General features: G+C 70.8%; 101 protein-coding genes (2 of these 101 only partly in view). 52 read left to right on the top strand and 49 right to left on the bottom strand.

The features are described from left to right. The 4 genes in view from R9X44_RS13635 to R9X44_RS13620 are tightly spaced (at most 41 nt apart) and all read right to left on the bottom strand, a layout consistent with a single transcriptional unit that may run on beyond the window. Positions 1-263, bottom strand: partial view of an NAD(P)/FAD-dependent oxidoreductase gene (locus tag R9X44_RS13635; protein ID WP_319814480.1) — the 5' end (the start) only. The gene continues 1,576 nt to the left of window position 1, outside the view; the window shows 263 of its 1,839 coding nt (coding positions 1-263); it begins with the start codon at positions 261-263; its stop codon lies off the left edge, out of view. A 41-nt stretch (positions 264-304) separates the two neighbouring features. After that, positions 305-1,684, bottom strand: a complete 1,380-nt coding sequence (locus R9X44_RS13630; protein WP_319814479.1) for an aromatic ring-hydroxylating dioxygenase subunit alpha — start codon at positions 1,682-1,684, stop codon at positions 305-307. Between the two features lie 13 nt (positions 1,685-1,697). Further along, on the bottom strand, positions 1,698-2,546 hold the full coding sequence (locus R9X44_RS13625) for an SDR family NAD(P)-dependent oxidoreductase (protein WP_319814837.1): 849 nt from the start codon (positions 2,544-2,546) through the stop codon (positions 1,698-1,700). 5 nt (positions 2,547-2,551) lie between these two features. Beyond that, positions 2,552-4,156, bottom strand: coding sequence for an SMP-30/gluconolactonase/LRE family protein (locus R9X44_RS13620; protein WP_319814478.1), 1,605 nt, complete (start codon positions 4,154-4,156; stop codon positions 2,552-2,554). Between the two features lie 677 nt (positions 4,157-4,833). On the opposite strand from R9X44_RS13620, the gene R9X44_RS13615 reads away from it, so the two are divergent. Genes R9X44_RS13615 through R9X44_RS13600 form a run of 4 tightly spaced genes read left to right on the top strand, consistent with a single transcriptional unit; the run spans position 4,834 to position 9,306 of the window. Continuing rightward, positions 4,834-5,817, top strand: coding sequence for an MDR family oxidoreductase (locus R9X44_RS13615; RefSeq protein ID WP_319814477.1), 984 nt, complete (start codon positions 4,834-4,836; stop codon positions 5,815-5,817). A gap of 11 nt (positions 5,818-5,828) precedes the next feature. After that, complete coding sequence (locus tag R9X44_RS13610; protein WP_319814476.1) at positions 5,829-7,022, top strand: MaoC family dehydratase N-terminal domain-containing protein; 1,194 nt, start codon at positions 5,829-5,831, stop codon at positions 7,020-7,022. Between the two features lie 28 nt (positions 7,023-7,050). After that, on the top strand, positions 7,051-8,721 hold the full coding sequence (locus tag R9X44_RS13605) for a class I adenylate-forming enzyme family protein (RefSeq protein ID WP_319814475.1): 1,671 nt from the start codon (positions 7,051-7,053) through the stop codon (positions 8,719-8,721). A 45-nt stretch (positions 8,722-8,766) separates the two neighbouring features. Next, positions 8,767-9,306 carry an isochorismatase family cysteine hydrolase gene (locus R9X44_RS13600; RefSeq protein ID WP_319814474.1) on the top strand — a complete coding sequence of 180 codons (540 nt, stop codon included), beginning with the start codon at positions 8,767-8,769 and terminating at the stop codon, positions 9,304-9,306. On the opposite strand, the gene R9X44_RS13595 is transcribed toward R9X44_RS13600, so the two are convergent. Then, positions 9,281-10,579, bottom strand: a complete 1,299-nt coding sequence (locus tag R9X44_RS13595; protein ID WP_319814473.1) for an RNA polymerase sigma factor — start codon at positions 10,577-10,579, stop codon at positions 9,281-9,283. The genes R9X44_RS13600 and R9X44_RS13595 overlap by 26 nt on opposite strands. A 20-nt stretch (positions 10,580-10,599) precedes the next feature. Next, positions 10,600-11,019 (bottom strand): YciI family protein, encoded by a 420-nt coding sequence (locus R9X44_RS13590; protein WP_319814472.1) that lies wholly within the window; start codon positions 11,017-11,019, stop codon positions 10,600-10,602. A 159-nt stretch (positions 11,020-11,178) separates the two neighbouring features. Here R9X44_RS13590 and R9X44_RS13585 point away from each other — a divergent pair, with 159 nt between their 5' ends. Further along, on the top strand, positions 11,179-11,811 hold the full coding sequence (locus R9X44_RS13585) for a uridine kinase (protein WP_319814471.1): 633 nt from the start codon (positions 11,179-11,181) through the stop codon (positions 11,809-11,811). Positions 11,812-11,815: 4 nt separating this feature from the next. On the opposite strand, the gene R9X44_RS13580 is transcribed toward R9X44_RS13585, so the two are convergent. From R9X44_RS13580 to R9X44_RS13540, 9 genes are all read right to left on the bottom strand, one after another. Beyond that, positions 11,816-12,307 (bottom strand): hypothetical protein, encoded by a 492-nt coding sequence (locus tag R9X44_RS13580; RefSeq protein ID WP_319814470.1) that lies wholly within the window; start codon positions 12,305-12,307, stop codon positions 11,816-11,818. Positions 12,308-12,447: 140 nt separating this feature from the next. Continuing rightward, positions 12,448-13,503: a sugar phosphate isomerase/epimerase family protein gene (locus R9X44_RS13575; protein ID WP_319814469.1), complete on the bottom strand. Its 1,056-nt coding sequence runs from the start codon at positions 13,501-13,503 to the stop codon at positions 12,448-12,450. Beyond that, positions 13,496-14,929 carry an FAD-binding oxidoreductase gene (locus R9X44_RS13570; RefSeq protein ID WP_319814468.1) on the bottom strand — a complete coding sequence of 478 codons (1,434 nt, stop codon included), beginning with the start codon at positions 14,927-14,929 and terminating at the stop codon, positions 13,496-13,498. Before R9X44_RS13570 ends, R9X44_RS13575 begins: the two co-directional genes overlap by 8 nt. A gap of 11 nt (positions 14,930-14,940) precedes the next feature. Further along, positions 14,941-16,041, bottom strand: a complete 1,101-nt coding sequence (locus tag R9X44_RS13565; protein WP_319814467.1) for a sugar phosphate isomerase/epimerase family protein — start codon at positions 16,039-16,041, stop codon at positions 14,941-14,943. After that, positions 16,038-16,841: an ATP-binding cassette domain-containing protein gene (locus tag R9X44_RS13560; protein ID WP_319814466.1), complete on the bottom strand. Its 804-nt coding sequence runs from the start codon at positions 16,839-16,841 to the stop codon at positions 16,038-16,040. Before R9X44_RS13560 ends, R9X44_RS13565 begins: the two co-directional genes overlap by 4 nt. Continuing rightward, positions 16,838-17,860: an ABC transporter ATP-binding protein gene (locus tag R9X44_RS13555; RefSeq protein ID WP_319814465.1), complete on the bottom strand. Its 1,023-nt coding sequence runs from the start codon at positions 17,858-17,860 to the stop codon at positions 16,838-16,840. The genes R9X44_RS13560 and R9X44_RS13555 overlap by 4 nt, the downstream gene beginning before the upstream one ends. Beyond that, on the bottom strand, positions 17,857-18,717 hold the full coding sequence (locus tag R9X44_RS13550; protein ID WP_319814464.1) for an ABC transporter permease: 861 nt from the start codon (positions 18,715-18,717) through the stop codon (positions 17,857-17,859). The genes R9X44_RS13555 and R9X44_RS13550 overlap by 4 nt, the downstream gene beginning before the upstream one ends. Beyond that, on the bottom strand, positions 18,714-19,763 hold the full coding sequence (locus R9X44_RS13545; RefSeq protein ID WP_319814463.1) for an ABC transporter permease: 1,050 nt from the start codon (positions 19,761-19,763) through the stop codon (positions 18,714-18,716). Before R9X44_RS13545 ends, R9X44_RS13550 begins: the two co-directional genes overlap by 4 nt. A gap of 5 nt (positions 19,764-19,768) precedes the next feature. Next, positions 19,769-21,325 carry an ABC transporter substrate-binding protein gene (locus R9X44_RS13540; RefSeq protein WP_319814462.1) on the bottom strand — a complete coding sequence of 519 codons (1,557 nt, stop codon included), beginning with the start codon at positions 21,323-21,325 and terminating at the stop codon, positions 19,769-19,771. A 230-nt stretch (positions 21,326-21,555) separates the two neighbouring features. On the opposite strand from R9X44_RS13540, the gene R9X44_RS13535 reads away from it, so the two are divergent. After that, the gene (locus tag R9X44_RS13535) at positions 21,556-22,779 is read left to right on the top strand and encodes a M24 family metallopeptidase (protein WP_319814461.1); all 1,224 of its coding nucleotides are present in this window, start codon (positions 21,556-21,558) and stop codon (positions 22,777-22,779) included. A 5-nt stretch (positions 22,780-22,784) separates the two neighbouring features. Then, positions 22,785-23,468, top strand: a complete 684-nt coding sequence (locus R9X44_RS13530) for a GntR family transcriptional regulator (RefSeq protein WP_319814460.1) — start codon at positions 22,785-22,787, stop codon at positions 23,466-23,468. Between the two features lie 3 nt (positions 23,469-23,471). Here R9X44_RS13530 and R9X44_RS13525 read toward each other — a convergent pair whose 3' ends face one another. Next, on the bottom strand, positions 23,472-24,920 hold the full coding sequence (locus R9X44_RS13525) for a sulfatase-like hydrolase/transferase (protein WP_319814459.1): 1,449 nt from the start codon (positions 24,918-24,920) through the stop codon (positions 23,472-23,474). Positions 24,921-25,067: 147 nt separating this feature from the next. Here R9X44_RS13525 and R9X44_RS13520 point away from each other — a divergent pair, with 147 nt between their 5' ends. Beyond that, positions 25,068-25,985 (top strand): ROK family protein, encoded by a 918-nt coding sequence (locus tag R9X44_RS13520; protein WP_319814458.1) that lies wholly within the window; start codon positions 25,068-25,070, stop codon positions 25,983-25,985. A gap of 94 nt (positions 25,986-26,079) precedes the next feature. Next, positions 26,080-28,152: a hypothetical protein gene (locus R9X44_RS13515; protein WP_319814457.1), complete on the top strand. Its 2,073-nt coding sequence runs from the start codon at positions 26,080-26,082 to the stop codon at positions 28,150-28,152. 40 nt (positions 28,153-28,192) lie between these two features. On the opposite strand, the gene R9X44_RS13510 is transcribed toward R9X44_RS13515, so the two are convergent. Both R9X44_RS13510 and R9X44_RS13505 read right to left on the bottom strand, forming a co-directional pair. Further along, positions 28,193-29,812, bottom strand: a complete 1,620-nt coding sequence (locus R9X44_RS13510) for a hypothetical protein (RefSeq protein WP_319814456.1) — start codon at positions 29,810-29,812, stop codon at positions 28,193-28,195. Positions 29,813-29,953: 141 nt separating this feature from the next. Next, positions 29,954-30,562, bottom strand: a complete 609-nt coding sequence (locus R9X44_RS13505) for a GbsR/MarR family transcriptional regulator (protein ID WP_319814455.1) — start codon at positions 30,560-30,562, stop codon at positions 29,954-29,956. Positions 30,563-30,618: 56 nt separating this feature from the next. On the opposite strand from R9X44_RS13505, the gene R9X44_RS13500 reads away from it, so the two are divergent. The 3 genes from R9X44_RS13500 to R9X44_RS13490 all read left to right on the top strand — a co-directional run bounded on the left by R9X44_RS13500 (position 30,619) and on the right by R9X44_RS13490 (position 32,975). After that, the gene (locus R9X44_RS13500; RefSeq protein WP_319814836.1) at positions 30,619-31,251 is read left to right on the top strand and encodes a DUF4097 family beta strand repeat-containing protein; all 633 of its coding nucleotides are present in this window, start codon (positions 30,619-30,621) and stop codon (positions 31,249-31,251) included. Positions 31,252-31,268: 17 nt separating this feature from the next. Further along, positions 31,269-32,207, top strand: a complete 939-nt coding sequence (locus tag R9X44_RS13495) for an ATP-binding cassette domain-containing protein (RefSeq protein ID WP_319814454.1) — start codon at positions 31,269-31,271, stop codon at positions 32,205-32,207. Positions 32,208-32,387: 180 nt separating this feature from the next. Beyond that, a complete protein-coding gene (locus R9X44_RS13490) occupies positions 32,388-32,975 on the top strand; it encodes a Type 1 glutamine amidotransferase-like domain-containing protein (protein ID WP_319814453.1) in 588 nt (195 codons plus the stop codon). Positions 32,976-33,026: 51 nt separating this feature from the next. Here the strand turns inward: R9X44_RS13490 and R9X44_RS13485 are convergent, their stop codons facing one another. From R9X44_RS13485 to R9X44_RS13460, 6 genes are all read right to left on the bottom strand, one after another. Next, positions 33,027-33,701, bottom strand: coding sequence for a hypothetical protein (locus R9X44_RS13485; protein WP_319814452.1), 675 nt, complete (start codon positions 33,699-33,701; stop codon positions 33,027-33,029). A gap of 150 nt (positions 33,702-33,851) precedes the next feature. Further along, positions 33,852-34,613 carry an isochorismatase family protein gene (locus R9X44_RS13480; protein WP_319814451.1) on the bottom strand — a complete coding sequence of 254 codons (762 nt, stop codon included), beginning with the start codon at positions 34,611-34,613 and terminating at the stop codon, positions 33,852-33,854. Between the two features lie 144 nt (positions 34,614-34,757). After that, positions 34,758-36,506 (bottom strand): FAD-dependent monooxygenase, encoded by a 1,749-nt coding sequence (locus R9X44_RS13475; protein WP_319814450.1) that lies wholly within the window; start codon positions 36,504-36,506, stop codon positions 34,758-34,760. A 27-nt stretch (positions 36,507-36,533) separates the two neighbouring features. Beyond that, the gene (locus tag R9X44_RS13470) at positions 36,534-37,379 is read right to left on the bottom strand and encodes an alpha/beta hydrolase (protein ID WP_319814449.1); all 846 of its coding nucleotides are present in this window, start codon (positions 37,377-37,379) and stop codon (positions 36,534-36,536) included. 27 nt (positions 37,380-37,406) lie between these two features. Next, positions 37,407-38,315 (bottom strand): VOC family protein, encoded by a 909-nt coding sequence (locus R9X44_RS13465; protein ID WP_319814448.1) that lies wholly within the window; start codon positions 38,313-38,315, stop codon positions 37,407-37,409. A 29-nt stretch (positions 38,316-38,344) separates the two neighbouring features. After that, complete coding sequence (locus R9X44_RS13460) at positions 38,345-39,898, bottom strand: bifunctional 3-(3-hydroxy-phenyl)propionate/3-hydroxycinnamic acid hydroxylase (protein WP_319814447.1); 1,554 nt, start codon at positions 39,896-39,898, stop codon at positions 38,345-38,347. Between the two features lie 134 nt (positions 39,899-40,032). On the opposite strand from R9X44_RS13460, the gene R9X44_RS13455 reads away from it, so the two are divergent. The 4 genes from R9X44_RS13455 to R9X44_RS13440 all read left to right on the top strand — a co-directional run bounded on the left by R9X44_RS13455 (position 40,033) and on the right by R9X44_RS13440 (position 44,582). Further along, positions 40,033-40,689, top strand: coding sequence for a helix-turn-helix domain-containing protein (locus tag R9X44_RS13455; protein ID WP_319814446.1), 657 nt, complete (start codon positions 40,033-40,035; stop codon positions 40,687-40,689). 170 nt (positions 40,690-40,859) lie between these two features. Then, positions 40,860-42,278, top strand: a complete 1,419-nt coding sequence (locus R9X44_RS13450; RefSeq protein ID WP_319814445.1) for a cytochrome P450 — start codon at positions 40,860-40,862, stop codon at positions 42,276-42,278. Between the two features lie 124 nt (positions 42,279-42,402). Continuing rightward, complete coding sequence (locus R9X44_RS13445; protein ID WP_319814444.1) at positions 42,403-43,983, top strand: Na+/H+ antiporter; 1,581 nt, start codon at positions 42,403-42,405, stop codon at positions 43,981-43,983. 89 nt (positions 43,984-44,072) lie between these two features. Continuing rightward, complete coding sequence (locus tag R9X44_RS13440) at positions 44,073-44,582, top strand: DUF3592 domain-containing protein (protein ID WP_319814443.1); 510 nt, start codon at positions 44,073-44,075, stop codon at positions 44,580-44,582. On the opposite strand, the gene R9X44_RS13435 is transcribed toward R9X44_RS13440, so the two are convergent. Continuing rightward, positions 44,566-45,147: a TetR/AcrR family transcriptional regulator gene (locus tag R9X44_RS13435; protein WP_319814442.1), complete on the bottom strand. Its 582-nt coding sequence runs from the start codon at positions 45,145-45,147 to the stop codon at positions 44,566-44,568. The two genes, R9X44_RS13440 and R9X44_RS13435, sit on opposite strands and share 17 nt — an antisense overlap. Before the next feature lie 82 nt (positions 45,148-45,229). Here R9X44_RS13435 and R9X44_RS13430 point away from each other — a divergent pair, with 82 nt between their 5' ends. Beyond that, complete coding sequence (locus tag R9X44_RS13430; RefSeq protein WP_319814441.1) at positions 45,230-46,033, top strand: thioesterase family protein; 804 nt, start codon at positions 45,230-45,232, stop codon at positions 46,031-46,033. On the opposite strand, the gene R9X44_RS13425 is transcribed toward R9X44_RS13430, so the two are convergent. Together R9X44_RS13425 and R9X44_RS13420 are read right to left on the bottom strand one after the other, a co-directional pair. Continuing rightward, complete coding sequence (locus R9X44_RS13425; RefSeq protein WP_319814440.1) at positions 46,018-46,839, bottom strand: NAD(P)H-binding protein; 822 nt, start codon at positions 46,837-46,839, stop codon at positions 46,018-46,020. The two genes, R9X44_RS13430 and R9X44_RS13425, sit on opposite strands and share 16 nt — an antisense overlap. A gap of 114 nt (positions 46,840-46,953) precedes the next feature. Then, a complete protein-coding gene (locus R9X44_RS13420) occupies positions 46,954-47,361 on the bottom strand; it encodes an Lrp/AsnC family transcriptional regulator (RefSeq protein ID WP_319814439.1) in 408 nt (135 codons plus the stop codon). A 15-nt stretch (positions 47,362-47,376) separates the two neighbouring features. On the opposite strand from R9X44_RS13420, the gene R9X44_RS13415 reads away from it, so the two are divergent. Then, positions 47,377-47,742 (top strand): EamA family transporter, encoded by a 366-nt coding sequence (locus tag R9X44_RS13415; protein ID WP_319814438.1) that lies wholly within the window; start codon positions 47,377-47,379, stop codon positions 47,740-47,742. A 42-nt stretch (positions 47,743-47,784) separates the two neighbouring features. On the opposite strand, the gene R9X44_RS13410 is transcribed toward R9X44_RS13415, so the two are convergent. Next, the gene (locus R9X44_RS13410) at positions 47,785-48,261 is read right to left on the bottom strand and encodes a hypothetical protein (RefSeq protein WP_319814437.1); all 477 of its coding nucleotides are present in this window, start codon (positions 48,259-48,261) and stop codon (positions 47,785-47,787) included. A 118-nt stretch (positions 48,262-48,379) separates the two neighbouring features. Here R9X44_RS13410 and R9X44_RS13405 point away from each other — a divergent pair, with 118 nt between their 5' ends. From R9X44_RS13405 to chrA, 4 genes are all read left to right on the top strand, one after another. Beyond that, complete coding sequence (locus R9X44_RS13405) at positions 48,380-49,033, top strand: HAD family hydrolase (RefSeq protein ID WP_319814436.1); 654 nt, start codon at positions 48,380-48,382, stop codon at positions 49,031-49,033. Positions 49,034-49,125: 92 nt separating this feature from the next. Further along, positions 49,126-50,100 carry an LLM class flavin-dependent oxidoreductase gene (locus R9X44_RS13400; protein ID WP_319814435.1) on the top strand — a complete coding sequence of 325 codons (975 nt, stop codon included), beginning with the start codon at positions 49,126-49,128 and terminating at the stop codon, positions 50,098-50,100. Positions 50,101-50,181: 81 nt separating this feature from the next. After that, positions 50,182-51,069 (top strand): carbohydrate kinase, encoded by an 888-nt coding sequence (locus R9X44_RS13395; protein ID WP_319814434.1) that lies wholly within the window; start codon positions 50,182-50,184, stop codon positions 51,067-51,069. Positions 51,070-51,083: 14 nt separating this feature from the next. Beyond that, positions 51,084-52,436, top strand: a complete 1,353-nt coding sequence (gene chrA, locus R9X44_RS13390; RefSeq protein WP_319814433.1) for a chromate efflux transporter — start codon at positions 51,084-51,086, stop codon at positions 52,434-52,436. On the opposite strand, the gene R9X44_RS13385 is transcribed toward chrA, so the two are convergent. The 5 genes from R9X44_RS13385 to R9X44_RS13365 form a co-directional block, all read right to left on the bottom strand. After that, a complete protein-coding gene (locus tag R9X44_RS13385; RefSeq protein WP_319814432.1) occupies positions 52,437-53,318 on the bottom strand; it encodes an LLM class flavin-dependent oxidoreductase in 882 nt (293 codons plus the stop codon). Next, positions 53,269-54,951 (bottom strand): PH domain-containing protein, encoded by a 1,683-nt coding sequence (locus R9X44_RS13380; protein ID WP_319814431.1) that lies wholly within the window; start codon positions 54,949-54,951, stop codon positions 53,269-53,271. Before R9X44_RS13380 ends, R9X44_RS13385 begins: the two co-directional genes overlap by 50 nt. Next, positions 54,948-55,373: a PH domain-containing protein gene (locus R9X44_RS13375; protein WP_319814430.1), complete on the bottom strand. Its 426-nt coding sequence runs from the start codon at positions 55,371-55,373 to the stop codon at positions 54,948-54,950. Before R9X44_RS13375 ends, R9X44_RS13380 begins: the two co-directional genes overlap by 4 nt. Before the next feature lie 320 nt (positions 55,374-55,693). After that, positions 55,694-56,314 (bottom strand): TetR/AcrR family transcriptional regulator, encoded by a 621-nt coding sequence (locus R9X44_RS13370; RefSeq protein ID WP_319814429.1) that lies wholly within the window; start codon positions 56,312-56,314, stop codon positions 55,694-55,696. Positions 56,315-56,376: 62 nt separating this feature from the next. Continuing rightward, positions 56,377-57,081 (bottom strand): TetR family transcriptional regulator, encoded by a 705-nt coding sequence (locus tag R9X44_RS13365; RefSeq protein ID WP_319814428.1) that lies wholly within the window; start codon positions 57,079-57,081, stop codon positions 56,377-56,379. Between the two features lie 167 nt (positions 57,082-57,248). On the opposite strand from R9X44_RS13365, the gene R9X44_RS13360 reads away from it, so the two are divergent. Beyond that, the gene (locus tag R9X44_RS13360; protein ID WP_319814427.1) at positions 57,249-58,418 is read left to right on the top strand and encodes an acyl-CoA dehydrogenase family protein; all 1,170 of its coding nucleotides are present in this window, start codon (positions 57,249-57,251) and stop codon (positions 58,416-58,418) included. 93 nt (positions 58,419-58,511) lie between these two features. Further along, entirely contained in the window at positions 58,512-59,699 is a 1,188-nt protein-coding gene (locus R9X44_RS13355; RefSeq protein WP_319814426.1) for a thiolase family protein, read from the top strand. Positions 59,700-59,800: 101 nt separating this feature from the next. On the opposite strand, the gene R9X44_RS13350 is transcribed toward R9X44_RS13355, so the two are convergent. Next, the gene (locus tag R9X44_RS13350; RefSeq protein ID WP_319814425.1) at positions 59,801-60,379 is read right to left on the bottom strand and encodes a hypothetical protein; all 579 of its coding nucleotides are present in this window, start codon (positions 60,377-60,379) and stop codon (positions 59,801-59,803) included. 326 nt (positions 60,380-60,705) lie between these two features. On the opposite strand from R9X44_RS13350, the gene R9X44_RS13345 reads away from it, so the two are divergent. The 3 genes from R9X44_RS13345 to R9X44_RS13335 are packed head-to-tail and all read left to right on the top strand — an operon-like array spanning position 60,706 to position 62,488. Next, positions 60,706-62,004 carry a cytochrome P450 gene (locus R9X44_RS13345; protein ID WP_319814424.1) on the top strand — a complete coding sequence of 433 codons (1,299 nt, stop codon included), beginning with the start codon at positions 60,706-60,708 and terminating at the stop codon, positions 62,002-62,004. Continuing rightward, positions 62,001-62,189 carry a ferredoxin gene (locus R9X44_RS13340; RefSeq protein WP_319814423.1) on the top strand — a complete coding sequence of 63 codons (189 nt, stop codon included), beginning with the start codon at positions 62,001-62,003 and terminating at the stop codon, positions 62,187-62,189. The genes R9X44_RS13345 and R9X44_RS13340 overlap by 4 nt, the downstream gene beginning before the upstream one ends. Before the next feature lie 11 nt (positions 62,190-62,200). Further along, positions 62,201-62,488 (top strand): DUF1330 domain-containing protein, encoded by a 288-nt coding sequence (locus R9X44_RS13335; protein WP_319814422.1) that lies wholly within the window; start codon positions 62,201-62,203, stop codon positions 62,486-62,488. A gap of 69 nt (positions 62,489-62,557) precedes the next feature. Here the strand turns inward: R9X44_RS13335 and R9X44_RS13330 are convergent, their stop codons facing one another. Further along, positions 62,558-63,205: a helix-turn-helix domain-containing protein gene (locus R9X44_RS13330; protein WP_319814421.1), complete on the bottom strand. Its 648-nt coding sequence runs from the start codon at positions 63,203-63,205 to the stop codon at positions 62,558-62,560. Between the two features lie 184 nt (positions 63,206-63,389). Here R9X44_RS13330 and R9X44_RS13325 point away from each other — a divergent pair, with 184 nt between their 5' ends. After that, a complete protein-coding gene (locus R9X44_RS13325; protein WP_319814420.1) occupies positions 63,390-64,949 on the top strand; it encodes an MFS transporter in 1,560 nt (519 codons plus the stop codon). Positions 64,950-65,029: 80 nt separating this feature from the next. Next, on the top strand, positions 65,030-66,565 hold the full coding sequence (locus R9X44_RS13320; protein ID WP_319814419.1) for a 4-hydroxyphenylacetate 3-hydroxylase N-terminal domain-containing protein: 1,536 nt from the start codon (positions 65,030-65,032) through the stop codon (positions 66,563-66,565). Positions 66,566-66,605: 40 nt separating this feature from the next. On the opposite strand, the gene R9X44_RS13315 is transcribed toward R9X44_RS13320, so the two are convergent. Further along, a complete protein-coding gene (locus tag R9X44_RS13315) occupies positions 66,606-66,833 on the bottom strand; it encodes a hypothetical protein (RefSeq protein ID WP_319814418.1) in 228 nt (75 codons plus the stop codon). Positions 66,834-66,969: 136 nt separating this feature from the next. After that, positions 66,970-69,261 carry an MMPL family transporter gene (locus R9X44_RS13310; protein ID WP_319814417.1) on the bottom strand — a complete coding sequence of 764 codons (2,292 nt, stop codon included), beginning with the start codon at positions 69,259-69,261 and terminating at the stop codon, positions 66,970-66,972. Between the two features lie 169 nt (positions 69,262-69,430). Here R9X44_RS13310 and R9X44_RS13305 point away from each other — a divergent pair, with 169 nt between their 5' ends. Then, positions 69,431-70,087 (top strand): helix-turn-helix domain-containing protein, encoded by a 657-nt coding sequence (locus R9X44_RS13305; RefSeq protein WP_319814416.1) that lies wholly within the window; start codon positions 69,431-69,433, stop codon positions 70,085-70,087. A gap of 53 nt (positions 70,088-70,140) precedes the next feature. Here R9X44_RS13305 and R9X44_RS13300 read toward each other — a convergent pair whose 3' ends face one another. Further along, positions 70,141-71,649, bottom strand: coding sequence for an alkaline phosphatase D family protein (locus R9X44_RS13300; RefSeq protein ID WP_319814415.1), 1,509 nt, complete (start codon positions 71,647-71,649; stop codon positions 70,141-70,143). 184 nt (positions 71,650-71,833) lie between these two features. On the opposite strand from R9X44_RS13300, the gene R9X44_RS13295 reads away from it, so the two are divergent. After that, positions 71,834-72,082, top strand: coding sequence for a UBP-type zinc finger domain-containing protein (locus R9X44_RS13295; RefSeq protein WP_319814414.1), 249 nt, complete (start codon positions 71,834-71,836; stop codon positions 72,080-72,082). Positions 72,083-72,114: 32 nt separating this feature from the next. Continuing rightward, a complete protein-coding gene (locus tag R9X44_RS13290; protein WP_319814413.1) occupies positions 72,115-73,431 on the top strand; it encodes a serine hydrolase domain-containing protein in 1,317 nt (438 codons plus the stop codon). Positions 73,432-73,534: 103 nt separating this feature from the next. Here R9X44_RS13290 and R9X44_RS13285 read toward each other — a convergent pair whose 3' ends face one another. Both R9X44_RS13285 and R9X44_RS13280 read right to left on the bottom strand, forming a co-directional pair. Continuing rightward, positions 73,535-73,822, bottom strand: coding sequence for a hypothetical protein (locus R9X44_RS13285; RefSeq protein ID WP_319814412.1), 288 nt, complete (start codon positions 73,820-73,822; stop codon positions 73,535-73,537). A 94-nt stretch (positions 73,823-73,916) separates the two neighbouring features. Next, a complete protein-coding gene (locus tag R9X44_RS13280) occupies positions 73,917-75,107 on the bottom strand; it encodes an amidohydrolase family protein (protein ID WP_319814411.1) in 1,191 nt (396 codons plus the stop codon). A 403-nt stretch (positions 75,108-75,510) separates the two neighbouring features. Here R9X44_RS13280 and R9X44_RS13275 point away from each other — a divergent pair, with 403 nt between their 5' ends. The 10 genes from R9X44_RS13275 to R9X44_RS13230 all read left to right on the top strand — a co-directional run bounded on the left by R9X44_RS13275 (position 75,511) and on the right by R9X44_RS13230 (position 87,181). Further along, on the top strand, positions 75,511-76,275 hold the full coding sequence (locus R9X44_RS13275) for an ABC transporter ATP-binding protein (protein WP_319814410.1): 765 nt from the start codon (positions 75,511-75,513) through the stop codon (positions 76,273-76,275). Then, entirely contained in the window at positions 76,272-76,982 is a 711-nt protein-coding gene (locus tag R9X44_RS13270) for an ABC transporter ATP-binding protein (protein ID WP_319814409.1), read from the top strand. Before R9X44_RS13275 ends, R9X44_RS13270 begins: the two co-directional genes overlap by 4 nt. A gap of 2 nt (positions 76,983-76,984) precedes the next feature. Further along, on the top strand, positions 76,985-77,878 hold the full coding sequence (locus R9X44_RS13265; protein ID WP_319814408.1) for a branched-chain amino acid ABC transporter permease: 894 nt from the start codon (positions 76,985-76,987) through the stop codon (positions 77,876-77,878). After that, positions 77,875-78,882, top strand: a complete 1,008-nt coding sequence (locus tag R9X44_RS13260) for a branched-chain amino acid ABC transporter permease (RefSeq protein ID WP_319814407.1) — start codon at positions 77,875-77,877, stop codon at positions 78,880-78,882. Before R9X44_RS13265 ends, R9X44_RS13260 begins: the two co-directional genes overlap by 4 nt. A 38-nt stretch (positions 78,883-78,920) precedes the next feature. Then, on the top strand, positions 78,921-80,231 hold the full coding sequence (locus tag R9X44_RS13255; protein WP_319814406.1) for an ABC transporter substrate-binding protein: 1,311 nt from the start codon (positions 78,921-78,923) through the stop codon (positions 80,229-80,231). 483 nt (positions 80,232-80,714) lie between these two features. Further along, a complete protein-coding gene (locus R9X44_RS13250) occupies positions 80,715-81,578 on the top strand; it encodes an amidohydrolase family protein (protein ID WP_319814405.1) in 864 nt (287 codons plus the stop codon). Between the two features lie 9 nt (positions 81,579-81,587). Beyond that, on the top strand, positions 81,588-83,741 hold the full coding sequence (locus R9X44_RS13245; RefSeq protein ID WP_319814404.1) for an acyl-CoA dehydrogenase: 2,154 nt from the start codon (positions 81,588-81,590) through the stop codon (positions 83,739-83,741). Between the two features lie 60 nt (positions 83,742-83,801). After that, positions 83,802-85,550 (top strand): class I adenylate-forming enzyme family protein, encoded by a 1,749-nt coding sequence (locus tag R9X44_RS13240; RefSeq protein ID WP_319814403.1) that lies wholly within the window; start codon positions 83,802-83,804, stop codon positions 85,548-85,550. After that, positions 85,547-86,335, top strand: a complete 789-nt coding sequence (locus R9X44_RS13235) for a VOC family protein (RefSeq protein WP_319814402.1) — start codon at positions 85,547-85,549, stop codon at positions 86,333-86,335. The genes R9X44_RS13240 and R9X44_RS13235 overlap by 4 nt, the downstream gene beginning before the upstream one ends. 231 nt (positions 86,336-86,566) lie before the next feature. Further along, positions 86,567-87,181 carry a TetR family transcriptional regulator gene (locus R9X44_RS13230; protein ID WP_319814401.1) on the top strand — a complete coding sequence of 205 codons (615 nt, stop codon included), beginning with the start codon at positions 86,567-86,569 and terminating at the stop codon, positions 87,179-87,181. Positions 87,182-87,225: 44 nt separating this feature from the next. On the opposite strand, the gene R9X44_RS13225 is transcribed toward R9X44_RS13230, so the two are convergent. Then, positions 87,226-87,684 carry a hypothetical protein gene (locus R9X44_RS13225; protein ID WP_319814400.1) on the bottom strand — a complete coding sequence of 153 codons (459 nt, stop codon included), beginning with the start codon at positions 87,682-87,684 and terminating at the stop codon, positions 87,226-87,228. 344 nt (positions 87,685-88,028) lie between these two features. Here R9X44_RS13225 and R9X44_RS13220 point away from each other — a divergent pair, with 344 nt between their 5' ends. The 4 genes from R9X44_RS13220 to R9X44_RS13205 all read left to right on the top strand — a co-directional run bounded on the left by R9X44_RS13220 (position 88,029) and on the right by R9X44_RS13205 (position 102,288). Continuing rightward, a complete protein-coding gene (locus R9X44_RS13220; RefSeq protein ID WP_319814399.1) occupies positions 88,029-98,720 on the top strand; it encodes a LamG-like jellyroll fold domain-containing protein in 10,692 nt (3,563 codons plus the stop codon). Between the two features lie 11 nt (positions 98,721-98,731). Further along, on the top strand, positions 98,732-99,190 hold the full coding sequence (locus R9X44_RS13215) for an immunity 26/phosphotriesterase HocA family protein (RefSeq protein ID WP_319814398.1): 459 nt from the start codon (positions 98,732-98,734) through the stop codon (positions 99,188-99,190). A 1,795-nt stretch (positions 99,191-100,985) separates the two neighbouring features. Continuing rightward, on the top strand, positions 100,986-101,123 hold the full coding sequence (locus tag R9X44_RS13210; protein ID WP_319814397.1) for a hypothetical protein: 138 nt from the start codon (positions 100,986-100,988) through the stop codon (positions 101,121-101,123). 865 nt (positions 101,124-101,988) lie between these two features. After that, a complete protein-coding gene (locus R9X44_RS13205) occupies positions 101,989-102,288 on the top strand; it encodes a hypothetical protein (protein ID WP_319814396.1) in 300 nt (99 codons plus the stop codon). Positions 102,289-102,366: 78 nt separating this feature from the next. Here the strand turns inward: R9X44_RS13205 and R9X44_RS13200 are convergent, their stop codons facing one another. Together R9X44_RS13200 and R9X44_RS13195 are read right to left on the bottom strand one after the other, a co-directional pair. Continuing rightward, complete coding sequence (locus R9X44_RS13200) at positions 102,367-103,002, bottom strand: DJ-1/PfpI family protein (protein ID WP_319814395.1); 636 nt, start codon at positions 103,000-103,002, stop codon at positions 102,367-102,369. Further along, positions 103,002-103,952, bottom strand: coding sequence for a GlxA family transcriptional regulator (locus R9X44_RS13195; protein ID WP_319814394.1), 951 nt, complete (start codon positions 103,950-103,952; stop codon positions 103,002-103,004). The genes R9X44_RS13200 and R9X44_RS13195 overlap by 1 nt, the downstream gene beginning before the upstream one ends. Positions 103,953-104,081: 129 nt before the next feature. On the opposite strand from R9X44_RS13195, the gene R9X44_RS13190 reads away from it, so the two are divergent. Both R9X44_RS13190 and R9X44_RS13185 read left to right on the top strand, forming a co-directional pair. Further along, the gene (locus tag R9X44_RS13190) at positions 104,082-104,654 is read left to right on the top strand and encodes a DUF1877 family protein (RefSeq protein ID WP_319814835.1); all 573 of its coding nucleotides are present in this window, start codon (positions 104,082-104,084) and stop codon (positions 104,652-104,654) included. A 72-nt stretch (positions 104,655-104,726) separates the two neighbouring features. Next, positions 104,727-105,935 (top strand): cytochrome P450, encoded by a 1,209-nt coding sequence (locus tag R9X44_RS13185; protein ID WP_319814393.1) that lies wholly within the window; start codon positions 104,727-104,729, stop codon positions 105,933-105,935. 258 nt (positions 105,936-106,193) lie between these two features. Here R9X44_RS13185 and R9X44_RS13180 read toward each other — a convergent pair whose 3' ends face one another. Continuing rightward, positions 106,194-106,712: a hypothetical protein gene (locus R9X44_RS13180; RefSeq protein ID WP_319814392.1), complete on the bottom strand. Its 519-nt coding sequence runs from the start codon at positions 106,710-106,712 to the stop codon at positions 106,194-106,196. A gap of 136 nt (positions 106,713-106,848) precedes the next feature. On the opposite strand from R9X44_RS13180, the gene R9X44_RS13175 reads away from it, so the two are divergent. Beyond that, a complete protein-coding gene (locus tag R9X44_RS13175) occupies positions 106,849-107,781 on the top strand; it encodes an NADP-dependent oxidoreductase (protein ID WP_319814391.1) in 933 nt (310 codons plus the stop codon). 50 nt (positions 107,782-107,831) lie between these two features. On the opposite strand, the gene R9X44_RS13170 is transcribed toward R9X44_RS13175, so the two are convergent. Next, positions 107,832-108,287 (bottom strand): MarR family winged helix-turn-helix transcriptional regulator, encoded by a 456-nt coding sequence (locus R9X44_RS13170; protein ID WP_319814390.1) that lies wholly within the window; start codon positions 108,285-108,287, stop codon positions 107,832-107,834. A gap of 61 nt (positions 108,288-108,348) precedes the next feature. On the opposite strand from R9X44_RS13170, the gene R9X44_RS13165 reads away from it, so the two are divergent. After that, positions 108,349-108,762, top strand: a complete 414-nt coding sequence (locus tag R9X44_RS13165) for a hypothetical protein (RefSeq protein ID WP_319814389.1) — start codon at positions 108,349-108,351, stop codon at positions 108,760-108,762. A 27-nt stretch (positions 108,763-108,789) separates the two neighbouring features. Here the strand turns inward: R9X44_RS13165 and R9X44_RS13160 are convergent, their stop codons facing one another. The 4 genes from R9X44_RS13160 to R9X44_RS13145 form a co-directional block, all read right to left on the bottom strand. After that, a complete protein-coding gene (locus tag R9X44_RS13160) occupies positions 108,790-109,572 on the bottom strand; it encodes an MBL fold metallo-hydrolase (RefSeq protein ID WP_319814388.1) in 783 nt (260 codons plus the stop codon). A 409-nt stretch (positions 109,573-109,981) separates the two neighbouring features. Next, the gene (locus R9X44_RS13155) at positions 109,982-110,644 is read right to left on the bottom strand and encodes a 3'-5' exonuclease (RefSeq protein ID WP_319814387.1); all 663 of its coding nucleotides are present in this window, start codon (positions 110,642-110,644) and stop codon (positions 109,982-109,984) included. Between the two features lie 113 nt (positions 110,645-110,757). Next, positions 110,758-111,693 (bottom strand): FAD-dependent oxidoreductase, encoded by a 936-nt coding sequence (locus R9X44_RS13150; protein WP_319814386.1) that lies wholly within the window; start codon positions 111,691-111,693, stop codon positions 110,758-110,760. 127 nt (positions 111,694-111,820) lie between these two features. Next, positions 111,821-113,068, bottom strand: coding sequence for an NADH:flavin oxidoreductase/NADH oxidase family protein (locus R9X44_RS13145; RefSeq protein WP_319814385.1), 1,248 nt, complete (start codon positions 113,066-113,068; stop codon positions 111,821-111,823). Between the two features lie 149 nt (positions 113,069-113,217). On the opposite strand from R9X44_RS13145, the gene asnB reads away from it, so the two are divergent. Next, on the top strand, positions 113,218-114,987 hold the full coding sequence (gene asnB / locus R9X44_RS13140) for an asparagine synthase (glutamine-hydrolyzing) (protein WP_319814384.1): 1,770 nt from the start codon (positions 113,218-113,220) through the stop codon (positions 114,985-114,987). Further along, positions 114,984-115,343, top strand: partial view of an acetyl-CoA C-acyltransferase gene (locus tag R9X44_RS13135; RefSeq protein ID WP_319814383.1) — the start only. Its footprint extends 843 nt past the window's final position; 360 of the gene's 1,203 nt are visible here — the first part of the coding sequence; its start codon is at positions 114,984-114,986; the stop codon falls past the right edge of the window. The genes asnB and R9X44_RS13135 overlap by 4 nt, the downstream gene beginning before the upstream one ends.

Raw genomic sequence — 115,343 nt, 5'->3', positions numbered from 1 at the left:
CCGGCCTGCTTGATCCTCGCTCCGGCGATCAGCCCGGCGAAGCCGCCGCCGAGCACCGCGACGTCGATCTCCTCGACCACGGGCGGGCGCGGCGTCACCGGCGTGTAGGGGTCGGCCTCGTAGAAGTCCTCGAACTCGCCCTCGGCCGTGACGTACTGGGCCTGGCCTTCTGGCCGCAGCCGCTTGTCCCGCTCGGCGAGGTATCTGGCTCTGAGCGCGTCGCGGTCGATCTCGGGGGTCACCGTGGGTGCGCAGTTCTGCATGGGGGTCCTCGGGCTAGGGCGTCAAAGGGGATGGGGCTGCCTCAGTCAAGGTCGCGCGGGCGCAGCGGACGCGGCGCGCCCTCGCCCATGTACCTGGCGAGGTTGTGGTGCAGGTTGGCCACCGCGCGCTCGCGGTACGGGTTGGGCTTCGGGCCGGTGAACCCGCGCGCCTTCATGCCGCGCTGGACGGCCGCCATGTTGGAGAAGTCCTGCGGCAGGACGGTCCGCCAGTCCGGATGGTCCTGCGGGGTGTACACCCACTCGGTCTGCGGCTCCTCGCCCGGCGCGTACAGCTGGTAGACCGCGACCTCGAAGATGCACTTGTCGGGGTCGTAGCCGTAGGGCCGGGCGCTGTAGCAGAGCATGTTGTTCTGGCCGTGGCCGATCTGGAAGTTCGGGAAGATCTGCCAGGCCGTCCCGCTCGCGGCGACCGCCTCGGGGTCGACGGTCGGCCAGACGACGCCGCGCTCGGCGTCCTCGCGCCGCGCGGTCTCCAGCCAGTACTTGGCGACCTGGTCGGGCGGGGTGCCCTCGGGCAGCTCGGCCGACAGCCGGTTGGCCACCTCCACCAGCGTCTCGGTGGTGTTGGTGTTGGCGTTCTCCCAGATGAAGTTCTGCATCTCCGCGGTCGAGACGCGCGCGTCGACGCCGCCGCCGATGCGCAGCTTGCCCTGGTTCTCCTCAAGGCCCTTGGGGGCCTCGAAGCCGATGTTGCTGTGCCTGCCCTGCACCCGCGACCAGCCGAGGAAGCTGCCGGACGGGATGAACTCCGGGTGGGTGTAGGGCACGTGGTAGGTCTCGTTGAACGCCTCGAGCGCGACCTTCCAGTTGCAGTCGAACACCAGCCAGCGCCGCCACCGGTAGCGGAAGCGCTCGAGCTCGAACGACTTCAGCAGCGCGGGCGCGGGCTCCAGGTACTGAAGGAGCGGTTCGGCGTCGGGGTCGAGGTTGATCCAGATCCAGCCGCCCCAGGTGTCGACCTTCACCGCGCCCAGCTTGATCGAGCTGTCGGTCAGCGCGCCCTGCCAGTCCTCGCGCTCGGGCACCCGCGTGCACGTGCCTTCCAGGTCGTAGCGCCAGCCGTGGAATCCGCACACGAACTGACGGCCCCTGCCGCGTCCGTCGTGCGCGCCGGGCGGGGTGTCCACGAGACGGCGGCCCCGGTGCGAGCAGACGTTGTAGTGAGCGCGGATCTCGTCCGGCGCGGTGCGCACGATGATGACGGAGTCGTCGAGGATGTCGTAGGTGAGGAAGTCGCCGACCTCGGGCAGCTCCTCGACCCGGCCGACCTGCTGCCACACCTTCGCCCACAGCCTGTCGCGCTCGGCCCGCGCCCACTCCTGGGAGATATAGGCGTCGACGCCGATGGTGAGCGGCCGCGTCAGGTCCTCGGCCGCCTCGTTCCCTGCGGTTTCGCTCATGACTTCCTCCAGCTCAGAAGCGGGTGATCTCGGCGCGGAACGCCTCGTCCTTGAGGAACAGCGAGGTGTTGTCGGCGGCCAGCCACGTCCACTTCAGGTTCAGGCCGCCGTCCACGAGGAGGGTCTGGCCGGTGATGTAGGACGACAGGTCCGACAGCAGGAAGAGGATCGCGCCGGCCTGTTCCTCGGGCCTGCCGCGCCTGCCCATCGCGATCGCGCGCGCGTCGCGCTCGGGGTCGGCCTCGACGTAGGTGAGCGACGCCGGGGTCGCGGTGACGCCGGGGGCGACGGCGTTCACCCTGATCTCGTCGGCCGCGAGCTCGACCGCCATGGTCCTGGTCGCCGCGACGAGCGCCGCCTTGGCCGTGCCGTAGCCGATGTGGAAGGGCGCGGTGTTCATGCCGCTGATCGAGGAGACCGAGACGATCGAGCCGCGCCGGCCGTGCGTCTTCAGCTCGGCCGCGACGGCCTGGCTCATGAAGAACATCGTCTCCAGGTTCTGGCTGAACAGCGCGCGCCACGACTCACGGGTGACCCGGGTGGCCGGCCGCCAGTCCGACGGCGCCGCGCCGCCCGCCACGTTGACCAGGCCGTACAGCTCGCCGTCAGCCGCGCGGGCGGCGTTCATGGCTGTCGCGATGCCCTCGTCGGTGGCGGCGTCGGCGGCGACCGGGACGACCTTCAGGCCCTCCTTGGCCAGCGGCGCGACATGGGTGTCGAGGTTGTCCTGGGAGCGGCTGACCGCGATGACCGTCGCGCCGGCCTGGGCGACCATCCGGGTGACCGTGGTGCCGATGCCGCCGCCGCCCGCGCCGGACACGATGACGACGCGGCCCGCCATGCCGAGGAAGTCGTGGGTCATCGGGCTCACGCCTCCTTCCGGAAGGCGAGGACGCTGCCTTCGGCGTCACCGGAGACGTAGAGGGTGCCGTCGTGTCCTGCGGCGATCCCGGCGAACAGGCCCTGCGGGCCGGTGAAGGGCGGCAGGCCGTGCAGCGGCTTGGGGTCGACGCCGATCGGCGCGCCCACCGGGAGGTCGCGGGCGATGACGTGGCGGACCTTGCCGTCGAGGTCGATCTCCAGGAGGGTCTTCGCGCCGACGTCAACGACGACGAGGCGGCCGCCTCTGACGAGGATGCCCTGCGGGGTCTCCAGGCCGTCGGCGACGGTGTCGACGCCCTTGGCGGTGATCGAGACGACGCGTCCCGCGCCCGCCTCGGAGACCAGGAGGACGCCGTCCTGGGTGAACGCGACGCCCGTGGGCCGGTCGAGCCCTGAGGCGAGGGTCTCCACGACGCCGTTGCGGACGGAGACGACGCGTCCGGTGCCGAGCTCGGCGGCGACCACCGCGCCGTCGGGGGCGAGGGCGACGCCGTAGAGCTGGTCGAACGGCGCGGACTCCCCGGCGAGGATGTCGTGCTCGCCTTCGGCGGGCCGCCAGCGCGCTATCTGGCCGTTGGAGGTGGTGACGACGAACGCGCCGTCACCGTCGGCCGTGACGCCTCGGATGTAGCCGGGCCATCCCGGGCTGAACAGCATGCCGAGGGTGCGCAGGCCCTCGGACGTGCGGGCGTAGAAGTAGGTGCCGTCCGAGACGTACAGGGTGCCGTCGGGGCCGACGGTGAGGTCGAGCGGCCAGGTGAGGCCGCCGGGCAGCACCTGACGTGTCGCGCCGCCGCTCAAGACCTCGGTGATCTGGCCGGTGAAGCCGGACACGAACAGGCGGCCGTTCACAAAGGTGAGGTTGTCAAGGCCGGGGGCGATGGTCGCGAGGACAGTGCGGTCGCCGCTGCGCGGGTCGATCCGGAGCACCTCGCCGGTCGCGACCTGGGTGGAGACGATGAAGCCGTCGGCGTCGAACTTGACCGCGTCGGGGACGCCGAGGTCGCCGACGACGCGTTCGGGCGCGCCGCCGTCGGGGTCGATCCGCCAGATGTCGTTCGTGCCCAGCACCGGGTAGTACAGCTTGCCGTCCGGGCCGACCTCGAGGGCGTTCGGCATCGGCAGGTTCTCCACGAGGACCTTGGGCGCGCCCCCGGCGAGGTCGAGTTCAAGGAGGCGGCCGCCGATGCGGCACTCGTCTATGAACAGCCTGCCGTTGTGGAAGGTGATGCCGTTCGCGCCAGGCACGTCGTCGCGCAGGACGCGGACGCCGCCGTCGGGGGAGCGCACGCTGACCCGGCCGTCGTAGTACTCGGTGGCGTACAGGTCGCCCGCGGCGTCGAAGGCGAGGTCGTCGGGGGCGACGATCTGCGAGCCCTGGGCGCTGACCGTGTGCAGCTCGCCGGTGTCGACGTCGAGCGCGCTGATCTGGCTTCCGGCGACCTGCGCGACGTAGACGCGGCCGTCGGGGCCGGTGCGCAGGCCGTTCGCGCCGAACAGCCGGCTCGGCGGGGTGATCCGCGCAAGGGTCCAGCCCTCCGCCGACGTGGTCGAGGCGGGGCCGGTGTAACGCGCGCTGTGCTGTGACATGCGAACTCGCTCCCAGGGGGCATTCGAGCAAATGCGGGGTGGCGGCTGGGGAAAATGTGATGAGAGGTTTCTTATCTCAATTGAGAATGATGCTCTCACCGTGGCGAACGTAACACCGGTCGGAGAGGTCGGGCAATAGGGGGATTTCTGGCTGTGGTCACGCGCGCGGGGCGGTGTGTTCGGTGGTCGTGCGGTCGGCCCGACGGGCCGTCGCGGGGAGTCGGCGACCGCCGTACCGAACCCCTTGCTATCACAATCCTTATAAGGATTCAACAGATAGATTCCGGGTCGGGTGTGCGCTCAGGGATGCTGCTCGGTCGCTCGATACGCGATGAAATACCAGGTCAGAGACGGTTCTCTGCTGAGCTTCGGTGCGGGGATGGGCGGTCGGGGTGTCGGCGACGGATCTGGGTCGGGTTCCGTTCCGGACGCGGCGCGGGCGCTCCCGGGGCGTGCGGATCAGCCCGGTGTCGGCGTCGGCGGCCGGGCGGCCGAGGGGTCGGCGCGCGACGGGTTGACGCCCGGACCATGCCGTGTTTGAATCCCGAAACGCACGAGAATTATGTTCTCGATAATGAGATCAAAATAATTCAGGACGCGTCGAGCGTAAGTGTCGACAGGTCGGAGAAGCGGGCCGTCGTGCGCTCCTCCCCAAAGCCGGATAGGTAGGAAACCCCATGTTCTCCGCGGTTCTGATCGAGAAGGACGAGGCGGGCCGCAGGGTCGGCGTCGCCGCCCTTGACGACGGCCTCCTGCCCGACGGCGACGTCACCGTCGAGGTCGAGTACTCCACGCTCAACTACAAGGACGCCCTCGCCATCACCGGCGCGTCCCCCGTCGTCCGGAAGTTCCCGATGGTCCCCGGCATCGACCTCGCCGGCACCGTCAGCGCAAGCTCCCACCCCGGCCACAAGCCGGGCGACCGGGTGCTGCTCAACGGCTGGGGCGTCGGCGAGACCCACTGGGGAGGGCTCGCCCAGCGCGCCCGCGTGAACGGCGACTGGCTGATCCCGCTGCCCGAGGCGTTCACCGCGCGGCAGGCCATGGCGATCGGCACGGCCGGCTACACCGCGAGCCTGTGCGTCGACGCGCTGCTCGCCCACGGGACCCGTCCCGACCAGGGCGAGGTGCTGGTGACCGGCGCGGGCGGCGGCGTCGGCGGCGTCGCGATCGCGCTGCTGGCCAAGGCGGGCTTTGACGTCGCGGCCTCCACCGGCCGGCGCGCCGAGGCCGCCTACCTGCACGGCCTCGGCGCGACGACCGTGCTCGACCGCGCCGCGCTCACCGAGCCTGGCAAACCCCTCCAGAAGGAACGCTGGGCCGCCGTCATCGACTCCGTCGGCAGCCACACCCTCGCCAACGCCTGCGCACAGACCCGCTACGGCGGCGCGGTCGCCGCCTGCGGCCTCGCCCAGGGCATGGACTTCCCCGCGAGCGTCGCCCCCTTCATCCTGCGCGGCGTCAGCCTGCTCGGCGTCGACAGCGTCATGGCGCCCAGGGAACGCAGGCTCGCCGCCTACGACAGGCTGTCCCGCGACCTCGACCCCGCCGCGCTCGACGCGATCGCCCAGGAGATCACGCTCGCCGACGCGATCGAGGCGTCGTCCCGGCTGCTCGACGGCAAGATCCGCGGCCGCGTCATCGTCAACGTCAACCGGTGAGGAGGACCGACATGACAGACCGCATGACAGACACCCCCGTGACGCTCGACCTGTCCGACGTCGATCACCGTGTCGGCCGTCCCGTCGGCGGCGGTCAGCTGTGGGAGCCGTGCAGCGCGTCCGACGTCCGCCGCTGGGTGATGGCGATGGACTACCCGAACCCGCTGCACTGGGACACCGAGTTCGCCCGTGAGTCGCGGTTCGGCGGGATCGTCGCGCCGCAGTCGATCGCCGTCGGGCTCGACTACGGGCACGGCGCGCAGCCCGCATGCGTCGGCCACATCCCCGGCAGCCACCTGATCTTCGGCGGCGAGGAGTGGTGGTTCTACGGCCCGCGCGTCAGGCCAGGCGACCAGCTGTTTCAGGACCGCCGCTTCCACGACTACAAGGTGGTGGAGACGAAGTTCGCGGGCCCGACCATGTTCTCGCGCGGCGACACGGTGCACACCAACCAGCACGGCGCGGTCGTCGCCAGGGAACGCTCGACCGCCATCCGCTACCTGTTCGCCGAGGCCAAGAAGCGCGGCATGTACGACGACAGGATCACCGAGATCAAGCGCTGGACCGAGGCCGAGCTTGACGAGGTCGCCGAGCTCAGGCACGCGTGGATCATGTCCAACCGGCTCGGCGTCTCCCCGCGCTTCGAGGAGGTCAAGGTCGGCGACACACTCCCGCGCCGCGTCATCGGCCCGCACAGCATCGCCAGCTTCACCACCGAGTACCGGGCCTTCCTGTTCAACATCTGGGGCACCTTCCACTGGACGGCCCCGCCCGGGATCGCCGACCCGTGGATCAACCAGGACCCCGGCTGGGGCCCCGGCTTCGGCTTCGACGAGGAGGGCGCGAAGATCGACCCGCGCAAACGCGACGGCCTGTACGTCGGCCCGTCACGCGGCCACATCGACGCGGACAAGGCAGGGGACGTGGGCATGGCCCGCGCCTACGGCTACGGCGCGACCATGGGCGCCTGGTGCACCGACTACCTCGCCTACTGGGCGGGACACGACGGCATGGTCAGGCACTCCAAGGCCGACTTCCGCGCGCCTGCTTTCGAGGGCGACGTGACGTACTTCGACGCCGAGGTCGTCGGCAAGGACCCCGCGTCGGCCTGGGGCGTCCCGCTCGTTCAGGTGAAGCTCCGCCTCACCGACCAGAACGGCGCGGTCCTCGTGGACTGCACCGCAGAGGTCGAACTGCCCCGCTGACCCCCACCCCCCAAGGAGCAGGCGCGCGATGACCCCCGCACTCTCAATTTCCGCAGGCCCGCCGCTGGACGCAGAACCCGGCCTCGGCGCACTCACCCTCCCCGGGTTCCTCCGGGAGGTCACCTCCGCATACCCCGCGCGGGAGGCGCTGGTCTTCCATGACGACCTCAGCGGCGAGGTCGTCCGCTGGAGCTACGCCGACCTGTGGGAGCGCGCGGTGGAGGTCGCCCGCGCGCTGCGCGGCTCGGGCCTCGGGCAGGGCGCGCGGGTCGGCGTCCTGATGACGAACCGGCCGGAATGGCTCGCCGCGGTCTTCGGCACCGCGCTGGCCGGGGGCGTCGCGGTCACGCTCAGCACGTTCTCGACCCCGTCGGAGCTCGACCACCTGCTCAAGGTCTCCGGCGTGTCGTTCCTGCTGTTCGAGCGGCGGGTGCAGAAGACCGACTTCGCGGCGGTACTCACCGAGCTCGAACCGGGGATCGCCGGGGGCGGCGAACTGCGTTCCACGCGGTTCCCGTTCCTGCGGCGTCTCGCGGTCGTCGGCGACGCGGCCCCCGGCGTCGAGACCTGGGCGGAGTTCCTCGCCCGAGGCGGCGACGTGCCCAGCGCGCTTGTGGACGCGACAGCCGAGTCGGTGAAGCCGAGCGACACGGCGGTGGTGTTCTTCTCCTCCGGCACCACGAGCAAGCCGAAGGGCGTGCTGAGCGCGCACCGCGGCGTGACAGTCCAGATGTGGCGGTTCCGGCGGATGTTCGGGTTCGGGCCGCAGGACACGGTCCGCTGCTGGACGGCGAACGGGTTCTTCTGGTCGGGCAACTTCGGGCAGGCGCTCGGCGCGACCCTCGCGGCGGGCGGCAGCCTCGTGCTGCAACGCGTCTTCGACGCCGACGCGGCCCTCGCGCTCATGGCGCGTGAGCGTGTGACGTTCCCCGTCGCGTGGCCGCACCAGTGGGCGCACCTGGCGAGCGCGCGGGGCTGGGACGACACCGACCTGAGCGCGCTGGTGTTCGTGGACAGGGCGACCCCGGCCGCCCGGCACAGGACCGTCACCGCCGACTGGTCGGAGCCGGGCCGCGCCTACGGCAACACCGAGACGTTCACCATCTCGACCTGCTACCCGGCCAACACGCCCGACGAGGTGCACGGCGGCAGCAGCGGCCTGCCCCTGCCGGGCGTCACCGTCAAGATCGTGGACCCGCTGACCGGCGCGGTCGTGCCGCGCGGCGAGCACGGCGAGATCTGCGTGAAGGGCCCGACCCTCATGCTCGGCTACCTCGGCACACCTCTGGACGAGACCCTCGACGCCGACGGCTTCTTCCCGACCGGCGACGGCGGCCGTCTCGACGCCGAGGGCCGCCTGTTCTGGGAGGGCCGTCTCACCGACCTCATCAAGACCGGCGGCGCGAACGTCTCACCGCTCGAGGTGGACGAGGCACTCGCCGCGCACCCGTCGGTGAAGGTCGCCAAGACCGTCGGCGTCCCGCACGACACGCTCGGCGAGGTCGTCGTCGCGTGCGTCGTGCCGCAGGGCCCGGAACCCGACACCGACGAGCTGCGCGCCCACCTGCGGACCCGGCTGGCGGCCTACAAGGTGCCGCGCCACATCCTCTACTTCACCGAGGACGATCTCACCCTCACCGGCAGCAACAAGATCAAGTCTTCCGACCTGCGCGCCCTCGCCGCCGCACGCCTCGGCTGACGCGCTCGCGGGTGAGGACCGCGCGGGCCGGGAACGGTCAGACCCATGGGAACCACCGCGCTTCTGGTCATCGACATGTTCAACCCGTACCGGCACGAGGACGCCGAGGTGCTGCAGGGGAGCGTCGCGGGAATTGTCGAACCCCTGGCCGGGCTGCTGGGCAGGGCGCGGGAGTCCGACGACGCGTTCATCGTCTACGTCAACGACAACCTCGGCGACTTCACCGCGTCCCGGGACGAACTCGTCGAACGGGCACTGAAGGGGGAGCGTCCCGACCTTGTGGAACCCCTCGTGCCCGGGCAGGACTGCGACTTCCTCACCAAGATCAGGCACAGCGCGTTCTACGGGACGCCGCTCGAGTACCTGCTGGGCCGCAAGGAGGTGGACGAGGTCCTGCTGACCGGCCAGGTCACCGAACAGTGCGTCCTCTACACCGCCCTCGACGCCTACATCCGGCACCTGTCGGTGTCCGTCGTCACCGACGCGGTCGCCGCGATCGACCCGGAACTCGGCGAAGCCGCGCTGCGGATGATGCGGCGGAACATGCGGGCCGAGCTCGTCACGGCTCAGGATTGCTTCGGCTGAGCGCGGCGAGCTTGCGGCGCAGCACGACGCGTTCGCTCTCCGCGCCGCACAGCTTCAGCGCGTGCTCGAACTCGGTGGCCGCCTCCTCGGGACGGCCGAGCCTGACGAACAGCTCGCCGCGCACCGAAGGCAGCAGATGCGAGTGCGGGAGCGCGCCGGCCGCGGCGAGGGCGTCGACCAGGGGAAGCGCGGCCTCGGGCCCCTGCGCCATCGAGACCGCGACGGCCTTGTTCAGCGCCACGACCGGCGACGGCGCGAGCCCGCCCAGCGCCTCGTACAGGGACACGATCCGCGCCCAGTCGGTCTCGGCGACCGACGGCGCGACGGCGTGGCACTCGGCGATCGCCGCCTGGAGCCCGTAAGCGCCGAGGCCACGGCCCGCCGCGAGCGCGCGGGCGAGCGCGGCCCGGCCACGGCCGATCGCCGACCTGTCCCAGCGGCCCCTGTCCTGGTCCTCAAGAAGCACCGGAGCGCCGTCCTGGCCCGTGCGCGCGGGGAAGCGCGCGGCGGTCAGCTCAAGCAGCGCGACGAGGCCGTGCGCCTCCGGCTCGTCCGGGACGAGCCTGGCCAGCACCCGGGCGAGCCGCTGCGCCTCGCCCGCGAGATCGAACCTGATCACCGCGCGCCCTGACGAGGCCGACGCGCCCTCGGTGAAGATCACGTAGATGACGTTCAGCACCGAGCCGAGCCGGACGGCCCGCTCGTCGGCCGTCGGCACCTCGAACGGGACGCCCGCCGAGCCCAGCGCCTTCTTCGCCCGGGTGATCCGCGCCTGCACGGTCGCGGCGGGCACGAGGAACGCCTGGGCGATCTCGTCGCTGGTGAGGCCGCCGACGACGCGCAGCGTGAGCGCCACCCGCGACTCGCGCGACAGCACGGGATGGCAGGCGACGAACATCAGCGCGAGGACGTCGTCGTCTATGCGGTCTGGGTCCCAAAGGACCTCCTCGGCGGCCCGCGCCGGGTCGGCGGGCGCGCCCCCGGCGACCGCGCCGCCCTCGCCGAGGTCACGGGCGAGGGCGGCGTATCTGTCGTCAAGGGCGGCGCGCCTGCGGAACCCGTCGATCGCGCGGCGGCGGCCGACGGTGAGCAGCCACCCGGCCGGGCTGCGCGGCACCCCGTCGCGCGGCCAGCTCACCAGCGCCTCGGCAAGGGCCTCCTGGGCGAGGTCCTCGGCGAGCGACAGGTCGCCGGTGTAGCGGGCGAGCGCGCCGACGATCCGCGCCGACTCGATCCGCCACACCGCGGCGACGGCCTCACGGGCGGTGCTCATGGGCCCTCAGCATCGGCCGGTCAGAGCTGGCCGGTCTGCTCGCGCCACGCGCGCTCCTTCTGGATCCAGATGTTGTCCTGCGGGAACTCGTCGATGCCGGTGACCCTGCGGATCTCGGTCTTGAACCCCGGGCCGGACATCGGCGAGCGCTTCGCCCACTCCACGGCCTCCTCCTTGGAGGCGACGTTGAGGATGTAGAACCCGCCGAACAGCTCCTTGGTCTCCCCGTACGGCCCGTCGGTGACGATCGGCGGCTCGGCGGAGTAGTCGACGACGACGCCCTCGGCCGCGTCGTCGAGCCCCTCGGCCGCCAGCAGCACCCCCGCCCTGATCATCTCGTCGTTGTACCTGCCCATCGTCTCCAGCATCTCGCCGAAGTCGACCTCGCCCATCTTCGCGAACGCTTCGTCGGTCGCGCGCATGATCAGCATGTACTTCATGGCTTCGTCTCCTCTTGTGTCCGGGCCCCTTCCGGACCCTTCCACCCTAGGTCGAACGGCACCCGCGGCGGATCGACACGGCTCCCGAACTTTTTCGCGGGACTTTTTCCGCGCCTCCCGCCCCACCCGTCTCCCGGCGGCGCGGGGGACAATGGCGGTATGCGTGCTCGGCCGATCTCCCCGGACCGCCTCGTGGCCGAGCTGTGCGCGCGGATCACCGCGTTCCCCCGCGACCACAGGGTGCGTGTCGCGTTCGACGGCGCCGACGCCGCACGCCCCGGGGACCTCGCGGACGCCCTCGTGGCGCCGCTGCGCGCGTCAGGACGCGCGGCCGCCCGGGTCTCGGCCCGTGACTTCCTGCGCCCGGCGTCCCTGCGCCTCGAGATGGGCCGCGAGGACCCGGACGCCTTCTACGACGACTGGCTCGACGCGCGCGCCCTCGACCGCGAGGTCCTCGGGCCGCTGGAGCCGGGCGGGACCGGCAAGATCCTCCCCAGCCTGTGGGACGCCGACCGGGACCGCGCCACCCGCGCCCCCTACCTCGACCTTCCCGAAGGCGGCGTGCTGCTCCTCGACGGCCCGCTGCTCCTGGGCCGCTGGCTGCCCTTCGACCTGACCGTCCATCTGAGCCTGTCGCGGGCGGCCCTTGCCCGTCGGACCCCGCCCGAGGCGGCCTGGACGCTCCCGGCGTTCGACCGGTACCGGGCGGAGGTCGATCCCGTGGCCGTCGCCGACGTCGCCGTCACCGCCGACGACCCGCGCCACCCCGCCCTGGTCGTCGCGGCGGACTGACGGCTCAGGACGGCAGGTCGGGGACCAGGAGGCCGGTGGAGTCGAGCAGTGCCCGGTCGCCGAGCGGGGCCTTCAGGGGGACGTCGACGTAGGCGGTGGGGGAGGAGCCCTCGGCCGGGGGCGCGGCGTCCTTGGGGAAGCAGAGGGTGACGGTCACGGTGACGTCGTCGCTCTTCTCGGCTGCCTTGACCCGGCAGGACTCGGTGTTCTCGGTCGGCAGCGCCACCCAGACCCGGACGCCCACGCCGTCCGGCTGGACTTCGTAGTCGAGGATCTCGGCGGGGATCTTGCGCAGGTTCGCGGCGGACTTCGCGGCGGGCAGCGCGCGGGTGCGGTCCAACGCGTTGGCGGGGGCCGCGGAGGACGTCGCCTTCGGCTTCTTCGGCGCGGCCTTGTCCTCGGCGTCGCCGCCGGAGCAGCCGGTGAGGAGCAGGACGGGCAGGGCCGCCGCGACCACGAGGTGCAGCGGACGGGTGGGAAGAGCCGAGAAAGCCACGGGGACGTAGAACTCCGGTCAGTGCGGGAACGCCGCCGACGCCCGACGGCCCATGAAGTCTAGATGATCTCGCCCGCCCACCCGGGCCGATCGCCGTAGGCAGGGCTCTTCTCCGGGCCGTGGAGAAGAGCCCTGCCCGGTCAGGCGAGGGTGGCGAGGACCGCGCGGAGGTGGCTCGCGCTGTCGGTGACGAACGCGAGGCGTTCCTCCACCGGCACGGGCTCGGACAGCCGCGCGTACCCCGGCCGGAGGCCCGCCGCCGCGTCGCGGCCGTAGGCGTCGGCCAGCCTGACGAGTTCGGCGAGGTCCCGGGTGGTCAGGTCGGGGTGTCCGTCGTGCCAGACCGGGTCGTAGATCGACAGCGGCAGCGGGAAGCGCCTGCCCATGACCCCCTCGATCGACAGCGTGAGCCGTGGCGCGTGCGCCACCAGCGGACGCAGCAGCGCCGCCCAGTCGATGACGCCCTGCCCGCACGGCAGGAGGAACCTGCGGATGCCGTCGGGCGTGAGCAAAAGGGCCGCGTCGCGAACGTGCGTCTGGCGGACGTATGGCGCGACGCGGTGCGCGGCCGCGACCGGGTCCTCGCAGCGCAGCAGCACGTTGGCGGTGTCGAAGGTGATGCCGAACGCGTCGGGTCCCGCGTCCTCGATCAGGCGGACGAGCTCGAACGTGGTGATCTCCTCGTGCGTCTCGAGGTTGAGGTGGACGCCGAGGTCGCGCAGCAGCGGCCCGAGCCGTGCGAGGACCTTCGCGGTCGCCTCGAGCTGTTCGCTCCAGGTGACGTCGGTGCGGAACCTGTCGCAGCCGAGCCTGCCGGGCAGCGCGAACTTGTAGTTCGCGGTCGCCGACCACAGCTCCCGCACGCCCGCCTGAGCGCACGCGACGATCAGCTTCTCCAGCCCGCGCAGGTAGTCGCCGTCTCCTAGTTCCCGCACCTCGGGGGCCTCCGGCGCGGCGAACGGGTTGACCTTCGCCGTCCCGACCTCGACGTACATGCCGAGCTCGTCGGCGAGCGCGACGACCGCGCGCAGCTCCCCGGGATCGAGCGTCGGGCTCAGCTCGAGCGCCGACCGGAAGAACACCCCCTCAAGCCCGGCTTTGTGCGCCTCACGGAGCGTCCAGGCAGCGCCTTGCTCGGGCGCGCCGGGGAACTTGCTGCTGTCCGTCCCCACCGGGACGGCCGCGCCCTCACGCATCCGTGCCGCCGGACAGGTCGACGAGCCCGCGCCGGAACACGTTCCCGGGGTCGTACTCGCGCTTGATCCGCACGAGCCGCTCGTACTTCTCGCCGTAGATGTCGCGCGCCTCCATCGCGCTGACGATCTCGCTGGTGAAGTTCACGTACGACCCGGCCTTGTACGGGTCCATCGCCGCGTCGAAGTCGCGCGTCCACTCGATCAGCTCGGGCCCCTCGGACGGGAACACCCACTCCGCGCCCGCGCTCGACATGAACCGCGCCTCGACCCTGTCGCCCACGGCTGTCGCCCACGGGTCGACGCGCGCGGCCTGGCCGCCGCGCGGGAACATCTGGAACGGGCAGGCGAAGTGCGGCGCGATGGTCGACCCCGCCTGGAGCGGCCGCCCCGGATACCGGTCCGACCAGTGCAGCACCGTGTCGATGGCCTCGTCGGGCAGGTCGCGCAGGTTGCCGTTGCGCCAGTACCGACGGATTCCGTACCGGAAGTCATCGTCGCAAGCGCGCTGGAGTTCGACGTGGGGGACCGTGTAGGAGGTGTCCCACACGGCCTTGGCCTGCGCGAACATCGGGTCGGTGACGGCGGGGTCGTCCTCGCCCCACTGGATGGTCGCGACGCTGACGATCTGGGTCCCCCGGTGCTCGGTCGGCACGACGGTCCAGTACTCGGGGACCTCGACGGTCCTGGCGTAGGTGACGACGGTGTCGGGCGCGTCGTAGGACCAGTCGCGGAAGAACCGCAGCACGTCGCGCCGGTCGTCGGTGGCGAAGAACGCCTGCCTGACGTGCGCGAGCTTGGTGAACGGGACATACCGATACGTGAAGGACACCGCCACGCCGAAGTTGTGGCCCGCGCCGCGCAGCGCCCAGAACAGGTCGGGGTGCTCGGTGTCGGACGCGGTGATGATCCGCCCGTCGGCGAGCACGAGTTCGACCGACAGCAGATGGTCGACGGTCAGCCCGTACATGCGCGACAGGTAGCCGTTGCCGCCGCCGAGCGTGAGGCCCGCGACCCCGGTGTGCGAGACGGTCCCGGCCGGGACGACGACGCCCTCGTCCGCGCACGCCCGGTCGAGGTTGCCAAGGCGGCAGCCCGCGCCGACCCGCACGGTCCCGGCAGCCCGGTCGAACACGACATCACGCATGCCCCCGGTGTCGAGCATGACCGCGCCGTCGGCGACCGAGCTTCCGGCGAGGTTGTGGCCGCCGCCGCGCACCGTGACGTCGAGCCCCTGGTCCAGGCACCAGGTCAGCGCACGCGACACGTCGGCGGCGTCGCGGCAGGAGACGATCGCGGCGGGTTCCCGTTCGATGTCGGCGTTCCAGACGTGTTTGGCGAGGTCGTAGCCGTGGTCGCCGGGCAGGATGACGGGGCAGTCCATGACGGCGCGGAGCCTGGCGGCGGGGGCGGTCGTGGAGACGCTCACAGGGGGTCCTTTCAGGAGGTGGAGTACTGGCCGGGGGTGAAGCCGCCGAGGCTTGCGGCGTCCTCCGGCTGGGGGAGGCCGAGCACGTCGCGCAGGTGGCGGGCGCTCAGCGCGGTGAAGGCGTCGCGGGTGTAGGGGCTGCCGTCGCGCCAGGCGTCACGGCCGGGCGCGGTGCCCGCCGCGACGCGGGCGGCGTAGGCGGCTACCTGGCTGTCGAGTTCGGCGAGTTCCGCCGCGACGAGGTCGGGATGGCCCTCCCGCCAGGCGGGCAGGGCGCTGTGCACCGTCATGTCACGTTGGCCGCTTCCCGCCGGCTCGATGGTCAGCCGTTCGACGCCGTCGAGCACGCCGAGCAGCGCGGCCCAGTCGATGACGCCGACGCCGCACGGCACGAGGTAGCGGCTAAGGCCGTCGGGGCAGTGGAACAGCGCGACGTCACGCAGATGTGTGGCGCGCGTGTAGGGCGCGACGCGCCGGGCGGCGGCCAGGGGGTCCTCGCCGTGGACGTACACGTTCGCGGAGTCGAACGTGACGCCGAGGACGTCCGGCCCGACGCTCTCGACGAGCCTGACCACCTCCCACGAGGTGATCTCCTCATGCGTCTCCAGCGCGAGCCGTACCCCGTTGGCGCGCAGGCACGGCGCGAGCGCGCGCAGGAACCGTTCGGTGGCGGCGAGCTGGTCGGGCCAGGGGGCCTCGCCCCGGTACCGGTCGGTGGCGTGCAGGCCGGGCAGGTGGGCCTTGTAGTTGCCGGTCGCGGTCCACAGGTCGCGGCAGCCGATCGCGGCGGCCGCCTCGATCATCGCCTCCATCCCGGCGAGGTAGCTGCCGCCGCCGATCTCCCGCACCTCGGGCAGCTCGGCGATCATGTACGGGTTGACCTTGCCGACGCCTAGATCGAGGTAGAGCCCGAGGGCGTCGGCGCGCTCCCGCAGCTCGCGCAGGTATCCGGCGTCGAGGCCGGGGGACAGCTCGGCGAGCGTGCGGAACAGGACGCCGTCGAGGCCGGCCGCGTGGACCTCGTCAAGGATCTCCAGCGGCGGCAGCGACACCGCGCCCTTCACGGGCCGCAGCGGCGACGGGAGTTTGACGTCGAGGCCGATCCGGGTCATCGGCCCTCCCTGATCCTGCGGCGGCGCTCGCGGTCGGCGGCCGGATCGGGGATCGGCACGGCCGCGAGGAGTTCGCGCGTGTAGGGGTGGCGCGGGTCGCCGTAGATCTGCTCCCGGTCGCCCTCCTCGACCACGCGGCCGTCCTTGAGGACCGCGATGTGGTCGCAGAGCTGCCTGACCACCGCGAGGTCGTGCGCGACGAACAGGATCGTCAGCCCGAGGTCGCGGCGCATGCCGCGCAGCAGGTTGACGACCTGGGCCTGCACCGACACGTCGAGCGCCGAGACGGGCTCGTCGCACACGAGCACCTCGGGCCGGGACACCAGCGCGCGCGCTATCGCGATGCGCTGGCGCTGCCCGCCGGAGAACCGCGCGGGACGGCGCGGCAGCGCCGACCCGGTGAGCCCGACCCGTTCCAGCGCCTCGACCACCCTGTCGCGCCGTTCGGCCCGTGCCGTCTTCGGCTCGTGGACGCGCAGCGGCTCGGCGACGATCTCCTCGACCGTCATCCGGGGGTTGAGGCTGGCGTACGGGTTCTGGAAGACCATCTGGACCTCGCGCCGGAACCTGCGCCGTTCCGTGCGATCGGCCCGGACGGCGTCGAACCCGGCGTACCGGACGGTCCCGGCATCGGGCGTCTCAAGCCCGACGAGGCAGCGCAGAATGGTCGACTTGCCCGACCCCGACTCGCCGACGAGGCCGAGCGACGCGCCCCGGGGGAGCGTCAGGGTGACGTCGTCCACCGCCTTGACGGTTCCGAACGCCTTGCTGAGCGCGTCGATCTCCAGGAGCGCGTTCACGCGACCTCCCCTTGCGCGCCCGTCACGTGGCAGGCGACCGAGCGGCCGCCCGGCAGCGGCACGAGGACGGGACCGTCGGTCAGGCAGCGCTCGTCCCACCGGTCACAGCGCGGGTGGAACGCGCAGCCGCCCGGTGGATCGGCCGGATTGGGCGGGACGCCGGGAATGAGGTCGAGGTCGGCTTCGACGTCGCGGTCGACGCGCGGCACCGACCGCAGCAGGCCCTGCGCGTAGGGGTGGCGCGGCCCGGCGAAGAACGCGTCGACGCCGCAGTCCTCGACCTTGCGCCCCGCGTACATGACGGCGACGCGGTCGGTGTACCCGGCGACGACCCCGAGGTCATGGGTGATCAGCAGCACCGCCATGCCGCGTTCCGCGGCGAGTTCGTCGATGAGGTCGAGCACCGCCTGCTGGACCCGGACGTCGAGCGCGGTCGTGGGCTCGTCGGCGACGAGCACCTGCGGGTCGGCGATCAGCGCCATCGCCAGGCAGACGCGCTGCCGCATCCCGCCGGAGAACTCGTGCGGGTAGGCCCGCAGCCGCTCCGCCGCGCGCGCCACGCCGAGCCTGTCGAGCGTGTCGCGCGCCTTGGCGCTGGCCGCCGCGCGCGGCACGCCGCGCTGGGTGAGCGTCTCGATGAGCTGGTCACCGACGCTCACCACGGGGTTCAGCGTGGTCTGCGGGTCCTGCATCACCAGCGCGACGCCCGCGCCACGGACCGCGCGCAGCTCGCGTTCGCGCAGCGCCAGCAGGTCACGGCCGCCGAAGCGGACCTCGCCGCCGAGCACCGCGTGCCGATCGAGCCGCAGGAGCGCGCGGGCCGTCACCGACTTGCCCGACCCTGACTCGCCGACGAGCGCGACACGCTCACCGCGTCCGACGGTCAGGTCGAGGCCGCGCACGATCCGCACCCGCCCGCCCCGGCCCGAGGGGAAGTCGACGGTCAGGCCCCGGATGTCGAGCAGCGGAGCGGAACCGGTGTCAGCGGCTGCGGGGACGGCTTTCTGTTGGGTCTTCATCGGGCCTCCCGGCCGTCGGTGCGGGCGCGCAGCGCGTCCCCGGCGAGGGCGAACGCCAGGGCGGTGAGCGCGATGACCGCGCCGGGGACCACCGCGGTCCACCAGGCGCTGGTGAGGAAACGCGACCCCGTCTCGACCATCGCGCCCCACTCGGCGCTGGGCGGCTGTGCGCCCGCGCCGACGAACGACAGGCCGGCCATGATCAGGGTCGCGCCGCCGATCTCCAGCGTGACCTGCACGTACACGCTGTCGAGTGAGTTGGGCAGCACGTGCCGGGTCATCAGCCGCCACCGGGAGACCCCGGTGATCCGCGCGGCCTCCACGTAGGTGGCGGCCATCGTCGTGCGCATCTCGGCGCGGGCGAGCCTGGCGAAGCTCGGCCACCACGACAGCAGCATCGCGATGATCGCCGAGCGCAGGCTGGGGCCGAGCGCGACGGAGATGCCGAGCGCCATCACCATGATCGGCAGGGACAGGGCGACGTCGCAGATCCGCATCAGCGCCTCATCGAGCCAGCGCGGCGACAGCGTCGCCACCGCCGCGACCGTGACACCGATCAGCGCCGAGGCGACGACCGCGGTCAGCGAGCCGAGGATGGTGGGCCTCGCGCCGACGAGGACGCGGCTGAGCACGTCGCGGCCCGAGGCGTCGGTGCCGAACCAGTGCTCGGCCGACGGCGGCAGCAGCGCCCGGCCCAGATCGACCGAGTAGGGGTCGTGCGGCGCGAGCAGCGGCCCGAACGCCACGACGAACAGCAGCAGGCCCACCGTCGCGAACGCGGCACGGTCGAGCGGCGGATACCCGCGCAGGGAAGGCAGCCGTAGGACTGCGCGGCGGGGGAGTGCGGGGGCGGTCATGCCTTGGCTCCGATCGGCGCGGCGCCGAACCGCGCGGCGCGCACGCGCGGGTCGCTGAGCAGGTGCAGGAGGTCGACCAGCAGGTTGACCAGGGTGATCGTGACGCCGGTGAACAGCACGACGCCGAGGACCGCGAACGTGTCCTTCTGCTGGACCGCCTCGGTGAGGTACGCGCCGAGGCCGGGCCGTCCGAAGACGCCCTCGACAAGGACCGCAGCGCCGACCATCCACCCGGCCTGCATCCCGAACAGGGTCACCACGGGGCCGAGGCAGGTGCGCAGCCCGTGCTGGAACAGCACGCGCAGCGGTGCCGAGCCCTTCGCCCGTGCCATGACGACGTGGTCGGCGTCCAACGCGGTGATCATGTTGGACCGCACGAGCCGTACCGCGAACGCAACGAACGGCACCGACAGCGTCGCGGCCGGAAGGACGAGGTGCTGCACCGCGTCCCACCAGGCGTACAGGTCGCCCGCGAGGAGCGCGTCGAGCGTCGCGAGGCCGGTGACGCGCGGCACCTCGATCCCGAGCGAGCGGGTGCCGGAGATCGGCAGCAGCCCCCACCGCGCGCCGAGCACATGCTGGAGCAACAGCCCGAGCCAGAACAGCGGCAGCGCGCCCCCGGCGATCGCGCCGAGCCTGATGACGGCGTCGGCACGCCCCCGCTCGCGGGCCGCCGCGAGCACCCCGATCGGGATGCTCAGCGCGACGAGCAGCACCAGCGCGGTCGCGACGAGCTCGACCGTCGCGGGCAGCGCCGCGCCGAGGTCGGCGGTGACCGGCCGGAACGTGAAGATCGAGCTGCCGAGGTCGCCGTGCAGCAGCCTGCCGAGGTAGGCGAGGTACTGCCCGTACAGCGGACGGTCGAGGCCGAGCCGCTCGCGGACCGCCTCCACCTGCTCGGGCGTCGCGGTGATGCCCGCGGCGCTCTGCGCCTCGTCGCCGGGGATCGCCTTGATCATGAAGAACACGAGCGTGGCGAGCCCCCACACCGACAGCGCGGCGAGGCCGAGCCGGTGGAGCGCGTAGCGTGTCAGACGCCGTTCCATCGTGGTCAGCCGACCTTGTAGGTCTGCGGGACGTAGCCGACGTGCGCGGGGTGGAACTCGATGCCGGTGACGCCCTTGGGCGCGACCACCACCGTCTCGTGGTCGGCGATGTTCATGGTCGCGGCGTCGGCGTCGATGAGGGTCTGCGCCTCCTTGTAGGCGGCGCACTGCACGTCGGCGTCGCCGCTCTCGACCGCCTTGTCGAGCAGCGCGTCGACCTTCGGGTTGCGGTACTGGCCGTAGTTGGTGCCCGAGCCGACGAACTTGGAGCTGTAGGTCCGGTAGAGCAGCGAGCCGGGGTCGGGGGTCGGCGGGTTGTCCCACAGCAGGGACAGCTGCGGGGTCGTCTCGACCTTCTTCAGCGACGCGATGAAGTTCGGGTAAGTGACCGGCTTGAGTTCGAGCGTCACCCCGATCTCCTTGAGCGACGACTGGAGCGCGGTCGCGGCCTCGGCGTGCTCGGTGAACATCGACTGGTAGGCCATCGTCAGCTTCACGCCCTTGTGGCCTGACTTGTCCACGAGCGCCTTGGCGGCGGCGAGGTCCTGGCGGGCGGGCGCGATGTCGGCGCGGCAGCCCATGGTGTCGGGCAGCGGGCCCGAGGCGACGCCGCCGAATCCGCGCAGGATCGTGTCGGCGTGGCCCTGGTAGTCGTAGGACAGCCGGATCGCCTCGCGCAGGTCCTTGTCGGCGGTCGGCCCTTGCCGGGTGTTGAAGAAGACGTACAGGCCCTGCGGCTTCTTCAACCTGACGACCTGGCGGTTCGCGTCGGCCTCGAACTTGGGCACGTCGATGGGGTCGATCGCGTCGGACACGTCGATGTTGCCGCTGGCCAGCTCGTCGCGCTGGGTCGCGCTCTCGGGGATGAGCCGGTAGATCACCTTCTTGGCGATCTTCGGGTCGGCGCCCTCGACGCGGCGGTACTCGATCTGCTGGTTGGGCGCGTAGGAGGCGAGTTCGTACGGGCCGCTGCCCGCGGCGTGCGTGGCGAGCCAGGACTGGCCGAGGTCGTCGCCCTCCTGGACCGCGTCGGCGTTGAGCACGTAGATCTTGCTGAGCGCGCCGAGGAACAGCGACGAGGGCGTCTTGAGCCGGATCGTGAAGGCTGTGTCGTCGGTGATCTCGACCGTGTCGTAGGCGGCGACGGAGTCGGCGACGCCCACCCCGAGCTTCCTGACGCGGTCGAGCGTGTAGGCGACGTCGGCCGAGGTGACGGGGCTGCCGTCGTGGAACTTCGCGCCGGGCCGCAGCTTGAACGCGATCGAGCGGGCGTCGTCGGCGACGGTCCACTCGGCCGCGAGCACGCCGACGATCTCGCCTGCCGGGCTGTAGTCGACCAGCGCCTCGTACATGGGGACGACGGCCTGGTCGACCGTCGAGTTCACGGCGAGCGCGGGGTCGAGGTTGGGCAGGGTGCCGTCGACGCCGAACACGAGGGTGTCGCGGACGGCGGGGGAGTCGGTGGCCCCGCCGCCGCCGGCCGTGCACGCGGTGAGCGCGGCGGCGGCCAGCAGGGCGAGCGGGCCGAGGCGTCTGACGTCCTTGACGCGGGGGGTGTTCATGGTCGACCTCCGGGGGAGTGAGGGGCTCGCTTGAGGGTGCTTGGTATACCTTCTTCGCAATCTCAGGCCAAAGACAATGGGGTCTGTGTAAATTAAGCGATCTTTCGGTGTTTCGAAGACGTTAACTACCTGCGAGAACGTGGAAGTTGCCGAAGATCGCCTGGTTTCGCGCCCGGCGGGCGGCGTAGGATCTGGCATACCAAATGCCTCCCGGAGAAAGGCGGAACGTCGTGGCAGACGCCGACTTCCCCACCCTCACGCTCGCCGAGCGCGACCGCCGCTACCGCGCGCTCCGCGCCCTCATGGACGACCTCGGCCTCGCCGCCCTGCTCGTCTCCGGCATGGGCCGCGACCAGCTCGACCGCTACCTCACCAACGAGGGCACGCGCGGCGTGTGCCTCCTGCCGCGTGACGGCGAGCCCGTCACGATGGTCGGCAGCGGCAACACCACGCTCGGCCGGCACGACGTCCCCGGCCGCGCCTACGAGCGGTGGGTCCCCGACCAGCGCCTCACCGGCGGCGCCTACGGGATCGCCGACGTCGTCGCCGACAAGGGCCTGTCCGCCGCGCGGATCGGCGTCGTCGGGCTGAGCAGCCGCGCGCCCGCGAGCGTCGCCGGGACCATCCCCTACAACACGTGGAAGCGCGTCCTTGACGCCCTCCCCGACGCCGTCTTCACCGACGTGTCCGCGCGCTTCGAACAGGTGATGGTCGTGCACTCCGCCGAGGAGATCGCGATGCTGCGCAAGTCCGCCGAGATCGGCGAGCACGCCACCGCCGCGATGATCGCCGCCGCCGCGCCCGGCGTGCGGGAGAGCGAGATCGTCGCGGCCGGGATGCACGAGACCGCGCGGCGCGGCGGCATGTGGCTGAGCGGACCCCAGCGCGGCGGTCCTGAGCGGCTCGGCTGGGCGGGCGCGGACTGGGTATGGATGGGCGGCGGCGGCCGCGTCCTCGACAAGGGCGACGCGTTCGGCGCTGAACTGTTCACCTTCTACGGCGGCTTCGAGACCCAGCAGCAGGTAGACCTGTTCTTCGGCGAACCCGACGACGACCACGCCTTCCTGCACGAGGTCGCTGCCGCGTCCTACAAGGCGGGCGTCGCCGCGCTGCGCCCCGGCTTGACCTTCGCCGAGCTGTGCGCGGTGATGGAAGCGCCGCTGCGCGAGGCGGGCTGCTGGAACATGGGCCCGCTCGTGCAGACCGTCTCACCCGTCATCTACAACAGCGCGACCCACGTCGGCCTGGACACCCAGCCGGGCCTCGCCGGGCTGCCGCTGCCGCCGACGACGCCGCGTGACGGCGACTTCGTCATCACCCCCGGCGTCGCGTTCGCGTTCGAGCCGAACGCCTGCCGCGACCGCAAACGGGTGTGCCTGGGCGGCACCGTCCTCGTCACCGAGGACGGGGCCGAGGAACTGAACTCCCTCTGCACCCGCCTGAACGTAGTCTGACCGGCATGGAGACCACCGCGGCGGCGGGCGTGCGGGGCGGCGAGCTGAAGTCGCTGCCCGAGCAGATCTGCGACCACATCCGTGAGCTCATCATCGCCGACGAACTCGAGCCCGGCAGCTGGCTGCGCGAACGCGACCTCGCCCAGCGCCTCGACGTCTCGCGCATCCCCGTCCGCGAGGCGCTGCTGATGCTGGAGACCGAGGGGTTCGTCAGGCTCGTGCCGCGGCGCGGCGCGATGGTGAGCACCCTGACCCTGAGCGAGGCCGAGAACCTCTTCGACGTCCGTGAGGCCCTGGAAGTGCAGGCCGCGCGCCTTGCGGCACGGCGGCTCGGCGCTGGCGTCAAGACCTCGCTGCTCGACCACATGGCGCGGGCCGAGGCCGCCGCCGAGGCGGGCGACCGGCTCGCGCTCGAGGCGGCGAACGCGGCGTTCCACCACGAGGTGCTCGCGTTGTCGGGCAACCCGATCCTGGAGAGCCTGATGAGGTCGATCGCGGGACGCGTCAGATGGCTGTTCCGCAAGCTGCCGTCGCGCGACCCCGCCTCGCAGCTCGCCAAGCACCGCGAGCTGTGCGACGCGATCGCCAGCGGCAACCCCGACCTCGCCGCCGCCGTCGCGTTCGCGCAGATCAGCCGCTCCCGCATCAACGCGATGAAGGTGCTGCGGCCGCTCCTCAAGGAGGACTAGGCGTCAGACGGCCACCGCGGGGTCGGTCCAGGCGGCGTGGACCGAGGCGGTCAGCCGGTTCAGGATCTCGGGGTAGTAGGCGGCGAGGTCGGTGGTCTCGGCCGGGTCGGTGGCGAGGTCGTACAGCTCGAACCGCCAGTCGGGGCCCGGCGGACGGTACTCGCGGCCAGGGCCGAAGCCGACGGCCTTCCACCTGCCCTGGCGTGTCGCGGCGGCCGTCCGATCGCCGCGGCCGCGGTCCTCGGCGACCTGCGACGGCGTCGTCCCGAAGTGGGTGCGGAACCAGAAGAGCGGCCGGTCCTCGGGCACGTCGCCGTGGGCGGTGAGGAGGCCGCGCAGGGAGACGCCGTCGAGGCCGTCCGGCCGCACGCCGCCCGCGAGGTCGACGAGGGTCGGCAGCATGTCGTAGTGGACGGCGGGCCGCGCCGTGCTGCGTCCGGCCGACCCGGCGAGCAGGTGCGGGGACCAGATGATGAGCGGCACCCGGATACCGCCCTCGTACAGGTTGCGTTTGTATCCCCGGAAGGGGCCAGCGGCCTTGAAGAAGTCGGGGTCGACGCCGCCCTCCTCGTGCGGGCCGTTGTCGCTGCTGAAGATCACGACCGTCTCGCGGTCTAGCGCGCTTGCCCGCAGCCGGTCGAGGAGGCGTCCGACGTAGGAGTCGAGCAGCGTCACCTGGGCGGCGTGCGCCTTGGCGGGGTCGGTCCAGTCGGTCACCGCGTAGTGCCCGAGGTCCGGTGCGACGGCGGGGGCGTGCGGCAGGTTCGGCGTCACGAACATCAGGAACGGCTCGTCGGAACGGACGTCGAGGAACGCCTCCGCGTGCCGCATGACGAGTTCGGGACCGTACTCGACGCCCTCGCGCCCGGTGTTGCCCGGATAGTGGATCTCGTCCTTGTTGTGCCACAGGCGCTCGGGGTAGTAGTCGTGCGCCGCGCGGTGGGTGAGGTAGCCGAAGAACTCGGAGAAGCCGTGCTCGTTGGGGTGGTCGGGGCCCGGCGCGTTCTGCGAGAACCCCCACTTGCCGAACAGGCCGGTCCGGTAGCCGAGGTCGCGGAGCAGCGTGGCTATCGTGGGCAGCCGTCCCAGGGCGAGGTCGCCGGTGCGCGGCGGGTTGCGCCGGACGGGGCTGTGCCCGGTGTGCAGGCCGGTGAACAGCGACGCGCGGGCCGGCGCGCAGACGGGGGCCGAGGCGTAGGCGTCGGTGAAGCGCAGGCCCTCGGCCGCGAGCCTGTCCAGGTGCGGGGTGGCGATCTTGGTCTGCCCGTAGCCGCCGAGCTCGCCGTAGCCAAGGTCGTCGGCGAGGACGACGACGAAGTTCGGCCGCCGCACGGGCGGGACCGAGGGCGGCGGCGCGGGCGTGTGCGTCGCCCCCGCGCATCCCGCCGCGCCGAGCGCGAGCGCGCCGAGCCCCGTCAGCACCCGCCGACGCTCCCACACCGCCTCACCCACGTCGGCGGACCTCCACGGCGGACGACGGGACGGGCACGGGAACTCCTCGGATACCGGAAAGAATCCCGGGCACCATACCGCCATGATCGTCGCGGCGCAGGACAAACCGCCGGGTGGGAGGGGACTGCCGGTTCGTCCGGAACGCCGGTGAACGCCTATCCTGCGCTGGTCCGCGACACCGGCGACCTACAAGAAGGGCACGGCCCGATGACCGCTCTCGCGATCGACATCGGCGGCACCAAGTTCGCCGCGGCGCTCGCCGAACCCGACGGCACCCTTGGCGAGCCGTGCGAACTGCCCGTGGGCGACGACCCGACCGCGACGCTCCACGCACTCCTCGACCGTATCGCGTCCGAGCCGGTCAAGGCCGTCGGCATCGGCTCGGCGGGGCCGCTCGACCCGCTGGCCGGGACCGTCAGCCCCGTCAACATCCCGGCGTGGCGCGGCTTCCCGCTCGTCGCGGAGGTCGCGCGCAGGTTCCCCGGCCGCCCCGTCCGGCTCGCCGGGGACGCCCAGTGCATGGCGCTGGGCGAATGGTGGCGCGGCGGCACCGGCCACGACGACCTCCTCGGCATCGTCGTCTCCACCGGCGTGGGCGGCGGCCTTGTCCTCGGCGGCCGCCCCTACTTCGGCGCGGCGGGCAACGCGGGATTTCTCGGCCACATCGTCGTCGACCCGTCCGGCGATCCCTGCCCCTGCGGCCAGACCGGCTGCCTGGAGACCGTAGCCAGCGGCCCGAGTATGGTCCGCCGAGCCCTGGCCAAGGGCTGGACCCCGACCACCCCCCACCCTGACGCCCGCGCCCTCGCCGAGTCGGCCCGCGCAGGGTCCCCCCAGGCCCTCGCCGCCTTCACCGAAGCCGCGACCGCCCTGGCCACCGTCATCACCACGACCGCGACGCTCCTTGACCTCTCCCACACGGTGATAGGCGGCGGCCTGGCCGCGGCCTCCGACCTCCTCCTCCCACCCCTCCGCGCCGCCCTCCCCGCCAGGCTCACCGTCTCCCCCACCACCCTCCACCGCACCGCCGGACTCCACGGCGCGGCCGCCCTCACCTTCACCTGACCCCGCCCCCGCCTGGGTGGGGTTGGTGGAGTGGGTGCGGGTGGCGGAGCGGGTCGTTAGGGTCGGGCTAGGGCGTTCGGGTGGAGGAGGGGTTGTGGCGGACGGCGAGCGGATCGAGAACCGGGTCGAGGCCGAGACTGTCGGGACTCTTGTGCAGTTCCGCGATGTCTACGGGGGGATGCATCTGCATCTGCCCGAGGAGCGGCGTGAGCGGTCGCTGCCGCGGATGCTCGGGGCGCGGAGCCTGCACTACACGGACAGGGAAGATCAGCTCGCGCTGCTTAACGCGGCGCGGGAGCGGGCGGTCGCGCGGAATGTGCCGCTTGTTGTGGTGTGCGTGGGGCCGGAGGGCGTGGGGAAGACCGAACTCGTCACCGAGTGGCTGAGGCGGCTCGCCGCGGAGGTGCCGGGGCCGCACCTGTACGCGGACATGGGCGAGACGGGTCCCGCCACGGCGAAGGAGGCGCTGGGCAGGTTCCTCCGGCTGATGGGGGAGGCCCCCGAGGATCTGCCCGACGACCTCGCCGGGCTGACCGGCCTCTTCCGGACCAGGACGCACGGGGTGCCGTCCATCGTCTTCCTCGACAACGTCGCGTTGGCGTCCCAGGCGCGGCCCCTGCTGCCGGAGGCGCCCGGGAGCATCATGGTCGTGACGTCACGGGGGCTCGACGGGGTGCTGCGGGCGTCGGTCCCGCTGGCGCTCGGGCGGATGGCGGACGCGGCGGTCCATGAGCTCGTCGCGCAGGTCTCCGGCGTCGACCTCACGGCCGAACCGCGCGCGGGCGACCTTGTGGCGGCGCTGGCCGGGAACCCGTCGCGCGCGTTCGCGGCGGGGATGCAGCTCGCGCTCGGGCAGTCCGTCGCGGGGCTGGTCGCGGAACTCGCCAGGCGGACGCACTCGGCGGGAGCCGACGGTTCGGACGTCGCGGATCTGCTGGAGAGCGCCTACACGAAGCTCGACCCCGAGGCCGCCCGGGTCTACCGGTCACTGTCGGGGCTCGTCGGACGGCGTTTCGGCGCGGAGACCGTCCGCGCGGCGGCGGGCGTCCAGGACGGGGCGGCGCTCGACGCACTCGTCGCGGCGGGCCTTGTGCGGCGTGAGGACACCGGGTTCCGGCTGAGCCTCGGCGTCGCGGCGCATCTCGCGGAACTCGTCCCCGAGCCGGAACGCGAGGCGGCGCTGAGGCGCGTCCTGGAGGGCTACCTGCGGGCGAGCGTGCGCGCGGACTACTCGGCGATGCCCCGCCGCTGGTGGCTCGGCGAGCACTACGACGGGTACCGGGGCACTGAGCCGCCGATGACCGAGCACGACGCGATCGCCTGGCTGGAGACCGAACTCGACGTCATCCTCGCCGCCGCCCAGGCCGCAGCGGACCGCGAGTGGCACGGACTCGTCGTCCGCCTCGCCGAAGCCCAATGGGCGGTCTGCCTGAAACGCCGCCCTTACGACCACTGGCGCGCCCTGTACACGCTCGGCGTCCGCTCCGCCGAGGAGCTGCGGCGCGAGGGCAGGGATGTCAGGTTCCTCGGACGGATGCGCTGCGGCCTCGGGTTCGCGCACCTGCTCGCGGGACGGGTCGAGGACGCCGCCGTCGAGTTCGCCGCCGCCCGCGAGGCCGACGCCGCGATCGGGCATGTGCGCGGCCTCGCCACGGCCGTCGAGTCGCTGGGGCTCGCGCACCTCGCGCGCAGCGGGGCCGAACTACTGCCCGCCCTCGTCACCCTTGACGACGACGCCGCGGCCGAGGCCCTCGCCGCGTTCGAGGAGAACCTCGCCGTCAACCTCGCGCTCCCCGCCGACCTGCGGGACGCGCGCGCGATCGCCCTCGCCCACCGGCACCTCGGCCGCGCCCTGAGCGCGACAGCCGCGCACGGCAGGGCCGAGGAGCACCTGCGGATCGCGTGCGACGGGTTCCGCGCGCTGCCCGACCCCTACAACCTGGGCAAGACGCTCATCGATCTCGGCCAGGCGAGGATCAGGGCGGGGCTCCTTTCCGAGGCCGCCGTTGTGCTGCGTGAGGCGTTGGAGCTGCTGCGGGCCGACGAGAGCCCGGCCGAGGTCGTCCGGGGGCTGGAGACTGTCGGCGCGCTCGCCGAGCGGGGCGGCGACGTGTCCGGGGCGGTCGGCTGGCTGAGCCTCGCGCTGGAGAACCTCAGGTTCCGCTAGCACCCGAGGGCCGCCGTCGTGCAGGAGCGGATCGCCGAGCTCAGCGGGGTGTGAAGCGCAGCCGGTGGGACGCCTCCCCGGCACGGACGAGGCATGTGTCCGGGATGTCGTGTTCGTCGCCGCCGGTGGCGAGCCAGGCGTGGACGGCGGAGGGGCGGAGCGCGGGGGGACCGCCACGGACCATGACGCACCCGCCGTCCCGGACCGCGACAAGGGAGCCCTCAGGAGCCTCGGCGCAGGCCAGCACCGCCGACGGGCGCGCCGCGAGGGCCGCGCGGGCCCAGGTCTCCGGGTCGTCGGTGAGCCGGTCGGCGCGGCAGGTGAGGACGTCGGCGAGTTCGAACAGGCGCGCGTTGTCCTCGGCGTCGTCCACCACGAGGTGCGCGCCGGGCGGGATCGGGGCGGTGGGCGGGAGGCGGCGGACGGCGACGACCCCGTCGCGCCAGGCCGCTGAAACGAGTGCGGCGGTGGGTTCGGCGAAGGGGACGGTCGGTTCGGGGACCCGTCGGACGGCTGCGGCGGACTGCGGCTCGGGCAGGCGCATGAGCCGGTAGAGCTCGCTCCGCAGCAGGCCCGCCGACTCGCCCGGTGCCGACGTCGCCTCGGCGAGGATCTCGGCGTAGGCGTCGGGACTGTGGTCGCGGATCGCGGCCCTGAGCTGGTCGGCGAGCGGCGTCGTCCGGTCGAGCTTCGGGCCGCGGACGCCCAGGCGCGCGACGGGCGAGCGGACGTCGACGTCGTCATGCGGGAACGTCGCGTACAGGAGCGGACGGCCCAGCACGGCACCGTAGAACGCGACCGAGCCGTGGTCGCCGATCACCACGTCGGCGGCGACGAGCGCGGCCCGCCACCCGTCCCTGGGCGGCAGCACCAGCAGGCCCGACCTGCGCGCGCGGTCGAGCCACGTGCGGACCTGCCAGGCGCTGTGCCCGTGCCAGACGTTCGGATGCAGCACCGCGGCGACGCGGTACTCGTCAAGCGGCAGTTCGTCGGTGAGACGGCCGAGCAGGCCGGGGTCGTCGCCGAACAGCGAGTTCCTGCCCCACGTCGAGGTGACGACGACGAGCCGCGCCTCCTCGGGCACGCCGAGGACCTGCCGGTACCTTCTGCGCCAGGGCAGGCTCGCGGTCATCCGGTCGAGGCAGGGGTCGCCCGCGAGCACCGCGACGGGGACGGCCTCGGGGCAGTCCTCCTTCAGCCTCAGCAGCTGCTCGGGATGCGACAGCACGATCGCCGACGGGACCACCGCGCCGCCATGGGTGAGCCAGGGCCGCGACAAACCGAAGACATCGGTCGTCGTCAGGTATTTGTTGTAGCCCATGCCATGGGATATCACGAGGAGCGGACAGTTCAGGGCGGCGAGTTCGCCGCCGTAACTCGCCGATATCGCCAGGTCGAACTTCGCGCTTTTCGCCTCTTCCCAGGGAATGCAGATCGCGTCGATGTCGGCGAGGAATTCGGCGACCCCGTCGGTGAAGACCGAGGACCTGGTCCAGGTGAAGACGGTCTGCACGCGAAAGTCGTCGGTGAGGAGGTCGACCACGTCGAGGAGCCGGGTGAGCGAGGTGACGTTGTGCACGACCGCGAGCACGACACGGTCTGTTCCGACGCTGGTCCAGGCAGGATCGAGCGGCATGACCCGCTGACCTCGCCCGTCCATCGCGGCTCCCGGACTCCGAGTCCCGGGCGGTCCGCCCGCACCGCGTCCTGACGCCGGGACCGTCCCACACCCTACCGGCGTCCTCGAAGGAGCGCATCGCCGGATTCGCTGAACGCCGCCGCTAAAGCGAATACGCCGTCGCTATTCTGGGTCGGTGGGTGCGGGTGCGGGTTTGCTGGAAAGGATGGCGCGGGACTTTTCCGCGGCGCGGATGAGGCTTTCCGTGACGTAGTCGAGAAAGCGCGCGGCGTTCTCCAGGCGGGTGGCGGCGGGGGTGCCCGGGCCGAGGACGGTGACGCCCTCGCGCGCGGCCGAGACGAACTCGTCATTGGACCTGGCGCTGCTGATCATCGCCTGGTACCACAGGTCGTCGTCGACGACATAGCGCTCGCGACGGCGTTCGTCGCGTTCACGCCGGACGAGGTCGAGGTTGTCGAGGAACGTGATCGCCTTGGAGACGGACGCCGGGCTGACCTTGAGGCGCTGTGCGAGTTCGGACGCGGTCAGGCTGCCGGAGTCGGTGACGTACAGGCACGCCATCACCCGCGCCATCATCTTCGGCAGGCCGGAGACCATGAGGATCGTGGTGAGCCGCTCCTCGAACTCGCGGACCGCCTCCGCGTCGCGTCCGTAGGGCTGCGGGGCGTCCTGCGGGCCGCGCGGCGCGGCCTTGCCGCTGCGCCGGGTGCGGCGTTCGGTGGCGCGGTGGGCGAGGTCGGCGCGGTAGGCGGTCGGGCCGCCGTTGCGCATCACCTCGCGGGTGACGGTCGAGGTCGGCCGACCGAGCCTTCCCCACCGCCGCCCCGATCACCGCCGTCGTCACCCTCCCCGCCGGACGCGTCGAGTTCATCGCCGCCGACCGTGCCGACACCGCCGTCGAGATCCGGCCCGCGAACCCCGCCAAGTCCCGTGATGCCAGGGCCGCGGAGCAGACGACCGTCGAGTACGCCGACGGCGTCCTGCGGATCGAGGCCCCCGCGGCCAAGGGCCTCGGCCCGTCCGGGGCCGTCGAGGTGACCGTCCGGCTGCCCGAGGGGTCCCGGGTCGAGGGCACGTCGGACGCCGCGGAGCTCCGCGGCGTCGGACGGCTCGGCGACGTCGTCTTCGAGGGCGCTTACCAGCAGATCAAGCTTGACGAGGCGGCCGCCGTCCGGCTAAGCGCGCTGGAAGGCGACGTGGAGATCGGCCGCCTGACCGGGCCCTCGGAGATCACCAACCGGCGGGGCGACATCCGCATCGCCGAGGCGACGGGCGGCGCGGTCGTCCTGCGCACCGAGTCGGGCGACATCACGATCGCCGCGGCCGCGGGCGTCTCCGCCGCGCTCGACGCGGGCACCGGCCACGGCCGCGTCAGCAACGGCCTCAAGAACGACGGCGCCACCGGGCTCGACATCCACGCCACCACCGCCCACGGCGACATCACCGCCCGCAGCCTCTGACCCCCGAGGAGCCCCCCATGACGACCCTGGCGATCGCCGCCCAAGACCTGCGCAAGTCCTACGGCGACAAGACGGTGCTCGACGGCATCGACCTCACCGTCCCCGAAGGCACGGTCTTCGCCCTGCTCGGCCCGAACGGCGCGGGCAAGACCACGACCGTCCAGATCCTGTCGACGCTCATCCGGGCCGACGCCGGAGCCGTCAGGGTCGCGGGCCACGACCTGGTCCGCGAGGCCGACGAGGTGCGCGGCGCGATCGGCGTCACCGGCCAGTACTCGGCGGTCGACAGGCTGCTGACCGGCGAGGAGAACCTCATCCTGATGGCCGACCTCCACCATCTGCCGAGACGCGAGGGCAGGCGCAAGGCGGCGGAGCTGCTTGAGCGGTTCGACCTCGTGGACGCCGCCCGCAAGCCGGTATCCACCTATTCGGGCGGTATGCAACGCCGCCTCGACCTCGCGATGACCCTCGTCGGCGACCCGCGCCTCATCTTCCTTGACGAGCCCACCACGGGCCTCGACCCGCGCAGCCGCCGCGCGCTCTGGCAGATCGTGCGCGACCTCGTCAGGGACGGCGTCACCATCTTCCTCACCACCCAGTACCTGGAGGAAGCCGACGAACTCGCCGACCGAATCGCCCTCCTCGACCACGGAAGGCTGATCGCCGAGGGCACCGCCGAAGAGCTCAAGCGGCTCATCCCCGGCGGCCACATCACCCTCACCTTCGCCGACGCGGCGCTCCTTGACGCGGCGGTATCCGCGCTCGGCGTCGGCGTCCCCGACGCCGACGCGCTCACCCTCCAGGTGCCCGGCGACGGGAGCGTCCGTGCGGTCCGCGAACTCCTCGCCGCGCTCGACGCCCGCTCGATCGACGTCGCCGAGATGCGCGTGCACACCCCCGACCTCGACGACGTGTTCCTCACCCTCACCGGCCGACCGAAGGAGACCCCCCGATGAGCGGCCTCCTCACCGGCACCCCGATCAACACCAGCGCCGCCACCGCCACCACCTGGTGCCTAACTATCGCCACCCTCTCCCACCTCCACTCCAAAACCACCTTCACCAACCAATGACCCCACCCCCACCCAAGGCCGCCCCCCACAACCGGGCGGCCCACCCGCTTCGAAAGACCGACCGATGCCGCACCTTTTCCTCGGCTCAGCGGAACTCGCCGCCCTCCCCACCTGGCTCCAAGCTCTCCCTTTCCCGGTCCGCAACGCCGTCCTGATCCCCACCGCCGCCCGCCCCATGCCCTCCGCACCCTTCGTCCCCGCCACCGAACGCCTGCTGCGCTCCCTGAACTTGACCGTCACCACGCTCGACCTCGCCGACGCCACTCCCACCGCCGCCCGCCGCACCCTCGACACCGCAGACCTCGTCTACTTCACCGGCGGCTACGCCTTCTACCTCCTCCAGCACGTCCACCGCACCGGGATCACCGCCCCCCTCACCGAAGCCGTCACCGCCGCCCGCACCGCCTACGCCGGAATCTCAGCGGGCGCGACTCTGGCAGGCCCGGACATCACGCCCTTGTCCGATCCTTCCGACCCCGGAAGCCCCGCGACCGCTTCGGCGCTGAACCTCGTCCCCTTCGTCGTCCTTCCGCACCGCGACCGGCCACGCCCCGCGCCCCGCCCGCTCACCCCCCACCCCGTCCTCGCGATCTCTGATGCGGAAGCGGTCGTTGTTGCGCCGTGCGGGCATCGGGTTGTTGCCTCTGTTTGACGGCGTGGCGCGGAGGGGCAGGGGGGTGGGGTGGGGTGGGGTGGGGTGGGGTTAGTTGGTCCAGGTGAGGGGGGTTGTGGCGTAGCCGCCGTCGGCGGCGTTGTATTTGACGCCGGTGACGGGGGTGCCCTTCTTGGCGGCTTGGACGCGGCAGACCGCGTGGGTGGCGCCGATCGGGGCGAATGAGGAGTCGGGGTGGGTGAACTCGCAGTTCGGCATGCGCTTCAGGAACACGAGCCTGCCGGAGCTGGCGTCGGCGCCGTCCGGGCCGGTGATCTCGAGCGTCGGCGTCAGGATACGGAAGCCCTCTTTGCCGCCGACGTGGTCGAGGGTGTAGCGGATGAGGTAGGGGTCGAGCTTCGCTGCCTTGATCCTCGACCCGAGGCTCGACGCGAACACCTCACGGTCGGCGGGCTTGATCGCGGTGACGGTGAGCCCGACGATGGCGAACTCCCCGCCGCTGTTGACCCGGATCACCGCGCGCTCACCCACCTTGAGCTCGGTCCCCGGCTCGGTGAGCTGCGCCTCAGCGTCGGCCCCCGCCCCCACCTCCGGCGCGGCGCTCTGCCCGGGAACCGCCTCGGTCGCGACCGGCGCGGCCCCCACCGGCGGCTGCGTCTCCACAGGCGGCGTGCCCGCCTCCGGCTCCCGCCCACCGCCACACCCGGCCAGCAACCCGGCCACAGCGACCCCGACGATCCCCACCGACATGATCCGTACGCGCATTCGCTTCCCTCAGCCATCGTCCCGAACCGGTCATGATCACCCTATAGACCGACAGGAAAATACGCGCGTTCCGGACAAACCACCCGGTGCGCCCCTCCCAGGAGTTCGAGCCGTGCGGGCGGACGGACCCTCAGGGGCGGCTCGGGCCCGTTACGTGACCTGGCCGAACGGGTCGGGGACGGTGTGGCCGTTGGCGTTGTTCCAGAACCCCTGGATGACGTAGCCGTATTCGGGGAGGTCCTTCAGGAAGGGGTCGAGCATGTCGTTGGAGGTGGGGAGCTTCCAGTCGGCCTGGAGCTCGCAGCCCAGGGCGAAGGTGGTGACGGGTTCGGCGCCCGCGCGGACCATCCGGGCCGTGGCGGCCTCGGCCTCGTAGTGGTTCCACGCGCCGCAGGCGTCGATGACGGGGAAGACCTGGTAGCCGTCGTTGAGCATCGCCAGAGTCGGCATCGCGGCGCAGGTGCCGATGGTGACCCCCGCGATGATCACCTGGCTGCGGCCGGTCCGGGTGGTGAGCTCGTCGAAGGCGGCGCGGAAGCTCGGGTCCTCGTAGCAGTTGATGATGCCGGTGCGGCGGTGGATCGGCTCGTCGGGGAACAGGTCCTTCAGCTCCGGGATGGTGTCGCCGTTCTGCCAGTGCGCGTTGGACGAGCTGAGCAGCACGGGGATGCGCAGCGCCTTGGCGATCCGGCCGAGGCCGAGCACATTGGCGCGCAGGGCGGCCAGCGAGGAGAAGTCGCGGACGCTGCTCAGCAGCCCGATCTGATGGTCGATGAGCAGCATGACGCTTTTGTCCGGCGTCGGCTTGACGTAGGGGACCCGCCCCGCCGCCCTGGCCTCCTCGGGAGTCGACTTGCAGGGCAGGACCCCGTCGGTGATCGGGCTGACGACGTCGTCGGGACGCGTGTCCATGGGAGCTCCTCGATTCCGGCGCGAGCTACAGTGCCCGCCGACCACAGTATGACAAATCTGTAATCGAGCAACCACACAGGGTGTGCGTCGGGGTGAGGAGTCGGGGGCTCCTTCGCGATCAGGTGCGAAGGAGCCCCCCGGGGGTCACGCCGTGGGGTGGAGGAGCGCGGTGAGGGTCGCGGTGAGGGTCTCCGGGTCGGCGGGGTGGGCGGCGATGGTGTGGTCGGGGCGGATGAGGAGGGCGGTGGATTCGGTGATGGCGGGGAGGGCGGTGTAGTCGCCGTAGCTGTCTTCGTAGTCGCAGCCGAGGCCGATGGAGTGGACCTGGAGGGGGATGCCGAGGTCGGCGGAAGCCTTGGCGGCGGCCTCGCGCCAGGCTTCGCCGCGCGGGCCGATCAGGAGGGTGAAGACGCCCTTGCCGCACAGGTCGAACAGGGGGACGCGGTGCTGGTCCTTGGTGAGCCAGACGTGCGGGATGTGGCGGCCGGGGTGGGTCGAGGCGTAGTAGTACAGCTCCTCGTCACGCGACGCGGGCGGCTCGGCGACGCCGTCGTCAAGGACCGCGCGGGAGCTGTACCGCTGGTTGGTCTCGACGCCGTGCGCGTTGAAGCCGATCAGCGTCGCGTGCATCGCCTTCTCGAACGCGCGGCGGCGTTCCGTCCCCTCGGCCGTGGGGGCCTCGAGCGCCGCGACGGCCCGGGCCATCGAGTGCTCGTCCGGCGCGGCCGGCAGATCGAGCGCCTGGAACAGGGCGGGGATGAGCGCGTTGCTCGCCCCCGCCCGCTTGACGATCTGCTCCGCGACGGGAACGCGCTCCTCCCGGTACGTCTCGAGCAGCGCCGGGGACGCCTGCCCGCGCAGCACGAGCGCGAGCTTCCAGCACAGGTTGTAGCTGTCCTGGATCGACGTGTTCGACCCGAGCCCGTTCATCGGCGGGTGCCGGTGGACGGCGTCGCCCGCGCAGAACACCCGCCCCGCCATGTTGTCGGTCGCGTACACGTGGTTGATCGACCAGATCGACACCGACTCGACCTTCACCGGGATCGTGTCGTCCCCGATGAGCCGGTGCGCGATGGCGACGGCGTCCTCGTCGGTCAGCTCGGGCGTGCCGGCGGCCTCGTCGTAGCCCCACACGCCGATCCACCGGTTCCACGGCCTGACCATGCGCAGGACGCCGATGCCGAGCCCGTCGTGGCCCGCGCCGGACTGGAGGAACCAGTACATGTCACCCGGACGGTGCTCGACAAGCCGGGTCAGGTCAGCCTCGAACACGATGTTGACGGACCCGCCGCCCCCCATCGCGCCGACGAGCGGAAGCCCGAGCTTCTCCATGACCAGCGAGTTCCCGCCGTCCGCGCCGATCATGTACTTGCTGCGGATGCCGTACCTGGCCCCGGTCACCCGGTCCGCGACGAGCGCGGTGACGCCGTCGGCGTCCTGGGTGAAGTCGACGAGTTCGGTGTTGAACCTGACGGACGCGCCCCGCGACGCGGCCGCGTTGATCAGGATCGGCTCAAGCTGGTCCTGCGGCAGGTCGCACAGCGAGCACGGGCTGGCGAGGTCGTGCTCGGCCTGGAAGTGCGGATGCGTGTACCAGGTGCGCAGCCGCCCGAACTCGCGCCCGGAAAGGCTCGTCGCGTAGACGTGCTCGCCCATGAGCCGCTGCGGCGTCGAGGCGGCCGTGGCCTTCTCCTCGAGGCCCAGGTCGCGCAGCACCTCCATGGCCCGCTGGTTGGTGATGTGGGCGCGCGGCGTGTTCGCGACGCCCGGGTACTTGTTGATGACGACGCACGAGATCCCGTAGGACGCCAGCAGCGCGGCGGCGCTCGCGCCGGCCGGGCCCGCGCCGACGATGAGGACTTCGGTTTCGGCGACCGGAGAAGGGGTGGACACGGTCGGTTCCTTTCGGTGGAGGAGCTGCTAGCTGTGGCGGACGAAGTCGGTGACCAGGCGGTTGAACTCCTCGGCGTGCTCGATCATGGCCCAGTGGCCGCAGCGGTTGAGCAGGACGAGCCGCGAGTCCGGCACGTGCGCGGTGAGCGTCAGCGAGTGCTCGAACGACACGACGCGGTCGTCGCGCCCGTGGATGAACAGCGAAGGAACGCCGATCCCCGCGAGGTCCTCAACCCGCACCCAGTTCGGGATCGGCGCGCCCTTCGGCAGCCCCTCGACGTAGTTGGCGAGGTGGTCCGGACGGGCCAGCGCCGCCTCCGACCGCGCCTGGCACAGCTCGGGCGTGGCGAACCGCGCCTTGTCGTAGACCATGATCTCCACGAGGCGGCGCATGTTCTCCGGGCTCGCGTCACGGTAAGCCTGGACGAGCACCTTCAGCCCCTCCGACGGCCCGTCGCCCGCGCTGAACAGCCGCGGCCCCATGTTGAGCGGTGGCCCCATCGTGACAAGGTGGGAGATCCGGTCGGGGTGCTTGACGGCGAGGCGCAGCGACGTCTGCCCGCCCATGGAGTTGCCGACGAACGCGGCCTTGGCGATGCCGAGCGCGTCCATGAACTGGACGGCGGCCTCCACATGGTCGAGCCGTTCGACGGTACAGGCGTCGGAGTCGCCCCAGCCCGGCATGTCGACGGCGTAGACGTGGAAGTGCTCGGCGAGCGCCTCGATGTTGCCGGAGAAGTTGCTCCAGCCGGTCGCGCCGGGGCCGCTGCCGTGCAGCAGGATCACCGGGTGGCCGGAGCCCGCCTCGTAGTAGCGCAGCTTCCAGTCCCTGGTCTGGACGGTCCGGGCGGCGTCGCCCTTGGTCAGTGCCATCGTTCGGTTCCTTTCTCGGTGCTGCGGTCAGGCTTGGCGGAGCAGTTCGCTGACGACCTCGGGCGGCCGGTGCCCCCAGGAGCTGAGCCGGTCGAAGTGCTCGACCTCCCAGGTGGACTCGTCGATGACGAGGCCGCCCCAGCCGAACTCGACGTTGAAGCCGGACGGCGTGCGGACGTAGAAGCTGAACATCCGGTCGTTCGGGTGCATCCCGAGCGTCATCTCGAACTGCTGCCCGGCGTCCATGCAGCGGTCGTAGGCGCGCCCGACGTCGAGCATGTTGTCGGCCTCGACCATGAAGTGGTGGATGCGCTTGGGGAACGGCATCCCGGCGAAGGCCAGGGAGTGGTGGCGTTCGTTGCAGTGCAGGAACACCACGCTGGCGACGATCCCGGGCGCGACCTCCTCCTCGATGAAGTCGCTGACGCGGAAGCCGAGCAAGTCGGTGTAGAAGGCGAGCAGCGTCGCGCGTTCGGCCTCCTGCTCGGTGAGCACCGAGTGGCCCGCGCCGCCCTTCCCGGTGACGAACCCGCCGAGCAGCCGCTCGGACGCGAACGGCGTCGCGGCGTCGGCAAGCCCCACGACGAGTTCGATCCGGTTCCCCAACGGGTCGGCCGTCACGGCGATCCGCTCGACCTTGCGGGCGGCCGCCAACGCGGCGTCCCCTTCGGCGACCTGGACGCCCGCGTTACGCAGCCGCGAGACGAGTTCGGCAAGGTCGGCCTCGTCGGCGACCGCGTAGCCGGTGGCGGCGAGGTCGTTGGCGGGTCCCCGCTCGCAGATCCAGCGGTGCGCCTTGTGGTCCATCCGCAGCGTCAGCGTGTCGGCGGTGCGCTCGCCGGTCTGCATGCCGAGCAGCTCGACGGCGAAGCGCTCCCAGTCGGCGAGGTCGCTGACCTCGTAGACGGTGTAGGCGAGTTCTTTCACCCGTGCCATGGAACGTTCCTTTCTGAGGGTGGGTGGGGTCAGGCGGGGACGGCGAGGCCGTGCGCGTCGCACGCGGCGACGAACCGGTCGGGCCGGACGGCGACGGCACGGACCCCGAAGCCGCGCATCCAGCCGCACAGGACCCCGTCGACGTCCACGATCTCCGCGTCCGTCTCGGTGCCCTTGTCGACCGGACGGACCGTGAGGTAACGGGCGTCCAGGGCGTCCCATCCGGCGCGTTCTTCGGCGCTGAGCAGGTCGCGCGGGTCGATCTCGTCGCCGAGCAGGACGAAGCCGTCGCCGAGGAGGTCGTCAAGCCGGGCGATGCGTCCGCGCGGGTCGGCCGCCGACGGCTGCGGCAGCATCCGCCCGACGACCCCGTCGCCGACGGGCCCGCGCAGCCAGCCCCCGGCGAGGACGGGCGGCTGGATCAGCGGCGGCTCGGGCGCGGGCTCGCCCTCCGGCGGGGCGGCGGTCAGCGCGGCCATCTCGGCCTCGCCGAGTTCGAGCCTGACGATCCTGCCGAGCTCCTCGGACATCTCGATGAACATCGCGACGTTCGGCCGCCGCTCGGCCTCGTAGGTATTAAGGAACGACTCGGGCAGATCGCCGCGCAACACCCGGGCGAGCTTCCACGAGATGTCGTAGGCGTCGCGCATCCCGGACTGCATGCCGGAGCCCGCCCAGGGGGCCATGAGGTGGGCGGCGTCCCCGACAAGGAAGACACGTCCGGCGCGCCAGCGGTCGGCCATCCGCGAGTGGTGCCTGTAGAAGGCGTGCTGGTGGATCTCGACGTCGTCCTCGGTGATCCCCATGTCCCTGAGCAGTGGCCACACCTCGGCGGAGGTCGGGAAGTCGGCGGGCGACTCCTCGGGCCGCAGCGGCAGTTCCCAGCGGTGGTTGCCCAGGGCGAGCGCGATGTCCACGACGGGCCGCTCGGCGTCGCACCAGAAGGTCAGCAGGTTCCGGTCGGGCCACCAGCGCCTGACGCGGCAGTCCACGACGAGCCATGTCGTGTCGATCGTGCCGCCCTCGAGGCGCGCGCCGATCATCGCGCGGGTGGGGCTGCTTCCGCCGTCGCAGGCCAGGACGTACCTGACGCGCACCGAGCTTTCCGTCCCCGCCTCGTCCCGCGCGGTGACGGTGACGCCCGTCGCGTCATGTGCGACGCCGACGACCTCGGCCCCGTACCTGACGGACACGTGCTCGGGGAACCGTTCGGCCCCCGCGCGGAGCGAGGACTCCATGACGGGCTGGTAGATGCTGTAGAAGCGGGTGCCTCCGCCCAGCGACGAAGGCGGGAAGCCGACGCCGAGCAGCTCGGCGCCGTCGTAGGTGATCCAACGCAGGGCGCGCATCGCGTCCATGTCCTTCTTCAGGACGCCGTCGAGGCCGAGCGCCTGGAAGATCCGCATCGTCCAGTCGTTGACGGTGACGGCCCTGGCGCGCGGGTGGATCTCGCGATCGCGTTCGAACGCGATCGTGGAGACGCCGTGCAGCCCGAGGGTGTTGGCGGCGACGACCCCGCTGGGCCCGTAGCCGATGATTGCGACGTCCGCGTCGAACGCGCCGGTGGTGTGGGTCTCGTTCATGACTGTGCTGCTCTCGTGGGGGTGGGAGGAGCGGTTGATCCAAGTTTTGTACTGAACGACCGGTCCAAAACTTGGTGTGGCACAGCTAACGTGGTCGGACGCCGGGTTGTCAAGGCCCCGTTAGACTTCGGTGCGTGGAGACCCCCAAACACGCGCTCAACAAGCGGGGCCGCCGCTCGCGGGAGGAGATCCTGGACGCCGCCTCCCGGATGATGTCCGCGCGCGGCTACGCGGCCGCGAGCCTCGCCGACCTCGCCCGCGAGGCCGGGCTGCCCAAAAGCGCGATCTACCACCACTTCGACTCCAAGGCGGGCCTGCTCGCCGCGGTGATGGAGCGCGGCGCGCGGGCGTTCTTCGACGACCTTGACCGCGGCCACGCCGAGCTGCCGCCCGGCGGCACGTCGCGCGAGCGCCTGGCCTGGTACCTGCGCCGCACCGGCCGGGTCTTCACCTCGCGCGAGGAGTTCCTGCGGCTGTTCATCCTGCTGCGGCTGAGCGAGGAGGCCCCCGAGGTCTCCAAGATCGTCGACGACGTCCGGATCGAGGGCCTCGTCCACATGCGGAACATGATCAGTTCCGCCTACGCCCCCGAGGGTGAGGAGATCGCCGCGGCCCTCGCCGAGGCCCTGGCCGGCGTCGGCGTCTCCTTCTTCGACGGCGCTTTCATCGCCGTCCAGACCGACCCGGGCCGCACCACCGACGCCGAAATGGACCTGCTCATCGAGGCCATGTCCGCCCTCGCGGAGAACCGCGTCGCGGCCCTCCGCCAAGCCGAAGAATCACCCATTTAGGGCGATATCGGAAATGGCGGGCTAGGGCTACTTGTCGGTAAAGCCCCTTAATGCGGAATTGTTGCTAGGTTCGGACGCGTCAGAGACCATGCCTCGGGAGAGCGTCTGACGTCCGGCCAGGGCTGTGCCGCGCGCCGCCGACGCACCGCGGGGCGGCACGATGGAGATATATGCCGACCGGCCAGAGCAGCGACAGGTTCAGTGCGGCCAAGGTGCGTGACCTGCGCGGAGGGCTCACGGCGAGCGCGCTCGAACCGCTCGTGACCCCCGACTTCGTGGACCGGCACGCCCTCGTGGTCGACGGGCTGCGCGAGCGGCACGGGCCAGTCGCGGCGGTCGACCTGCTCGGCGTGCCCGTCTGGCTCGTGCTCGGCTACCGCGAGGTCCTCGACGTGCTGCACAACCGGAACCGGACGTGGAGCAAGGACATCCGGCACTGGCGGGCCAGGGCCGAGGGACGCGTCCCGCGCGACTGGCCGCTGCTCGTGCCGCATGAATCCGACGGCGTCCTGTTCCAGGAGGGCGCCCGGCACAGCGAGCGGCGCGGCGCCTGGCTCGCCGCGCTGCCGCCCTTCCAGGACGCCACCCACCAGCACGCCCGCGACCTCCAGGAACGCTGCCGAGGCTATGCCGACGAGCTCGTCGACCTCTTCGCCGACGGCGCGACGACCGGCGACGTCGACCTCGCCGCCCAGTACGCGCGCCCGCTGATGCTGATGCTCTGCCAGGAGATGATCGGCGTCGAGTCCGTCACCGAGGAACTGCTCCTCGACGTGTGGCGCACCATGGACATGGGACCCGACTCCGCCGCCGCGCTCGGCCGCGTCACCGCGCAGGTCACCGCGGCGGTCGCGGCCAAGCGGTCCGCGCCCGGCGACGACCTGCCGTCCCTGATGATCGAGGCGGCGGGCCCGAGCCTCACCGACGAGCAGATCGCCGGGGACATGACCGCGCTGGTCATCCATCTCGGCGACATGGCCGCCGCGCTCGTCTGCACCACGGTGCTCGAGGTCGTCAGCGGCGACTCAGGCGCGCGGGCCGCGCTCGCGGGCGGGCTCGTCCGCGAGGCGGTGAACCGGGCGATCCTCGCGGAACCGCCCAACTCCCACCTCAGCCTGCGTTACGCGACCGCCGACACCGTGCTCGGCGGCGTCACCGTCGCGGCCGGGGACCCGGTGCTGCTGTCGGTGAGCGGCGCGCACCGCGACCCGTCGTTCGCCGGGGCGCGCCAGCCGTCCGGCGTGTTCAGCTCGCGCGCGCACCTCGCCTGGGGCGCGGGCGCGCACCGCTGCCCTGGCGCGGACCTCGCGATGACCCTCGTGACGATCGCCGTCGAGCGGCTCTTCGACCGCCTCGCCGCGCTGGAACTCGCCGTCCCGCCCGAGGAGCTGCCGTGGCGGCGCTCCCCGGCCGTCCGGGCGCTGCACGCGCTGCCCGTCAGGTTCCGGCTGCACCCGACCGCACCGGCCGCGCCGCGCGCCGAGCCCGTCGCCGAGGAGACGCCCGCCGAGCGCAAGCCGCGGCGTTCGGTGAGCCGCGGCCTGCTCGGCAGGCTCGTCCGCGCGATGCGCCGCGACACCCCGGATTGACCCCGCCGCTCCCTTTGCCCAGGCTCGACCCGCGCCCCACCCGGCAGGGGTAGGCGTTCAGGGAGAGCCGAGGGAGTGCCGCATGCCACCGACCACGAGCCGCCCCGGGCGCGGAGGCTGACGGGTGCTCGGCCTCGAACTCGTCGTCGCGCTCGGCTTCGCCGTCCTTGTCTGCTCGGCGGCCGCCGACCGGCTCGGCGTCGCCCCGCCGATCGTGCTGCTGCTCGGCGGGATCGCGCTCGGCTTCGTCCCCGCGCTGCGGGACGTGCGGCTGCCGCCTGAAGCCGTGCTGCTGCTGTTCCTGCCCGCGCTGCTGTACTGGGAGAGCCTGACGACGTCGCCCCGCGAGATCCGCAGGTATCTCCGGGGCATCGTGCTGATGAGCACGGTCCTGGTCATCGTCACCGCGGGGGCGGTCGCGGTCGTCGCGCACGGGTTCGGGCTGCCGTGGGGGCCCGCCTGGGTGCTCGGCGCGGCGGTCGCGCCGACCGACGCCACGGCGGTGGGCGCGCTCGCCCGCATCCTGCCGCGCAGGTACATGACGGCGTTGCGCGCCGAAAGCCTCATCAACGACGGGACGGCCCTCGTCGTCTACGGGCTCGCCGTAGGGATCACTGTGGGGGAGGAGAGCCTTAGCACGGCCCACGTGAGCTGGCTTTTCCTCGTCTCCTACGTCGGCGGCGTGCTCGTCGGGATCGTGACGGCCAAGGTCGGCGTGCAGGTCCGGGCGCGGATCGCCGACGCGATCCTCGGCAGCGTGGCGATGCTGCTCGTCCCGTTCACCGCGTTCCTCGCGGCCGAGCTCGTCGGGGCGTCGGGGGTGCTCGCGGTCGTGGTGTGCGGGCTGATCATGAGCCAGGCGGGACCGCATGTGGGGCGGGCGGCCACCCGGCTCCAGACCGTGGCGTTCTACTCGCTCGCGGCGTTCGTCCTGAACGCAGCGCTCTTCGTGCTGATCGGAGTTGAGGCGCAGACCGTCGTCCGCGCGCTGGACGCGGCCGACCTCGCGCGCGGGCTCGTCCTGATCGGCGTGGTGTGCGCGGTCCTCGTCGCGGTGCGGGTGGTGTTCATCTTCGCCGTGTCGTATCTGATCAGGCTTCTGGACCGCCGTCCGCAGCAGCATGAGCTGCGGATCAGCGACCGGGCCCGGATCGTCAGCGGGGTCGCGGGGTTCAGGGGTGCGGTGTCCCTCGCGGCGGCGATGGCGATCCCGATGATGGTCGCCTCCGGCGCGCCCTTTCCCGGACGGAGTCTGATCGTCTTCGTGACCTTCGGGGTCATCGTCGTCACGGTGCTCGTGCAGGGGCTGCTGCTGCCCGCGGTCGTCCGCTGGGCGAGGTTCCCCGAGGACCTGGCCGTGGGGGAGGAACGCCGTCTTGCCGAGACCCTCTCGGTCTCCGAGGCGCTCGACGCGCTCCCGCATCTCGTCGCGGACCTGCGCACCAGCCCCGAGGTCGCCGAACGGCTCCGCCTCGAATACGAGACCCACCTCGCCGTCCTCAACGCCGACGGCGAGGAGGCCGACACCGCCCTGCGCCGCAAGCGCGACGACACGGCCCTCCGTCTCGCCCTCGTCTCCTGCAAACGCGCCACGGTCCTGCGCCTCCGCGACGAACGCCGCATTGACGACACGGTCCTCCGCCAGATCCAGTCCCTCCTCGACATCGAGGAACTCCGCCTGACCCCCCACCCCCTCTCGGACTGACCCCGCCACCGGGAACCTCCCGCACCCGACCTATGTCCGTTACATGTAGGTTTGCACGTCTGTGTCTGGCTTATCTAGAAGAGGCGTTCTTGGCTGAGGAGTTCCCCGACTTCTTCGGGTACATGATCTTGCTGTTCGTCCTGATCGGGCTGTCGATCGCCGGTGGCGGCGTCAAGCAGTTGGTCGGCGGCCGTGCGTTCGCGCGCAGGGCACGGCGGGCCGAGGGGGTCGTCACCGACGTGCGGACCCGGTTCACCGGCAGCGGGCGCACCTTCGGCGCGGAGCAGCGGCCCGTCGTGCGGTTCACGACCGACGAGGGGCGCGAGATCACCGTCGAGGCGGCCGAGCCGTCGGACGCGGGGGTCGGCAGCGACGTCACGGTGTTCTACGACCCGGCGAAGCCCACGGCCGTGCGGGTGAACGCACCGGCAGTCTCCGGGTTCGGGCCGATCCTCTCCGGACTTGCGTTCGCGGGGATCTGCGCCGCGATCTTCGTCGGGTCCGGCTTCCTGTCGATCTTCGGGGTGGACGCGGGGTCGGGCGACTGCACCTACGCGGACCAGGGGTCGGTCGGCTGCTCGGTCAGCGACGATTGGTGACGGCGCGGCACAGGATGCCAAGCTCGTCGGCGACCGAGTCGAGGGGGGCGGAGGAGCGCTGGGCCTGGGCCATGACCAGGGCGCCTTCGAGGCCGCCGATGACGAGGACGGCGACGGATTCGGCGCGCTCCCTGTCCGCGCCGTCGGCGACGAGTTTGTCGGCGATCAGCGCGCACCAGGCGGCGAAGGTCTCGCCCGCGACGTCGCGGGCCGTCCGCTCGGTGCCGAGCGCCGCCGCGACGATCGGGCAGCCGACCTCGTAGTCGCCGGCCTCGAGGCCGCGCCGCCACACGTCGACCAGGGCGCGTAGCGCGGCCGGGGTGTCCGAGGCGGCGAAGACACGGGCGACGGCTCCGCCGAGGTAGGCGGCGGCGCTGCGGGTCGCGTCCTCGATCAGCTGGGCGCGGCCCCCGGGGAAGTGGTGGTAGACCGAGCCGCGTGGCGCGCCGCTGTCGGCGAGGACGTCGGCGAACGACGTCGCGGCGACGCCCTGGCGGCGGATCATCCCGATCGCGCTCTGGATCATCGCGGCCCTCGGCCCTTCCGGGTCCTTCTGGCGCGGCATCGGAGGCCCCCTCGGGGTCGGACGTATTCCTATGTATGGTTACATACATAGGAATACACCTCTTCCCCCTGAGGAGCCAACCGTGACCCTTCACCCGTTCGACGAGGCGGTAGCCCTCACCCCCACGGCCGACGGAGGCTTCCAGGGCAAGACGGCCCCGGCGTACGCGAACATGGTGGGTCCGTTCGGCGGCGTCACGGCCGCGACGCTGTTGCGCGCGGTCGAGTCGCACCCCGAGCGGCTGGGCGATCCGCTTTCGCTGACCGTCAACTTCGCGGGCCCCGTCGCGGACGGCGACTTCACGATCAGCGCGCGGCCCGTCCGCACCAACCGCACGACCCAGCACTGGGTGATCGAGCTGACCCAGGGCGAGGCGGTCACCACCACCGCGACCGCCGTCTTCGGCATCCGCCGCGACACCTGGGGCGACGGCGAGGCCGTCATGCCCGTCGTCCCCGCGCCGGACGAGGTCGCCGTCTCCGGGTTCCCCGACTTCATCGCCTGGGCGCGCAACTACGAGCTGCGATTCATCGAAGGCGCGCTGCCCGAGAAGGAGGCCGAGCACCCGAGCTCGACCACCACGCTCTGGGTCCGCGACGCACCCGCCCGCCCGCTGGACTTCGCGTCACTGACGTCGCTGAGCGACATCTTCTACCCGCGCGTCTTCCTGCGCAGGGGCCGTTACATGGCGGCCGGGACGGTCTCCCTGACCGTCTACTTCCACGCCGACGCCGCCGAACTAGCCGCGCACGGCACCGACCACCTGCTGGGCAGCGCGCGCACCGCGCGCTTCTCCCGCGGCTACTTCGACCAGTCCGGCACCCTCTGGACCCCCACGGGCACGCTCCTGGCGACCACCCACCAGATCGTCTACTTCAAGGACTGACCCGCGAAGAGCGAGGCGGCGTACTCGGCGGCGCTGCGGGCGGGGCGGGGGAGGAGCGACGCCAGGTCGGGCGTCTGGAGCTCCAGCGCGCCGGAGCGGGCGAGCGTCTCCAAGAAGGCGAACGCCCCGGGGGCCGGTGACGTGCGCGGGACGGCGGTCACCTCGCTTTCCGAAGCCGCCGAGAGGGCGGCGGCGAGTTCGGGATACGTCCACAGCGGGCCCGTCAGGTCGTAGGCGCGGCCCGCGTGCCCGTCGGAGGTGAGGACACGGACCGCCGCGTCGGCGAGATCGCGCCGGAACGCGGTGTTCAGCCCGCGCCCCTCGGTACCGTGCGGCAACTCCCCGGTCTTCACCGCCTCAAGCAGCGACGGGTTCAGAAACGCCTCGCTGTAGAACGGGTTGCGCAGAAACGTGAAAGCCAACTCGCTGTCTTCAATGAGCCTCTCCGTCGCGTAGTGCGCCTCGGTAAGCCCCGTCGCCTGAGTACCAGCCCCCAGGAAGCTCGTATAGACGATCGAGCCCACCCCCACCTCACGCGCCGCCTCCACAGCCGCCCGGTGCTGCGCGATCCGCCGCGCCCCATCCAGCTCCGGCGACGAGATCAACAACAGCCGGTCCGCGCCCGCGAACGCCGTGCGCAGCGAGGCGGGGTCGTCGTAGTCGCCGCGCCGGACCGTCACGCCGAGGTCGGCGGCCTTCGCCGGGTCGCGTACCGCCGCGACGACCTCCGCGCCGGGAGCCGCCGCGGCGAGCCCGTCCAGCACAAGCCGCCCAAGCGCACCCCCGGCCGCCGAAACAACGATCACGCTTCCCCCTCGAACTCCGGCTCCGCCGCCCGACGCGGCGCGCACGAAAGATCATCACCTTCCCTCCGGCGGCGCGCGCGTGTCAACGCGTTTTCCGCCCGGCCGTGCCTGGCGTCAGCGGTCGGCGGGGCCGCTGAGCAGGGGCAGCGGGGACGGCGGCTTGATCTCCTCGAGGTGCAGGAGCGTGGTGATGCGCTGCGCGCCGTGCAGGGACAGCCGGCTGAGGACGCGCTGCAGGTCGGCGACGTCGCGCGCCGCGACGACGACCACCATGTCGGTCTCGCCCGCGATGACGTCGGCGGCGACGATCTCGGGAATCGCCTTGAGCGCGTCGGTGAACGCCCGCTCGGCCTTCGGGGTGTGCCTGGCCAGGGTGATCATCACGTAGACCTTGAGGGGGAAGCCCGCCAGCGCCGGGTCGAGGTCGGCGCGGATGCGCCGGATGACGCCCGACTCCTTGAGCTTGCGGATCCGGTGCAGCGTCGCGGTGGGGGAGAGCCCGACGATCCTGGCGAGCTCCACGAGGGCGTGCCCACCGTGCCGACCGGAACCGCCCCGCTGCTCGCGGTGGGCGCGCTGATCTTCGCGGGAACGCTCCTGCCCTACTGGCTGTTCGCCTACGCCCAGGCATGGGTGGCCCCGGACCTCGCGGGCGCGTTCCTCAACATCGAGCCCGTCATCGGCTTCGGCATCGGCGTCGCCGCCTTCGGCGACCCTTTCGGCCCCCTCCAGATCACTGGCGTCCTCGCCGTAGCCCTCGGCCTCATCCTCACCGCACTCCCCCAGCCCCCAAACCCGATCCCCACCCCCGCCAAGCCACCTCTCCACCCCACCGCCATCCCCGAGCACCCCCACCAGCCGTCCGCAAGACAACCCACCCCCACCCCAACACCGACCCGCTGACCCCTCCGCACCCCGACACCCACGTGCGCGAAGCGGCCACGGTCATGGGCGCGACGCGGGTCCCCAGAGGGAGTCGGATCTGGTGAGGGTCTGCAAGAGGTCGTCCGCGCTGATGGCGTTGGTCGGGGCGCTCAGCCTGACGCTGCCCCGCTGCAACGCGTGGAGGTATTCGTGATGGCGGCCGTCCGACCGGTACCAGCCCTTGGCCACGTCGGCGCATTCGGTGGGCGTGCCGTCGGAGCGCGGGATCGGTGTCCTGGGGCATCCGGTGAGCGCGGTCCGGTGGGCCTGGAACTCCGCGCGGACGGCGGGGTCAGCGTCCGAAACGTACGTCATGCGGAAACCGCCGCCCTCCATCGGCTCCGCGGACGTCTCCAGCGCGGTGAATCCGGGAATCTTGGCCCGGAAGATGTAATCGGGATCCACGCCCTGGTCGACGAGCCGCCGCACCGTCGCGTCGTCCATCGCGGGAGCCTTACATCCCGAGACGCACAGTGCGACGCCCAGGACAACAGCCATGATCCGCAGCATCACGCGGCGACCTTACAGCAGAAATCGCGATCTGTGCCGTTTGCTGAGCATGTTGTGGATGGCCCTGTGGCGGGGCGGTGGGTGAGGGGGTGGTTACGCTGGGGGGATGAGAGCTGCCCTGTTTGATGTGGACGGCACGTTGACCGATACGACTTACCATCATGTGCTTGCTTGGTGGGAGGCGTTTGCGCAGGGTGGGCATCGGGTTTCGGCCGCTGACGTGCATCATGCGATCGGGCTTCCGTCGGGGGCGTTGCTTGATCGGCTTCTGCCCGGGCGTGATCGGGATGATGACGGGACCGTGCTTGGCGCGCATGGGACTTTGTTCGCTGCTTATCGTTCGCGGATTAGCGCGCTTGAGGGTGCGGGGGAGTTGTTGCGGGCGTGCAAGGAACGCGGCATGACCGTCGTGCTGGCGACGTCGGCCGATCCGCGTGAGCTGGCGATCCTGCGCGGGGCGCTCGACGCCGTCGGTGCGCTTGAGGCCGTGGACGCCATCACGTCGACCGAGGACGTCGAGCACGGCAAGCCCGCGCCCGATCTCGTGCGTCGTGCGCTCGACCTTGCCGGGGCCGGCGCGTCGGAGGCGTTCTTCGTCGGCGACAGTGTGTGGGACATGCAGGCGGCCGAGGCGGCGGGGGTGAAGCCCGTCGGCGTCCTGACCGGCGGAATCCCCGGTGAGGCGCTGCTCCAGGCGGGCGCGGTGCACATCTCACCGACCCTCGCCGACCTCAGGGACTCCCTCCCGACGCTCGACTGAGCCCGCCCGCCCCGCACCGGAATCGTATACATTATTCCCTCCACCGGAGGTGGGCGTCCCGGCGACGGACGCGGCGGCAGGCGGGAGCGGCGATGTTCATGATGCGGTTCGACATGCGGGCGCCCAAGACGGGAGCACCGGCCCCCGAGCTGTACGCGGCGGCGCTGGACATGGCCGAATGGGCGGAACGGCACGGCTGTATGAGCGTCATGGTGTCCGAGCATCACGCCGCCGAAGACGGGTTCCTGCCTTCCCCTGTCGTCATGGCCAGCGCCCTGGCCGCCCGGACGAAGACGCTGCCCATCACCGTCGCGGTCGTGATCCTGCCGCTGTGCGACCCGATCCGGCTCGCCGAGGAGATGGCCGTCCTCGACGTCATCAGCCGCGGCCGCGTCATGTACGTCGCCGCGATCGGCTACCGCGAGGAGGAGTACGCCATGTACGGCGTCGACTTCCGCAGGCGCGGCAAGATCGCCGAGGAGAAGCTTGGCGTGCTCCTCAAGGCCAAGACGGGCGAGCCGTTCACCTACGAGGGACGCCGCGTGCACGTCACCCCCGCGCCCGTCACGCCGGGCGGGCCGATGGTCGCGTGGGGCGGCAGCAGCCTCGCCGCCGCCCGCCGCGCGGGAAGGCACGGCATCGGGTTCTTCGCGCAGAGCGGCGAACCGGAACTCGGCGACGCCTACCGCGAGGCGGCCCGCTCGGCCGGGCACAAACCCGGCATGTGCCTCCTCATGCCGACCGAGACGCCGACGACTGTCTTCGTCGCCGAGGACGTCGACCGCGCGTGGGACGAACTCGGCCCCTACCTCATGCACGACGTGCGCACCTACGCCGCATGGAACGAGGGAGCCGTCACCACCGCGAGCATCTCGTTCGCCCGGACCGCCGAGGAGCTGCGCGCGGAGAACCGCAGCCACCGCATCCTCACCGTGGACGAGGCGGTCGAGCTCGTCAGGGGCGGCACGCTGCTCGCGCTGCACCCGCTGCTCGGCGGCCTCCCGCCGGAGACCGCCTGGCCCTACCTGCGCACCGTCGCCGACAAGGTGCTGCCCGCCCTGGCCTGATGGCCCGTCCGTACCCCCGCAGTTCACCTTCTGGCCTTATGCTCGCGACGGCATCGGCGCCGAACACGGGGAGACCGGACAGTGATCAGTGTGGTGGGCGAGGCGCTCATCGACGTGCTCGCGACGGACGGCGCGCCGCCCGTCGTCCGGCCGGGCGGCAGCCCCCTGAACGTGGCGGTCGGCCTCGGCAGGCAGGGCGTGCCCGTCGCGCTGCTGACCAGGTTCGGCGCGGACCCCGACGGCGACGTCCTCGCCGCGCACCTGCGCGACAGCGGCGTCGACCTCGTCGGCGACCCGCGCGACGACCTCCCGACGAGCACGGCGACCGCCCGGCTCGACCCGTCGGGCACCGCCGAGTACACCTTCCGCCTCGACTGGCGCATCCCCGACGAGCCGCTGCCCGAGACGACCACGTGTCTGCACACCGGGTCCCTCGCCGCGTGCCTCGCGCCCGGCGCGGACCGTGTCCTCGACCTGCTGCGCGAGTGGCACGGCAGGGCCGTCATCTCCTACGACCCGAACATCCGCCCGTCGCTCATGGGCGACCCCGCCGCGGCCCGCCAGCGCGTCGACGAGTGCGCGGCGCTGGCCGACGTCGTCAAGGCCAGCGCCGACGACATCGCCTGGCTGCACCCGGAACTGCCGGTCGACCAGGTCGCCGCCGGATGGCTCACCCTCGGCCCGTCCCTCGTCGTGGTGACGCGCGGCGCGAAGGGCGCGACCGGCTACCTCGCCGACGGAACAGTCCCGCAGGCCGCCGTTCCCGTCGAGGTCGTGGACACCGTCGGCGCGGGTGACGCGTTCACCTCGGGCCTGCTCACCGGCCTGCACGCCCGCGACCTCCTCACCCGCGAGGCCCTCGGCTCCCTCACCCCCTTCCAGCTCGCCCCCGCCCTGGCCGACGCGGCCGCGAGCGCCGCCGCCACCTGTGCCCGCCCCGGCGCGGACCCGCCCCACCCGTCGCGCTGACGGACAGGAGCCCCATGACCTCGGCCCACAAGGACCGCGACATCGTGCCGTTCGGCGAGGCGGTCCGGACCTGGTTCGCGATCTCGTTGCAGACGTTCGGCGGGCCCGCCGGACAGATCGCCGTCATGCAGCGCGCGCTTGTGGAGGACAAGCGGTGGATCGGGCAGCAGCGGTTCAACCATGCGCTGTCGTACTGCATGGTGCTGCCCGGGCCCGAGGCGCAGCAGCTCGCCGTGTACACCGGTTGGCTTCTGAACGGGACGCGCGGCGGGCTCGTCGCGGGCGTCCTTTTTGTCCTGCCGGGTGTGGTGTCGCTGCTCGCGCTTTCCGTCCTTTATGTCGGGTGGGGTGAGACGGCCTTCGTCGCCGGGCTGTTCGCGGGGCTCGCGCCCGCCGTGCTGGCGATCGTGGCGCAGGCCGTCGTCCGGGTGGGGCGGCGGTCGCTGACCGGGCCCGCGCTCGTCGCGCTCGCCGTCGGCGCGTTCCTCGCGCTCGCGGTGTTCGCCGTGCCGTTCCCGCTCGTCATCGTCGGCGCCGCCGTCACCGGGTGGCTGCTGGGCAGGGCTCGGCCCGCGCTCATGCGCGAGGAACCGGCCGACGGGCCCGAACCGCTCGTCTCGGACGCGATCCTCCACCACGAGCCGCCGTCGCTCGGCAGGTCGGGCCGTGTCCTCGGGATCGGGCTGCTGGTGTGGGCCGCCCCCGTCGTCGCCGTCGCGGTGTTCACCGGGGTCGGCGGCGTGCTCACCACCCAGGGCGTGTACTTCTCCGGGATGGCGCTGGTCACCTTCGGCGGCGCCTACGCCGCGTTGTCTTACGTCGCGCAGGCGGCCGTGCAGACGTACGGCTGGCTCGGGCCGCAGGAGATGGTCCGTGGCCTCGCGCTCGCCGAGACGACCCCGGGGCCGCTCATCATGGTCGTCCAGTTCGTCGCGTTCCTCGGGGCCTACCGCGACCCGGGCGGCCTCGACCCCTGGGCGGCGGCCCTGCTCGGCGCGCTCCTCACCAGCTGGGTCACGTTCGTGCCCTGCTTCCTGTTCATCTTCCTCGGCGCTCCTTACGTCGAGCGCCTGCGCGGCAACGCGACGATCGCCGCGGCGCTCGGCGGCATCACCGCGGCTGTCGTCGGGGTGATCGCCAACCTCGGCTTCTACTTCGCGCTGCACACGCTGTTCGCCGAGACGTTCCCGCTGTCCTGGGGACCCGTCCAGGCCACGTTGCCGGACCTTTCGAGCGTGCGGTACCTGCCGCTCGGGCTCGCGGCGCTCGCGGCCGTCATGGTCTTCCGGCTCAACTGGGGCATACCGCGCGTGCTGCTCGTCAGCGCGGGGCTCGGGCTCGCCGCGACGGCCGTCGGACTCGGCTGATCAGGTCTGCAGGGCGAGGACGTCGCGGAGCGCGGTGAGCTCGGTGCGCCAGTCGGCGGGGGAGTGCAGCGGGGCGAGGACGAACTTGGAGAAACCGGCCTCGATGTAGCGGGTGAGGGTGCCGTCGAGCGCGTCGAGTGACGGGACGAGGGCGGCGAGGTCGGCGTCGGACAGGCCGGGACGCGGGACGCGCAGGGCGGCGGGCGCGTCGCCGTGCCGGTAGGCGACGGTGACGCCGAAGTGCTCGGGGTCGATCGAGCGGCCGTGCTCGGCGGCGGTCCGTTCGATGAGCAGACGCCCGCGTTCGGCCTCGGCGGGGGTCACGAAGGCGGCGAGCCAGCCGTCGGCAAGGCGTCCCGCGCGGCGCAGTTCGGCGTCGGCGGTGCCGCCCATCCACACGTCGAACGCGCCGCGCACGGGCGTCGGCCGGACGGCGACCCCGTCGAAGCTGAAGCGTGGCCCGTCGTGGGTGACGCGTTCGCCCGACCAGAACCTGCGCAGCAGCGGAAGCAGCTCCTCGAACAGCGCCACCCGCTCGCCGCGCGCCACCCCGAACGCCTGGTGCTCGGCGTCGAGCCGCTGGCCGAGGCCGAACGCGGGGAGGAGCCGTCCGCCGGACAGGTGGTCGAGCGTCGCGAGCTGCTGGGCGAGCAGCGCGGGCTGCCGTCCCGGCAGCGTCATCACGGCGGTGCCGAGCTTGATCCGTTCGGTGACCGCGCCCGCGTGCGCAAGCAGCGCGACGGGATCGCCGCCGGGGCCGGTCGCGCGCTCGGTCACCCACAGGGAGTCGAACCCAAGCTCCTCGAGGCTCCGGCACAGGCCGGTGAAGTCGTCACGCTCGGGCTCGCGAGCCCCCGGCGCGTAGCCGATCCGGATTTTCACGCCTTGATGCTAACTCCGGGTGTTCTGTCCCCTCCAGGCTTCGCGCGTCGTCCGGCTCGAGGAACGGGTCGAGCAGGCCGGGCGCGGCCGCCGAAGCGAAGGCGACGGCTTCCCGCGCGTCGAGGTCGGGCACGGGATACGTGCCGTAGCCCGCCGCGGTCATCGCCGAGACCGTGGTGAGGCCGAGCCGCCGTTGCAGCACCGACTCGCGGAGCACGATCGTGCTGACGGCGTCGCGGCGCAGCGCGGACGTCGAACGGCTGAGCAGCCCCGACCGCGCCACGAGGTAGTCGCCCTCGATGCTGTGCCCTAGCGCGCGGTACGCGGCCAGCCCCAGCAGCAGCGAGACGGGCAGCAGCGCGAGCACGCCCCACAGGACGGCGACGGGGACCACGCCCGTGTGAAGTGGCCAGGCCAGCACGACGAGCGCCCCCGCGACCGGCCACGTGGCCCACCACAGACGGCGGCGCAGCGCCGCGCGCGGGTGCCGCGGAAGGTCGACCCCGAGCGGGTCAAGGCCGACGACCGTCGTGGACACCGCGCGGGCCGCCGAGACCGGGCCGCGCGGCAGGATTCTCGTGGGCTCCTCCATCGACCACAGGCCCAGGCCCGTGGTGATCACGTTGGTGTCGGCCATGCCCGTCCAGCGCCACAGCAGCGGCTCGCTGATCGTGATGCCGCGCGTGCGCGCCTCGTCCCGCCCGACCTCCCGGGTGGTGAACAGCCCGCGACGCGTCCGCAGCGTCATGCCCGCAGCGCCGCGCACCCGCGCGAGCTCGAACCCCCAGTTCCCGGTGAAGAACGCGACGGCCATGCCCACCGCGCCGACCACGCTCACCGCGGCGAGGCCGATCAGCGTCCGCGCGGCGGTCCCGCGCTCACCCCAGCCGAAGAGGTCGGCGGCCGTGCCGACGAGGTCGAGCCCGAAGTCGGCAGTGAACCAGTAGGCGCCCCACAGCAGGCCGCCGGCCATCACGTACGCCCAGACGCTGAAGATGTTGTAGACCACCCACCAGGGGCGGAACCGGGCGAGAACCAGGACGTCCGCCCTTTCCGCGCCGGTTTCGGGGGGTTCAGTTCTCGCGATGTGCGCGGCAGATCCTGGCTGGGTTTCAGCCGGAGCGTCGCTCTCCGCATCCGCCTGAGACAGGTCGGTTCCTTGCGGAGTCGCGGCCGGTTCGGTGTGTTCGTGCAGGAGGGCGGCGCGCAGGGCGACGGCGTCGGCCTTGGTCAGGGCGTCGAGGACGAACGCGGCCTGGCCCGCGCTGGTCTGCTGGCCCGCGCCGACCGTCACCACGCGGAGGCCCGCGATCCGGTGGCGCAGCTTCGCGTGCGAGTCGACGCTGCGGATCCGATCGCGCCGCACCGACCGGTAGGTCCGCACGAACACGCCGCTGCGCCGCTGCACCTCGTCGTCGGTGACCCGGTAGCGGGTGAACGTCCAGCGCAGCATGTCCGCGACCGCGCCGCCGACCCCGACGACCGCGATGAACGTCCACGGGCTGAACGACGTCACCTTCGCGCCGGTGAACAGCACCGCGACGACGCCCGGCGCGAGCGCGAGCAGCGTCTGGAGCAGGTCGACCCAGATCACCCGCGCGCTCAGCCGCAGCCAAGGCCCGTCCACGCTCATGTCGCGTCCCCCGGCGTGATCTCCGCGACGGCGGCGAGGCGCGCGGCGGCCTCCTGAGCGACGTCCTTGTCGAGCCCGCTGATCGAGATCGCGCCCGCCGACGAGGCAGTCGTCACCCGCAGCGTCGCGAGCCCGAGCAGCTGCTCGAGCGGCCCGCGCACCGCGTCGACGGTCTGCACCCGCGACGTCGGCGCGACCCGCCACTCCCGCACCACCCACCCCGTCACCGCGTACGTCGCCTGCTCGGTGATCTCCCACCGATGCACCCGATACCGCCACAACGGCTGCACCACCACCGAAACCACAAGCCCCACCCCCAGAACGACCCCCGGCCCCACGACCCAGGGCCGCGCCGCCTCCCACACCCCCCACACGACCCCGAGCACAACAAGCCCGATCCCCCACCCGAGGAACCCCCGCACCCCCCACAACACCATCGCCTTCCGCTCAACCCCCAACCGAGGCCCCCGCAACCTGACCCCTCCCCCGACCGCCCCGGAAACCCGGGCCGAATCCGGCGTCAGACGGCCTCCCACGCCTGCCCCGCCACCCGGCGACGGCAGACCGGAGGCCCGCGGAGCAGGCGGAGCACTGGACGCAGGGGGAGCAGGAGGGGCGGGGGATGCCGGGGGAGCGGAGGGTTCGGAGGAGGGAGGTGGAGGAGGGGCGGGGGTAGCAGGGGGAGCGGAGGGCTCGGGGGAGGGAGGGGGAGCGGGGCCGTGCGGGGGAGGGTCGGGGGTGGTCATCCTGGGTCCCTTCGGATGGCGTGGTCGATGAAGTCGACGAGGGCGGGGATGTGCGCGGTGACGTCGAAGGCGTCGTTATAGGCCCAGCGGCTGAGCAGCCCTTCCATGGACTGCTGGATGATCACGGCGGTGGCGTCGGCGTCGAGGTCGCGTACCTCGCCCAGCGCACGCCCCTCGCTCAGCAGCCGGCCGAGGATCTCGGTCTCTTCCTCGTCCATGCCGTCGAACGGACGGGTTCCGTCCGGTCTGCGGTGGTTCGTCACGATCTCCACCATCGCGAGGAAGCCCGTGCGGTCAGCGGTGAGGTACTGCATCTGCGCCCCCACCCACGCCCTGATCCGCTCGATCGGCGTGCCCGCGTCGGCGAGCCGCTCCTCCATCGCCGCGCCGGCCCCGTCGAGGTACTGCCGCGCGACCTGCTCGAGCAGCTCGTCCTTGCCGTCGAAGTGGTAGGAGATCACGCTCTTGCTGGTCCCGGCCCGCTCCGCGATCCGCGCCAGCGACGCCCGCCCGTACCCGACCTCCGCCACGACCCGGGTCGCCGCCTCGACGATCTGCCGCCGCCGCGCCTCCTCAATGAACGACCGCCGCCCCGCAACCCCGCTCTCAGTCCGCACACCCCGATTCTAGGCCGCCCGGCCTGATTTTGAACCCCCCGACCTGACGCACGCTGCGCGGGTCAGGGCTGGGGCGGGGCCGCGTTGATGTGTTCGGCGAGCTTCCACAGCGGGGTCGTGCGGGGGGCGAGGATGATCATGATGTCGTCGGGCGGGGTGGCGGGCGCGGCGGGAGAGCCGGACTCGAGCCAGGGCGTGAGTGCGGTGAGGACCTCGGCGATGGCGGCGGCGAAACGCGGGCGGACGTCGTCGGGGGCGCCCGCGCGGAGCCAGGTCCGCAGCACGTGGTTGTGCGTCGCGGCGACGGCCGAGGCGGCGACCTCGTGGTGCAGGCGGAACCTGTCGCGGTCGGCGGCCGGGCGGCTCGCGTTCAGGTACGTGACGAACGCGCGCTGGTAGCGGCTCGTCGCGGCGATCTCCCACTCGCGCAGCGCGGGAACCTGACGGATCACCTCATACCGCCGTACAGCGGTCTCCGGGTCCTCGGCGTACATGTCGAGGACGAGTTCGGCGGCACGTCCGATCAGCTGAAGCGGCGCGTCAAGGGGCGAGGCCGCGTCGAGGAACGCGCGGACCCGTGCCAGGCACGCGTCGTGGTCGGGCAGGACCGCGTCCTCCTTCGCCCGGAAATGCCGGAAGAAGGTGCGCCTGGCGACGCCCGCGGCGGCGGCGATCTCGTCAACCGTCGTGGCCTCGAAGCCGTGCGCGAGGGACAGGCTGATCGCCGCGGACATGAGTTCACGCCGCGCGTCGCGCCTTCCGGACATGGTCTTTTCCTCCCGCCCCCGAACCGGGCGATCCACCGTAACACCGGCCCTTTCCGGGTATCTGCGTCTCGCCGGACGCCCGGATCCGGCCGTGTCCCGGACTAGTAGCATGGCACTGAGTGCCTTAGTCTATGTCACATAGTGACACCCCACGGAGGAGAAAAGCGATGAGCGACGTCGGCGGGCTGTACAACATGTCCGAAGAGCACGAGATGCTGCGCGAGGTGGTCCGGGCCCTCGCCGACGAGAAGATCGCGCCCCGCGCCGCGGCCACGGACGAGAGCGGCGAGTTCCCCTGGGACGTCTACAAGGACCTCGTAGAGGCCGGCTTCCACGCCGTCCACGTCCCCGAGGAGTATGGGGGCGCGGGCGCCGACGCCCTCGGCGCGGTGCTCGTGATCGAGGAGGTCGCCCGCGCGTGCGCCTCCTCCTCCCTCATCCCCGCCGTGAACAAGCTCGGCACCGTGCCGCTGCTGCTGTCGGCGTCGGAGAAGATCAAGGCCGAGTACCTGCCGAAGGTCGCCAGCGGCGAGTCGATGTTCGCCTACGCCCTGTCCGAGCCCGAGGCCGGCTCCGACGCGGCGGGCATGAAGACCCGCGCCGTGCGCGACGGCGACGACTACGTCCTCAACGGCGTCAAGATGTGGATCAGCAACGCCGGTGTCTCCGACTTCTACACGGTCATGGCCGTCACCGAGCCCGGCATCGGGGCGCGCGGCATCTCCGCCTTCGTCGTGGAGAAGGCCGACGCTGGCGTCTCGTTCGGCCCGAAGGAGAAGAAGCTCGGCATCAAGGGCTCCCCGACCCGTCAGGTGATCATGGAGGACGTCCGGATCCCCGCGTGGCGGATGATCGGCGAGCCCGGCACCGGCTTCAAGACCGCCCTCGCCACGCTCGACCACACCCGCATCACCATCGCCGCGCAGGCGCTCGGCATCGCCCAGGGCGCGCTCGACTACGCGGTCGGGTACGTCAAGGAGCGCAAGCAGTTCGGCAAGGCCATCGCCGAGTTCCAGGGCGTCCAGTTCATGCTCGCCGACATGGCGATGAAGCTCGAGGCCGCCCGCCAGCTCACCTACGCCGCCGCCGCGAAGTCCGAGGCGGCGATGCACGGCGCGAAGATCAAGGACCTCACCTTCTTCTCCAGCGCGGCAAAGTGCGCGGCCTCCGACGCCGCCATGGAGATCACCACCGATGCGGTGCAGCTCCTCGGCGGCTACGGTTACACCTCCGACTTCCCGGCCGAGCGGATGATGCGCGACGCCAAGATCACCCAGATCTACGAGGGCACCAACCAGATCCAGCGCATGGTGATGGCGCGTCAGCTCCTCAAGTAACCGCCTCGCGTCTCCCCGCACCGCCTTCTCCACCCTGTTGTCCTTCTCCACCCTGTAGTCCCTCCCCACCCCCTGCAAGGACAAGGAGTCCGCATGAGCACCCCCGAGCGGATCGTCATCCTCGACGGCGCGCGCACGCCCGTCGGCGGCTTCGGCGGCGCGTTCAAGGACGTGCCCGCCCACGAGCTCGGCGCGGCCGCCGCCAAGGCCGCCCTCGCCCGGGCGGGCGTGGCCGCCGAGGACATCGGCGAGGTCGTCATGGGCTGTATCGGCCAGGTCGGCCCCGACGCCTACAACGCGCGCCGGGTCGCGCTCGCGGCCGGGCTGCCGGTCTCGACCCCGGCGTACACGGTGAACCGCCTGTGCGGCTCCGGCCTGCAGGCCGTGTGGTCGGCGGCGATGCAGATGCGCTGGGACGGGGGCGTGGACTTCGCGCTCGCGGGCGGCGACGAGAACATGTCGCGGATGCCGTTCTACGACTTCGGCGCGCGCTCGGGCTACAAGCTCGGCGACCGCACCCTCGTGGACGGCACCGTCGGCATGCTCACCGACCCGTTCCACGGCATCCACATGGGCGTCACCGCCGAGAACGTCGCCACGAAGTACGGGGTCGGGCGGGCCGAGCAGGACGAGTTCGCCGCCGAGTCGCAGCGCCGCGCCGCCACCGACGCGGCGCGCGCGGCGTTCGCCGAGGAGATCACCGCGGTCTCCACGGGCGGCCGCAAGCCGGTGACCGTCGAGACCGACGAGCACCCCAGGCCCGGCACGACCGTGGAGACCCTGGCGAAGCTGCGCCCGGCGTTCGTCAAGGACGGGACGGTCACCGCCGGCAACGCCTCAGGCATCAACGACGGCGCGGGCGTCGTCGTGCTCGCGCGCGAGAGCGCCGCCGCCGAGCGCGGCCTTACCGGCCTCGCGGTGATCGAGTCGGTGGCCACCGCCGCGATCGAGCCCGAGCTGATGGGCTACGCGCCCGTGCCCGCCCTGGCCAAGCTGTTCCGCCAGACCGGCCTCACCCCGGCCGACGTCGACGTGATCGAGCTGAACGAGGCGTTCGCCTCCCAGGCCGTCGCGGTGATCCGCGACGCCGGCCTCGACCCCGAGAAGACCAACCCCTACGGCGGCGCCATCGCCCTCGGCCACCCCGTCGGCGCCACCGGCGGCATCCTCACCCTCCGCGTAGCCAAGGACCTGGCCCGCAGAGACCTCGAACTCGGCATCGTCACCATGTGCATCGGCGGCGGCCAGGCCCTGGCAGCCCTACTCCGCCGCACCTCCTAACCCCCTCCAGAGGCCCGGAGCAATCCCCCTCCGGGCCTCAACCCACCCACCCCACAACATCAGCACCCAACGCCCCAACAAGCAGTCCGAGTTCCGGGCCGTCAGGGTCGCCGCAACAATGCGGCGAATCCCTCAGGAGTGCACATCCAGTCCACATCCACCACACAACCGGGCAGCGAATCAGCGACAAACGTATACACCCCGCCAATCGCCAGCAGCACGCCTTCCCCCTCGGTCCGCAGACACACCCCCACCGACGATCCCGGCCGCCGCACCACCACATACAGGTAACCACCCACCCTGTCGTGCCGAACGTCCGCACAGAGCCCCGCTCCACGCAGCAGGCCCGCGAGCACCGCACTCTGCCTCCGCTCGATCTCCGCCGTGAGAGTGCGCCGACGACTGATGATCTTCGCGAGCACGTCACGGGCGAGGCGCTGGTTCACGATCCACTCAGGGGCGAGGCTCCGAACTTCTTGCAGCACATCGAAGGCTTCCGCGTACTGACGCAAATGCGCGTGAGCGTTCGCCACGTCGAGCCGATGGCGGTTGACGCTGCTGGACTTGGACCGGAAGCCGTCGCGGGGGATGGCTTCGGCCAGCTTCAGCACCCGATCCGGGCGATCCTCGATCATCGCGTTCTCCGCCGAGCGCATCGCCACCTTCACCGGAACCGCCATCGCCCAACCCTTCGGGGGGAAGAGTGCCGCTCACCTCATGGTAAGTCGAGCTGTAGGCGGGACCGCTGTGCGTTCGTCCAGATGGCCGTGGGGAGGAGGGGCGTTGGTGTCGGGCGTTCGATGCTGGATCGCCTGGTTTTTGTGTGGATAAGTGGAAGATCACCAACGGACGGTGGGTGATGTGGTGGGGTGTTGGGGGGTGAGGATTGACGGTTGTGCGGGGTCGTGGAACGCTGCTTGCCATCAGGGAAGAATCTCGTTCTCGTCAGTGAGATCGGAGTCTTCGTCACGCCCGGTGTGTCCCCCCGGCCTGCAGGAGGAGCTTTATGAGCGGACTGCGTGAGTACGACAGCAAGGACTTCTTCAGTGATGAGAGCTTTGTGGGTGATCCGTATCCGTACTTTGACGCGCTGCGGGAGGAGTCGCCGGTTCGGCGGGAGCCGCATCATGGCGTCATGCTCGTCACCGGATATGACGAGGCCGCCCAGGTCGCGCAGGACGCCGACACGTGGTCGTCGTGCATCTCGGTGACCGGGCCGTTCCCCGGCTTCCCGGTGCCGCTCGACGGTGACGACGTCAGCGACCTCATCGCCGAGCACCGCGACAAGCTCCCCATGAACGACCAGCTCCCGGTGCTCGACCCGCCCGAGCACACCAAGCACCGCGCGCTGATGATGAAGCTCATCACCCCCAAGCGCCTCAAGGAGAACGAGGACGAGATGGCGGGCGTCGCCGACCGCCTCCTCGACGAGTTCCTCGCCAAGGGCGCCGGCGAGTTCATCAGCCAGTTCGCCGCGCCGTTCAGCCTCCACGTCATCGCCGACCTGCTCGGCGTCCCCGACGAGGACCGCGCCGAGTTCGTGGCGGCGCTCCAGCGCCGTCCGCAGGAGCAGACCACGCTGGGCCAGATCAAGTCGGAGCTCGCGCACTCCCCGATGGAGTTCCTGTACCTGAAGTTCACGGGCTACATCAACGAGCGCAGGGCCGAGCCCCGCCAGGACGTCCTCACCGGCATGGCCACCGCGACGTTCCCCGACGGCTCGACCCCCGAGGTCATGGACGTCGTCCGCATCGCCGCGAACGTGTTCTCGGCGGGCCAGGAGACGACGGTCCGGCTGCTCAGCTCGGCGCTGCTGATCATCGCGGAGAACCCCGACATCCAGGCGCGGCTGCGCGCAGAGCCCGCGCTCATCCCGAACTTCATCGAGGAGACGCTGCGCACCGAGAGCCCCATCAAGGGCGACTTCAGGCTCGCGCGCAAGACGACCGAGGTCGGCGGCGTCGAGATCAAGGCCGGGACCATGGCGATGATCCTCAACGGCGCGGCCAACCGCGACCCGCGGCACTTCGAGGACGCCAACACCTTCGACCTCGAGCGCAAGAACGCGCGGCACCACATGGCGTTCGGGCGCGGCATCCACACATGTCCCGGCGCTCCGCTCGCCAGGGCCGAGGCGCGTACCTGCATCGAGCGCATCCTCGCCAAGACGACCGACATCCGCCTGTCCGAGCAGGCCCACGGCCCCAAGGACGACCGCCGCTTCATGTACCTGCCGACGTACATCCTGCGCGGTCTCGCCTTCCTCGGCCTCGAGTTCGACGTCGTGGAGGCGGACGCTCGATGAAGGTCCGGATAGACGACGACAACTGCCGGGGCCACGGGATCTGCTGCACCCTGAGCCCTGACGTGTTCGACATCTCCGACGACGGATACGCTGTCGCCCTCGTGGCCGAGGTGCCCGCCGCGTCGGAACAGGCGGTCGCCACGGCCGCGGCCCGCTGCCCCGAGCGGGCGATCATTCTGAGCTAGGGAGTCTCGCCATGTCGAAGGTCATCGTCGTTTTCACCGAGGACATCAAGGACCCCGAGGGCATGGCCGCCTATGGCAAGGCGGCGATGCCCACGCTGGCGAACGGCGTCAAGGTCCTCGCGGTCGACGCCTCGCCCCGCACGCTCGAGGGCGAGTGGCACGGTACGCAGACCGTCATCCTGGAGTTCGAGTCCGAGGAGGCGGTCCGCGCCTGGTACGACTCGCCGGAGTACCAGGCGGCCGCGAAGCTGCGGCACGCCGCCGCCGACAGCAACGCCGCGATCATCACCGCCTTCTAGCCCTCGCCTTCCAGCGCCCGGCTTCCGCAGCCCGGCCTGGGAAGGCCGCCCCGCCCGTCCGACGTGCGGTCAGGACGGGCGGCGGCTCACCGGCGCGTGCCACAGCCCGGCTATCGCGTCGACGAGGTCGTCGGCGAGGTCGTCCCAGCTCGAAGGGTCGGCGGCCCCCTCGGCGATTTCCCGCTCGCGTTCCGCGCACAGATGCACGGTGAGATGCCTGCCCATCGCCCAACGCTGCATCCGTACGTCCGGCGGAAGGTCGGGCAGGCAGCGGTTCATGCCCTCAAGCAGCAGCCTTAGCGACGGCGAATCCAGCGACTCCTCGACCGCGATCCTGTGCAGTGCCGGATCGGTCGACACCTGCGCGCCGAACCGCGCCCACCAGGTGGGGCTGCCGAGTTCCGCGAGGTGCCGCGTGATGGGCAGGACGAGGCAGCGCACCCAGTCCCGTATCTCGGCGGACCCGAACGCCTCGAGGACGAGCATGCCGCGCAGCCGTTCGATCTCGTCGGCGTGGCCGCGCGCGATCGCGCGCACGAGGTCGGCCTTGGTGCCGAAGTGGTAGCCGACGGCCGCGCTGTTGCCCTGCCCGGCCGCCTCGCTGATCTGCCGGTTCGACACCGCGTACACGCCGCGTTCGGCGAACATGCGCTCGGCGGTGCGCAGGATCAGCTCACGGGTGGTGCCGCCGCGCTCCGGCCGTGTACCGCCAGTCACCGTTCCAGCAGACATCGCTTACCCGTCCTTGGAGTCATCACACAACTGACCGCCACCTTCCGGGCATTTCGCCGTCCCCGTCAAGTCAATCACGTGATTTAATTCGGTCAAGCGGTTGATTTAACTCGCTCACGGGACGGTGTGCTCGCGCCGTCCCGTGAGACCGTCGGACGGAGACCCCCCAATGCCCCGACCCCAAGCAGAGCCCTCCGAAGCGGAGGCGGAACTTCGCACGCGCCCCGGCGCGTACGTCGTGATCCTCGCCTTCTCCGGCATCACGGTCTCGCTGATGCAGACCCTCGTCATCCCGCTCGTGCCACGCCTTCCGGCACTGCTCAACGCCTCAACCGCCGACACGGCTTGGACCGTTACAGTGACGCTGCTCGCCGCCGCCGTCGCCACCCCCGTCGTCGGCAGGCTGGGCGACATGTACGGCAAGCGGCGGATGCTGCTGCTCAGCCTCGGCGCGCTCGTCGTCGGGGCCGTCATCGTCGCGCTGTCGAACTCGCTGCCGCCCATGCTCGTCGGACGCGCCCTGCAGGGCATGGCGGGCGGCGTCATCCCGCTCGGCATCAGCATCATGCGCGACGAGCTGCCACCGCACCGGCTCGGCTCGGCCACCGCGACGATGAGTTCGTCACTCGGGGTCGGCAGCGCGCTCGGCCTGCCGGCGGCCGCGCTCATCGCCGACCACGCGCACTGGCACACCCCGTTCTGGATCGCCGCCGTGCTCGGCGCGCTGGCGATGGCGCTCGTGCTCAGGTACATCCCCGAGTCCAAGGTGCGCAGCGGAGGCAGGTTCGATCTCGTCGGCGCGTTCGGCCTCTCGATTGTCCTTGTCTGCCTGCTGCTGGTCATCTCCAAGGGCTCCGACCTCGGCTGGACGAGCCGCACCACGCTCTCGCTCCTCGCGGCCGCCGCCGTCGTGCTCGCCGCGTGGATCCCGTTCGAGCTGCGCCGCCGCGCCCCGCTCGTCGACCTGCGCACCTTCGCCCGACCACAGGTCCTGCTCACCAACGCCGCCTCGGTGATCTTCGCGTTCGGCATGTTCGGGATCGCGCTCGTCCTGCCGCAGGTGCTCCAGCTGCCCGAGGCCACCGGGTACGGCCTCGGCCAGTCGATGGTGTCGGTCGGGCTCGTCATGGCCCCGCAGGGCCTGGTGATGATGGTGGTGGCCCCGATCTCGGGGCGGATCTCCAACGCGCGCGGCCCCAAGACGACTTTGATGCTCGGCGCGTTCGTCGTCGCCTGCGGGTACATCCTCGCGCTGGTCATGTCCGACCACCTGTGGCAGCTCATCCTCGCCTCGAGCTTCATCGGCGCGGGGATCGGCTTCGGCTACGGCGCGATGCCCGCGCTCATCATGGGCGCGGTGCCCGTCACCGAGACCGCCGCCGCCAACAGCCTGAACACGCTGATGCGCGCCGTCGGGACCTCGGTCTCCAGCGCGGTCGCCGGGGCCGTCCTGGCGGGCATGACGATGACGGTCGGGCCCGCGGTGTTCCCGTCGCTCGACGGCCTCAGGCTCGTCCTCGCCGTCTGCGCCGGGGCCTCGCTGCTCACCGTGGCGGTCGCCTGGTTCATCCCCGGCAGGTCCCGCGAGCGCGGCGAGCAGGAGCCCGGCGGGTCGCCAGAGAAGGCGGTCGCGCTGCCCGCGCGCTTAGGTTACGGTCCGCCGATTCCTCTGTTCCGGATGCTCGAACGCGAGCGGAATGGGCATGTCTCCCCGTACGGACCGGCCTGAACAGGTGATTCAGGCCGGTTCACACGGATTCGCTGGGATCTGTTGGGGCATGCCGTCGCGTTCGAAAAGAGGAACCGCAGATGACCGACTCCCTTGAGGCGACCGCCGCCGTCGAGGCGCCCACGGCGCGCCCGCAGAACGGGGCGGAGTACATCGAGAGCCTTCGTGACGGCAGGGAGGTGTGGATCTACGGCGAACGTGTGGACGACGTCACCACGCACCCGGCGTTCAGCGCCTCGGTGAAGTCGATCGCGCGCCTGTACGACGCCCTGCACGACGGGACTGTCCCGACGGTCCCCACCGACACCGGCAACGGCGGCTACACCCACCCGTTCTTCCGCACGCCGCGCTCGTCGGAGGACCTCATGACGGCCCGTGACGCGATCGAGAAGTGGGCCCGTCTCACCTACGGCTGGATGGGCCGTACTCCCGACTACAAGGCCGCGTTCCTCAGCACCCTCGGTGTGAACGACGCCTTCTACGCGCCGTACGACGCCAACGCACGCCGCTGGTACCAGGAGTCGCAGGACAAGGCCCTGTACTGGAACCACGCCCTCATCAACCCGCCGGTCGACCGCGGCAAACCCGTCGACGAGGTCGCCGACGTGTTCGTGCACGTGGAGAAGGAGACCGACAGCGGCGTCATCCTGTCCGGCGCGAAGGTCGTCGCGACGGGCTCGGCCACCACCCAGATGACGTTCATCGGCCATGGCGGCGCGCCCGTCAAGGACAAGCGGTTCGGCATCATCGCCGCGGTGCCCACCAACGCGCCGGGCCTGAAACTCATCGGCCGCACGTCCTACGCCCGCACCGCACATCTGACGGGCTCGCCGTTCGACTACCCGCTGACCAGCAGGTTCGACGAGAACGACGCGATCCTCGTCCTCGACAAGGTCCTCGTGCCGTGGGAGAACGTCTTCCTGTACGGCGACCTCGACAAGTTCAACGGCTTCCTGCGCTTCTCCGGCTTCAACGCGCGCCTCACCCTCCAGGCCGCGACCCGGATGGCGGTGAAGCTCGACTTCATGTCCGGCCTGCTGCTGAAGGCGCTGTCCCTGACCGGCACCAAGGACTTCCGCGGCGTCCAGACCCGGCTCGGCGAGGTCCTGGCGCTGCGCTCGATGGTGTGGTCGCTGACCGAGTCGATGGTCCGCAACCCCGAGCCGTGGGTCGGCGGCAGCGTCAACCCCGACCCGCGCGCGGTCGACGCCTACCGCTGGATCAGCACTGTCGCCTATCCGCGCGTCCGCGAGGTCGTGCTGAAGGACCTCGGGTCGGCGCTCATCTACCTGCCGTCGCACGCCAGCGACTTCGACAATCCCGAGCTGCGGCCCTACCTCGACCGTTATGTCCGGGGCTCTGGCGGGGTCGACGCCGAGGAGCGCGTCAAGACGCTGAAGATGCTCTGGGACGCCGTCGGCACCGAGTTCGGCGGCCGTCACGAGCTGTACGAGCTGAACTACCAGGGCAACCACGAGCAGGTCCGCATCGGCGTCCTGTTCAACCACGAGGGACGCGGCTGGAACCGGTCGCTCGTGGAGTTCGCGGAACAGGCGATGTCGGAATATGACCGGACGGGATGGACCCTGCCCGATCCGGGGCGTCCCGGCGTGTGACGTGCGGTGCGGGACCGGCGGTCGGCCGGTCCCGCAGCCGTCACAGGCTCCACCAGCCGAACGCCAGGTGGCCGGTCAGCCAGACGCCACCGGCGACCAGGAGGAGGCGCAGCGCCCACGTCAGCGGCGTCGGGCGGGCGTCGCGCACCCGCAGCCAGCGCCAGACGTGCTCCGACAGGGTGTCGCCGGGCGCGCGCCGGGCCAGCGCGACGCCCTCGATCACGACGAACGCCGCGATCCAGCCGATCCAGGCAAGGGTGAAGACCATGGACGCCTCCAGGGGGTGAGGCTCCGCGGCATGCCGTAACGGCCCGCGGAGGGGAAGGAAGGAAAGGGGCGCCCTTGGACAAGATCATGCCCGCTCCTTCCACCCCCCAACCGGGAACGCTCCAATGCGCCGGGCGTCACGGCACGGCGACGGGCTCCCGCTCCTCCTTCGCCAGGTAAGCCTCGAGGTGCGCGCCCTCGACGTCGAGGTCGGGCAGGACACGGTCGAGCCAGCCGGGAAGCCGCCAGGCGCGGTCGCCGAGCAGCGCCATCGTCGCGGGCACGAAGACCATGCGGATGAGGACGGCGTCCACGAGGATGCCGAACGCCAGCGCGAACCCGATCTGCGTCACCATCGGCTCGGGATTCAGGATGAACCCGGCGAAGACCGACACCATGATCACCGCGGCCGCCGCGACGACCCGGCTCGCGGCGCGGAACCCCGTCCTGACCGCGTCCTTGGCGTCCGCGCCGCGCACGTGCGCCTCGCGCATCGACGTCACGAGGAACACCTGGTAGTCCATCGCGAGCCCGTACAGCACGCCGGTGACGATGATCGGCAGCATGCTCACGACCGGGGTGACCGCGTCGAGGCCGAGCAGGCCCTGGGCCCAGCCGCGCTGGAAGACCGCGGTGGTCGCGCCGAGCGTCGCGGCGACGCTGAGCACGAACCCGAGCGTGGCCTGGAGCGGGACGAGCAGCGACCGGAACACGAGCGTGAGGATGACCAGCGACAGCAGCAGGACCGTCGCGAGGTAGGCGGGCATCGCCCCGGCGAGCCGGTCGGACACGTCGATGGACATCGCGGTCACGCCCGCGACGCCGAGGGTGACGCCGTCGCCTCCGGCGAGTTCCGTGCCGCGTTCGCGCAGGTCGAGAACGAGGTCCTTGGTGGCCTCGGTGTCCGGGCCACGCTCGGTCACGACGGCGAGGATCGCGGTGTCGCCCGACGCGTTCACACCCGCCAGGGAGGCCGAGGCGACCCCGTCGACGCCGATGAGGCGCTGGTGGATCGCGGCGATCCGGCCGGGGGACAGGGCGTCGTCGGCGTGTACGGCGACGAGGAGCGGGCCGTTGTAGCCGGGGCCGAACGCCGCGCTGACCGTCTCGTAGCTCTGCCGCTGCGCCATCGACGGGTCGTAGGACGCGCCGCTCGGCAGCGTCAGCCGCATCCCGAGCGCGGGCAGGGCGAGCAGCAGCGGCAGCAGCACCGCGACGAGCGCGGCGACGACCCGGTGCCGGACGAGGAGGTCGGCGACGCGGCCCGCGAGCCGTCCGCCGTCCTGGTGGGCGGCTCTGCGGCGCGGCCTGATCCGGTCGCCCGCGAGGCCGAGCAGCGCGGGCGCGAGCGTCAGCACGGTCAGCACCACGACGGCGACCGTCGCGGCGGCGACGAGGCCCATCGTGGTGAGCAGCGGAATCCGCGCGACGGCGAGGCCGAGCAGCGCGATGATCACCGTGAGCCCGGCGAAGAAGACCGCGCTGCCGGCGGTGCCGGTGGCGCGCGCGGCGGCCTCGCGGGTGTCGAGGCCGTCTTCGGCGAGGAAGCGGCGGGCCCGGTGCACGACGAACAGGCCGTAGTCGATGCCGACGGCCAGGCCGAGCATCAGCGCGAGGACGACGGTGACGGACTGCATGTCGATGACGTGCGTCAGCGTGAACGCGCCGCCCACCCCGACCGCGACGCCGGTCAGCGCGAGCAGCAGCGGCAGCCCCGCCGCGACGACGGAGCCGAGCGTCACCAGCAGCACGAGCGCGGCGACGCCGATGCCGACGAGCTCGCCGACCCCGATCAGCTCGGGCATTTCGGCCATCGCCGCACCCGGCAGGACCTCGATGCCCGTGCCTGCGACGGCGTGCTCGGCGGACTGTACGACGTCCTCGATCGTGCCAGAAGGCAGCGAGTGCGTCTGGTCGTCGAACTGGAACTGAAGGAGCGCGACCGAGCCGTCCTCGGAAAGGAGGACGCCGGGAACTGGCTCGCCTTGGACGACGAACGGGACAGGACCACCCCGCTGTTCGCCTTGCGAGGAGGAGATCGCGGCGGAAGCGCCGAGGAGAAGGCTGCGGTCTGCCTTGGCGGCCTCCCGGGCGAGGACGTCACGGGCGTCGATGACGTGGTCGTGCTTGGCGACGGCGTCTACGGCGGACAGAAGGGCGGCGGTTCGTTGCGGGGTGTCCACGCGCTCGCCCTTGGGGGCCTGGAAGGCGAGGACCCCTTGGCCGCCCGAGGCTTCTGGCATACGGGTCGCGAGGTCGTCGACGACCCGCTGTGCCGGGGTTCCGGCGATGCGCATCTCGTTGGTGAGCTGCGGGGGATACGCGACGAGCAGCCCCGCGACGGCGGCGACCACGGCGAGCCAGCCGCCGATGACGCGCCACGGCCTTCGGTAGGCGAAACCGCCGAGCCGGTACAACCAGACGGACACGAGAGACCTCCCTGACGCGGCAGCATGCTGCCGCGTCCGTCACAGAAGTGAGAGCGAACTATCAAAACGATAGGACCCTCTCACCTATCCGTCGCGCGACGGGTGGAGAATGGGAGTGGGATCACAGCGCGGGCTACGGGGGCGCGGGCTACGGGCGAAGGGAACGCGGGTGGCGAAGCAGACGGCCGACGGGCAGGCGCGGCGGCGCAGAGCTGACGCGGAGTCGAGCGCGGCCCGCATCCTCGCCGCGACCCGGCGGCTCGTGGGACCCGGCACCGAGAAGGTGTCGCTTGAGGACATAGCCGCCGAAGCGGGCGTCGGCATCGCCACCCTGTACCGGCACTACCCCAACCGCGAAGCCCTCGCCCGCGCCGTCTACGAGGACCTCTTCACGACCGAGATCATGCCCTTCCTGGACGAGGCGTCGCGGTATCCGTCCCCGCTCGCTGCCCTGCGCGAGATCGCCGAACGCGCCCTCGAACTCGCCGCCGCCGAACGCGGCATCGTCGACCACGCGGGCGCCTTCGCCGAACTGGCCATGGAGGCGCTCGACCGCGCCTCGGAACCCATCACCGCGATCCTCCGCCGCGGCCAGGACCTCGGCGAGATCCGCCCCGACATCGTCCCCGCCGACATCCCCCGCTTCATCGTCCTCGGCGTCGGCTGCCTCACCCTCCCCGGCACCACCAAGGCCACCCGCACCCGCTTCCTCGCCCTCATCTTCGACGCCCTCGACCCCTCCCACACCACCCCCCTCCCCCCGGTGGGCCCCGCCGAAGAAGACCTCGCCTCCACCATCCGCGCCACGACACGCCCCGACTGCTGACCCCTCCCCGTTCGGGGGGCCGGGGCGGTCGGGCCGCCCCGGACGTCGGGCGGTCAGGCGGGGGTCAGGGACTTGGTGTAGAGGGTCTTGCCGGTGAGGTCGACGAGTTTGACGGTGAGGGTCTTGGTCCTGGGGTCGAGGTGGGCGTGGCCGAAGAACTGCGCGCCTTCGGCGGGGGAGGCGTTGGCGCGCGGGCCGACCTTCACGAACTCCTGGCGGGGGCCGAAGGTGCCGTCCAGCGTGTTCGGGCCGAAGGTGCCCGCGTTCAGGGGACCCGCCACGAACTCCCAGAACGGGGCGAAGTCCTTAAAAGAGGCGCGATTGGGAGAGTAGTGGTGGGCCGCGGCATAGTGGACGTCGGCGGTGAGGAAGACCAGACCCTTGACGCGGTGGCGGTGGGCGTGGCGCAGGACGTCGGCGATCTCGCGCTCGCGGCCCTTGGGCAGCCCGGAGTCGACGTTGCCGACGCCCTCCTGGTCGACCGACCCGTCGGGGACGATGAGGCCGAGGGGCAGGTCGTTCGCGATGACCTTCCAGGTGGCGCGCGACGCGGTCAGCTCGCGCTTCAGCCAGGCGGTCTGGGCGGGGCCGAGGAGGCCGGGGCCCGAGGTTTCGAGGTTCGGCGTGTTCGGGTTCTTGTAGGAGCGCATGTCGAGGACGAACACGTCGAGGTCGGGGCCGTAGGAGAGCTTGCGGTACAGGGTCCTGCCAGGGGTGATGGGCAGGTACTCGTGGGCGGCCCGTGACGCGCGCGCGGCGAGGACGTCGACGCGCTTCTCGGTGTAGCGGTCGTCGTCGAGGATCTGGCCCGGGTACCAGTTGTTGCGCACCTCGTGGTCGTCCCACTGGTAGACGATCGGGACCTTCGCATTGAAGGCGCGCAGATGGGCGTCGAGGAGGTTGTAGCGGAACTGGCCGCGGTACTCGGCGAGGGTCTCGGCGACCTTGGCCTTCTCGTCCGTCATGAGGTTCTTCCACGTGGTCCCGTCGGGCAGCGCGACGGTCGCGGTGAGGGGGCCGTCGGAGTAGACCCAGTCGCCGCTGCACAGGAAGAAGTCGGGCTTCGTCGCGGCCATCGCGGCGAAGATCCGGTAGCCGCCGAACTCCTCGTTGATGCCCCAGCCCTGCCCGGCGAGGTCGCCGCCCCACACGAAGCTGACGGCCTCGTGCCGGCGCGGCGGCGTCCGGAACGAGCCGAGTTCGGGCGCGGACTTGGCGCGGCCGTCGTCGAGCGTCACGCGATAGTGGACGTCCGCGCCCGACGGCAGCCCGGACAGGCGCACCTGCCCGGTGAGGTCGCTGCCGGGGGTGAGCCACGGCCCCCGGACGGTCCGGGAACCACGGAAGTCGGGCCGGGTCGCGTACTCGACGTACACCCGCGACGGCCGGTCGGCGCGCGTCCACACCAGCGCGCGGCCGTCGGTGACGTCGCCGGACTGGACGCCGTGGGTGATGGACGGGCGGACGCGGGCGAGCGCGGGCGCGGCGAACGCGCCCGGGACGGCGAGAGCGCCGCCGGCGGCGAGGCCGGAGCGCAGCAGGTCACGGCGGGTGAAGGACATGGGTTCCTCCAGGGTGGGTCGGGTGTCGACCAAGATCGTGCTCGCGGCGTCGGTCGGGCGTGTGGCGTCCGGATGAACCGGGGATGAGGTGCGGACGGAGGGGGCGCGACGTGAGGGGGCGCGGATGCGGTGGAGGGTCGTGGCGGACGCGAAGTGCGTGCCGACGGACCGGGAGTGCGTTCACGTGGACGACGCGGCTGCCGCGTCCGTCGGCGCGGCCCGCGGCTGTGACGGCTGCGCGCGGGCCGGGACCCGCTGGGTGCACCTTCGGGAGTGCCTGACCTGCGGGCATGTGGGCTGCTGCGACACCTCCCCGCTGGGCCACGCCCGCGCGCACTTCGCCGCGCACGGGCACCCCGTCGTCCGGTCGCTGGAGCCGGGCGACGGGTGGGGCTGGTGCTTCCACGACGAGGTGCTGCTCCTTCCCTCGTGACGCGTTCTGATCGTTCGACCGGGGGAGGCGCGATGGGGCGCGGAGCGGGACGACGCCGGGCCGTCGCCGTCGCGGTGGTGCTGCTGCTCGCGGCGCAGGGGTGCGCGAGCGGCGCCCGCATGGACGCGTTCCAGATGGCGAGGTCTCCTTCGGCGACGCCGTCGCCCCTGGACACGGGGACGACGCGGCGGCTGGACGAGGCCGTCAAGGGCGTGATGCACGTGGCGAACGTCCCCGGCGTGATCGTCGGGTTCTGGCGGCCGGGAAGCGACCCTTACGTGCGTGCCTTCGGCGTCGCGGACAAGGACGACAACACGCCGATGCGCCCCGGCCTGCACATGCGGATCGGCAGCGTCACCAAGACGTTCACAGTGACGGCGGTCCTCCAGCTCGTGGACGACGGCAAGATCGGCCTCGACGACCCGATCTCCAAGTACGTGAGCGGCGTCCCGGACGGCGACGGCATCACCGTCCGGCAGCTCGCGGAGATGCGCAGCGGCCTGTTCTCCTACACCGAGGACCCGCAATGGGAGAAGGACATGCTCGCGAACCCCATGCGCGCTTGGACGCCGAGGGAACTGCTGAAGTACGCCTTCGACCATCCGCCGGTTTTCGCGCCGGGTGCGAAGTTCCAGTACAGCAACACCAACACGATCCTGCTCGGCCTCGCCGTCGAGAAGGTCTCGGGCAGGGAGCTGCACGAATACCTGACGACCGAGGTGATCGAGCCGTCCGGGCTGAAAGACACGACATTCCCTACTGACGCGTCATTCCCCGAACCCCACGCGCAGGGGTACACCGCGCAGGACGAGCAGGGCAAGATCGTCAACGCCACCGACTGGAACCCTTCGTGGGCTTGGGCGGCGGGCGCTATGACGTCAACCCTTGACGACATGAAGAAGTGGGCGCCTGTGCTCGCAAAAGGCACCCTGCTCAAGCCCGCCACCCAGGCCGCACGCGTCAACGCCCCTTCGGTGGGCATCTCCGGCCTGCGCTATGGCCTCGGCATCTTCGACGACAACGGCTGGCTCGGCCACAACGGCTCGCTCCCCGGCTACCAGACGGTCGTCGTCCAGCTTCCCGAACAGGAGGCGACCCTTGTCGTCCTGGCGAACACCGACATCCCCCACGACGGCAACGAGGTGAGCACCCTCTTCGCCCAGGCCATCACCTCGATCACCACCCCCGACCACGTCTACACCCTCCCCGCGGCGTCAACCTCTCCCGCGGCGAGTCCAGCGCCGTCCCCCACCACCCCCCGCTCCTTCAACACCCCCACCCCCCTGGCCCCCGCGACGACCCTGCCCCCACCCGCCCACCCCACCCTCCCGGCGACTCCGGGCGGCTGAGCGCGACCCCGAGTCCGTCGTCTGGCTCATCCAACGAGGTTCGGTGGGCGCCGTCCGGAGGTCGCGCGGGCGAGCCGGGCGGCGCGCGCGTCCCGGGCGTGGCTCAGTGTTTGCGGGTCCATGTGGTGACGAGGTCGGCCCAGCGTTGGGAGATGGTGCGTTCGAGGGCCTTGGCCTGGGCCTCGGTCAGTTCCGTGCGGTCGGGGCCGCCCGCGACGGCGGGGGCCAGGGCGGCGAGGTCGGCGTCGGTGAGGCCGAGGAGGCGCAGGGTCGGGCTGTCGCGTTCGGTGTCGACGGTGGCGGGCAGCGGAGAACGCGCCAGCAGGACCGCGGTGTCCTCCTCGCCTTCCGCCATGAGCTGGTTGATGAGGGTGAGCTTGTTGAGGAGCACTGCGGGGTCACTTTCGTCGGAGGGAGGGCGGAGCCGCGGAGTGGGCTCCGCCCTCGGCGGCGCGGGTCAGGCGGCGCGGGTCAGGCGGCGCGGGTCAGGCGGGGCGGCGGGTGGCGAGCTCCCAGCCGTTGGCGCGCATGACCTTCTCGCTCTGCCGCGGCGTGTAGTCGAAGTTCTCCAGGTCCTTGATGTAGGAGGCGGGGTCGGCGAGGCCCTCGACGTGGGGCCAGTCGGAGCCCATGAGGATGCGCTCGTCGCCGACCAGCTCCAGGAGGCTGCGGAGCTCGTCCTCGTAGAAGGGGGAGACCCAGACGTGTCGTTTGAAGGTCTCGCGCGGGTCCTCGGGGAAGAGGTAGGGGACCATGCCGTAGGACTTGGACAGCTTCTCGAACAGGTGGAACACCCAGGCCGAGCCGACCTCGATCGAGGCGACGCGCAGGTTGGGGAAGCGGTGGAACAGCCCGAGGGACAGGTGGCTGGCGAGGGTGTCCTGCATGGGGTCGGAGGAGATGATCATGCGGAAGGCGCTGGCGCGGAACGCCTCGGTGAAGCTGTTCTCGCCCCATTCCTGGAGGAACTTCGTGTAGTGGGTCTCGCCGCCGTGGTACAGGACGGTGATGCCGGAGTCGTTGGCGAGCTGCCAGAAGGCGTCGAACACCGGGTCACCGGGGGCCTTCATGCCGAGCTCGGTCTGCACGGGGCCCGGGATCATGACGACGAAGCGGGCGTCGTGCTCCAGCGCCCATGCGAGCTCGCGGGCGGCGTTGTCCGGGTCGGCGAGGGTGATGTAGGGGGCGGCGAAGATGCGGTTCTGGTAGGCGAAGCCCCAGTCCTCCTCCATCCAGCGGTTGAACGCGCGGAACGCGGCGGCCAGGGCGGGGATGTCGTGGGCGAGGGCGACCTCCATGCCGACGCCGAGCGTGGGGAGCATGATGCAGGCGTCCATGCCCTGTTCGTCCATGACGGCAAGGCGGGCGTCGCGGTCGCGGTATTCGGGCCGGATCGGCTCAAGCTCGCCCATCAGCGCGCCGATGTCGGAGGACTTGGGGTTGCGGCCGCGGAAGTACTCGTCCATGACGCCGGGGGCCGCGACCGGGTCGAAGGTCGGCTTGGGGATGAACTTGTTGACCTTCTCGGCCACCAGGAGCCTGGGCTTGCCGTTCATCTCGACCCACTGCATCGTCCGCTTCCTGAACTCCGGCTCGATATGCCGGGTGAACGCGTCGACGGCCTCGTAGTAGTGGTTGTCGCAGTCGAAGAACCTGAACGGAAGTTCGTGTGCCACGGAAAGTCCTCCTCGAGAGAACGCGACCGCCCGCGTCCGGCGGGCCAGGCCACGTGAACCTGATGCAAAATTAGAACGCGGTTTCAACGTATGTCAATCGGGAAGATGTCCTGAGGTCGGGCCATCACAGGTGATCCCTGAGCTGAACGCGATGGTCCCCCTGGCCTGGGCTGCTCGCCGTTCATGCAGTGCTGGCAGCCCTACGGACATCATTTCGCAATCTGAGATGTGCTGAGATGCCCGTCTCATGGGTGTGTCGACCTCCTGCACAAAAGATGTGCTTGACATCACAGAAACCAGATTTCAGAATCGTGTTCCACGTTGCCCCGGCGGACCCGTCGGGCTGTGAGAGGAGCACCATGAGGCGTTCAACGCATCCCGCCCCCGAGAGGACCGCGCCGGTATGCCGCGGTTGAGCGTTGAGGAACTCGACCTGAGCTTCGGCGGCATCCGTGCGCTGAGCGCGCTGTCGTTCGCCGTCGAGGAGGGCGAGCTGTGCGCGCTGGTCGGGCCCAACGGAGCGGGCAAGAGCAGCGTGTTCAACTGCGTCACCGGCCTGTACCGCCCCTCTGCGGGACGTGTCGTCTTCGGCGGGCATGACCTGCTGCGGCTTCCGGCACACCGGATCACCGGCCACGGCGTGGCCCGCACCTTCCAGAACCTCGCGCTGTTCCCACGGCTCACCGTGCTGGAGAACGTGCTCCTCGGCGGGCATCTCAACGAACGGCCCGGACCGCTGGCCTGCGCCCTGCACCTGCCGCGCCACCGGCGGGCCGAACGGGCGCTGCGGGAAGGAGCCGAGGACGTCCTCACCCTGACCGGCCTGGCCGACCTCGCCGAACACCCGGCCTCCGGACTGCCCTACGGCACGCTGAAGCGGATCGAGCTCGCGCGGGCGCTGATGTCCCGTCCGAGGCTCCTCCTGCTGGACGAGCCGGCGGCCGGGCTCCCGCACGGCGAGGTCGGCGAGCTCGCCGACCTCATCGCGGCGATCCGCGCCGAGCTGGGCATCTCGATCGTGCTCGTGGAGCACCACATGGGCATGGTCATGTCGATCTCCGACAAGGTCGTGGTGCTCAACCTGGGCCGCCGGATCTGCGAGGGCACCCCGCAGGAGGTCTCGCGCGACCCCGAGGTCATCGCCGCCTACCTGGGGGACGCGGCATGAGCGCCGTCCTCGAGGTCGAAGGTCTCACCGCCGGGTACGGCTCGCTGACGGTCCTCCGCGACATCGGGTTCCGGGTCGATGAGGGCGAGATCGTGGTGATCCTCGGCGCGAACGGCGCGGGGAAGACCACGACGCTGCGGGCGCTCGCCGGGCTGGTCCCCGCGCGGGGGCGCGTCGAGTTCCAAGGAACGCCGCTGCTGGGGCGCAAGGCCGACGCGCGCGCCCGGCTCGGCCTCGGCCACGTGCCCGAGGGGCGCGGCACCTTCACCGACCTCACCGTCGAAGAGAACCTCCGCATGGGCGGAATCAGGCTGCCCCGGCATGAGCTCGCGTCCGCGCTCGACCACGCCTACGGGGTGTTCCCGCAGCTCGCGGCGCTGCGCGACCGGGCGGCCGGACGCTTGAGCGGAGGGGAACAGCAGATGCTCTCGGTCGCCCGCGCGCTCGTGGCACGGCCCAGGCTCCTGCTCCTCGACGAGCCCTCGATGGGCCTCGCCCCGCAGATCACCGCCGAGCTGTTCGCCGAACTGCGGCGCATTAACGAACGCACCGGCATGGCACTGCTGCTCGTGGAGCAGAACGCCGCGGCGGCGCTCACCATCGCCCACCGGGGCCACGTCCTGGAGTCCGGCGACCTCGTGCTGTCCGGAAGCGGGACCGAGCTCATGGGCGACCCTTCGGTCCGCCGCGCCTACCTGGGGATCTGACCATGGCACTGTTCCTGCAACGGCTGATCGACGGCATCGGCAACGGCATGCTCTACGGCGCGGTCGCGCTCGCGCTCGTCCTCATCTACCGCGCCACCGGCCTCGTCAACTTCGCCCAGGGCGAGATGGCCATGTTCTGCACGTTCGTCACCTGGAAGCTCGCCGACCAGGAGCTGGGATTCGGCCTGCCCATCGTGGTGGGCATCGCGGGCGGGGTGGCGTTCGGCTTCCTGTTCGGCGCGGCGGTCGAACGCGTCGTCGTCCGGCCGTTCGAGGGCGCCGACCACCTCAGACAGATGATCGTCACACTCGGACTGTTCCTTGCGCTCAACGCGCTCGCCGCCTGGGTGTTCACCTCGTCCACCGAACGCCTCGACTCGCCGTTCCCCGCGGGCTCGCTGCGGATCGGGGGAGTGTCGGTCGCCTACCAGCAGCTCGGCGTGATCGCTGTGCTGCTCGTCATGGCGCTGCTGCTCCGCCTGCTGTTCGCACGGACGAGACTAGGTCTGGCCATGCGCGGCGCGGCGATGAACCCGGAGTCGAGCAGACTGCTCGGCGTCGACGTCAGCCGCATGCTGATGGTCGGGTGGGGCCTGTCCGCCGCGATCGGGGCGCTCGCCGGCGCGCTCGTCGCGCCGACGGTGTTCGTCAGCCCGACGATGATGCAGACGCTCCTTCTGTACGGGTTCGCCGCCGCGGTCCTCGGCGGCTTCGACAGCGCGCCGGGCGCGCTCGTCGGCGGCGTCATCGTCGGCGTCGTGCAGGCGATGGCCAGCGGCTACATCTCGGCGATCGGCACCCAGTTGCAGCTGGCGACCGCCTTCGTCCTCATCCTCGTGGTCCTGATGCTGCGACCGCAGGGCCTGTTCGGCAGAGTCTCCGTGGAGCGCGTGTGAACAGAACCTTGTCAGGGGCCGGCTGGGCGGCGGCGGTGTGCCTGCTCGCCCTCGCCCCCTTCTTCGTCGGGACCGTGGAGATCTCCGCGCTCCAGAAGGTCGTCTACCTCGCCGTCGCGGTCATGAGCCTCAACGTCCTCACCGGCTTCAACGGGCAGGCGTCGATCGGCCACAGCGCCTTCATGGGGATCGCGGCCTACTTCACCGCGCTCGCCGTGCAGAGCCACGGCTGGTCGTACTGGGCGGCGCTGCCCGCCTCTATCCTCGTCGCTGCCGCCGTCGGGGCGCTGGTCGGCGTGCCCGCGCTGCGCATCCGCGGCATGAACCTCGCCCTCGTCACGCTGGGCCTCGCGATGGTGTTCCCCCAGCTGCCTGTCCGCTTCAGCGCCGAGACCGGCGGCACCCAGGGCATGCTCGTCGACGACGGGCTCGCCGCGCCCGCCGCCCTGGGCGTCGCCGACATCGCGTGGCGGTACTGGGTGCTGCTCGCGCTCGCCGTCGCGGCCTTCCTGCTGGTGCGCAACCTGCGGGGGAGCCGGATCGGCCGGGCCGTCATCGCCATCCGCGACCAGCCGCTCGCCGCGCACACCGCGGGCGTGAACGTCGCGGCCACCAAGATCGCCGTCTTCGCGGTGAGCGCGGGTCTCGCCGGTCTTGCGGGCTGGATGTTCACCGTCGCGAACCAGTTCGTCAGTCCCAGCGACTTCACCGTGCTCGTCTCGATCAACCTGCTGCTCGGCATGGCCGTCGGCGGCTCGGGGACGCTCGTCGGGCCGGTGATCGGCGCCGCGTTCCTGTACTACGTGCCCGAGGCGGTCAACGGGAGCGGCGTCGATCCCATGCTGACGCCCGCGCTGTACGGGCTCATCCTCATCCTCGTCGTCTACTTCCTGCCCGGGGGAGCGGCGGGCGGGCTCGCCCGGATCTCCGAACGCTGGGCGGCCCGCCGGAACCCGTCAACACCCGCCGGGCAGGCCGCTCCGACGCCCGCGCGCGTCCCCTGATCCTCTCCCATCCCACCCCGCACAGAGGAGAACCCCCCATGGCCATTCGGCCCACGAACAAGCTCGCGGCGGTGCTCGGCGCCGTCTGCGTGTTCGCCACGGCATGCGGAGGCAGCGCCGTCAGCGACTCACCCGGTGCCTCCGGCGGAGGCTCCGGACTGACAGAAGGCTGCCCGGACAACGGCACCACCGGACTCACCGACACCACCATCAAGATCGGCCTCTCCCAGCCGCTCTCCGGCCCCTATGTCTCGGTGGGCGGGCAGCTGTACGGAATGCAGGCGTACTTCGCCTACGTCAACGCCCAGGGCGGCGTCCAGGGACCGGACGGCAAGAAGCGCAAGGTCGAGCTGATCTACAAGGACGACGCCTACACCGCGACGAAGGCCAAGGCGAACGTCGAGCAGCTCCTCGGCGACGACAAGGTCTTCGCGCTGCTCGGGCAGTTCGGCACCGCCGGCAACCTCGCGGCGCGGCCGGTCATCGCCCAGCAGTGCGTCCCGTCGCTCTTCGCCACGACGGGAGCCCCCGAGCTGTCCAACCCGAAGTACCCGTGGGCGATGACGGGGTCCATCAACTACGCGGTCGAGGGCCGCATCCTCGGCCAGTACGTGCGCGACAACCTTCCGGACGCCACGGTGGCCGTCCTGGAGCAGGACGACGACCTGGGCCGCGCCTACCGGCAGGGTTTCGACCAGGCGATCGAGGGCTCGGCCGTCAAGGTCGTCGACACCCGTACGTTCGAGGCGGGCGAACCCGACGTCAAAAACCAGATCACCACACTCGCGGCGACCAAGGCCGACGTCTTCCTCGACATCGCCTCCGGCCTGACCGGACTCCAGGCGCTCAACCACGTCCACGCCTCGGAATGGAAGCCGGAGATCGTCCAGGTCGGCCAGCTGCCCGTCACACTGCTGCGCCAGCTGCAGTCCGGCGCGGGCGACGGCCTGGTCATCGGCGCGACCGGCCCCGACTACGCCGACCCGGAGGTCGCCAAAGCCGACAAGGAGTACCAGCTCTTCCTCGAGTGGTTCGGCAAGGTCCCCGGCACCGCGAAGGTCGACCCGACGTCCGCCTCACTCGGCTGGTTCCAGGGCCGGCTCCTGGACTGGACGATCCAGCACGCCGCGACCATGGACCGCGGCGGGGTGATGACGTCGGCGCGCAGCCTCGACTACACGGGCCCGTCGTTCAGCCTGCCCGGGATCAGGCTGCGCACCACGCCCGAGGACCCGCAGCTGATCGAGGGCATGCAGCTCAACCGGTTCGACGCCGCCAGGGGACGCCTTGTTCCGTTCGGCGACGTCATCGACATCGACGGCCAGGTCGAGTACCAGCCGGTCTCCTGACACCGCCGCCGGGGCGGGACTCCACGGTTCGCCGTCCCGGCACGCTGTCCTTGTACTAGAACATGGTTCCATCGCGCGAGGCATCGAAGCATCCGCCTGCCGGAAGGTGGTGACGCGTTCCCCCGGTCTCGGACGGGCGCGGCACCGCCGTTCCGGACAGTCGCCGAAGCCGTCTCCGAATAGCAGATGGCCAGCTGGGAAGGCAAGTATCCACCTGGAACAAGCCGCGTCGGCACGGCCCTTTGCCGTCCCGCATCCCGCGCGCACTTTCCGCGATCGCGCAATGGGCCGACGGCCCACGATCGGGGTCTTTCGGCCCCGAGATCCCTTGACATTCTTAGAACCGCGTTTCAAAATTGGGTTCCATGTGACCCGGGCCATACCCCGGCGTGCGCGGTACGCACGCACGCGACCGCAGCGCGGCCGCCCAGACGACGAGAGCGGCGAGCACCCCCGCCGCCCGTCGAAGAGAGAGGACCCGACATGACGTTCCCCGCGGACGCACCGGTCATCGACACGATGATCGCCTTCCCGCAGGAGGGCTCCGCCCAGTACGACTTCATCCGCAGGCAGACCAAGGACACCGCGTCCAAGGAGGAGATGGAGTTCCCCGCGGAGTACATGTTCAAGGAGGTCCCCAAGGACCTGCCGACCGACGACCCGATCAGCGTGACCCTGCGCGAGATGGACAGGCACCACATCGAGCGCGGCCTGATCGGCGTTGACGACGAGGTCTCGCGCCTCGCGCTCACCAAGTACCCCGACAGGTTCGTCGCCTCGGGCAACATCGACCCCAACACCGGCATGGACGGCGTTCGCAAGATGGTCCGAGAGCACGAGGAGTTCGGCACCCGCGCCGTCGGCGTGTTCCCCGCGGGGGCGTTCCCGCAGGTGCCGATCAACGACAAGAAGATGTATCCCTTCTACGCCAAGTGCGTGGAACTTGACATCCCGATCTTTGTCTGCGCGGGCGTCCCGGGGCCGCGCCTGCGGATGGACCCGCAGCGCGTCGAGCTCATCGACGAGGTGATGTACGACTTCCCCGAGCTCGTGCTGGTGACGCGGCACGGCTGCGAGCCGTGGACCGACCTCGCGGTGAAGCTGATGCTCAAGTGGCCCGGCCTGCACTACTCCACGAGCGCGTTCTCACCGAAGTACTACCCGAAGGCGATCATCGACTTCGCCAACACCCGCGGCGCGGACAAGGTCCTGTACGGCGGCTACTTCCCGATGGGCCTGTCGCTGGAGCGCATCTTCGAGGCGATGCCGCATGTGCCGTTCCGCGAGCACGTCTGGCGGAAGTTCCTGTACGGGAACGCCGCCCGCCTGCTCAAGCTCGACAAGTAGGGGGCGGTCATGACCATCGGCCTCACCGAAGAGGAAACCGCACTCGCCGACGCCGTCGCGGGCTTCGTGTCCCGGCACGCCTCCCGCGAGTCGACCCGCGCCGCACTCGACGGGCTCGCCGCGGGCGTGACCCCGCAGAGCTGGAAGGCGCTCACCGCCCAGGGCCTGCTGTCGGTGCACCTGCCGGAGGAACACGGCGGAGGCGGCGGTACCGGCCTCGACCTCGCGGTCGTCGTGGCCGAGGCGGCGCGCGGGCTGTACCCCGGGCCGTTCCTGGCGACGGTCCTCACCAGCTCGATCCTGACCTGGGCGTCCGACGGGGCCGCGCCCTTCCTCGCGCGCTTCGCTGAAGGGGCCCGGGGTACCTGCGCGCTGGACGCCGCGGGCCTTACGGCAAGGAAGACGCCGACCGGCTACACCGTCAGCGGGACCACGGGCCCCCTGCTCTCGCCCAAGGACGCTGAGCTCGTGCTGTTGGCCGCGCAGGACGGCGACCGGGAGATCTGGTTCGTTCTCGACGGCCAAAAGCCGCACGACGTAAGCGCGCTGGAAGGCGTGGACCCGACGCGCGGCCTCGGCAGTCTCACCCTCGCTGACCACGAGGTGCCGGAGAGCGCGCTCGTCACCGTGCACCCCGGGCGGGCGCGCGACCTCGCGGCGACCCTCTTCGCCGCCGAGGCGGTCGGCCTGATCCGCTGGTGCCTGGAGACCGGCGTGGAATACGCCAAGACCCGCGAGCAGTTCGGCCGCCCGATCGGCTCGTTCCAGGCGATCAAGCACAAGTGCGCCCGCATGTTCGTCGAACTCGAGACGATGGCGGCGGCGGCATGGGACGCGGCGCGCGCCGTCGGCGGTCCCGACGACCAGCTGACGCTCGCCGCCTCCGGCGCAGCACTGGTGTGCGTGCCCGCCGCCCGCCGGCTCGCCCTGGAGACCATCACCCTGCTCGGCGGCATCGGCTACACCTGGGAGCACGACGCCCACTTCGCCTGGCGGCGCGGCGTCCAGCTCGGCGCGCTGCTCGGCCGTCCCGACGGCTGGGAACGCAGGCTCGGCGTCGCGGCACTCACCGCGGAACGCGAGTTCACCGTCAAGGTCGCCGAGCAGGACCCGGAGGCGCGCGCGGAGATCGCGCGGATCATCGACGAGGCCGCGGCCCTCACCGAGCCCGCACGCCGCATCCACCTCGCCGAGCACGGCATGGTCGCGCCGCACTATCCCGCGCCCTACGGACGGGCGGCCACGCCGATGGAACAGCTCGTCATAGCGCAGGAGTTCGAGCGCGCCGGGATCGTCCAGCCGAGCACGGTCATCGGCGAATGGGCGCTGCCCACCCTCCTCGCCTACGGCACGCCGGAGCAGATCGCCGAGCACGTCCCGGCGAGCCTGCGCGGCGAGGTCGTCTGGTGCCAGCTGTTCAGCGAGCCGGGCGCGGGTTCCGACCTCGCCTCCCTGAGCACCCGGGCGGTCAAGGTGGAGGGCGGCTGGCGCGTCAACGGCCAGAAGGTCTGGACGTCGAGCGCGCACGAGGCGGACCGGGCGATCTGCCTCGCGCGCACCGACCCGGACGCGCCGAAGCACAAGGGGCTCTCGTACTTCGTGGTCGACATGGATTCCGAGGGCGTCGAGGTGCGTCCGCTGCGCGAGGCCAACGGCGGCTACCTGTTCAACGAGGTGTTCCTGAACGACGTCTTCGTCCCCGACTCCCGTCTTGTGGGGGAGCCCGGACAGGGCTGGACGCTGGCGCGCACCACGCTCGGCAACGAACGCGTCAGCATCGGCAGGATGAGCCTGACCCAGCTCGACCTGCCCGCGCTCGCCCGCGCGCACGGCGCGCCGCAGGACGACCGGGTGCTGTGCGAGTTCGGCGGGCTCACCGCCGCCAACCAGGCGATCGCCGCGCTCGGGTTGCGCGCCACCCTGCGCAGCGTCTCCGGGCTCAAGCCGGGCGCCGAGGCCAGCGTGATCAAGGTCGCGGCCGGCCTCCAGACGACGGCGATCGCGGACACCGCGCTCACCTGGGTCGGCGCGTCCGCGGCGGATTCCGCCGACCAGGTCGTGCGGACCTACCTGTCGGTTCCCTCGCAGCTCATCGGAGGTGGAACCGTCGAAATCCAGCTCAACGTGATCGCCGAACGGATCCTCGGACTGCCGCGCGGCTGAGCCGCCGACCGCACCGCGCCCCTGGCCGGTACCACCCCCACCCCACCGTCGGAGGAAACCGTGACCACCCCGCACGCCCACCGAGACAAGGGTGCCGCCGCCGCACCCGTGACCCTGACCTGGCCCGGCGACCGGCTGCTCGCCGACGACCTGCGCGCGGCGCTGTGCGGTCCCGGCGCGCCGTTCGAGCGGACGATCGAAGACGTGCTCGGGACGCCGCTCGAAGTGTTCGTCCAGCGCGCGGGGAACGTGCGCGAACTGCTCGTCCACGCCCGGCGGACCACGCCCGACCTGCCCTACCTCGTGTTCGACGGACCGGAGAAGGAGACCTACACCTACGCCCAGGCGCACGACCTGGCCGCCGCCTACGCCGAAGTCCTCGCCACCGGCCACGGGGTGGCCAAGGGCGACAGGGTCGCCGTCGCCGCGCCCAACACCAGGGAACACGTCATGACGTACTGGGCGGCCGTCTCGCTCGGCGCGATCGTCGTCGGCCTGAACGGCTGGTGGACCCCGCCGGAGATGGCACACGGGGTCGAGCTGACCGAGCCCGCGCTCGTGCTCGGCTCGGGAAGGCCACTCGAGCGGGTGTCCGAGGCGGCGTGGATCGCGTCGTCCGGTGTCCCGGTCGTCCACCTCGCGGACCTGCACCGGGCGGCGCTCGCCCTTCAGACCCCTCCCGCCGAGCTGCCCGCGGTGCGGATCGACGAGGACGACCCTGCCGCGATCATGTTCACCAGCGGGACGACGGGCCGTCCGAAGGGCGCGACGATCTCGCACCGCAACTTCGTGTACTTCGCCATGAACGGGATGCTCAACGGCGCGTTGAACACGGTCAGGGACGCCGGCCGCTACCGGGAACCGGGGCAGGGCGTGCAACGCGCCTCGCTGTGCGTCAGCCCGCTGTTCCACGTGTCGGGCATCGGGATCACCCTGGCCGCGGGACCGGCGTCCGGCCTCAAGGTCGTGTTCCCGGGCCCGGGACGCTGGGACGCCGAACGGGTGCTCGGACTCACCGACGAGTACCTGATCACCCAGTGGAGCGGCGTCCCGACCCACTACTGGCGGCTGCTCAGCCATCCGGAGTTCGACGGGTACCGCACCGGCCAGGTCACCATGGCGGGCAGCGGCGGCGCGGTGTTCGCCCCCGAGCTGATGCGCTTCATCACCGAGCGGATGCCCGGCGTACAGCTGGGCAACGGCTACGGCATGACCGAGACGCTCGGGACGGGGACCCTCACCAGCGGCTCGCTGCTCGAAGCCCACCCGGACTCGGTGGGCTGGGCCATCCCCTGCACCCGAGTCCAGGTGCGCGGCCTTGACGACGAGCCCCTGCCGGAAGGCGAGATCGGGGAGATCCACATCCAGGGCCCCGGCGTCTTCCTCGGCTACTGGCGCGACCCCGAGGCCACCGGGAAGGCGCTCGCGTCCAACCGCTGGTACCGCACCGGGGACTACGGGCGCATCGAAGACGGCCGCCTGTACCTGGAGAGCCGGATGCGCGACCTGATCCTGCGCGGGGGAGAGAACATCTACCCCATCGAGATCGAGTTCCGGCTCGTGGCACATCCGCTGATCGCCGAGGCGTGCGTCATCGGGGTGCCGGACAAGGTGCTCGGCCAGGAGGTGAAGGCGTTCGTCGTCCTCGAAGACGGGGCCGCCCTGACCGTCGAGGAGGCGAGAGCCTGGGTCGGCGCTGCCCTCGCGGCGTTCAAGGTGCCGGCCTACGTCGAGTTCAGGGACGCACTGCCCTACAACGAGACGGGAAAGGTGATGAAGCGGCTTCTCGAAGAGGAACAGCAGAAATGACGGCACACGCGTTCGACCACATCGCCATCGCCGTCCCGGACTGGGCGCGGGCCGGCCCGTGGCTCGCCGACGCCCTCGGCGGACGCTGGGGGCACGGCGCGCGCATGCCGCACATGGACGTCTGCCAGATCCACTTCGGCAACGACACACGGATCGAGCTGCTCGCACCGGGATCCGCGCCCGACTCGTTCGTCCGCCGGTTCCTCGCGCAGGGCGGCGGACGGCACCGGCCGCACCACCTCACCTTCAAGGTCGACGACATCGAGCGGACCCTCGCCGAGGCCGGTGCGCGGGGGATCGGCCCGATCCTCGTCAACCTCGCCCATGACGTGTGGCGGGAGGCGTTCCTCCATCCGCGGGACACCGGGCTCGGGTTCCTCGTCCAGTTCGTCCAATCGTCGCTTGACCCGGCCACCCTGGAGTCGGACGTGCGCGTGCCCGCGCCGTGGCCGGACCGCGCGCACGGCGACGCGGCGGACATCGAGTTCGTGTTGGCGCGCGTGCCCTCACTCGACGTCCCGCGCACTGTGCTCGGCGACGTCCTGGGCGGGAAGGCCGAGGAGTTCCGCACGCCGGGCGGTGAGCCGGGCGTGTGCTTCTCCTGGGCGCACGGTGCGCGAGTGGTCGTCGTAGGTTCCGGCGATCCGGGCGAGGCGGCCGGAGTACGGTCCATCGGGCTGGGATCATCGCCGGAGCTCGACATTCCCGCCGCGCCCGTCGGCCACGGCCTCGCGGACACCGGTCTCCTCGACGTTCTGGGCGTATCCCTGCTCGTGCCCGTGTGATCAGCGTGGCTCCGGCGCGCCCAGGTCGGCGTGGCGTCCCCGGGCAGTTCGGTGCCCGGGGACTTTTTCTGAAACGTAGTTCTCTCATCAACTGGTTCGGCACCCCTGCGCGGGGGCCGAGTCCGAGGGCAAAGAGACAGGTGATGCGTTTGCGGAACTGCGTCTCCGGCTTGGGCGTCTGCGGATGCGAGGGCCGCGGGAATTGAAACCTCGTTGCCCTAAACTGGCCCCGTGAGCCACGACTTCTTCCGCGCGCCGGTGACGACGATGACCCCCAACCAGCTCGCCCGGCGCAAGAAGCTCACCGAGGCCGTGATCGACATCGTCTCCGAGACCGGACCGGAGAACCTCCAGATGCGCGAGGTCGCCGAACGCTCCGGCGTCGCCCTCGGCACCGCCTACCGGTACTTCTCCTCCAAGGAGCACCTCCTGGCCGCCGCCTGGGCCGACTGGCACGGCCGCCTCACCGACCGCGTGATGGCGGAGATGAGCGCCAGATCAGGAAAAAAGCCGGAGGACACCGCCTGCGAACGCGTCCTCGCCTTCGTCGAACGCGAGATGCGCGCCTTCCAACGCAACCCGAACTTCGCCCGCCTCGCCGTCAACCTCGAAGCGTCCAGCGACCCCTACGTGAGCGAGACCCTCGAGGAGATCGCCGCAGCCAACCACCAGACCATGCGGGCCCTCATGTCCGGCGTCCCCGAACACGTCGCCCGCCCCGCCCACGTCGCCATAGCCTCAACCCTCGGCATGGGCCTCATCTCCTGGACCACCGGCCGCTCCACCCTCGCCGACACCCTCCGCGACATAGCCGACGTAACCCGCCACGTCCTCCAAAACCACTAACCCCCACCCGTCCATACCAACACAAGCCCTCAACCCCGAGGACATCAGTCCCCGTCAGCCAGGCCCGCGATCACCTCCCGGAGCGACCCCACCGCCACACTCGCGACGTTGGGCTGCGAAGCAGCGACCCCCACGACAACAAACCGCCGATCGAGATGCGACGGCGCCACCTCACCAACCACACGACCGGGCACATCACCAACAGCAACGATCAGATCACAGTCAAGAGCGATAAGGGTCCCGAGGAACGGACGAGCATTGGCAACCGTCGCAGGGCCCGTGGCAGCGAGGTACTGGACCTTCACCCGGGTCTCGACAGAAGCATCCTGAAGGGCGGTCCAGACGGCGGAGGTCTCGGGTTCGGTCACACCGTCGGCACCGGTGAGCAGGCACGCTTTGCTGTCGAGGTACTGGCGGGCCCGCGGCTCCTCGCCTCCGGTCAGGACGCCGAAGAGGGCGATGAGCGCGAGGACGGCAACCGCCCCGCCAAGAGCGGCGACCACCCGTCCCAGCGGGGGTAGGTCACGCGCCCACTGTGTCGCGCGTTGGAGAAGGACCCGCACCGCACCTCCAGCTCGGCGTCGCCGCATCGGTCGGCTCCGCACACTCGGCCGAGATCATGATGAACGTCTCATCTCCGTGTCAAGTGTGAGGTAAATCACTAGCTCGCCGGGAACTCACATCACCTGCGCCTTTACTGATTGTGGTCGTAGGGAGTTGCTCCGTGTAATTCCCTCGCTCTTGATCTTTGAGGCTTTCGCGAGCTACTTCTTCATTCGTCCCGATCTGTTCTGTCGGGTTGGGTCTTCTCGCCCTCCGTGGCGGCTGGACGCAGAGGATGTGGCGAGTGATCAGCTTGTCGCTGTCCCAGGTCTTTCTGGGCCTGGTCGTGTTGGTGTCGGCCGTCTGGGCCGGCGCCGCGATCGGTCGGCGTCTCAGCGGCCGCCGCCGCCGTGAGGTCGGCAGGTTCGGGCGACGGTCGCGCGTGCGACTCGCCGTGACAGCCGCCGCCGCGCTGATCGCCACGATCACGGCGGACTCGGCGCTCGCCGTGGGCGGTCTCGTGCAGACGCCCGCGCTGACGCTTCCGGACTACGGCACAGTCAAGGGCCTCGTCACGGGTGAGCCGAAGCCCGACTGGGGCAAGCTGCCGCGTCAGGACGGCGGCAGCGCCAAGGACAGCCCGACACTCGTGGACACCGAGGAGACGCGGGACAAGCGCAAGGGCAACGGCCACAAACCCAAGCCCGGCAAGGGCGAGCTGCCCGAGTACGAGCCGTTGAAGCCGAAGCACGCCGAGGGGCCGAGCGCGAAGGGCACCGTCGGTTTCGTCGAGCGGACCAGCAAGCGCATCCCGGCGAAGTCGACGGCGACGTCGACGTTCTACGAGAACGCCGACGGCACCACCACCCGGATCATGAGCCAGACCCCCGTCAACTACCGGGACGAGAACGGCGTCTGGAAGGAGATCGACACCACTCTGACGCGGTCGGGCGGTCGGCTCAGCGAGACCGCGAACGACATCAGCACCGACTTCGCCGGCTCGGCGGCCGACCCCCGGCTCGTCAGCATGACCGTCGGAGGGCATGAGATCTCCTACGGCCTTGAGGGCGCTGCAGCCGTCCAGCCGACGGTCTCCGGCAGCGCCGCGACCTACCCGGACGCGCTGTCGAACACCGACGTCGAACTCGAGGCAACGCCGACGGGCGTCAAGGAGACCCTGATCCTCAAGTCGGCCGACGCCCCCACCGAATGGGTGTTCCCGCTGGACACGGGCGGCCTGACCCCGGTACTCGACGAGGTCGGCGGCATTCTGTTCCAGGACCCGCGCGGCAAGGTCGTCACCCGCGCGCCGCCGCCGTTCGCCGAGGACGCGAAGTTCGACCCGGCCTCCGGCCTCCCCGCCTCGACCAAGGACGTCCGATACCGCCTGGAGGACCGGGAGGGCGCCAAGGTCCTCGTGATGACGCTCAACCCGGAGTGGCTCGCCGCCCCCGAGCGTGTGTTCCCCGTCAAGGTCGACCCGACCTACACGATGTACTCGACGACGACCTACGTGATGACGAACGCCAACGGCGACCACTCGATGGAAAGGCTCATCGCGGTCGGCTCGTGGGACAACGGCCCGCACACGGCGCGTTCGTACCTGAAGTTCCCCGATCAGGGCATCGACGGCTCCGGCGTCACGGTGACGGCCGCCAAGCTGCAGGTGTTCAACGTGTGGGCGAGCACCTGCGCCGCCATGCAGTTCGACATGTTCGAGGGGCTGGAGCCATGGAACTCATGGGACGCCAAGATGCAGTCCTACGCAACGTCGCCGGGGTACACCCAGTGGCTCGGTTTCGCCTCAAAGACCCTGACCACCGCATGCACGAACACGAGTTTCGACCCGACGATCGGCGAATGGATCGACGTCCCGGTCGCCGCCGCCCACGTCCCGATCATCGACGGCTGGGCCAAGGGCACCCGGCCGAACTATGGTCTGGTCCTCTCCTCACCGGTCAATGACAACGCGCACTGGAAGCAGTTCGCCTCGTCCAACAACTGGTCGACGCCGCCGAAGTTCGTCGTCACCTACACCGGCAAGATCCCGCCGAGGGTCCGTAACCAGGCCCCGGCCGAGGGCACAGTCTTCGACACGCTCACTCCGACGCTGTCGGCCACCGGCGAGGTCGACCCGTCGGTCGCGACGACCCGGATCAGGTTCAGCGTCTACGACGACGCCAACACGCTCGTCGCGGACTCCGGCAACGTCACGGCGACCGATTCCGCGGCCTCCTGGACCGTCCCCGCCAACAAGCTGACCTGGGGAAAGTCCTACTACTGGACAGCCCAGACCTATGACGGGACAAGCTATTCGCCCGATCCGGACTGGTACACCTTCTCCGTCCAGGTGCCCCAACCGCTGATCCTCAGCTCGCTGTCGGAGAACGACGAGCGCGGGTTCGATCCGGGCAACGGCAACTACACGACGTCCGCGGTCGACGCCGACGTCGAGGTCACCGGACCCGACCTCGCCGTCAACCGCGACTACAACTCCCGCGACCCGCGCATCACGGGCGCCTTCGGCGCAGCCTGGTCGAGCGTGTTCGACGCCGAGGTCGCCGAGCAGTACACGACGTCGGGTGCGGTCAAGAGCGTTAACGTCACCTATCCCGACGGCGCCGTCACCGGGTTCGGCAAGAACGGCGACGGTTCGTTCAGCCCACCGTCGGGCCTGTACGTGTCGTTTCGGTCGGTCACCGGCGGCTACACCCTGACCGACAAGAACGGGACCATCTACACCTTCACCCAGTCACTCGGCGGCGGTCGGTACGGAATCTCCTCGATCGCCGACGCCAGCGGTCGGGCACTGAACTTCACCTGGACGTCGGGCAGGATCACCAAGGCGACGTCCGCCATCTCGGGCAGGTCGCTCACCCTGACCTGGGCGACGCCGTCCGGCGCGCAGAAACCGCACGTCACCACCGTCACCACCGATCCGGCGACGCCCGGCAATCCGGCGACCGTCCAGACCTGGACCTACACCTACACCGGAGACAGGCTGACCCAGGTCTGCTCGTCCGGCTGCACCGCATACGGCTACACCTCGGGCTCCAACTACCACTCCCAGGTCCTCGACCGGGACGCCGACTCCTACTGGCCGCTCGCTGAGACGTCCGGCACCGTGGCCAAGAGCGCCAACCTCGAGAACCAGGGCTCTGACTCGGCCACCTACGCGAACGTCACGCTCGGCGTCCCCGGTCCGCTGGCCGGGGGGTCGGCGACGGCCGCGAGCTTCAACGGGACGAACTCCCTGGTCCAGTTGCCCCGTACCTACAAGGTCGGCACCAAACGCCCACAGGCGATCTCGCTGTGGTTCAAGGGGACGACTCCCAACGGAGTCCTGTTCTCCTACTCCAACGAGAACCCGCGCTACCAGGCGACCGCGCCCAGCGACTACACACCCGCGCTCTACGTCGACTCGGCCGGAAAGTTGAACGGTTCGCTGTTCACCAACCAGCCGGCGAGCCAGTACACGCCGATCACCAGTCCGAACGCGGTGACCGACGGCAACTGGCACAACGTCGTGCTCACCGGTGACGGCGGCACCCAGTGGCTGTACCTTGACGGCGTCCTGCTCGGCAGCAAGACGGGTCTGCACGAGGTGCCGGGCCAGTGGAACAACATCGTCGGCGCGGGATATCTCGGTTACAAGTGGCCGAACCAGCCGAACTACTCCGCGACCGTCAAGACCGGGTACGCCAACTTCTACAACGGCCAGATCTCGAACGTCGCCTACTTCGACAAGACCCTCACCCAAGGCGACGTCGGCCACCTGCTCAACGTCGCGAAGACCCCGAACGCGTTCCTCACCTCGACGACCCGGCCGTCCGGCAAGGCGTTCGCCGCGATCGCCTACGACGGGGTCACCGGAACCGTCACCCAGGTGACAGACGAGAACGGCGGCGTCTGGAAGATCGCGGCGCCCACCGCCCAGGGCTCAAGCGCCGTCTTCCGCGGCGCGGTGCTGGGTGCCGCCCCCGCCACCTACTTCCGGCTCGCCGACGCCCCTGGCAGCGCGGCGGCCGCCGACGAACTCAACGCGGGAACCGGCACGTACGCCAACGTGACGCTCGGCGCGGCCGGACCGTTCGCCGACAGCAGCGCCGCGTCCTTCAACGGCACCTCGTCCTATCTCCAGCTACCGACGAACAACCAGGTCACCAGCGGTCCCGGCACCGTGGAGATGTGGTTCAAGATGCCGGCGGGCAACACTGCGGGCGGTGTGCTGTTCGCCCAGCAGGACCACACCCTCGTCGGCGCGACCGGCGCTGACTGGGGCTACGTGCCCGTCCTGTACGTCGGCGTCGACGGCAAGCTCCGAGGCAAGTTCTGGGACGTCAACGGCAGCGGCGGCGGCCTCGTCTCGACCGCCAAGGTCAACGACGGTGCCTGGCACCATGTCATGCTCTCGGCGACCGCCAACTCCCAGACGCTCTTCCTCGACGGCGCACCGCAGGGCAGTCCGACGACCGGCGCGCTCCAACCGTCGTCGACGAACTTCGTCTACGTCGGCGCGGGCATGGCAGGCGGTTCCTGGCCCAGCCATCCGACCAACACCCTCGGCTACTTCCCCGGTTCCATCGCGCACGTCGCGTTCTACCGGTCCTCGCTCACCGGTCAGGACGCCGAGGCGCGGATGGTCGCGGCCCGCGGGGCGAACGGGCTCGCCCCGATGAAGTCGGTGGTCGTCACCGATCCGGGCAACAAGACGCTCCGCTACGACTACGACCTGGCCAACGGCGGACGGCTGCTCGCGATCACCGATCCGCTCGGCAAGAAGACGAGCTTCGGCTACGACACCGGCGGCTTCCTGCACACCGTCACCGACGCGAACGGCAACATCGACGTCACCGGCCACGATGTCCGAGGCAACATCGTGTCCAGGACGAGCTGCCAGAACCAGGCGGCGAACCAGTGCTCGACGGAGTACTTCAGCTACTGGCCCGACGCCACCACCAAGCAGCTCACGCCGGACCCGAGAAACGACCTGCTGCTGACGGAACGTGACGGCCGCTCCACCGGACCGACGGACGACCGTTTCCTGACCGTCCACGCCTACGACACCGTCGGCAACGAGACGGAGATCGTCACCGCGCCCGTCCCCGGGTTCCCGGCCGGGCGGTTCACCAAGGTCTCCTACACCAACGGCACGACGATCGCGGCGGCCGACGGAGGCTTCGCGCCGCCGAGCCTGCCCTACCGGACGGTCTCGCCCGGTGGCGCGACGACGAACACGACCTACTACAAGAACGGCGACATCGCCAAGATCGTCGACGCGGCGGGGCAGGAGACCCGCTTCACTTACGACGGACTGGGTCGGAAGAAGACGGTCACGGTCGTCTCCGACGCCAATCCCGCCGGGCTCACGACGACGCTCACCTACGACGCGATCGGCAACGTCACCGAGCAGCTCTCCCCACCCGCGACCAACCGGGTGACCGGCGCCGTCCACACACCGAAGACCGTCACGACCTACGACGCCGACAGCAACGTGCTGACGCAGACGATCAGTGACCTGACCGGCGGCGACGCCCCCCGGATAACGTCGCAGACCTACAACGCGTTCGGTCAGCTCGCCACGAGCACGGACGCCCGCGGCAAGACCACGACGTTCGCCTACGACGCCTACGGCAACAGGATCCGCGAGACCGACGAGACGGGGCAGATCACCGAGTTCGGCTATGACCCGAACGGGCGCCTGACCACCACGACACTGAAGAACTACGTCGGCGACCCCAACGATCCGTTGCCCGCCACCAACCTCGTGGTCGAAGCCCGCGCCTATGATCCCGCGGGCCGTCTCGCCACCGTCACCGACGCGCTCGGCTACCAGATCCGGCACACCTACACCGACAACGACCTCACCACCAAGGTCACCAGGGTCGACCAGAACGGCCAGAACCCCTACGTAGAGGAGGAGACCGCCTACGACGCGGCGGGCAACGAGATCTCCAAGACCACGAACAACGGCGCGACGACCGAGACCGCCACCATCGACTCGGCGGGACGAGTCGTCGCGACGGCTCTCGACCCGTCAGGCGTCAACCGCAGGACGACAGTCTCGTACACGGCCGACGACGAGATCGCCACCCTCACCGAGACTGACAACGGCGGCTGGCCGATCACCACGTCCTTCACCTACGACCCGCTCGGCAGGATGAAGAGCAAGGCAGTCTCGGGAGACGACCCCGGCCACCCGCTCGGCTGGTGGCGGCTGAACCAGACATCGGGGACGACAGTCCACGACGCCACCGGCGACGGGTTCACCGCGGCGGCGGGGCCCGGTGTGTCCTGGGCGGACAACGCGGCGGTGTTCAACGGTGCCGCCGGGGCACAGATCGCCACCAACGGCCCCGTCGTGGACACCTCGCAGAACTTCACGATCTCGGCATGGGTGAAACCCGCGACGCTCGCCACGACGCAGACTGTCGTCAGCCAGGACGGAAACCGCATGAGCGGCTTCTTCCTGAAGTACGAGAGCCAGAACGGCAAATGGGTCTTCATGCGGGTCGACCAGGACAGCGACTCGCCGACGGCCTGGCCCGCGGTGAACGGGACGACGCCCCCGCAGGTCGGGACGTGGGCGCACCTGACCGCGACCTTCAACGCGGCCGACGGCACGATGGCGCTGTATGTCAACGGGCAGCCGCAGGGCACGGCGACGAACGCCACACCGTTCAACGCTGCCGGACCGCTGGTGATCGGCCGGGCCAAGTATGCGGGCGCGGCGGTGGACTGGGCCAACGGGTCGATCGCCAACGTCCAGGCGTACAACCGGGTGCTGACCCCCACGGACATCACCAAGCTGTACACCAACGGCCGTAACGGCGGCACTACGGCGTCCTACACCAAGGCCACCACCCGCTGGGCGCTCGACCAGCGCGGCCTCGCCACGTCCATCACCGACCCCAACGGCCACGTCACCGACTACGTCTACGACGAGAACGGGCGGCCGACGCAGGTCACCCTGCCGACGGTGAACGTCGAGACCGGCGGCGGCACGCCCATCGCGGTCCGGCCCGTGTCGCTGACCGGGTACGACACCTTCGGCGACACCACCGAGGTCCAGGACTTCAACGGGAACGTCACCGTCACCGCCTACGACGCGGAGGGCCAGAGAACCAAGGTCACCCAGCCGTCTTACACCGCGCCAGGCGCGGGATCGCCGACCGTCTCCGAGCAGTCCTGGACCTACGACGACGCCGGACAGGTGGCCGCCGAGACCGACGGCCTGGGCAAGACCACCACCTACACCTACGACCAGCTGGGCAACGTCGCGAAGATCGAGGACGCCAAGGGCGGGCTCACCAAGACCGCGTACAACGCCAACGGCCAGGCGGTCAAAACCGTCACGCCAGGGGGCGCGCAGAGGCTGGCCACCTACGATCACCTCGGCCGACCGCTCACCGAGACGGTGCTCGACCGCTATCCCTCGCCGACGACGTCCACGACGACCTACTCCTACACGGCGTCGGCGACGAACCCCGGCGGCGCCTTCCTGGCGTCGGAGACCAGCGCAGGCGGCGTCACCACCACGTTCGGATACAACAAAGTCGGCGAGCAGACCAGGATCACCGACGCCGGGGGCGCGTCGACCACGACCGTCTATGACCAGCGCGGCCGTCCGAGCAGGGTGAACCTGCACGACGGGACCTCGGTCCGCACGAACTACGACCTGCTCGACAACCCGACGACGATCAGGACCTTTGCCGCCGATGGCACGACAGTGCTGCGGACCGTCGCCCATGCCTACGATGCCGCCGGGCAGCTGATCTCGATCACGGACGCCCGCGGCCACACCACAACGTTCACTCGCGACGCGCTCGGCCAGGTCACCGCGCAGACCGAGCCGGTCGACGCCACGAGCGGCATCACCACGTCGTTCGGGTACGACGCGAACGGCAACCGGACCAGGTTCACCGACGGCCGTAACAACCCCTGGATCTACACCTACAACTCCTGGAACAAAACCCAGACCGAGGTCCAACCCGCAGCCGGCGCCCACACGAGCACCGCCGCCCGCACCACCACCGTCACCTACGACGCCAACGGCAACACGATCAAGACGGTCGCGCCGGACGGCGCCACGGTGAACAACGCCTACGACGACCTCGGCCGCCTCACCGGCCAGACCGGAAGCGGCGCGGACGCCGGCACCGCCACACGTACCTTCACCTTCGACGCCGACAGCCGCCTGACGAAGGCCGAGACGTCGGCGGTCGGCGTCGCGATTCCGGCAACGAGCCAGACCTTCAGCTACAACGACCGCGGGCTGCCGCTCACCGCCGCGGGCTCGGCTGGCTCGAGCGGCTTCGCCTACAACGCCGACGGTCGCCTGACCTCGCGGGTTGACGCGGCGGGCACCACGTCCTACACCTACGACGCCGCCGGGCGTCTGGCCACCCTCAACGACCCGGCGACCAGCAAGCAACTCACCTACGGTTACAACACGATGTCGGAGCTCACGAGCGTCACCTACGGGGCCGGCGGGAACGTCCGTACCTTCGGCTACGACAACCTCCACCGGCTCACCTCCGACACGCTGAAGAGCAGCGGCGGCAGCACGATCGCCTCGGTGACGTACGGCTACGACGCAAACGACAACGAGACCTCCAAGACCACGACGGGCATCACCGGCGCGGGTACCAACACCTACACCTACGACCGCTCCGACCGGCTCACGAGCTGGAACAACGGCTCTGTCACCACCCTGTACGAGTACGACGCGTCAGGGAACCGCACACGGGTCGGCGCGAAAACCTTCACCTACGACGCGCGCAACCAGCTGACGTCGGACGGCACGAACACCTACATCTACACCGCGCGCGGCACCCTCGCGGTGGAGACACGGCCTGGCGGCGCCGTCACCTACACAAGCGACGCCTACGGCCAGCAGATCACCCAGGCGACCGTCGCGGGCGGCACCCAGACCTACCGCAACGACGCGCTCGGCCGGAACGTCTCAAGCAGCGGGGACGGCGGTTCCCGCACCTTCACCTACACCGGACTGGATAACGCGCTCGCGTCCGACGGCTCCAGCACCTACACCCGCACGCCCAACGACACGCTGCTTGGAATCGGCACCCCGAATGGCTCCGGGGGCTCCACCGGGACCGGGGTGTTCGCCTTCCTTGACGTGCACTTCGACGTCATCGCGAACTTCACCGGGACGGGCGGCCTGAGCGGTTCCACGACGTTCGACCCGCTCGGCAACGTCGTCGCCACCACGTCGATGGCGGGCAACCTCGGCTTCCAGTCGGGTTGGACCGACGCCGCCACCGGCAAGGTCGACATGTGGTCACGCTGGTACACCCCGGCGACCGGCCAGTTCCAGAACCGGGACACGATCTCCCTCGATCCGGTCGGCGACTCCATCGCCAACAACGGTTTCGCCTACGTCGACCAGAACCCGCTGACCGACATAGACCCGACCGGCCACTGCGGGCTGTTCAGCAAGCTCTGTGGCTTCACCAACGCGATCAAGAACACCGTCAGCAATATCAAGACCTCCCTGAAGCCGGTCTCTACCTTCGTCTCCAACACCTACAAGGCGACGGCGAAGAAGGCGAAGGAGGCCGCGAAGGCCACCAAGCGCGCCTTCCAGGCGACTGTCGCGAAGGTAAAGGACGTCAAGAAGCAGGCCGTCAAGAAGGTCAAGAACTACTACACCCAGAAGAAGAAGCAGGTCCGCGACACGACGCGTCGGATCAAGGAAGGCTATGCCAACACCAAGAAGAACATCCGAAAGAAACTGGAGAAGAAGCTACCCAAACGCGTCATCAAGAGCCTGACGACATCATTCAAAATCGTCGAGGACTCGGTCAAGGGCACCTTCAAGATGGCCACCGATCCGCTCGTCAGCACCTTCAAGTGCGCGGGCGGCAACTGGAAGTCCTGCGGCAACCTCGTCAAGACGATCACCAACCCCATGGGTGATCCCCTGGAGAACGCCAAGGGATTCGTTGACACGGTGAGTGACGTGGTCGGCGACTGCAAGAAGGGAGACTACGACTCCTGCATCACCAAGGCCCTCACCTACACCGCCATCTCTCTGTTCACCCGCAAACTCCCCCTTCCCAAGGGCGCGAAGAGCCCCGGTGCGCCCAAGCCCAAACCGAGCAAGCCCGCAGCATCCGCCCCCGCCCCCGGCCCCAAACCACAGAACCAGCCCAAGAACAGCGACACGGACGGCGTCGCGTGCCCGATCCCGGCCGAGAACAGCTTCGTGCCCGGCACGCTGGTCCTCATGGCCGACGGCTCCACCAAGCCGATCGAAAAGATCAAGATCGGTGAGAAGGTCCTGGCCGGCGACGTCTCCTCCGGCAAGAACGCTCCTCGCACCGTCGTGGCCACCATCGAAGGCTCCGGCGAGAAGAACCTCACCACCCTCACCATCGACACCGACGGCCCCGCCGGCTCCGACACCGCCACCCTGACCGCCACCGACAACCACCCCTTCTGGGTACCCACCCTCACCGCCTGGACCGACGCCGAAGACCTCAACCCCGGCCAGTGGCTCCAACTCTCCAACGGCACCCGAGCCCAAATCACCGCCGTAACCCACCAAACCCGCCCCACCAAAGTCCACAACCTAACCATAACCACCACCCACACCTACTACGTGCTTGCCGGTCAGACGCCCGTCCTTGTCCACAACTGCGGGGGTAGCGGTGACCCCACCGCCAGGGGCGGGGTCTACACACTCCGAGATGCGGACGATAACGTCGTCAGAACGGGTCGGACGAACGACTTGGCTCGGCGCGAACGTGAGCACGGCCGTGCCGATGAGACTGCCGACTTCCGGTTCCAGGTGGAGTATCGTACGAACGCGTATCGTGAGCAGCGAGGCCTGGAACAGATCATCTGGATGCTTAACGGGCGACCGACGCTCCCAGGCGTGAGGCGAACCAGTCCAGTGCGCGTAAGAAATCGCAACTACAACAATTACATGGATGCTGCCGGGCAATTCTTTGCCAGGTGGTTCCCGAACTGAGGTGAGCTTAGATGGCCCGGTCACTTCCCTACGCGACAGGAGACGTCGTCGCTGTACCGCTACGCGACGAGGGGTTTGCGCTCGGCGTGGTCGCACGAGCTGACGGGAAGGGGATCGCTCTCGGATACTTTTTTGGCCAGCGAGTCGACACGTTGGACAATGTGGCCGGGCCGTTTGACCTCGAACCTGGTAATGCTTCAAAGATCTGCCGATTCGGCGATCGCGGCATCATCAAAGGGCTGTGGCAGGTCGTTGGTCGGGTCGCTGAGTGGGATCCAGAACAGTGGCCCGTTCCCACCTTCTGTCGCAATGGAGAGGTATTGGTTCAGTACGATGATCAGACACTCAAAATCGTCAGTGAACTGAAATCTTCCCCGCAAGGGTGCAAAGATCTCCCTGAGGACGGGCTGGAAGGCTCGGGATTTGTGGAAATCAAACTCACGAGGCTTCTCGAGGCTCAAAATCGATGAGGGCCGGCGTGCTCGGACGTCGTCGGGGATCGCTGGGATGCGGTCGCGTTGCCGTCAGCGTTGCCGTCAAGCGGGAGGGGCGGTTGTAGGTTTCCTACAACTACTCTGAGCTGGCCTTCTACCGGGCTGCTGGCGGTCGGACGCTCGGACTCTCAGCGGAGTTCGATCAGTGACTGCATCGACGGCCGATGATGCTGCCGGGGGCGTGCCTGGCGGCGGGGAGCTTCGCAATTCTTGGAATGTCCGAGGCGGGCTCTGCTGGCTCTTGGGGCAAACGTGTGGACGTTGGCGCAGTTCGCCTCGATTGAGCTGTAGGCCCGTGACCTCAGGCTCTTTGTTGGCGGGCGGGCTGCCGGGCCGGAGGCAAGAGGCGGGCCCGTCCCGGGCGGACGTAGCCCGCGGCGCGCCGGAGGCGTGCTCTTGATACTTGTAGAGGAAGTTTCAGCCAGCTCGTGTTGTGACTGGCTACCCTGCGTGCGCGGTGACGGGGGTTGAGGGCTGTGGGTCGGCGAGCTGAGCGGTCGGTTTGGGCAGGGGCGGGAGCCCGTACGCTGGCCCGGTGCATCGGGCAGGCTTTTGGCCTGCCCGCTGAGGCCCGATCAGGGCTCCTGTGAGGGTGTTCCCTGCCCAAACCGATCGCGCCCGCATTCTCGGGACCTGAGCCACCCGCTGATCCGGCCCCCGAAGCTCCTGGACGGCCGGCTCCTCGTCGCAGCCCCTGTCATGCCGTTCGGGCAGCGTTCACTGCTCCTGCTTGTTCCTCTGGGCTGCCGTCACCATTGCCGTCAACAACCACAACCGACCGGACACTCTCCGAACAACCACCAGGCACAAGCCACGTTCCACAACCCATAAACCGCCGAAATATCAGCGCAGCCGCACACCCACTACGTGCTGGCCGGTGACACTCCGGTCCTTGTCCATAACGACGGTGGCGATGGTCTGGTCACTGTGGGACGTTGGATGTCAATGAATGAGTACACTCGAATGGCGAAGACGGGCATGGTACAGCCTGGCGGCGGCGGTTATGCCTACGTGGTTTATCCGGCATCGTCTGATGCTTTCATCCCGAACAGGTCAGGATCGGTCTACGTAGAGTTCGATGTTCCCCGATCGTCGCTTATTCCAGGCGGACGTCCGGGAGACTTCAAACTGGCTGAACCCGACACTACGATGGGCCGCTACTGGGCGAAAAAGGGCGGTACTGTGGGAATGCCCGAGGCAGGAAGCATTCGACTCGGTGGAGGTGCTCCATGCCCCTGAGAGGTATCGCTCTGCTGGAGGCAGTGCGAATGGCCATCTCCAGAATTGAGCCTGGGGGTGCGCTATCGATAGCTGACTCATCGGTATCGGACTCGCCAGATTCTTGGTCCAACAGGTCAGTCTCATGGGAGGTGGCGGCCGGTGATCTAGCTGCGCAGATGGTGGTCTGGGAGGACGGGAACGCGGAACTTGATCTCGTTAACATGGCAACGGTCGAAGCACGCTCGGAACATCGCCAGATCGATGACACCAGCGACGTGCAGTCAGCCGTAAAGACGGTATGTGATTGGCTATCTGGGTAAAGCATGCGCTTCCCGTCCGGGTGTGTCCTTAATGAAATGCCGGGTCTGTCCAGTGGTTGGGCGCCCGGTTCGACCTAAACGGCATCTTCTCGCGCTTCCTGGACCGAGGGCCTGGGTGTGAGATGTGAGATTTTTCAAGACTGTACAATTCAGATCATCGACGTGGATAATGTGGGTGGCGAGCGGGTTCTCGAATTTGTCGACCGGCGAACAGTGAGACAGGTGCTCTCATGGCTATCTACAACACGACGGATGAATGGTCGAACGCGCGTGTTTCGATCAGTCCAAGGGTCGAAAGCGTGGCCGAGGAATTCATGGAATGGGCCCGGCGAGTCGCACGCCAGATCGTGACCGAGGAAGCACGATGAGTGTCTGATGCGCGTCGATGGTCGCCTACGTTGCCGTCACGGTTGCCGTCAGGCCGATAGGGCGGTTGTAGGTTTCCTGCAACCGCCCTGGCCTGGGGTTCTGCGGGGGTGTCGCCGTCAGGCGCTCGCTCCGTCGACGGGTTCGCGCGGGGACCAGGCGAGCTGTTTGCCTTGACCTCCTCGAGTTTCGTTGTACCCCTCGGAGTCCGACAAGACGGCGCGCAACAGGACTGCCGCGTCCGGATCCTGACGATCGCTCGCCCGCCGGTTGGGCGTTTGGGTTCTGTGCCGTCACCGTGTCCGCTGTAGATCCTTAGCCCGACCTGCTGTTCGCCGGTGCTGAGCGCCCGGATGTGTCCCTGTGGATCATCTTTCCGGGCGGGCTGCCGGGCCGGAGGCAGGAGGCGGGCCCGTCTTGGGCGGGTGGGGCCCGCGGCGTGCCGGAGGCGTGCTCTTGGTACTTGTAGAGAAAGTTTCGGCCAACCACTCCTGCTTCGGGGTGGAGTTCAGTCCTCGTTGGGGACGTCTTTGATCTTGCGTCTGGCTTGGGTGGCGCGGTGGCTGTACAGGGTGAGTTCGACTACGTGGGGTGCTGGGTGTTCCAGTACTCGTCGACGTCGCGGCGGGCGTGGAGGATCTTGTTGATGTCGCCGGTTGCGATGGCCTCGCTTGAACACCCGGAAAACGGGGCTTCTGGCGGCCGCTGAGCCTCGCCGGGTAACGTTCGCCCCTGTTGCTGTCAACAGCCGCAATCGGAAGGCCACTCACTGGATAGGCGGCGGGTCATTAACGGAAGAATTAATTACCCTCGTGAAGAAATATTAGGATGCAAGATTAATATCGCGAAAATTGGAGGGGTCTGCTGGTGGAGCATATTCCGGCCGAGGTCTCGATCTCTGAGCTTCGGCAGGTGTTCGAGCATCTGATTGACTTTGTTGATTCTCATTCGCCTTCTGGGGTTGTTATAGTTGAAAGAGATGGATTCTGGTCCATTCCAGTTATCGAGGATGATGTCTACGAAGGGCCGCCTGAGCCGACGATTGGCATGGTCTCCGAGTCCTGGGAAAACCTCCAATCCATGATTGGTGGCGATCGGGTGGTCGGGTACGGACTGGTCTGGCTCTCTGATGTCCTGCGAGCAATCGGTAAGGAGCTGCCGATCTGATGCCCTCGCTCGATGTCCTGGCGCCCTAACTACGCCCGGACTGGACTGCCTGGATAGTGCACGGGCTGGCGTAGGGGCTCAGGCCGTTATGGTGAGGTTGGTTTTGCGTAGGGCGGTTACGAGGGGTGGTGGGGCCTTGGTGATTGAACCGGTGTTGTAGGGGGGTTGGGGGTCGTATTCGAGGACTAGTTGGATGGATTGGGCGATGCGGTCGCTGGTGAGGAGGCCGGTCAGGTGGAGGGCCAGGTCGATGCCGGCGGAGACGCCGGCGGCGGTTGCGTGTTTGCCGTCCAGGACGACTCTTTCGGAGGTCGGGATTGCTCCGAAGGCTTCGAGGAGTTCCATGCAGATCCAGTGGGAGGTGGCGCGTTTGCCGGTGAGGAGACCTGCGGCGGCCAGGAGGAGGGAGCCGGAGCAGACTGAGGTGGTCCAGGTTGTGGTCGTGTCGGCCTGGCGGATCCAGTCCAGGACGGGCTCGTCGTTGAGGAGTTCGGCGCAGCCGGGGCCGCCGGGGACGAGGAGGATGTCGGGGGAGGTGATGTCGGTCAGGGAGGCGTCGGCGGTGAGGGCGAGGCTGGTCATGTCGGTGCGGATGGGGCCGGGGTTGGTGGCGACGAAGACGATTTCGGAGCCGGGGATGCGGGACAGGACCTCGTAGGGGCCTACCGCGTCCAGGGCGGTGAAGTTGTCGTAGAGCAGGATGGCTGTTTGCATCAGGGGCCTTCGGTGGGGTGTGGGTGGAAGCGGTGGCGGTACTGCAAGGGCGGGACGTTGAGGGCGCGCACGAATGCGCGGCGCATGGTCTCGGGGGTGCCGTAGCCGCAGGAGCGGGCTATTTGGGCGATGCCTTCTTCGGTGTCTTCGAGAAGGCGGCGGGCGGCCTCCAGACGGACGGCCTCTACGTAGCGGCCGGGGGTCATGCCGACTTCGGCGGCGAAGGCGCGTGCGAAGTGTCTGGTGGACAGGGAGGAGCGGCGGGCCAGGGCTTCGACGGAGAGGTCGGCTTCGGGGTGTTCGTCGATCCAGCGTTGTACGTCGCGTAGGGGGTTTCTTGTGGCGGTCTGTGCGGCGAGGTGGGTGCTGAACTGGGCCTGGCCGCCGGGGCGGCGCAGGAAGACGACGAGGTGGCGGGCGGCGAGCAGGGCGACGTCGCGGCCCAGGTCCTCCTCGACAAGGGCGAGCGCGAGGTCGATGCCCGCGGTGACGCCGGCCGACGTCGCGACGTGTCCGTCGCGCACGTAGATCGGGTCGGGATCGACCTCGACGTCCGGGTGCCGCCGCGCGAGCGTCGCGCAGTACGCCCAGTGCGTGGTGGCGCGGCGTCCGGACAGCAGTCCGGCTTCGGCGAGCAGGAACGCGCCGGTGCACACCGAGACGACCCGGGTGGCGCCCTCGGCCAGCGCGCTGATGCGCTCCACAAGACTGGCCGGTGGATGCGCGGTGCCCGCCCCGCCCGGGACGACGAGGGTGTGCGGCGCGTCGACGAGCGCGAGGTCGGCGTCGGGGAGCAGCCGCAGCCCCGACGTCGTCCGCACCGCCTCCCCGCCCGGCGACGCCGTCGTGACGTCGTACGCGCCGGTCCCATGAAAGACCTCGACGGGTCCGGTCACGTCGAGGCTCTGCACACCGTCGAAGACGACGACGAGCACACTGCGCGTTCCCATGCCGTCAGCCTCGCAGCGGTCCCGGACGGCGGCAATGACGGCTCTCCCACCTTTCCTGCCATCGTCACCGGGCGCGTACGCGCGGTTCCGGAAAATGTCAGACCCGGCTCATAGCCTGGCCGGGTGAGCATGAACGGCAGGTACGCGCGGATCACGGCCCGCAAACTCGGCGCGGCCATCGTGGACGGGACATGGGCGCGGGGATACGTCGACGCGCTGGAGGAGGCGGAAGATGAGGCCCCGCCGCCACCGGCTCGCGCGCGCACGCTCAGTGTCGGGTGGGCGTGGCAGGCGCTGGCCTTCCTGCTGGCCAGGGCCGCTTTCCCGGTCGATCTCGTACACGGCGGCAAGGAGTTCGGCGGCGCGGAGTGGGGCTACGGCCCGCCACGCTACCTGGAGCCCGACGAGGTCGCCCTGGCCGCCCGCGCCGTCGGCGAGACGTCCTTCGCGGCCCTCACCGACGGGGTCGCCCCGGCCGATCTCGCGGCGGCCGACCTCTATCCGTCGGGCAAGTGGTCCTCGCCGGACGCGCTCTTCGAGGTGCAGGCGTTCTACGAGCCGCTGCACCTCTTCGTCCGCGCGGCGGCGCGCGAGCGTGAGGCCGTCCTGCTCTGGATCGAGTTACGCCGGGGCGTCGCCGAAGGTGATGGCACGGATACCGGAATTCTGTTACTGCAAGGGGGTGGAAACTCTCATCGTTGATCGTTTCGGGCGTGGGAATTAGCATCGCGGTGCGGTCGCAGCAGTTCTTCTCGCACCTCGGAGGGTGACCACGTGACAGAAACCGGTTCGCTGACGTGTCCGTATAACGGAACACCCAGATATCCCTTTGACGGGGGCGAGCCGACCCAGTACCTGAACGAGGTCTACTTCGAGCTCGGTCCCGGCGTCTGGCCGATCTGGCTCGAGCTGGCGCAGCGCCCGGCGTTCCTCGTGAACGGGCACGCGCTGCTGGTCGAGGTCTTCACGCGTGCCGACGACTTCCTCCAGCCGGTCGACCCGATCCCGGGCGTCGTCCCCCTCCAGGGGACGCTCCTCGCCATGCACGGGCGCGAGCACCTGCGGGTGCGCAGGCCCGCCGCACGGCCGTTCGGGCGCGCGGAGGTCGAGCGGCGGCGTGGCCGCGTCAGGGACCTGGTCGAGGCGCGGCTCGACGGGTTCGCGGGGCGGGAGAGCTTCGATCTCGTCGCCGATCTCGCGACGCCGCTGACCCTTCAGGTGCTCGGCGAGATCCTGGGCGTGCCGGAGGCCGACCTTCCGCTGTTCGTCGGGTGGGGCGACAGGTTCCTCAACTTCTCCGACCCGCTCGACGCCCGCGCCGCCGTCCAGGAGATGTGCGCGCACATCGGCGGTCTGCTCCAGGCGCGGAAGGCCGACCCGTCGAGCGACGACATCCTGTCGGCGTACGCGGGGGAGCAGGGCAAGGACGTCAGCACGCCCGAGGCGGTCATGGTCGGCGCGAACATCGTGTCCGGCGGCTGGGAGACCACCACGACGGCGCTCACGTCGATGGTGCTGCATCTGCTCACGCATGGACCGGTCCCGGGAGGCACCCACTGGGACGCGCTCGTCGCGGACCCGTCGCTGATCCCCGGGGCGGTGCAGGAGCTGCTGCGGACCAGGCCCGCCAGCGGCGACGACGGCCCGCCCAGGATCGCCGCCCGCGACCTTGTCCTGGACGGCGTCGAGATCCCCGCGGGCAGCATCCTCATCCTCGGCAAGTACGGGGCGAGTTCCGACCCCGGCGTCTTCCCCGAGCCGCGTACCGTCGACTTCACCCGGGAGAACGCGCGCGACCACCTCGCGTTCGGCGCGGGCCCGCACATCTGCCTCGGCAAGTGGCTGGCCATCGTCATCCTGGAGGAGGCCCTTGCGGCGCTCCTGGCCCGCTACCCGGGCCTCCGCCTCACCGGGGAGCCCATCGAGTGGCGTAAGCGCTCCGGCGCACGCCGTCCGGAACAGCTCTGGCTGCACCCCGCCTGACGCGCCCGCCATCCTGACGCCCTGTCCTCTCGCCGCGAATACGCGGTCAGAACCTCACGCGACCGCGAGGTGGAGAGGACGGGGGCCCGTCAGCCGGGCGAATAGGTGCACGGGAAACTACCGTCGAACTGATGCGCCGACGGCGGTTTCTTACCGCGGGGAAAGGCCGATTTCCTTGCATTAGCCGCGCGGCCTGGCCGATTAGGGCCAGGCCCACCGCCCGAAGCGGTGAGTAGACGCTCGCGGTCAGTTTTTGCGTTAGCGGGTGGGGCCGCGCAGGGCGTCGGCGGCCCAGGCGGTGATGCGGTCGGCGAGGGTGGCGCGGCCGTCGAGGATGTGACGGGAGAAGGCCGTGCGTTCGTGGGCGAGGACGGCGGCCTCCCAGACGCACGGGGCCAGGCCGACGCGTCCGGGACGCAGGAGTTCCGGCTTGCCGGCGGGGCCGGTGAAGATCGCCAGGTCGGACATGTACCCCTCGATCCAGGTGTGGACGAGGACGTAGTCGCCGTCGCCGCCCGCGTGGAAGATCAGGGTCGCGAGGCCCAGGGAGCCGCGCGCCGCGCCGAGCTGGAGGTGGGTTCCGGCAAGGCGGAGGGCGGCCTCCAGGTCATGTTCGGCCACGGTGCGGCCCGGCGCTTCGATCCCGTACACCTTCACCAGGTGGCCGCCCGCCTCGCGCGTCCCCCAGGCCCGGACGTCGCGGTCGTGGTGGCCGTCGGAGAGGTCGCGCAGGGCCTCCTCGTCAAGGGCGGCCGGTAGCTCTCGGTGTTCGATCATGTACCCATCATGCCTGATCGTCCGTTTCGACGGAATGGGCGGCCTCGGCACGGACGGCTTACCGCAAAGCCCGGCGCGGATCTTCGTCCGGACGGCATGCTTCACCTGCGGAGCAGTACGAATTCTTGGAGAGACGATGAAGGCAGTGCGTTACCACCGGTACGGCGACGCCGACGTGCTGGTGCACGAGGAGGCCGACCGGCCCGTGCCGGGCCCCGGCCAGGTGCTGCTGCGGGTCGCGGCGACCTCGTTCAACCCGGTCGACGCGCAGATCAGGGCCGGGCTGCTCCAGCAAGCGTATCCGCTGACGCTCCCGCACACCCCGGGCATCGACGCGGCGGGGACCGTCGAGGAGCTGGGCGATGACGTCGAGGGGTGGGCGGAGGGCGATCCCGTCGTGGCGTTCCTGCCGCTGGGCGCGCCGGGCGCGGCGGCGGAGTTCGTGCTCGTCCCGGCCGCGCTGCTGACCGCCGCGCCCACGACGATCGCGCTCGCCGACGCCGCCGCGCTGCCCGCCCCCGGCCTGACGGCCTGGCAGGCGCTGTTCGACCACGCCGCGCTCGTCCCCGGCCAGACGGTCCTGGTCAACGGGGGCGGCGGCGCGGTCGGCGGGTACGCGGTGCAGCTCGCGGCACACGCGGGCGCGGCCGTCACCGCGACGGCGGGGCCGGCGAGCGCCGAGCGGCTGCGCGCGTTCGGCGCGTCCCACCTCGTCGACTACACCGAGGCCCCGCTCGCGGAGGCCGCGGGTGAGCGGTACGACGTGGTGCTGAACCTCGTCCCGACCGGGCCCGCCGACTCCGCCGCGCTCACCGGCCTTGTCGCCGACGACGGCGTCCTGGTCAGCGCGACGACCCCCGCGCCGGAGGACCAGGCACGCGGCGTCCGCGCCCTGCGCATGTTCGCCAGGTCCGACGCGGCCCAGCTGGCCGCGCTGGTCGCCAGGATCGACGCGGGCGACCTCACGGTCGACGTCGAGGCCCGCCGCCCCCTCGCCGACCTCCCGGCCCTGCACACCGAGTACGCCTCCGGCACCCGCCTCGGCCGGACGGTGATCACCGTCCCGTAACACGCGTGAGAGGGCCCCGGCGCGGTGGGCGTCGGGGCCCTCGCGGGTGGTCAGTCGGGGCGGGGCCAGGCGGTGACGAAGCGGTCGAGGAGGTCGGCGAAGAGGCGGGACTCCTCGGGGGTGAAGGCGGCGAGCGCCTCGGCGACGGCGACGCGCCGGGTCCGGTGGATGTCGTCCACGAGGGCTCTGCCCTGCGCGGTGAGGCGGACGAGGGCGTACCGGGAGTCGTCGGGGTCGGGTCGGCGCTCGATGAGCCCGTCGTGCAGGAGCTCGGTCGTCAGGCGGCTCGCCCGGGGGCGGTCGACGCCGATCGCCTGGCCGATCGCCGAGATCGCCATGCCGTCCGCGGCCTCTTCGAGCGCGTCGAGGTAGCGGAAGCGCGCCGCGTCGACCGAGGAGGCGGCGACGGGATCGGCAGCCGTGTGGTGCAGGCGGCGGGCCTGCTGGTCGCGGCGGATGCGCACAAGCGCCCGTTCGACCACGTCCTCGGGCTCCCGCTGTGCCATGACCGCGATCCTACAACAGTTGTCACTTGACAACTGTTTGGCGTCTTCCGATGATGGTTGTATGAATACAACTGATCAGGTCCGGCGACGCCGTCGGCGGCGCGTGCTCGTCACGGTCGCGGCGATCGTGCTCTACGCGGTCGTCGCGTTCGGTCTCGCGGCGCTGCTCCCGGGCGACGCCTGGCCCGCGATCGGCGACGCCGAGTACTCGTCGGGCCAGGCGACCGTCGTCCCCGCGCTCAACGTGTTCGCCGTCGGCGCGATCGTCCTCGCCCTCCTCCAGCCCGTCCTTCCGAAGGTTCCGAGGATCGTTCTCGACGTGCTCCTCGGCATCGCCGCCGCAGCCGCCGGACCTGCCCTGGCCGCCGTCAGCGGCACCGACGCCGGAATCGTCACGCCGGGAACCCTCGTCCTCGCGGCGGGCGGGATCGCCGTCGCCCTCGCCCGCACCGGTCTCACCCGCCCCGAGGACTAGAGCGCGACGCGCAACCGTCGGCCCGGCCTAGACGGTGACGGTTCGGCTCGAGCCGATCGGGAGCCAGGTGAAGGGGCCGGCGAGCTCCTTGCGGGTGTGGTCGAGGATGGCGGCGTGGTCCTCGCGGAAGTGCTGCCAGCCCTCGTAGTGGACCGGCAGGACGGTGGTGGGGGACAGGCCCTTGAGGAGGGCGAGGCCGTCGGCGGCGGTCATGGTGTAGCGCAGCGGGCCGGTGTGGGGGAAGCGGACCCCGCCGAGATGGAGCAGGACGGTCCCCGGGCGGAGCGCCTGGGCGGTCTTGCGCACCGGACCCGTCAGGGTGGTGTCGCCGGTGATCCACAGGGGGCCGTTGTCCTGGCCCTGCCAGGTGAGGGCGAAGCCGACGACCTCGCCGCTGATCGGACGGCTGAGCGGCGGGCCGTGCCTGGCGGGCGTGGCGGTGACCGTCACGGGGGGTCTGCCGTCGGCCGTGAGCCGGTGGGCGGCTCCCGGGCGCAGGCCGATCGCGCCCGACCCGAGGCGGCGCGCGCCCGACCTCGTGGTGAGGACGGCTCCGGCGCGGGGCAGGAGGGCGCGTCCGGCGTCGTCGAGGTTGTCGGCGTGGTGGTCGTGGGTGAGCAGGACCGCGTCGATCGGCGGAAGGTCGGCGGCGGCGACGGCGGGGCCGGTGAGTTTGCGGCTCGAGGTGCCCCAGCCGAACCGGTAGGTGCGTCCCGGGGGGTCGAAGGTCGGGTCGGTGAGCAGCCGCCATCCGGCGAACTCGATGAGGACTGTGGGGCCGCCGATGTGGGTGAAGGCGACGTCGGTCATGGTCGGAGCTCCTGTCGGGTCAGGGCCGCGCCGGAAAGGCGCGGCCCTGGCGGGTTATCGGCGGTCAGCGGGTGCCGACGTACGCGGCGACGATAGTGGCGGTCGCGGCGGTGGGGTGGGAGATCATGACGACATGCGAGGAGCGGATCTCGCTGGTCTGGCTGCGGGCGCGCGCGGCCATGGTGCGCTGGACCGCGGGCGGGATGACCTTTCCGGCGGCGGTCCTGTGCGGTGTTCATGGCTTGAAGCTAGATCGCGGCTTCGCGCCGGGAATCCGTCAGTTGACCGCAATGCGGCGGCTACTGCAGGCTGCGGCAGCGCGGCGCGTGGAAGGGCGCAGGGGAACCGCCTCGACGGCGTGGCGCTCGGTCGAGGCGGGTGTCAGACGCGGTGGGGTGGGTTCCCGGCCCTAGGGCAGGTCGGCGGAGGGACGTCCGTCGGCCCGTGGGGGGATCGGGGGTTGCCATGCGGGGTCGGCCTTGGCCATGGTGTGCAGGAGCGCCAAGGTCGCGTAGCAGTCGGCGAGCGCCCGGTGCCCGCTGCCTGGCTGCTTCTGCCGCCGGTATTCGCCCAGGGAGTCGTCCCACTCGCCGATCCACTGCGCGTACCAGAGCGTCACGCACTCCCAGCGCGTCTGCTCAAGCCAGGCGTCGGCCGCCTTGAAGTCCTGGAACCCGCTGTCGTTGCACCACGCGACGTTGCCGCGAAGGACCTCTCGGTCATACTCGGCGTTGTAGGCGATGACCCGCTTTCCCGGCAGCAGCTCGGACAGGTCGTCGAACGGTTCGTCCCAGAACCTTTCGTACGGATCGCACATCTCGAAGGTGATCCCGTGCTCGGCCGTCGCCTCCGGGGCGATCTCGTGCTGGACGCCCACGAGGGTGTCGTAGACGACCTCGCCGTCGGCCAGGATCAGACCGATCTCGCAGATGTCGACGGCGGTGGGATCGCCCCCCGCCAGAACGGCGGTCTCGCAGTCGTAGATCACCGTCTGCGGGTCCGCGAGAACGCCGCGCGCCCACTCGATTGCGCCACGACGATCCTCGTGGCGCTCAGCGTCTGTCTTCGGCACCGGCGAACCGACCTTTCACTTCTACGTGCGGAAGATCAGCTTGGGGACAGATCGCCGCGTATGCAAGCGGAACCGCCCAGAACATGAGCGGCCGGGCGCTCCGGGGAGGTGTCTCAGAGGTCGTCTTGGTGGCGGGCGCAGATGAGGGCCTCGATTTCGGCGGAGAAGGGGCCCCGGGCGAACGCGACGGCGGCGCGGGTCTCCTCGGCGATGAGGTCGCTGTTGATGGCGGTGGCGGCCAGGGCCCCGTGCGCGCGGGCGGCGGCGAGCGGGGACGACGGGTCGGCGGCGTCTCCGGCCGCCCAGACGCCGGGGGCGCGGGTGTGTCCGGCGGCGCCGGTGGGGAGGTGGGTGCCAAGGCCGTCGGGGTGTTCGACGGGGTGCAGGCCCAGGTCGGTGAGGAAGCCCGCGCGGGCGTGTTTGCGTTCGGGGACGGCGATGACGTCGCGGGCGATGAGCGCGCCGTCGTCAAGGCGGACTCCCGGGGCCTTGCCCTCGATCGCGGCGACGCGGCCGTCGATGACGGGGATGCCGCGGGCGGCCAGGCGTTCGGCGTCGTCGGCCGACGGCTTCACCGAGCCCGCGAACAAGATGACGTCCGCGCTCCACTGACGCCACAACAGCGCCCGGCCGACGGCCTCGGGCCCTTCGCCGATCACCCCGATCGCCCTGTCCCGAACGGACCAGCCGTCCCGGTACGGGCAGGTGACGACGTCGCGCCGGCCCGCGAGCCCGGGGACGTCAGGCAGCTCGACGTCCGCACCGGACGCGACGAGGAGCCGCCGCGCCCTGAACCGCCGCCCGTCCTCGAACAGCACAGCGAACGCGCCCCCGGACCTGGTGACGCCGACGACCTCGCCCTGCACGACGCGTCCGCCGTGCCGCAGGACCTCGACCCCCATCGTCGCGTCGCGGCCGCAGCCGATGTCGCACACGAGCACCGACCGGCGTGCCCGCGCGAGCGTCAGCGCGCCGCTCAGCCCCGCCTCGCCTCCGCCGACCACCACCACGTCGTAACCGCCCTCGCCCACCGGAACCTCCAGTTCCACCACAGATCACTACCAGAACCCGCGCCTGCGCGGGACGCTCCGACGCCCCACCTATGAAGACGTTCGAGCCACGCATTCCGTTCACCGTCCGGAGCGCTCCGTGAGCGGGTTTCGAGCCCGCACCGGGTCAGTTGCGCTTCGGGCGGAGGGCGGTGGGGCCCGTGGTGAGCATCGTGGCGAGGGTGCGCCACCAGGGGTGGGCGGGGTCGGGTTCCTGGCCGGAGGCGATGCGGTGGAGCTGGTCGGCGTGCCACTGGAGGTTGACGGCGCTGTCGAGCGGGCGGAGGTCGGTGAGGCGGCCCAGGACGGCGCGGGCGCCCATGCGGATGGGCGGGACGTCGAGGTGGGCCACGCCGCGTTCCAGGAGGGCGCGTGGGGCGTCGGGGGTGACGCAGGCGGGACGGCCAAGGCCGATGATGTCGCAGTCGTCGTCGGTGAGGGCCTGGTCCATGGCGGCGCGGGTGCGGAAGCCGCCGGTGACGGCGATCGGGACGCCCTCGGCGACGGCGCGGACCGTGCGGGCGTAGTCGAGGAAGTACGCCTCCCGGGCCCGGGTGGACTCGGCCATGACGCCCATCATCGCGGGGGCCTCGTAGGAGCCGCCGCTGATCTCGATGAGGTCGACGCCCTCGGCGACGAGCGCGCGCACGACGTCGCGTGACTCGTCCTCGGTGAACCCGCCGCGCTGGAAGTCCGCCGAGTTCAGCTTGATCCCGACGGAGAACCCGGGGCTGACGGCCGTCCGGATCGTCCGCAGCACCTCGAGGACGAACGCGCGACGGCGTTCTGCGTCGCCGCCCCACGCGTCGTCGCGCCGGTTCGACCTCGGGGACAGGAACTGGGTGACGAGGTAGCCGTGCGCGCCGTGGATCTGCACCCCGTCGAACCCCGCGGCCTCCACGAGCGCGGCGGACCTCCCGAACCGGGCGATGATCTCGCGGATCTCCGCGTCCGTGAGGGCGACGGGTTTCGCCGCCCCGGGGACGCGCGCGGCGATCGCGCTCGGCGCGACCGGCCGGTTCCGGCTGACGCGCTGGTTGGCCTGCCGTCCCGGGTGGTTCAGCTGCACCCAGATCGGCCCGCCCTTCTCGTGGTAGCCCTCGGCGAGACGGCTTAGCGCGCTGAGATGCCGCTCGTCCTCGACGACGACGTTGCCCGGCTCGCCCCGCTGCCGTCCGTCGACCATGACGTTGCCGGTGACCGTCAGCCCGTATCCGCCGCCGCCCCATCGGCGGTACAGGGTCTCAAGGCGGGTGCCGGGGGAGCCGTCGGGTGCGGCGAGGCCCTCGCTCAGCGCCGACTTCAGCAGCCGGTTCGGCAGCGTCAGGCCGGATCTGAGCGTGAGCGGGCTGTCCAGGGAAACGTCATGCGTCATGTGCGGTCCTCACCGGGGACGGGTACGTGGCGGGCCGGGCCGTCGTCAGACCGTACCCCGCCGCTTACTGATCGGCCCGGCCGACACTTTGGCTTTTTTTGGGCCGCGTCTTCTCGGATTGGAAGTCCCATCCTGGGAGTATCCGGGGAATGTGCGGGTTGGCGGGATTCACCGGGGAAGCCTCGGAGCGGGTGGTGAAGCCGATGGTCGAGGCGCTGGCGTGTCGGGGGCCCGACGCGCAGGCGCTGTGGGTCGGCGACGGCGCGACGCTCGGCCACACCAGGCTGGCGATCGTCGACCTCGTCGGCGGACGGCAGCCGATGCAGGCGGGCCGCGCGGTCCTCGCGTTCACGGGTGAGGTCTACAACCACCGCGAGCTGCGCGCCGAGCTTGGGCGCGGCGGGCACAGGTTCGCGACGGTCTCGGACACCGAGGTCGTCCTCGCCGGATACCTGGCGTGGGGCGACGGGGTCGTCGCGCGGCTCGAGGGGATGTTCGCGTTCGCGGTGTGGGAGCCGGCGCGGCGCAGGCTGCTGCTCGCCCGCGACAGGCTCGGCGTCAAGCCGCTGTACTACCAGCGCGTCGACGGCGGGGTCCGGTTCGCGTCGGAGCCGAAGGCGCTGCTCGCCCACCCGGAGGCCGGCGCGTGCGTCGACCTTGACGGCCTGCGCGAGCTGCTGCTGTCGTCGCATCCGATGACGAGCACGCCGGGCCGCTCCCCGTTCTGTGGGATCGCGCAGCTGCCGCCCGGCTGCGTGCTGGTCGCCACGCCGGAGCGGACCGAGCTGCGCCGCTACTGGCGGCTCGAGCCGCGCGAGCACACCGACGACCTCCCGACCACGATCGACACGGTCCGGGGCCTGCTGGACCGGGCGGTGCGCGGCGAGCTCCAGGCCGACGTGCCGAGGTGCACGCTGCTGTCGGGCGGGCTCGACTCGAGCGTCATCGCCGCGCTGGTCGGCGCGGGCCAGGACACGGTGTCGGTCGAGGTCGGCGCGGCGCACGGCACCGACCCGATGCGACGCGGGTGGGACGCGCCGTATGTGGCTTTGATGGCGGAACGGCTGGAGTCGTCGCACCGCCAGGTGGCGCTCGCGGCCGCGGAACTCGCCGATCCCGCGCTGCGCGAGCAGGTCGTGGCGGCCAAGGACGGGCTGAGCCTCGGCGACTTCGACTTCTCCGCGCTGCTGCTGTTCCGCGCGGTAGCCGAGCGGCACAAGGTGGCGCTGTCGGGCGAGGCGGCCGACGAGATCTTCGGCGGGTACCGCTGGTTCCAGGAGGAGGCCGTCGGGTTCCCGTGGTCGGGCGTGCTCGACCGGGGCGACCTCGCGCGGCTGCTCGATCCGGGCCTCGCCCGGCTGCTCGACCTCGACGGGTACCGCCGCGCCCTGTATGAGTCGGCCGCCGCCGAGATCGACCACCCCGCGTCGGCCGGGCGCGCGGAACGGCGGCTGCGGATCAACAGCCATCTCAACCTGTCACGGTTCCTGCCGGGGCTGCTGTCGCGGACCGACCGGCTGTCGATGAGCTGCGGGCTTGAGGTGCGCGTCCCGTTCTGCGACCACCGGCTTGTGGAGTATGTCTTCAATGTCCCCTGGGCGATGAAGTCGTTCGACGGGCGCGAGAAGAGCCTCCTGCGCGCGGCCGCAAGGGGCCTTGTGCCGGGGGAGATCCTTCGGCGGCGCAAGAGCCCGTATCCGATGGTCCGCGACGCCGCCTACCGTGCCGCGCTCGCCGTCCAGGTCGAGGACCTGCTGGGCGGGGACGGGCCCGCGCTCGAGCTGCTCGACGCCGTCGCCGTCCGGGGGCTGCTGCTCGACGCGGGACGCGCGGACAGGTTCCCGCGCGAGGGCCTTGAGTTCGTCCTCGACCTCGACGTGTTCCTTCGCCTGTACCGTCCGACCTTGGAGCTGCGATGACCGATCCCGTGATCGTCTCGGTGGTCCGTACGCCGATCGGCAGGGCCCACAAGGGCTCGCTCGCGGCCTTCCGGCCCGACGATCTGCTCGCGGCCACCGTCGAGGCGGCGCTCGCCCGGGTGCCGGAGCTCGATCCGCGCGATCTCGACGATCTGATCGCGGGGTGTGCGCTGCCGGGCGGCGAGCAGGGGTTCAACATCGCGCGGATCACCGCGCTGCTGCTCGGCCTCGACCATCTGCCGGGGGTGACCGTCAACCGGTTCTGCACCTCGTCGCTCCAGGCGCTGCGGCAGGCCGCCCAGACGATCCGGTGCGGTGACGCCGAGGCCGTCGTGGCGTGCGGCGTCGAATCCCAG

The organism is Actinocorallia sp. A-T 12471, assembly GCF_033875155.1.
In the GTDB taxonomy this organism is placed as follows: Bacteria; Actinomycetota; Actinomycetes; order Streptosporangiales; family Streptosporangiaceae; genus Actinocorallia.
The sequence above is the reverse complement of the archived record's forward strand: the minus strand, read 5'-3'. Positions and strand labels throughout refer to the sequence as shown.

Bases quoted from the DNA above. Each gene is read 5' to 3' on its own strand.
- R9X44_RS13630 (WP_319814479.1), bottom strand. From the start codon at position 1,684: ATGAGCGAAACCGCAGGGAACGAGGCGGCCGAGGACCTGACGCGGCCG.
- R9X44_RS13625 (WP_319814837.1), bottom strand. From the start codon at position 2,546: ATGACCCACGACTTCCTCGGCATGGCGGGCCGCGTCGTCATCGTGTCC.
- R9X44_RS13620 (WP_319814478.1), bottom strand. From the start codon at position 4,156: ATGTCACAGCACAGCGCGCGTTACACCGGCCCCGCCTCGACCACGTCG.
- R9X44_RS13615 (WP_319814477.1), top strand. From the start codon at position 4,834: ATGTTCTCCGCGGTTCTGATCGAGAAGGACGAGGCGGGCCGCAGGGTC.
- R9X44_RS13610 (WP_319814476.1), top strand. From the start codon at position 5,829: ATGACAGACCGCATGACAGACACCCCCGTGACGCTCGACCTGTCCGAC.
- R9X44_RS13605 (WP_319814475.1), top strand. From the start codon at position 7,051: ATGACCCCCGCACTCTCAATTTCCGCAGGCCCGCCGCTGGACGCAGAA.
- R9X44_RS13600 (WP_319814474.1), top strand. From the start codon at position 8,767: ATGGGAACCACCGCGCTTCTGGTCATCGACATGTTCAACCCGTACCGG.
- R9X44_RS13595 (WP_319814473.1), bottom strand. From the start codon at position 10,579: ATGAGCACCGCCCGTGAGGCCGTCGCCGCGGTGTGGCGGATCGAGTCG.
- R9X44_RS13590 (WP_319814472.1), bottom strand. From the start codon at position 11,019: ATGAAGTACATGCTGATCATGCGCGCGACCGACGAAGCGTTCGCGAAG.
- R9X44_RS13585 (WP_319814471.1), top strand. From the start codon at position 11,179: ATGCGTGCTCGGCCGATCTCCCCGGACCGCCTCGTGGCCGAGCTGTGC.
- R9X44_RS13575 (WP_319814469.1), bottom strand. From the start codon at position 13,503: ATGCGTGAGGGCGCGGCCGTCCCGGTGGGGACGGACAGCAGCAAGTTC.
- R9X44_RS13565 (WP_319814467.1), bottom strand. From the start codon at position 16,041: ATGACCCGGATCGGCCTCGACGTCAAACTCCCGTCGCCGCTGCGGCCC.
- R9X44_RS13555 (WP_319814465.1), bottom strand. From the start codon at position 17,860: ATGAAGACCCAACAGAAAGCCGTCCCCGCAGCCGCTGACACCGGTTCC.
- R9X44_RS13550 (WP_319814464.1), bottom strand. From the start codon at position 18,717: ATGACCGCCCCCGCACTCCCCCGCCGCGCAGTCCTACGGCTGCCTTCC.
- R9X44_RS13545 (WP_319814463.1), bottom strand. From the start codon at position 19,763: ATGGAACGGCGTCTGACACGCTACGCGCTCCACCGGCTCGGCCTCGCC.
- R9X44_RS13540 (WP_319814462.1), bottom strand. From the start codon at position 21,325: ATGAACACCCCCCGCGTCAAGGACGTCAGACGCCTCGGCCCGCTCGCC.
- R9X44_RS13530 (WP_319814460.1), top strand. From the start codon at position 22,785: ATGGAGACCACCGCGGCGGCGGGCGTGCGGGGCGGCGAGCTGAAGTCG.
- R9X44_RS13510 (WP_319814456.1), bottom strand. From the start codon at position 29,812: ATGGACGGGCGAGGTCAGCGGGTCATGCCGCTCGATCCTGCCTGGACC.
- R9X44_RS13505 (WP_319814455.1), bottom strand. From the start codon at position 30,562: ATGCGCAACGGCGGCCCGACCGCCTACCGCGCCGACCTCGCCCACCGC.
- R9X44_RS13495 (WP_319814454.1), top strand. From the start codon at position 31,269: ATGACGACCCTGGCGATCGCCGCCCAAGACCTGCGCAAGTCCTACGGC.
- R9X44_RS13490 (WP_319814453.1), top strand. From the start codon at position 32,388: ATGCCGCACCTTTTCCTCGGCTCAGCGGAACTCGCCGCCCTCCCCACC.
- R9X44_RS13485 (WP_319814452.1), bottom strand. From the start codon at position 33,701: ATGCGCGTACGGATCATGTCGGTGGGGATCGTCGGGGTCGCTGTGGCC.
- R9X44_RS13480 (WP_319814451.1), bottom strand. From the start codon at position 34,613: ATGGACACGCGTCCCGACGACGTCGTCAGCCCGATCACCGACGGGGTC.
- R9X44_RS13470 (WP_319814449.1), bottom strand. From the start codon at position 37,379: ATGGCACTGACCAAGGGCGACGCCGCCCGGACCGTCCAGACCAGGGAC.
- R9X44_RS13465 (WP_319814448.1), bottom strand. From the start codon at position 38,315: ATGGCACGGGTGAAAGAACTCGCCTACACCGTCTACGAGGTCAGCGAC.
- R9X44_RS13460 (WP_319814447.1), bottom strand. From the start codon at position 39,898: ATGAACGAGACCCACACCACCGGCGCGTTCGACGCGGACGTCGCAATC.
- R9X44_RS13450 (WP_319814445.1), top strand. From the start codon at position 40,860: ATGCCGACCGGCCAGAGCAGCGACAGGTTCAGTGCGGCCAAGGTGCGT.
- R9X44_RS13435 (WP_319814442.1), bottom strand. From the start codon at position 45,147: ATGCCGCGCCAGAAGGACCCGGAAGGGCCGAGGGCCGCGATGATCCAG.
- R9X44_RS13410 (WP_319814437.1), bottom strand. From the start codon at position 48,261: ATGGCTGTTGTCCTGGGCGTCGCACTGTGCGTCTCGGGATGTAAGGCT.
- R9X44_RS13405 (WP_319814436.1), top strand. From the start codon at position 48,380: ATGAGAGCTGCCCTGTTTGATGTGGACGGCACGTTGACCGATACGACT.
- R9X44_RS13400 (WP_319814435.1), top strand. From the start codon at position 49,126: ATGTTCATGATGCGGTTCGACATGCGGGCGCCCAAGACGGGAGCACCG.
- chrA (WP_319814433.1), top strand. From the start codon at position 51,084: ATGACCTCGGCCCACAAGGACCGCGACATCGTGCCGTTCGGCGAGGCG.
- R9X44_RS13380 (WP_319814431.1), bottom strand. From the start codon at position 54,951: ATGAGCGTGGACGGGCCTTGGCTGCGGCTGAGCGCGCGGGTGATCTGG.
- R9X44_RS13365 (WP_319814428.1), bottom strand. From the start codon at position 57,081: ATGTCCGGAAGGCGCGACGCGCGGCGTGAACTCATGTCCGCGGCGATC.
- R9X44_RS13360 (WP_319814427.1), top strand. From the start codon at position 57,249: ATGAGCGACGTCGGCGGGCTGTACAACATGTCCGAAGAGCACGAGATG.
- R9X44_RS13355 (WP_319814426.1), top strand. From the start codon at position 58,512: ATGAGCACCCCCGAGCGGATCGTCATCCTCGACGGCGCGCGCACGCCC.
- R9X44_RS13350 (WP_319814425.1), bottom strand. From the start codon at position 60,379: ATGGCGGTTCCGGTGAAGGTGGCGATGCGCTCGGCGGAGAACGCGATG.
- R9X44_RS13345 (WP_319814424.1), top strand. From the start codon at position 60,706: ATGAGCGGACTGCGTGAGTACGACAGCAAGGACTTCTTCAGTGATGAG.
- R9X44_RS13340 (WP_319814423.1), top strand. From the start codon at position 62,001: ATGAAGGTCCGGATAGACGACGACAACTGCCGGGGCCACGGGATCTGC.
- R9X44_RS13335 (WP_319814422.1), top strand. From the start codon at position 62,201: ATGTCGAAGGTCATCGTCGTTTTCACCGAGGACATCAAGGACCCCGAG.
- R9X44_RS13325 (WP_319814420.1), top strand. From the start codon at position 63,390: ATGCCCCGACCCCAAGCAGAGCCCTCCGAAGCGGAGGCGGAACTTCGC.
- R9X44_RS13320 (WP_319814419.1), top strand. From the start codon at position 65,030: ATGACCGACTCCCTTGAGGCGACCGCCGCCGTCGAGGCGCCCACGGCG.
- R9X44_RS13315 (WP_319814418.1), bottom strand. From the start codon at position 66,833: ATGGTCTTCACCCTTGCCTGGATCGGCTGGATCGCGGCGTTCGTCGTG.
- R9X44_RS13300 (WP_319814415.1), bottom strand. From the start codon at position 71,649: ATGTCCTTCACCCGCCGTGACCTGCTGCGCTCCGGCCTCGCCGCCGGC.
- R9X44_RS13290 (WP_319814413.1), top strand. From the start codon at position 72,115: ATGGGGCGCGGAGCGGGACGACGCCGGGCCGTCGCCGTCGCGGTGGTG.
- R9X44_RS13275 (WP_319814410.1), top strand. From the start codon at position 75,511: ATGCCGCGGTTGAGCGTTGAGGAACTCGACCTGAGCTTCGGCGGCATC.
- R9X44_RS13270 (WP_319814409.1), top strand. From the start codon at position 76,272: ATGAGCGCCGTCCTCGAGGTCGAAGGTCTCACCGCCGGGTACGGCTCG.
- R9X44_RS13265 (WP_319814408.1), top strand. From the start codon at position 76,985: ATGGCACTGTTCCTGCAACGGCTGATCGACGGCATCGGCAACGGCATG.
- R9X44_RS13255 (WP_319814406.1), top strand. From the start codon at position 78,921: ATGGCCATTCGGCCCACGAACAAGCTCGCGGCGGTGCTCGGCGCCGTC.
- R9X44_RS13250 (WP_319814405.1), top strand. From the start codon at position 80,715: ATGACGTTCCCCGCGGACGCACCGGTCATCGACACGATGATCGCCTTC.
- R9X44_RS13245 (WP_319814404.1), top strand. From the start codon at position 81,588: ATGACCATCGGCCTCACCGAAGAGGAAACCGCACTCGCCGACGCCGTC.
- R9X44_RS13235 (WP_319814402.1), top strand. From the start codon at position 85,547: ATGACGGCACACGCGTTCGACCACATCGCCATCGCCGTCCCGGACTGG.
- R9X44_RS13215 (WP_319814398.1), top strand. From the start codon at position 98,732: ATGGCCCGGTCACTTCCCTACGCGACAGGAGACGTCGTCGCTGTACCG.
- R9X44_RS13210 (WP_319814397.1), top strand. From the start codon at position 100,986: ATGGCTATCTACAACACGACGGATGAATGGTCGAACGCGCGTGTTTCG.
- R9X44_RS13200 (WP_319814395.1), bottom strand. From the start codon at position 103,002: ATGCAAACAGCCATCCTGCTCTACGACAACTTCACCGCCCTGGACGCG.
- R9X44_RS13195 (WP_319814394.1), bottom strand. From the start codon at position 103,952: ATGGGAACGCGCAGTGTGCTCGTCGTCGTCTTCGACGGTGTGCAGAGC.
- R9X44_RS13190 (WP_319814835.1), top strand. From the start codon at position 104,082: ATGAACGGCAGGTACGCGCGGATCACGGCCCGCAAACTCGGCGCGGCC.
- R9X44_RS13180 (WP_319814392.1), bottom strand. From the start codon at position 106,712: ATGATCGAACACCGAGAGCTACCGGCCGCCCTTGACGAGGAGGCCCTG.
- R9X44_RS13175 (WP_319814391.1), top strand. From the start codon at position 106,849: ATGAAGGCAGTGCGTTACCACCGGTACGGCGACGCCGACGTGCTGGTG.
- R9X44_RS13170 (WP_319814390.1), bottom strand. From the start codon at position 108,287: ATGGCACAGCGGGAGCCCGAGGACGTGGTCGAACGGGCGCTTGTGCGC.
- R9X44_RS13165 (WP_319814389.1), top strand. From the start codon at position 108,349: ATGAATACAACTGATCAGGTCCGGCGACGCCGTCGGCGGCGCGTGCTC.
- R9X44_RS13160 (WP_319814388.1), bottom strand. From the start codon at position 109,572: ATGACCGACGTCGCCTTCACCCACATCGGCGGCCCCACAGTCCTCATC.
- R9X44_RS13145 (WP_319814385.1), bottom strand. From the start codon at position 113,068: ATGACGCATGACGTTTCCCTGGACAGCCCGCTCACGCTCAGATCCGGC.
- asnB (WP_319814384.1), top strand. From the start codon at position 113,218: ATGTGCGGGTTGGCGGGATTCACCGGGGAAGCCTCGGAGCGGGTGGTG.